The organism is Pseudomonas multiresinivorans (assembly GCF_012971725.1).
GTDB lineage: Bacteria > Pseudomonadota > Gammaproteobacteria > Pseudomonadales > Pseudomonadaceae > Pseudomonas > Pseudomonas multiresinivorans.
On the sequence record NZ_CP048833.1, the window covers coordinates 1,921,165 to 2,035,698 of the forward strand.

Genomic DNA, 114,534 nt, shown 5'->3' on the forward strand with positions numbered 1-114,534 from the left:
CGGTGAGCATCCCGAGGTGAATCGTTGGATCAGAAGAAGAGGAAATCCTATGGCCGAACCGTGCCAGTTGTACCTGAAGGTCTCCATCAGTCGCTCCAGGCTCGAGGAATTCCTCTCCCGGGAAGCAGGCTCCGCGGCCTGCTTCAAGGATCTCGAGCAGTGGCTGGAGGGGAATCGCCAACGGCAAGGCGGCCTCACCTGGAGCGAACTCTGCGAACTGGGGCAGGGCACCACCGCGGCGGCCTGGGTCGCGGGCTGGAGCCAGCACCTGCGCTCGCCGGCCTGGAACCACTACGACGATGCGACCCAGACCTGGAGCCTGGGCGTGCTGGAATTCACCGAAAGCCGGGACTGGATCATCGGCGCGATCAACGTGCTGCGCAGAGTCGCGGAGTACAAGGACCTGCCGGACACGGACTACCTGCTGATCTACGAATACCTGTTCGGCAAGGGCACGGTGGTGGCCGCCGTCGAACTGACACCGGGTCTTTCCCGGATCCTGCCGGGGCCGCCGCCCCTGCGTGTCACGGCTGAAGCCGACCTGATGATGAACAGCCTGTTGCGTGCCATGGATGTGACCGCGACCTATGCCGTTCAGCGAATTTCCGACACAGATGCTCACAAACGGCGCTGCTGAGTTCTTTTAATTGAGAACCAATATCATATAATTCCGCTTTTCAATCGCGCGCCTGGGCAGTGCCCGGGCCGCCTCGCAGGATTCACCTCGATGTGCGTTTCCCCGCGCCCGAACCGTTCGAGCACCCAACCATGAGCGCAACCCAGGCCGGAGCCATCGCTGCCCGCATCCTCAGCGCCGTGGTCGGCGGCTATGCCCTGGCCTACACCGCCACGGCCTTCTTCAGCGTCTACCTGCCGATGTCGCGCTCGGATCGCGTGTCGCTGGCCAGCCTGGCCTGCTTCATCGTCTGGGTCGCGGCGATCCTCTATGCCTTCGGCGCGAAAAGTCCCTGGCGCGCGGTGTGGGCGCCGGTGGCGCTGAGCATCGTGCTGGGCCTGGCCGCCTTCCTGCCTACTGGCTACGGGGTTCGCCCATGAGCCTGCGCCAATCGATGTCCGGCCTGCACACCTGGAGCGGGCTGCTGGTCAGCTGGATTCTCTTCGTCGTGCTTTTCTCCGGCACGGTGGCGGTGTTCGACAAGGAGCTCACCCGCTGGATGACGCCGCAGCTGCACAAGCTGGAAGAGGTGAAAGTCGGTGCCGACCAGGTGCGTGAGCTGATCGCCCTGCGCGCGCCCAAGGCCCACGGCTACTGGATGCACCCGCCCACCGATCGCATGCCGTACTGGACCGCCGGCTGGGAGCCGGCGGACTTCAGCGAGTTCCAGTCCTTCCTGGTGGACGCCCAGAGCGGCGAGGTATTGCCCAGGACCGTCGGCGGCAACTTCTTCCTCGAACTGCACTACGAACTGCACGGCGGGATGATCGGCCTTTACGTGGTCGGGGTGGCCGGTGTGTTCATGCTTGTGGCGCTGGTCAGCGGGGTGATCGTCCACCGGCGCATCTTCAAGGACTTCTTCACCCTTCGCCCGAAGGCGGCGAAGCAGCGCGCCTGGCTGGATGCGCACAACGTGCTCGGCGTGCTTGGCCTGCCGTTCCATCTGTTGATGGCGTACACGGGGCTGGCGATCTTCATCACCTTCTACATGACCGCCGGCATCAAGGTGGCCTACAAGAACGACATGGAGCATTTCTTCCATGACGTGCAGGGCGCCTTCGACCGTGAAGCGCTGGGCAAGCCGGCGAAGGCGACCAAGTCCATCGACAATATGATCCTCAAGACCCGCGAAGCCTGGGGCGACGATAGCCAGGTCGGCTGGATCAACATCGAGAATCCGGGCGATGCGGCGGCGATGGTGCAGATCCGCAAGGCGGTGGACAAGGGCATGGTCAACGACCAGCGCACCGTGTCCTTCGACTCCGGCAGCGGCGCGCTGCTGCATGTGCAGAAGCCCTACAAGCCGGGTTACAAGACCTACGCCTGGTTGACCGGCCTGCACATGGCGCAGTTCGGCAACGACCTGTTGCGGGTGATGTACTTCGTACTCGGCCTGGTGGGCTGCGTGATGGTCTTCGGTGGCCTGCAGGTCTGGGTGAGCAAGCGTGAAACCCGTGGCCACCGGGGCGTGGCGCTGGTGCGGACGCTCAACGGCGCGGTTTGTGGTGGCTTGCCGATTGCCTCGCTCGGCCTACTGGCGGCTTCACGGCTGCTGCCGGCCGATCTGCTGCAACGTACGCGCTGGGAGGCTACCGCCTTCGTGGTGATCTGGCTGCTGGCGCTGCTCCACGCGCTGCTGCGTCGGGGTAGCCGAGCCATGGCTCGTGAGCAGTTCGTCGCCCTGGCGGCGCTGGCGTTGCTGCTGCCGGTGCTGAGCCTGTTCGGCCCCGAGCCGGGACGGGTATCGACGCATGTCGCCAACGGCGACTGGATGATGGTCGGCATCGATCTCGGCCTGCTGCTGATCGGCGGGTTGTGCGCCTTCCTCGGCTGGCGATTGGGCCAGGAGCGCGCCGAGCCCGCCCGTGCACGTCGTGCCCGTAACGAGGAGTTCGCCTGATGCTGCTGGTGTTCGGTCTCAACCTGCTGGCGCTGGCGGCGGCCTGCCTGTCGCTGTCGCGCCATCACCGCGATCTGTTCGGTAATGCGCCCACGGAGTCCCGTGTGCGTCTGTTGCGTATCGTGGCGCTGGTGGATGGCGCGCTGGCGCTGGCTTATGCGATCCACATCATCGGCATGGAACTGGGCATCGTCTATTGGGCGTGCCTGTTGATGATCGCGGGAGCTGCGCTGGTCCTGCTGCTGGCCTGGCGACCGCGCTGGGCGCTACCGACAGCGGCGGCGATGCCGGTGATTGGTGGCGTGCTGGCCGTACTCGGCTGACGCTTCAGGCTCTTGTAGGAGCGAGCTTGCTCGCGAACAGATTTCTTGATTGATCCGGTGGTGCGCGGTTCGCGAGCAAGCTCGCTCCTACAGGTCGGGAGTTTGCGCAGGATCGGCCAGCGGCCTATTCCTCGAACGCCTGCCGATACTCTCCCGGCGTGCCACCCACCACCGACCTGAAGCGGTTGGCGAAATGGCTGGCGCTGGAAAACCCGCAAGCCAGCGCCACTTGGCTCAGCGGCTGGCGCGTATCGCGCAGCAGGCGCTGCGCCAGGGCCACGCGGCGGGCCAGAACATACTGGTGCGGCGGCATGCCGAAGCTCTCGCGGAACATCCGCGCGAAGTGGTATTCCGATAGCGCCGTCTGCATCGCCAGCTCGCCCAGCGACAGTGGCTGGTCCAGGCGCTGCTCGATGTATTCGGCCACGCGTCGGCGCATGGTCGGCGCCAATCCGCCCTTGAGTTTCAACCCTTCCCGCAGGCCAACCTGGTTCAGCAGCAGGTGATCGATCAGGTCATGGGCCAGGGTGCTGGTGCGGATGCGTTCACCCGGTTCGTGCCAGTCCAGCTTCACCAGCTGGCGGAAGCGCGTGGCCTGCTGCGGGTCTTCGAGGAAGGTGCGTTCGTGCAGTTGCAGTTCGCGCGGTTCGCGGTCGAGCAGGCGGATGCAGCCCAGGGCGAACTGCTCCTGGCCGATATAGAGGTGGGCCAGGCGGATGTCGCCGTTGACGATCCACGCCGACTCGGCGCCGGCCGGCATCACGCACAGCTTGTCCGGCGCGCCCTTGCTGCCCGGCGCGCCGCGGCGGAAGGTGCCGGTGCCGTCGTTCAGGTAGCAGGACAGCGTGTGGTGGCTGGGGGCGTGGTAATCGCGGGCGTCGTGGCTATTGCTCCAGATCGCCGCGGACAGCCCGTCGCCCAGCTCCGCGCAACGCTCCAGGCGGGCGTTGGGCGAGGCGTTCATCGACTGGAAGACTTCGAGCTGCGAAATGGCTGACATGGGTGTTCCTCTGCTGCCTTCACTCTACCCGCGCGGGCGCGCCTTGCCAGCCCGGTTGTCGCAATAAGCGCAAGAATCTGCAAGCCGGCGCCGGGGCAGGGCGGGAGACTGTTCCTCCAGTCATCTGGAGATCGCCATGAATCTCTCGCTCTACCTGCTCACGGTGCTCATCTGGGGCACCACCTGGATCGCCATCAAGCTGCAGGTCGGCGCCGTCGCCATTCCGCTGTCCATTGCCTACCGCTTCAGCCTGGCGGCGCTGGTGCTGTTCGTCCTGCTGCTGGTGTCGCGGCGGCTGCAACCGTTGGGCCGGCGCGGGCAGGCGATCTGCTTCGCCCAGGGGTTGTGCCTGTTCTGCGTGAACTTCCTGTGCTTCTACACCGCCAGCCAATGGGTGCCGAGTGGCCTGATAGCCGTGGTGTTCTCCACGGCGACGCTCTGGAATGCGCTGAATGCGCGAATCTTCTTCGGCCAGCGGATCGCGCCCAACGTGCTGGGCGGCGGTGCGTTCGGGCTGGTTGGCCTGGCGCTGTTGTTCTGGCCGGAGTTGTCGGGGCACCAGGCGACGCGGGAGACCTTCTACGGACTGGGATTGGCTTTGCTTGGCACACTGTGTTTCTCGGCGGGCAACCTGTTGTCGAGCCTGCAGCAGAAGGCCGGGCTGCGGCCGCTGTCGACCAATGCCTGGGGCATGCTCTACGGCTCGCTGATCCTGCTGGGCATCTGCCTCGTGCGGGGCGTCCCGCTGACCTTCGACGGCAGCCCGCAGTACGTCTGGTCGCTGCTGTACCTGGCGATTCCCGGCTCGGTGATCGGCTTTACCGCCTACCTGACACTGGTCGGGCGCATGGGCCCGGAGCGTGCGGCCTATTGCACCGTACTGTTCCCGGTGGTGGCGCTGAACGTCTCGGCCTTCGCGGAAGGTTACCAGTGGAGCCTGCCGGCGTTGGCCGGGCTGGGGCTGGTGATGGCCGGCAACGTGCTGGTGTTCCGCAAGCCCAGGCCGGTGTTGCAGCCAGCACGGGCGTGAACCTGTAGGCGCGAGCTTGCTGGAGGGTAAGTGAGGAAATCTACCGTAGGAGCGGACTTCGTCCGCGATGCTTATCAGCGGCCGGGAAACATCGCGGACGGAGTCCGCTCCTACGAAGAGCTGCTCGAAGTCAGTCTTTCCACGCCTGCGGGTTGACCAGATTCTTCGGTCGCTCGCCGCGCAGCGCCGCTTCGAAATTATCCAGCGCGCATTCGGCCATGGCGCGGCGGGTTTCATGGGTCGCCGAGCCGATGTGCGGCAGGGTCACGGCGTTGGGCAGGGTGAACAGCGGCGACTCGGCCAGCGGTTCCTTCTCGTAGACGTCCAGGCCGGCGGCGAGAATGCGCTTCTCCTGCAGCGCTTCCACCAGCGCGGCTTCGTCGATCACCTGGCCACGGGCGATGTTGACCAGGATGCCGGTGGGCTTCATCAGCTCCAGCTCGCGCTTGCCGATCAGCTTGCGGGTCTTGTCTGACAGCGGCACCACTACGCAGACGAAATCCGCCTCGCCCAACAGTTCATCGAAGCCGCAGAAACGCGCGCCCAGTTTCTGCTCCAGCTCCGGCTTGCGGCTGTTGCCGTGGTAGAGGATGTCCATGTTGAAGCCGAAGTGGCCGCGACGGGCGATGGCTGCGCCGATGCGGCCCAGGCCGAGGATGCCGAGCTTCTTGCCGTGCACGTCGACGCCGAAATGCTGGGCGTCCACGGTGCGCTTCCACTGGCCGGCCTTGGTCCATGCATCCAGTTCTGCGGTGCGTCGGGCGGCGGCCATGATCAGCGAGAAGCCCAGGTCGGCGGTGGTTTCGGTGAGCACGTCCGGGGTGTTGGTCAGCGGGATGCCGCGCTGGTTCAGGTAATCCAGGTCGTAGTTGTCATAGCCCACCGAGACGCTGGAGATGACTTCCAGCTGCGTGGCCTGGGCCAGTTGCTTCTCGCCCAGCGGCCGACCGACGCCGATCATGCCGTGGGTTTCCGGCAGGGCCGCGGCAAGCTGCGCGTCGACGTCGCCCTGCTTGGGGTCGAGCACGGTGACGTTGAACTGGCTGCGCAGGCGGTCGAGGTGTTCCGGGGCTAGGCGGCTGAAGACGAAGACGTTCTTTTTCATGGCGGTCGGACGGCTGGGAAGCGGAAAGGGGCTTTACCCTAACACTGGCGGACCAGAGCGGCGCAAGGCTTGCGTGCGTGGTGGGCGGCTATCGAACATGGCTCTTCGTAGGAGCGAGCTTGCTCGCGAACCGCGTAGTGCCGGAGTGACCGGGGAATCTGTTCGCGAGCAAGAACTGGGCGTCCCCCTCGCTCCTACACGAGGATGGGAGCATGGGGAGGGAAAGAAGATGGGTTCGCGGGCAAGCTCACTGAACACCGGGGTAGGGAGTTACACAGTGAGCTTGCCCGCGAAACACGACGAAAAGGGTGGTCAGGGTCCCACATCGGCGAGGCCGGCGCCATCGGCCTGGAGCACGCCGGGGAGGTTCTCGCGCAGGTAGGCTACCCAGGTCTTGATCTTCGCGTCCAGGTACTGCCGCGACGGGTACAGCGCGTAGACGTTGAGGATCTGCAGCTTGTAGTGCGGCAGCACGCGCACCAGCGAGCCGTCGCGCAGGCCGTCGATCGCCGAGTAGACGGGCAGGGCGCTGATGCCCATGCCGGAGCCGATGGCCTCGGTCATGGCGTCGCCGACATTCACCTGGAAGGGCGAGGGGCCGAGGGTGATCATTTCCTGGCCGTTGGGGCCGTCGAACAGCCATTTGTCCAGCGGCAGCACCGGGCTGATCAGGCGCAGGCAGTCGTGCTCCATCAGTTCGGTGGGCGTCTTCGGCGTGCCGCGTCGGGCCAGGTAGTCGGGCGAGGCGCAGAGAATGCTGTAGGTCTCGCCGATGCGCTGGGACACCAGGCCCGAATCAGGCAGTTCCGAGGCGACCACGATGGCCACGTCGAAGCCTTCGTCGAGCAGGTCCGGCACGCGATTGGCCATGGTCAGCTCGAAGGTAACGTCCGGGTGCAGCTGGCGGTAGTTGGCAATGGCGCGGATCACGTAGTGCTGGCCGATGCCGGTCATCGAATGCACGCGCAGGCGCCCGGCGGGGCGGGCGTGGGCGTCACTGGCCTCGGCTTCGGCTTCCTCGACGTAGGCGAGGATCTGCTCGCAGCGCAGCAGGTAGCGCTGGCCGGCCTCGGTCAGGGCGATTCGCCGGGTGGTGCGGTTGAGCAGGCGGGTCCGCAGGTGGGACTCCAGATTGGCGACCGCGCGGGATACGTAGGCGGTGGTGGTGTTCAGCTGCTGAGCGGCGGCGGTGAAACTGCCGGTTTCCGCGACACAGGCGAACGCACGCATGGTCTGCAGTGTGTCCATTGGGGCCTCGTCAGTGGGGCGTCTGTCCCGGATGGCGACGTCGATGAAGCGATACGTCGCCGCCGCCGGCATGTCCTTGATGGGTGGCAATGCGCGGAGCAGAGCGGGGGCGGCCTATTGTCACATGGATGGCGACACACATTGTTTCATTATCGGTAATAAACAATCACAAAACAGCCGGCTTATCCGTTCCCTTTCCCGTCCCTAGAATTCAATCGCCGCAACTGGCTTTGCCGGCTCTCCACGCTTAAAAGCCCCACGCTGAAAAGCTAGACCACTTCCAGGACCTCCACCGTGTCGCGTCACCTCGTGAAAGGACTGACGTTCGTCGGCTCCTTTGTCATTTTTTCAACAATCGCCGGATGTATCAGCACCAACGGCATCGCCCCGCAGGAACAGCGCATGGGCGACACCGAGCTGGCCACCGACGCCGCCATCGCGCACGCCAACCAGGAAGCTGGCTGGCCCGCCGAGCAGTGGTGGCGCGCCTATGGCGATCCGCAGTTGAATAGCTGGGTGCAGACTGCGCTGGACGGCAGCCCGACCCTGGCCCAGGCCGAGGCGCGGGTGCGCATGGCCATGGCCATGGCCGGCGTCGCCGAGTCCGCCGAGTCGCCGCAGATCAGCGGAGATGCTTCGCTGACCCGCCACCGCTGGCCGACCGACTATTTCTACGGCCCGGGTGACCTGGCCGACACCACCACCTGGAACAACAACGCCGCCCTGGGCCTGAGCTATTCGCTGGACCTCTGGGGCCGCGAGCGCAGCAACACCGAGCGCTATGTCGACATCGCCAAGATGACCGCCGCCGAGGCGCGCGTGGCCCAGCTGGAGCTGGAGAGCAACATCGTCCGCGCCTACATCCAGCTGTCGCTGCAATACGCCGAGCTGGACATCGGTAAGGCCATGCTGGCCCAGCAACAGGGCATCCTCGCCCTGGCCCAGCGTCGCCTCGATGGCGGCATCGGCACGCATTTCGAAGTCAGCCAGGCGGAAGTCCCGCTGCCGGAGACCGAACGCAAGATCGAAGCGGTGGACGAGGAAATCCAGCTGACCCGCAACCAGCTCGCCGCGCTGGCCGGCAAAGGCCCCGGCGCCGGCGCCTCGATCCGGCGCCCGAGCCTCAAGCTCGCCGAAGGCCCCGGCCTGCCCAGCAAGCTGCCGATGGAACTGCTCGGCCACCGCCCGGACGTGGTCGCCAGCCGCTGGAAAGTCGCCGCCCAGGCCAAGGGCGTGGACGTCGCCCGTGCCGAGTTCTATCCCAACGTCGACCTGGTCGCGAGCATCGGCTACAGCGCCGTCGGCGGCGGCATGCTGGAATTCCTCAACGCCGAGAAATTCACCTACGGCGTCGGCCCGGCCATCTCCCTGCCGATCTTCGACGGCGGCCGCCGCCGCTCGCAGCTGAGCCAGGAATCGGCGGGCTACGACGCCGCCGTGGCGCAGTACAACCAGACACTGATCAACGCGCTCAAGGGCATCTCCGATCACCTGATCCGCATGCACTCCATGGAGCTGCAGCAAGGGTTCGCCGAGAAGTCCGTGGCGTCGGCCCAGCGCACCTACGACATCGCCACCAAGGCGTACCGTGGCGGCCTGACCGACTACCTCAACGTGCTCAACGCGCAGACCCGCCTGTTCCAGCAGCAGTTGGTGGAACAGCAGGTTCGCGCCGCACGCCTGGCCACCCATGCCGGCCTCGTCGTCGCCCTCGGCGGCGGCCTGATGGACAAGCAGGAAGGCCCGAAAGAGCAGAAGATGGTCCCGGAAACCGTCGACGTCCGCGCGGCTCAGGGAGCCGGGCGCTGATATGGCGGCGAACGACTTCAGCGCCCATCCGACACCGCTCGACGCCCTGCGTCGCGCGCTGCTGGAGTGGGGACGCAGCGACGGCGTCACCTGGGTGTACATCGCCAAGGTGCTGCTCGCCGCGCTGCTGACCCTGTGGCTGGCGATGCGCCTGGAGCTGCCGCAGCCGAGCACGGCGACCATCACCGTGTTCATCGTCATGCAGCCGCAAAGCGGCCAGGTGTTCGCCAAGAGCTTCTACCGGATTCTCGGCAGCGTCGTCGGGCTGACCGTGATGGTCGCGTTGATCGCGATCTTCGCCCAGCAGCGCGAGCTGTTCCTGCTGGTCTCGGCGCTGTGGATCGGCCTGTGCACCGTCGGCGCCGCACGCTACCGCGACTTCCGCTCCTACGCCTGCGTGCTCGCCGGCTACACCGCCACGCTGATCGGCCTGCCCGCCACCCTGCACCCGGAAGCCGCGTTCATGTCGGCCATCTGGCGCGTGCTGGAAATCAGTCTGGGGATTCTCTGCTCCATGGTGGTCAGCGCCACGCTGTTCCCGCAGACCTCCAGCACGGCCATGCGCAGCGCGCTGTACCAGCGTTTCGGCGCCTTCGCCGGCTTCGTACTGGACAACCTTGGCGGCGGTGATCGCAGCAGGTTCGAGGCATCCAACGTCGCCTTCGCTTCCCAGGCCGTGGGCCTGGAGGCGCTGCGCAGCGTCACCCGTTTCGAAGACCCGCACATGCGCCTGCGTTCCGGCCGCCTGTCGCGCCTGAACAACGAGTTCATGGTCCTCACCACCCGCTACCACGCGCTGCACCAGTTGCTGGCGCGGCTGCGGGCACAGCAAGCGGATGCGGTGTTGCGCGCCTTGCAGCCATGCCTGGACGAACTGGCCCAGGTACTCGCCCCGTGGCGCGGCCAGTCGGTCACCGACCGCGATGCCGAGCGACTAGCCGCGCAGCTGGAAAGCCACCGCACGCGGATGATGCAGTGCATCCGTTCCGGCCGTGCGCAACTGCTGGACGAGCAGGATGATCCTGCCGCGCTGCTGGACTACAACACCGCCGGCGAGCTGCTCTACCGCCTGGCCGACGACCTCTACAACTACGCCCTGACCCACGCCTCCCTGGCCGCGCACAAGCACGAGCGGGAGAACTGGAAGCACGGCTTCTCGCCCAAGGCCAACCTGGTCGCCTCGCTGGTTGCGGGCGGCCGTACCGCGCTGATGGTGCTGGTGTTCGGCCTGTTCTGGATCGAGACCGCCTGGCCCAGCGGCAGCACCTTCGTGCTCAATGCCGCCGCCGTCGCCGCGCTGGTCTCGGCCGCGCCGGACCCGGCGAAGATGGCCATGCAGATGGCCGTGGGTACCTTCTTCGCGGCGATCCTCGGCTTCTCGGAAACCTTCTTCGTGTTCCCGCACCTGGACGGCTTCGCCCTGCTGGCCTTCGCGCTGGCGCCGGTGTTTGCGGTGGGCGCGTTCTTCTCGATCAAGCCCAAATACGCCGGCTACGGCCTGGGCCTGCTGGTGTTCTTCAGCTTCGGCGCGATCCCGGCGAACCTCACCGTCTACGATCCGGGCCGCATGCTCAACGAGTACATCGCCCTGGTGCTGTCGCAGAGCCTGGCCGCCGTGGTGGCCGCAGTGATCATGCCGCCCACCAGCGCCTGGCTGTGGCGGCGCCTGGAGAAGGACCTGCGCCTGCGCGTGGTGGAAGCCATCAGCGGCAAGCTCGACGGCCTCGTCTCGTCCTTCGAGAGCGGCACCCGCGACCTGCTCAACCAGGCCTACGGCGTAGCCGCGCGCAGCCCGCAGATGCAGCGCCGTCTGCTGCGCTGGACCTTCGTGGTGCTGGAAATCGGCCATTCGATCATCGAGCTGCGCGTCGAGCAGGAGAACCTGCCGAGTGAGCCCTGCTACGCCGAATCGATGCCCTGGCGGCAGTCGATCCGCGCCATGGGCCGTGCGCTGATCCGCCTGTTCGTCAAACCCTGCGAGGCCAACCGCGAGCGCGCCCTGGCTGCCGTGGAACAGGCCATCGATTGCGTGAAGACCACCGACGAGCCGCGCGCACCAGACTTCGAAAGCTCGCCGCTGCGCCGCGTGCTCAGCTACCTGCACTTCATCCGCAGCAGCCTGCTCGACCCGCAGTCGCCGCTGCGCGATGGCGAAACCTCTTCTGGAAGAACCACCCATGTTGCCTGACCTACCCCGCGAGATCGCGTTCCACGGGGTCTACATGCCGACCCTGACCCTGATGTTCCTCGTTGCCGCAGTGATCTGCTGGGGCATCGACCGCATCCTCGCTTCCGTCGGCCTGTACCGCTACACGTGGCACCCGGCGCTGTTCCGCGTGTGCCTGTTCGCCTGCCTGTTCGGCGGGCTGTCCCTCACTATCTATAAGTAACGAGCGTGCACCCATGACTCTCAAATCCATCATCAGCCTGCTGGCGACCCTGATCATCCTGGCGGTCGCCGCGTTGATCGGCCGCGCCCTCTGGGTGAACTACATGGATACGCCCTGGACCCGCGACGGCCGGGTGCGCGCCGACATCATCAACGTCGCCGCCGACGTTTCCGGCGTGGTGGTCGACGTACCGGTGCGCGACAACCAGCAGGTGAAGAAAGGCGACCTGCTGATGCAGATCGACCCGGACCATTACCAGATCGCCGTGAAGCAGGCCGAAGCCCTGGTCGCCTCACGCAAGGCCACCCTGCAGATGCGCCAGCTCAACGCCAAGCGCCGCCGCGCCATGGACGAGGAAGTGGTTTCCCGCGAGAGCCTGGACGACGCCAGCAACACCGCCGCCGCCTCCGAGGCCGACTACCAGCAGGCGCTGGCCGCGCTGGACGCTGCCAAGCTGAACCTGGAACGCACCCAGGTGCGCGCCTCGGTGGACGGCTACGTGACCAACCTCAACGTGCACCGTGGCGACTACGCCCGCGTCGGCGAGGCGAAGATGGCCGTGGTCGACGAGAACTCCTACTGGATCTACGGCTACTTCGAAGAAACCAAGCTGCCGCACATCCGCGTCGGCGACCCGGCGGAGCTGCAACTGATGAGCGGCGAGCGCCTGAAGGGCCACGTCGAAAGCATCGCCCGCGCCATCTACGACCGCGACAACCCCGAGAGCCGCGAGCTGGTGGCCGACGTCAACCCGACCTTCAACTGGGTGCGCCTGGCCCAGCGCGTGCCGGTGCGCATCCACATCGACGAAGTGCCGGACGGCGTGCTGCTGGCGGCGGGCATCACCGCCACCGTGATCGTCAATCCGCAGAGCCGCAACGCGGAGCATTCCGACGGCGCGGCTGCGGCGGCGCAGTGATCTGATCCAATGAATGACAACGGGAGCTTCGGCTCCCGTTTTCGTTGGCGGCCAGATCGCGGCGCTCATACGGCGGCATGCAAGTCGCGTAGGGCGGAGCGGAGCCCAGGGCTCTTCGTAGGAGCGAGCTTGCTCGCGAACAGCCCAGCTCTGGTGCCATGCGGTTCGCGAGCAAGCTCGCTCCTACGAAAGCGGTTCAGCCCTCGGCCTGCTCGCCCTTGCGGTTCTTGTAGCTGCCACGGATGTTCATGGCCGCCAGGCACAGCTGCAGGAGCACCAGTGCGTACGCATGGGCCGGCAGGCCCCAGGCGATCCATAGCGCGTTGCTGGCGAGGAACACCCAGAAGCCCACCTTGCGCCGCTTGCGGTCGCGGGAGCCGACCAGCCAGGCGGCGAGGACGGTGACCAGCATGGCTGGCCATTGCAGCAGGTCGATCAGTTCGTTCATGGCAGGTCGGATTCAGGCCGGTGTCCTGATGTCAGACCAGCCCCGGCGCGGCAAAGTGCGGACGAATTGGGTAGCCATCGAGCAATGCGTTGGTCTTTTCCGGGTCCAGCGCGCCATTGAACGGCACGCCCAGCGCCTGGCGGTGAATGCCGGTGGCGGCGAGCCAGAGGGTGTCGATACGCGCGGCCAGCGCGCCGGGGACGTCGGTCACCAGGGAGTCGCCGACGAACAGGATGTGCTTCGCGCCGCGCGCCTCCAACTGTCGCTGGGCGATGCGGAAGGCGGAGGGATCGGGCTTGCCGTACCAGTGAACCTTGCCGCCTTCTTCCGCGAAGGCTTCGGCCAGGCGGCCGGCGCCGAACACCGTTTGGCCGCCGGAGACCACCACACGGTCCGGGTTCGCGCACAGGAACGGTTTTTCGGTGGCGCCACGCAGCGGGGCGAAGCGCTCTTCCAGTTCGTCCTGCGGGAAGCTGCCGACGCCGAGGATCATCGACGCTGCGTGGATGTCGTCGCAGAAGCGTTCGCGGATGTCTGCCGGCCAGGTGGTCAGCGCATCGCCCACGCCGACGGTGTAGATGCCGCCGCGCTGGAATTCGCGTTCATGGGTGAAAGCGTCGATGGCCAGTTGGCCGGAGGTGGTGATGCCGGCAAACAGCTCGCGGGAGACGCCCAGCCGCACCAGGGTGTCGGCCATCTCCGGGACGCTGCGCGAGGCGTTGCTGAGGAACCACACCGGCTTGCCTTCGGCGGCGCGGCGGGCGAGCCAGTCGAGGGCGCCGGGGAAGACGTCGACGCCGTCGATCAGTACGCCCCAGAGGTCGAGCAGGAAGCCGTCGTAGTCGGCGCAGAAGGCATCCAGGCCGGCGTGGTCGATATAGCGGGTGTGGGTAACGGCGCTGAAGCGGGAAGCGGTCATGGCGAGCCTGTGAAACGGTAAAGGTGCGGATAAGCTACCGCACTCTCGCCGATTCGGTGTGACAGGCCGCCGATCAGTGCGCCGGGTGCGGCGACCGTTCCTCGCCGAAGGTGTCCGCCAGCCAGCCCTTGAGCTGGCAGCCGGCGAAGGCCGAGGTGCTGCATTCGCCACTTGCCAGGGCCTGCTGCAACTGGCCGATGTCGGCCTTCTGCACATAGGCGATGGCGTCGGTCATGTCGTCCTCGGCACCGAAGCCGCCCTGGGTCATTTCCTTGAGCGCGTCTTCCTTGCTCCAGCCCTGGATCACCGTGCGGTACATGGCGGCGAACAGGCCGGTGCGGTCGCGCCCGTGCTTGCAGTGCATCAGCACCGGGCCGTTCTGTTCAGCGCTTTGCAGGATGCGCAGGACCTTCAGTACATCGGCGTCGTCGACGCGGTCGGCATGGGTCGGGAAGCTCACGGCCTCGATATCGTGCTGGCCGATCCATTCGCGGTCGTCGTCCTTGATGAAGCTCACCACGGTCTTCACCTGCAGACGTTGCAGCTCGGGCAGATCGGCGCTGCCGGGCAGGGCGCTGCGATAGAGGGTCGGCGACATCTGGTAGAGGTTGAACGACTTGTCCACAGGCTTCGCCCAGTCGGCCGGCGTCGTGCCGGCGGCCAGGGCGAGCGGGCTAATGCTCTGCAGGGCAGTGCTCAGCAGGGCGGCGGCGATGGCGCCGCGGAGAATCTGGGGCAGGGACATGGGGACTCCTCCAAGGTCTGCGTCACCTTAGGCGGGGTCGGGTCGTGTTCGGATGAAAAGCTGGTGAAGAAAGCGTGAAGTTCGCTCAGCGACTGTCGCCAGGCAGAAAGCGCGCGAGCACGCCGGGACGGAAGAACCACCAGACGCACAGGGGATAGCACAGGTAGTTCAATGCGTAGATCAGTAGGGCCGCCGGGCTTGGGGTGTTCTTCCACGCCGCCATGCCGACCAGGATGGCGTAGAGGATCGCCAGGCCGCCGCCGTATAGCGCAATCAGCCGCCAGCGTTCGCCGGTCTCGGCCAGCCGCTTGTGCCGGCGGGCGAACCAGAAGGCCATGGCGGCAGCAATCACCGCTGCCACCAGCAACGTCGCCGGCACGCCGCCGACCCGCAGCAGCCCGCGCGCTACCACGTTGAGGAAGAAGGCGGCGAGGATACCGGCGAGGGCGAGGTAGCGAACCTGATAGGCCATCAGAGTTGCCCGTCGAGGCCGAAGCGTTTCTTCAGGACCTTGTCCAGCAGGCCGTTGGGCACCCAGCGCGAGAGCAGCGGCAGGGCCCGGCTGCCGTTGCCGATGCGGACCAGACGCGGACGCGGCGAGCGCTGTGCCGCGGCCAGCAGTTCGCGGGCGAAATCGGCGGCCGGGGTGGGTTTGTCCTGGGACGCGGCGGCGCGCGCCTGGATGAATTGGCGCAGCGGCCACCAGGCGGATTCCTCGCTGACCACCGCGGCCATCTCGCGGCTGGCGTTGGCGCCGAAGTTGGAGGCAATGGCGCCGGGCTGCACTTCCATCACCTCGATGCCGAAGGGGGCAAGCTCCAGGCGCAGTGCATCGTTCAGAGCGTGTACGGCAGCTTTCGATGCGCAGTACGCGCCGGCGAAGGGCGTGACCAGCACGCCGGACACGCTGCCGATGTTCACCACCAGCCCGCGCCGGGCGCGCAGGGCGGGGAACAGTGCGCGGGTGACGCCGACCACGGCGAACACGTTGGTTTCGAACTGTTTGCGGATCGCCTGGCTGCCGCCGTCGAGCAGCGGCCCCATGGCGCCGTAGCCGGCGTTGTTGATCAACACGTCCAGCCCTCCGACCTCACGCAGTATCTGCTCGGCAAGGCGCTCCACAGCGGGTTCGTCGTTGACGTCCAGCAGTACGCCACGAAAGCCCGCCTGGCCGAGGGCGGCGACGTCTTCATCGCGGCGGGCGGTGGCCCAGACCTGGTAGCCGGCGGTCTGGAAGGCATCGGCAAGGGCGCGGCCGATACCGCTGGAGCAACCGGTGATGAGGGCGACGGGCTGGGGCATGGTCTGGCAGTCCTTGGGCTGTGGGCGGGACTACCGTACCGGATTGTGCGGGGCAGGTGAATCAGTTGCCGAAGCGGCCGTTCACCCGTTCGGCGCGGAACTCCAGGGTGCTGGCGCGATAGCCGGGGCGCAGCGGCGGCAGCGGCAGGCAGTCGTTCCAGCTGTCACCGGCGAGCAGCGCGCCGGGGCCGCGGTAGCGCGGGGCCTCGTAGAGGTTTTCGGCAAGGTCGGTGGTGTCGCCGGGACGGTAGGCGGCGACCTTCCAGCGCAGTTCCAGGAGGGGGTGGTTCGAGCCGTTCTTCAGGCTCACGGCCAGGGGGCGGTCGGCAGGGCACTGGTCGGGCTGGTAGGCGATGCGCAGTTCCAGGTGCTGCAGTTGGCGGGCTTCGCTGTTGTCCTGCCAGATGGCGAGGGCGATCACACAGGCCAACCCGACCAGGCCGGCGCCGGAGATCGGCAGGGCGCGGGAAGGGTAGCGGATCAGCAGGATGATCCAGGTGACGATCAGCAGGATGCCGTACAGCATGGAGCGCTCCGTGGGGGATGTGTGGATACCTTAGCAGGAGCATCGTGTTGGCGGGTTGATGCTGCTCCATGATACCGCGCGATGTGGGAGCGAGCTTGCTCGCGAACCGCCCAGCGCCGACGCTGAGCTGTAGGAGCGGACTCCGTCCGCGATCAGGGCTTCGCTTTACGCCAGAGCAACGCAGGATCGCGTGGAGCGCAGCGATACCCATCGATGGCGGTGCACGGGGCAGCATGGGTATTGCTGCGCTCCACCCATCCTACGAAGGCTTTCGTTAGGGGAATGCCGGCATTCGGTTCGCGAGCAAGCTCGCTCCTACGAAAAGCTGGCCCGCGCGCGGGCATAAAAAAGCCCCCGCACCACGAGGTGCGGGGGCGTCGGCGCCGATGGGGGAAGCGCCAGGTCCAGTGACCGTCAGATCAGCGAACCACCGCCTGTACTTCGACGTTCTCGGTGGTACGGCCGTAGACGTCTTCCAGACGCTCGATGTCGTCCTCTCCCAGGTAGCTGCCCGATTGCACTTCAATGATCTCCAGCGGGATCTTGCCGGGGTTGGCGAGGCGGTGGACCGAGGCGATCGGGATATAGGTGGATTGGTTTTCGGTGAGCAGGAAGGTCTTGTCGTCGCAGGTTACCTGGGCGGTGCCGGAAACGACGATCCAGTGCTCGGCTCGGTGGTGGTGCATCTGCAGCGACAGGCGCGCGCCCGGCTTGACCGAGATGTGCTTGACCTGGAAGCGGCCGCCCATGTCCACCGAGTCGTAGGAGCCCCACGGACGGTAGACCTGGCAGTGGTTCTGGGTCTCGCTGCGGCCGGCAGCGTCGAGCTGGTTGACCACCTTCTTGACGTCCTGCACGCGATCCTTGTGGGCGATCATCATGGCGTCCTTGGTCTCGACGACCACGATGTCTTCCAGGCCGATCACCGACACCAGCTTGCCGTTGCCGTGCACCAGGCAGTTGTGGCTGTCGTGGACCATCACGTCGCCCATGGTGACGTTGCCGTCATCGTCCTTGTCATGGACTTCCCAGATCGACGACCAGCTGCCGACGTCGTTCCAGCCGGCGGACAGCGGCACCACGCAGGCGCGGCGGGTCTTTTCCATCACGGCGTAGTCGATGGAGTTGTCCGGGCAGCATTCGAAGGTGGCGGCGTCGATGCTGATCAGGTCGCCGTCGTGCTGGCTGCGCTCCAGGGCCAGCAGGCAGGTGTCGTAGATGTCGGCGTCGTGCTTCTTCAGCTCCTCGAGGAAGCGGCTGGCGCGGAACAGGAACATGCCGCTGTTCCAGAAGTAGCCGCCGTCCTCGACGAACTGCTGGGCGCGGGTTTCGTCGGGCTTCTCGATGAAGCGCTCGACGCGGATCACGCCGTCCGGCAGGCCGCGCTCGTCGCCGGCCTTGATGTAGCCGTAGCCGGTTTCCGGGCGGTTGGCGGGAACGCCGAAGAGCACCATCTCGCCCTTTTCGGCGGCGTTGGTGGCAAGGGCCAGGGCGCGCTGGAAGGCACGCTGGTCTTCGATCACGTGGTCGGCCGGGAGGATCAGCAGCAGTTCGTCGCGGCCCTCGGCCATGAGCTTCATGGCGGCGATGGCGACGGCGGGCGCGGTATTGCGGCCGAAGGGTTCGAGCAGGATGGACTGGGTCTTGAGGTCCAGCGCTTCGAGTTGCTCCTGGACGATGAAGCGGTGCTCCTGGTTGCTGACCACGACCGGCGGCTCCATGCCTTCGAACACCAGGCGCGAGAGGGTCTGCTGGAACAGGGTGTGTTCGCCGGTCAGGGCCAGGAACTGCTTGGGATACTGTTTGCGCGAAAGAGGCCAGAGTCGCGAGCCGCTGCCACCGGAAAGAATTACTGGAATCATCGGGTTTCTCCTTAAGCGTTTGCGTTCTGTCTGCCGGACCACGTCGTGTGGGCCGGCCTGCGGTTTGGGTGACCTCTCCAGTGCTTGCCGTCGCTGCGGCGCACGGGTCTTGCTGCCGGTGTGGGGCCGGTCTTGTTGTTCTGTTTGTAGGTTTGGGAGCGGGGCTTGGCACCCTCTCCCCAGCCCTCTCCCTGAAGGGAGAGGGGGCAATCCGTGCGGATGGCGAGAACTGTGTCAGCCGGCCACTTCTGCGTTTCAGTGAGCGCCATAGGTGCGCTTGACGCCGAACGGTCCCCTCTCCCTTCAGGGAGAGGGTTAGGGAGAGGGGCTTCCCTAGGGCGCGCCATCCGCTTCAAGACCTCAATCCGCCTTCACCGGACGCTTCACCCACACCGGGTTCAGCTTGCTGTCGCCGGTGACGTAGAGGCAGACCACTTCACCGCGCTCGAGGGTGACGGGCTTGAGGTCGCTGACCTTCTTGGCGCCGTCGAACAGGGCGAGGTTGACCTTCACCGGGTTGATCTCGCGGTCGCCGTGGCTTTGCGGGGCGACGTTGCTGACCACTTCGGTCTTGCCATCGGCGGTCTTCAGGGTGAGGGCCTTGCCGCTGAGGTTCTGCACGCGGACCAGGGCCTTCTGCTTGTTCTTGAACGGCGGCTCGGGCACCAGTCGCGGGTGGCCGCCAGGCTGGCTGACGAGGGTGTAGTAGGCGTCCGGATCTAGTTTCACCGGCAGGCTCTGGGAGCCGACCTTGGCGGTGTAGTTGCCGGGCGGGAGGAACTTGAAGTCGCTGGAGCCCAGCGGCGAGATGTCGTTGAGGGTGGCGTTGCCGACGCTGACGGACAGCTCGGAGCTGCCGGCGTTGTAAGCCCGCACGAAGGTGGAGCCCTTGGGTGCCTGCGGGCCGTAGAGCGCGCCTTCACCGCCGGCGAAGGCGCCAAAGGATGCGGCGCCCAGGGCGAGGGCGAGGGCGGACGACTTCAGGGTGCGAATGCTCAGTCGGTTCATGGGGTGTACCTCCGTCTTTCTCTCTTGGGGGGCACAAGAGGTGCCCAGTTCCAGCGCTTGGTGCGCCGTGGGTGTTCGGGTCAGTGAGCGGCCTGGTTGGAAGCCAGGCGTTCGTCGCGGTTACCGTCCGCACGCAGTTGCGCCAGCCAGTCCTGGTTGAACTGGCTGAGGTCGCTGTGCATCGGCAGGTAGCGTTCGGGGAATTCCCAGACCAGCAGCTTGGCCGGGGCTTTCTTGAAGCCTTCGTCCTGCAGCAGTTCGAGCATCGGTTCCAGGGGGCCCTTGCCCTCCTTGGCGTAGTTGATGACGTCCGCCGACAGCGCCTGCTTCAGCGCGCCAGCGAAGTTCCAGCGCGGGTTGGCGCTGTAGCTGGTGCCGACCAGGGCGATCTGCGGCTGGGCGCTGTCGCCGAACAGGTCGCCGCCACCTTCGGATGCCGCCGTGGCGTCGTCGGCCGGATGGGTCTGGCGCTGTTCCAGCTGGTCTTCGGGCGGCAACAGGTCGGTGAACAGCGGGTCCAGCGGCAGGAAGGTGAGCAGGTCGCCCTTGTGCGCGCCGCTCTTGCCGGCCTCGGTGACGAAGGTCTGGGTCGGCAGGTCGGCGCCCTGGCCCTGGCGGATGCTTTCACCCAGGCGCTGGGCCACGGCTTCGGCGCCCAGCGGGGTCCAGTGGGTGTCGGTACGCAGGAACACCTGGCCGTTGTCCTTGGCTTTCTCCAGCGTCCCCAGCAGCTCGGGCGCGGCCATGCCGGCCTGGCGGGCGCGCTGCAGGAAGTCGGTGTAGAGCGAGGCGTGCAGGGCGGCGGGTTGCTCCTTGCCGACGAACTCGGGGTAGAGGCGGGTCTTGGCCGGGATGATTGCCAGCACCAGCTTCACGCCGCGGCGCTCCAGTTCCTGCTGCACACCGCGCACCAGCGCCCAGTTGTCGTCGAGCTGCTGTTGGGTCGGCGCGGGCTTGAACTCTTCATCGGTGAACAGCCAGCCGTCCTTGCCGATCACCACGCCGGGGCGGCCCTCGTCGAAGACGGTGTAGTCCAGCGCGGCCCAGAGGTTGGTGCCCAGGCGCTTGATTGGGAATTCGTCGTCGTAGTGGCCTTCGAAGGCGTGCGCCAGCTTGCCGTTGAGCACCGTGGTGCCTTCGGCGGCGGAGAAGCTGGGGAAGGCCTTCAGCGACCAGCCGGCCAGGCCCAGCAGCATGCCGCCGAAAGCGGCGATGTAGGCGTACTGCAGGGGTTTGCTGATCTTGGGTTGAGTGGTCGATTGCATGATCCGGCCTCGCTCAGAACTGGAAGTAGAGGAACGGCGAGTAGCTCTGCGCCGAAAGCTTGAGCACCGAAGCGGCGAACAGCAGGAGCAGGGCGAGTCGGGTGGCCAGTACCGGCAGCTGGGTCATCCAGTGCGGCTGGTAGACGGCGGCGCCGCTGGGCGAATAGGCGATGGCGGCCGGGTCCTGCCGGGCCATGGCCGGGGTACGCGGCTGGGCGCTGGCCGGGCCGTCGGCGTCGACCTGCTCGGTCTTCGCGGCGGCCTTGGGTGCCTTGTCCTGCATCGGCTGGTTGTAGAACTGGCGGATGCCGAAGAAGGCCAGCACGAGGTAGGCGATCACCAGGGTGCCGACCTGCAGGCCGGTGAGGCTGGCGCGGTTGAGCTCGGAGAGCTTCCAGTCGCCGAAGCTGAACATGGCTTCGTACATGCGCCAGGCCACGTGCAGGTTCTCGGCGCGGAAGATCACCCAGCCGACGATCACCAGCAGGAAGGTGAAGGCCCACTTCAGCGGGTTGAGCACACGCGGCGCGGCGTTCACGCCCAGGGCGCGCTCGACGGCCAGCCACACGCCGTGCCAGGCGCCCCAGATGATGTAGGTGACGTTGGCGCCGTGCCACAGGCCGCCCAGCAGCATGGTGAGGATCAGGTTGCGGTAGGTCTGGAAGGTGGTGCCGCGGTTGCCGCCCAGGCTGATGTACAGGTAGTCGCGCAGCCAGGTGGACAGGCTGATGTGCCAGCGCCGCCAGAACTCGGTGATCGACTGGCTGATGTAGGGCTGGTTGAAGTTCTCCATGAAGCGGAAGCCCATCATCAGGCCCAGGCCGATGGCCATGTCGCTGTAGCCGGAGAAGTCGAAGTACAGCTGCGCGGTGTAGGCCAGCGCGCCGAGCCAGGCGTCGCCCGTGGTGGGGTTCTGTAGCGCGAAGCAGTGGTCGGCCACCGCGGCCAGGGTGTCGGCGATGAACACCTTCTTGACGAAGCCCTGCATGAAGCGGGTGCAGCCTTCGGCGAACTTGTCGACGGTGTGGGTGCGGTGGTTGAACTGGTCGACCAGGTCCTTGAAGCGCAGCACGGGGCCGGCGATCAGGTGCGGGAAGATCGCCACGAAGGCCGCGAAGTCGATCAGGTTGTGCGTGGCCGGGGTGTCGCCGCGGTACACGTCGATGATGTAGCTGATCGATTCGAAGGTGTAGAAGCTGATGCCGATGGGCAGCAGGATGTGGGTCAGCACGAAGGGCTGCATGCCGAACGAGGTGATGATCTCGTTGAGGCTGTCCACGCCGAAGTTGGCGTACTTGAAGTAGCCCAGCACGCAGAGGTCGACCACCACGCCGAGCAGCAGCCAGCGCTGGGCGGCTTTGGTGCGTACGCCGGCGGCCCCGATACGCAGGCCGATCCAGTAGTTGAACACCGTGACGCCAGCGAACAGCAGGAGGAAGTCCACCCGCCACCAGGCGTAGAAGATGTAGCTGGCGACCAGCAGCAGGAGGTTCCGGTAGCGGTTCCCGCTCAGGTAGTACAAGCCGAGGAAGACCGGCAGGAACAGGAACAGGAACACGTTGGAAGAAAAGACCATTCCGCGTCTCTCTCTGGAGCTTCAAATCAAAGGCCGCTCCAGCCCTTCTTCCGGCGTCACTGTGGACGCCCAAGGAAAGGCCGGATCAACCCGCCAATTCCTCCCCTGGTGGTGCTCAATCTGTTGCTCCCGCCCGCGTCTTTGGTTGCGTAGGTCGGGTGGTGTTGCTCGCCGTACTTCGGCGTTGGGGGTTCCCTCTCCCCAGCCCTCTCCCTGAAGGGAGAGGGGGCCGCCCGGAGTTGCCGGTTGGCTCGGTGTTTCGCTTGTTGCCGCTCAGTCCCCTTTCCCTGGGGAGAGGGGGTATCCGTGCTGGCTGCTGTTTTCGTGCATGCCGGCTGACTCAGTGCTTCCCGAGCACTCGGAAAGCTCCCTCTCCCTTCAGGGAGAGGGCGGGGGAGAGGGGCTCTTGCCTTTCGGCCTCAGCTCCCCGCCCCCTGACGGTTGAAAACCTTGGTCACTTCACCCCCCAGGCGGAAGCTGTTGAACGGCTCCATCTTCTTCTTCCAGTCCTGGGTTTTCGGCGCGCAGCTGTAGAGCGCGCAGTAGGGTTCCAGCCAGGCGAACTTGCTGTTCTCCTTCAGGTCGGCCATGTCCTGGTCGTTGCCGGTTTTCTCGTCGAATGCGTCCTGGTCGTCCACGCCTTGCATCACGCGGTTGGCCAGGCGCTGCAGGGCGCCGTTGTTTTCCTGGCGCAGGTCGACGCCGTTCACCTGGGCGAAGGCGGCGATCATGGTCAGCGGCGGCAGCGAGTAGTTGTGGTACGACAGCGCACGCTGGCGGCGCTTGAGTTCGTTGGGCAGGTAGCCGTCGTTGTCCACCTGGTTGGCGGCGACCTTGAATTCCTGCACCGACCAGTCGAACAGGTCGCGGCGGTTGGTCACCACGGCGGTGGACATCACCGACCAGGCGGCCCAGTAGGAGTGGTTGTTGATCTTCTTCAGCGGCAGGTCGCTCCAGTCGCGCACCACCTGGCTGCCCAGGGTGCTGAACCAGTTCTCGATCTCCTTCGATTGCTCGGAGTAGGCCGCCAGCGGGCGGCTGCTGGAGAACTTCAGGCGCATGTAGGACGACGACAGGCTGCCCAGTGCCCATTTGCGCATGGACTTGCCGGTGTGGTTGAAGTCGGTGCTTTCCAGCGCGCCGGCCTTCGCCCAGCTGTCGAGCCAGTTCATCGCGCAGTCCAGGTCGCCCTTGTTGCCGCTGCGCATGTACTGGGTGATGAGCTTGGTGGCGCCGCGCTCCATGTCGGTGATGTCCTTGATCTGGGTGCGGAACTCCTTGTCCGCATCCGCGTTGAAGGTGGCGCGTGCCGAGTCCGAACCCTTGTACTTGCTGGTGAACTGCAGGCTGCCGGTGTAGGGCGTCGGGGCGGTGGGGCAACTGTCCGCGTCCTTCTTGCTGCCCTTGTCGCCGACGGCGGAGAAGTAGCCCGGCGGCGGCATCAGGTCGGCGGCGTAGGTGGTGCTTTCGCCGAACAGCGCGCCGAGCACCGCGATGGTGAGGCCGATGCGGGCGACAACGGGTGTCTTGATCTTGTGGAGGCTGGGCATGGTGCTTGTCCCTCGCTTCAGTTGGCGGCCACGTCGGCCGACTTGGCTTTGGGCGTCTGACAGAGCTTGGCCTCGACTTCCAGGCCCGCCGGCATGTCGTCCGGCGCCTCGATCTCCAGGGAGAGGAACTGCTGGTTCGACCAGTCTTCGTCGTTGCGCAGTTCGAAGACGTAGCGTCCGCCGGTATCCACGGCCTTGGACTGCTCGATCTTCAGCTGCTCGCGACGACCGTTCATGTACCAGATGGTGTTCTTGAGTTCGTGCACACCGGGGTCGGAGTAGGTGACGTCGGCGGTGTAGCTGCCCGAGCGGATCGGCAGGGCGCCGCTGTTGAGTAGCACCTCGTTGCTGCCCGCGTGCAGCTTGACCTTGCGGCTGATGGCCGGCTTGCCGTCGGCGCAGCCGTTGTCCACCAGCGGCATGGCCTGGCGGTAGAAGCTCTTCTGCGCCATGTCGTAGTGGGTGGCGAATTCCCAGATGAGGATCTTCGGCGGCTTGTCGTGGAATTCCTTGCTGGTCATGTAGGCCAGCAGGGAGCTGTCGAAGCCGCCGCCAGACACGGCGTTGTTGAGGATGTCGACCTTGCCGTACTGCTCCAGGAAGCCGGCGAAGTTGTAGGCAGGGCCGCTGTTGGACGTACCCACCAGCGCAACCTGGGCATCGCCGCCTTCACCGAACAGGTCACCGCCGCCCGAATCGCCCACCGGCTCGGTCTCGAAGCGGTCGACGTACTGTGGGGCGTAGCTGCTGCCGCACAGCTGCGCGGCAGCCTTGTGGAAGGTGCCGAGCTTGGACAGCAGGCCCACGCGCTTGCTCTCGAATTCCTTCTTGGGAATGTCGTTGTAGGCGGGGATTTCCTTCAGGGTGTCGGCGACGATCTTCGCGCTGCGCATCGCGCCGTACGGCGTCCAGTGGTGGTCACCCTTGAAGTAGTACGGATGCTCCTGCTTCTCGTCGAACAGCGGCGAGAAGTCCGGGGTGTAGATGCCGGCCTTGCGGAACTGGGCGATGGCCGCCTGGTAGTTCTGCTTGGCCAGGTCGTAGTTGAAGCTGGCCTTCTCCTGCGGGTTGAGCTTCTCGCGGTTCACCAGGCCACGGGTGGGCTGGTAGACCACGACGAGATCGATTCCCTTGCGCTTGAGTTCGTCGCGCAGCTGCTTGAGCTCGCGCCAGCCTTCGGCGCTGGTGCCGAAGTCGGTGCGCAGGTCGTAGGTGGTGCGGAACAGCCAGTCTTCCTGGGCCGGTACCAGGTGGGTGAAGAAGCCCAGGTACTTGGTGTTGTACGCCGCGTCGTTGGATGCGGTGGGGCACAGGCCTGCGGCCGGTTGAGCGGTGTAGCTCGGTGCGTCGGCGGCCAGGGTGTGGTGGGCGAGCAGCAGGCCGGCGGTGAGGCCCGACAGGCGCAGGAAATTGACGGTCATACGTTTCATGGTCGGTCCTCAGTTCTGCAGTTCGGCCTGGCTTTCGACGGGGTCGATCAGCACCGCGCGTTGCTGGCGCACCAGCAGGTCCAGGATCTGGTCCTGCTTCTCGCCGAGCACGCCGTTGAAGCTGATGCCGGAAGATTTGGTCGGGCCGAGCATGGCCACCTTGTAGAGCTCCAGCGACAGCGGCGAATCCACCGACAGCGGGCCCGAGCCATTGCCGGCCAGCTTGCCGCCGACCACGATCAGCGAGACCTTGGTGTCGAAGGGGTCGAGGTCGATGTTGCGGTCGGTGTCGGTCAGGTCCTTGATGTGGCCGTAGACGCCGATGAGCTTGTTGCCGGCCGCGAGGTTTTCGTACAGGCGGATGTTCACGCTGTTGCGGATGCGGATGCCGTGGCGCAGGTTGGCCAGCACCTGGTTGCCGTAGATGAGGTTGTCGCCCGACTCGTAGAGCGTGATGCCGTCGGAGTGGTTGCGGTACACCTCGTTGTAGGCCACCAGGTTGCGCTCGGAATTACGGTCGAGGACGATCCCGGAGAGGTGGTTGTCGTAGGTCTTGTTGTGGATGATCCAGCTGTCGTTGACCTCACGGGAGACGATGATGCCGTGCTTCTTCTTCGTCCCGTAGACGGTGTTCTCGGCGATGACCAGACGGTGCGAGCGGTCATGCGGGTCGATGCCGTAGACGATGTTGTTCTTGTAGGTGTTGCCGCGCACCACCAGATCGTCCGCCTCGTAGCAGTAGAAGCCGTACCAGGCGTCCTCGAAGGTCGAGCCGATCACCCAGCCTTTGGGGCGCGGGCGCTTCATGGTCTTGTCCATGCCCGGGCTGTACTGCGAGATGGAGATGCCGTAGGCCTTGGAGGCGTTGTAACCGAAGCTGGTGAAATGGCTGTTCACCAGGTAGGCCTCGGCGCCGCCCCAGGAGATCAGGAAGGGGCGGAACTCGTTGGGGGTCTTGTACCAGGCCGGCTCTTTCTTCGCTTCGTTCCAGGCAGTGACCTTGGTGTCGCGCACGAACAGCTTGCCGTCGTTGACCAGGAACGCGCCGCGGTCCTGGGACAGGCGCAGTTCCTTGACCTTTCTGTCGATCTCCAGGGTCGAGCCCTGGCTGACGACGATGGGCAGGCGGGCGATGTAGACGCCCGGCTCGACCTGTTCCAGGGCGGTCTTCGGCAGTTTGCCGGCCAGCTCCGCGAGGTTGACGTAGCCACCGTCGATGAAGATCGCCTGGGGCATCTGGCGCTGGCGCTTCACCCACTCGGCGAGACGGTTCTTGCCGCCGGTGAATTCCTTCAGCGGCTGCTGCTGGACCATGCGTTCGATGTGGGCCTGGCCGCGCTTGTTGCGCTCGATCTTCTTCTCCACTGCCTCGGCGGTGTAGCCGGTGAGGTCGGGCAGCTTGGGCGGCTCCAGGTGCAGCGGCTCGCTGGGCGCGGCGGTCACGGTGTAGTTGCCGGACTCCTTCAGCGTCTGGGTCTTGCCGGGCTCGGCGCCAGGATGCTCCTCGGCGGTTTTCTCTTCGCTGCCTTTCGCGGCGGCCTTGGCACTGCTCTCGGCCTTGGCCGCGGGCTGCGCCGCCCAGACCGGTGCGCCGGCGCTGAGCAGGCCGCCGAGCAGCAGCGCGGTCAGCGGCAGGGCGTGTAACGGGTGGCGGTTCATGGCCATGTCTCCTTGCGCGCGGTCATCCGCCAGGTACCCGGCTACGCGCCGGGAACGGCAGAGTGCGAGCGCGGGTAGCTGACGGATGTTCATCGCTACAGTCCTCAGAAGCGCCAGATCACATCGACGAAGGCGTGGTGCATGGTCGAGTCGACGTGGCTGCCGTAAGCGTCGCCGGGCTTGAACACGCCGCCGCGGAAGCGGATCAGCGCCGACGGCTCGTCGATCGCCTGACTCATCGAGGCTGGCAGCAGGCCCTGCTTGAAGTACTTGGTGACGACCAGGTCGACTTCCTGGCCGATGTCCTTGGAGTCATTCACAAGCGGCGCGGTGATGCCGCTGTTGCCGATGTCCGAATCGCTGTCCACGCGGCGGAACTTGTTGTAGATGACGCTGGCGTCATAGTCGTCGCGCAGCTGCCAGGAGCCGAACAGCGTGGCGGCCTCAAGGTTCGACAGCTCACCGCGGAAGGCTTCGCCGAAGCGGTGCGCGCGGGCTCGGGTGCCGGTGAAGTTGGAGCGGTTGCTCTCCAGGCCCGTCTGTTCGAACTGGTCTTCGCCGTTCTTGCCGCCACCGCTGCCACGGGCGTAGGCGCCACCGACGCGCCACTGCTCGTCGATGTTCCAGCGCAGGCCCAGGTCCGCGCCGTAGGCATCCACATCGCCGCTCTGCTTGCCGGCGGCGACACGCTCGCCGTTTACCGGGACGGTGGTCAGGCGGTCGCGGTTACCGGTGAGCCAGGTGGCGCTGGCCCAGTAGTTGATGGGCATCTGCGAGCGCCAGTTGTAGCCGTCGCCGTTGGCCTCGATGCCAACCCAGGTGAGGTCGCCGGTGGAGCGCTTGTCCAGCGAGTCGACGGTTTCACCCGGGTCCGGCAGGCTGCCGCTGTCGTCGGCGTGGTGCACGCGCAGGCCGACCCAGTGCTGGGGCATCCACTGCGTGGAGATGTCTCCGAAGACGTGGGTGCGGTCCTTGTCGTCCGGCGCCAGGTCAGTGATGTCGGTACGGTAGTCGGAGAAGCGCTGGGCGGCGCCAAGGTGGGCGCGCAGCAGGGTAGTATCGAAGGTCCAGTTCAGGGCCTCGATGTTGGTGTCCTGCCACATGCCGCTGTCTTCGCGCAGGCGCTGGCGACCGAAGCGCAGGTGCTCGCCGGGGTACTGAGTGAGGCCGGCATAGTCCACCCAGAATTCGCGCAGGGCGAGGTAGGCGTCGTCGGGCTCGCGCTTGTTGTCGCTGCGACCGCTGCTGTCGTTGTTGACGTCGTCGTTCTGCAGGGTGTCGGTCTGAATGGTGTCGGTGGCGGCAACTGCCTGGCCCATCACATAGGCGCTCCAGTTGCCCCACTGGCCGAAGGCCCAGGGGCGCAGGTCCAGGCCGATGCCGTTGAGGTCGCCGCCGTGGGCGGTGCCCAGGTCGCGATCATCCTCGGATTCGGCGGTGACCTTGATGTCGAGGCCGAAGTTCTTCGGTGGCTCTTCCGCCCCGTGGGCGAGGCTGCCGAACAGGGTGCCGGCCAGGCTCAGGCCGACGCCGAACATGGCAGGGAACAGGCGGGCGCGGCGAACAGCGGTAGCCAGAGCTCGCGGCTTAATCCCTTCGATAAGAGCAAACGGCGGGGTGGTCATCGGGTCGATGCGCTTCATAGGTTTTCTTGTTCCTGGTTGTTCTGCAGAAGGCTGACGGTGGCTTGCCAGTTGGCGCCGCGAGCCTGTTCTTCACGCTTGAGCAGTTGCTGCGCGGCGCTGCGGTCGGCCGGCTGGATCTGCGGTTCGAGCTGCGCCATCAGGTCGCTGGCGGTGGGTACCTGCTGGCGCTGGGCGAGTTCGCCGAAGACGTAGGCGTTGACCAAGTTCGGGCGCACGCCACGGCCCTGCGAATACAGCTGGGCGAGGGCCATGTCGGCGCTGGCCTGGCCGGCGCGGGCGGCGATCAGCAGGTGGTCCACGGCCTTCTGCGGGTAGACCTGGCCGAGGAAGCCGCGGCGGTAGATCTGGCCCAGGTAGTAGTGCGCCTGGGGTTCGCTGGCGGCGGCCTTGAGCAGGTGCTGCTCGGCTTTCTGTGGTTCCTGCGGGGCCCACTTGCCGTCGTAATAGAGGCGCCCGAGCAGCAGCTCGGCGCGGGGTTGGGCGGCGTCCTGGGCTTTCTTCAGGTAGTCGAGCATCTGGTCCAGATCGCCCAGGTCTGGGTTGTCGTACTGCAGCTTGGCCAGGCTGACCCAGGCGGCCGGGTAGGTCGGCGCGATCTCGGTGAGCAGCGCCTGCGCAGCCTGCGGGTCGGCGGTGCCGATGTTCGGATCGGCCAGTACGCCGGCCACCGATTCGACGCGCTCGGACGGCACGCGGCCGGCCTTCCAGCCTGCCTTGAGTGCTTCGATGTGGGCCTTCTGCTTATCCGCGTTGCCCTGCTTCTGGTACACGGTGGCCAGTTCCATCCAGCACACGTCCATGCGGTTCAGCCAGCGCTGGCAGACCTGCTCGACTTCGGTGAGGTGTTGGTCGTAGGTGCCCTGGGTGCGGTACAGGATGATCTGCGCCAGATCGGCCTGCGGCAGTCCCTGGGCGCGCCACTGGTCGATGCGCTGCTGCGGGTTCACGTTCGGCCAGGCCTGCGGGTATTGCAGGTAGAGGACGATCAGCGGCACCAGCGCGCTGTCCTCGCCTTCGTTGAAGGCGCGGCTCAGCAACTGCTCGGCTTCGCGGTGCTCGGCGTCGCTGCCGCCGGGCTTGGCCGCCAGCCATTTGCCCAGGCGGGCGCGGGCGCGCGGCGAGCTCTCGGCGGCTTCGCGGTAGAGCTTCTCGGCGCGGGCCTGCTCGTCGGGGTCGCCGGTGGCGGCCTGCATGTCGGCCAGTCCGACCTGTGCGTCGGCGTAACCCATGGTCGCCAGGGCCTGGAAGTTGGCCTGGGCGGTGGCGATGTCGCCGCGCTCCAGGGCTTCCTGGGCCAGTCGCTGGTCGGGCAGGCCGGCGCAACCGGCGGCTGCGGCGATGGCCAGTGCCAGTGCCAAATGCGGGGCGTGTCGCAAGACAGGTCGATTCATGCGGGCAGTCCTCTTAGCGAGCGGTGGCCAGGGCCATCGCCTTGTTCAGCAGGGTGCGGCCCGGCAGGCCGCCGATGCTGACTTCAGTCGGGCGGCCAGCCATCTGGCTGTCGAGCGGCTGGTCGGGGGTGATCTGCACGCGGATTTCCGAGGACAGGTCACCGTCCACCGGCGCGGTACGCAGGATGCGGCCGCCGCGTACTTCGCTGTCGCCGGCGACCTGGAAGTTCACGTGGGTGCCCGGCGAGAGTTCGGCGGCGTTGCGGTAGGGGAAGCGCGCCTCGACGGTGGCGGTGCTGTCGCGCGGGGTCAGGGTGAAGATCACGTCGCCCTTGTTGGCGAACTGGCCGTTGGCGACGCGCTGCTCGACCACGCGGCAATCGCACGGGCTGGTCAGGGTGCCTTTCATCTGGTGGCCGAAGAGCTTCTCGATGTTGCTCGGGTTGAGCTGTTCTTCGGTCAGGTTGCCCTTGAGCAGGTCCAGCAGGTTGGCGGAGAAGGAGGCGATCGGCGCGCCCTTGGCGACTTCCGCGCCCGGCTCCACCAGGCTTTCCACGGTGCCTTCGCGGGGCATGGTGATCTGCTGGTTGGCCACGCTGACCACGCCCGAATCGGCATGGGTGACGAAGTACAGGTTGTAGATCTGGTTGAGGATCACCGCGAAGGCACCGACGCCGACCACGAAGATCGCGGTGCTCACGGTGACGGCACGGAAGCGCCCGAAGAAGCCCATGCCACCCGAACCTGCGCCGTGCTTGCGGGCCTTGGTGAAGTTCTCGCGCTGCAGGGTGTTGAGCATGTCGCCCACGCTGATCACTTCGCCAGCCAGGTAGGAGGTGATCAGGTAGCGCAGGGCAGCGATCTCGCGCGGCTTCAGGTGCTGGAATTCGCAACCGACGCGGCCACTGTCGCGGTCGTAGGAGCGCACCTGGAATTCCACCTCCAGGGAGAAGCTGATGCTGTCGATCTGGAACAGCAGCTTGCCCTTGTGCAGGTCGCCGACCTGAACCGGGGTGTTGTTCGCCGAGCTGAAGGCGAAACCGCCGGCGGACAGGTCCAGCAGGCGCGCATCGACGCCTTCGCGGTTGCCACCGATGTAGCGGATGCGCGCGGGCAGCTTGACCCGTGCGTGCTGGCGCTGGGCTTCGGATTCATGCACGACATTGACGTTGACGGCGGTATTCATGGGGTCGAGTCCTGTTCGTAGCTAAAAGGGGCGTGGCTAAAGAGAGCCTTCAAACGATGGTCAGCAGTACGGCGACGAAAACGCTGGCCGCGGAAAAAGTCATGGCGCGCGAGGACCAGGTGTTGAACCAGCGCTGGAAGCTGGCCAGGCCGCGGTCGAGCTTGGTGTTCTGGCGGGTCCAGGACTGCTGGTCGAGGCGGAAGAACACGTAGATCTTCACCAGGGCGCCGACGATCTGGTTGTAATAAAGAATCGCCGGGTAGGCCGGCCCGATGTGGTGGCCCGACAGCGACAGCAGCAGGGTCAGCACGAAGCGGGTGATGCCGATCCACAGCAGGTAGATGAGCAGGAAGGCGATGCTGTACTTGATGCTGGCGATGATCGCGGCGACCAGGCCGAGCAGGCAGGTCCACATCGACAGGCGCTGGTCGAACAGCACCACGCTGGTGAACCAGCCCAGGCGCTGCGGGCCCAGGGCCAGGGCGCGGGAGTTCTGCCGCAGGTTGTTGCCGTACCAGCGGAACATCAGCTTGCGGCTGGCCTTGATGAAGCTCTTCTCCGGCGGGTGCTCGACCGTGTTGATCGCCGCGTCCGGCACGTAGAAGGTGTCGTAGCCCAGGCGCATCAGGCTGTACCAGCTGGACTTGTCGTCACCGGTGAGGAACTGGAAACGGCCCAGACGCCAGTGGTCCAGGTGGTCGCTTTCGACGTCGGTGATGAAGTCCGGGTCGGTGACCACGGCGGCGCGGAATACCGACATGCGCCCGGTCATGGTCAGCACGCGCTTGGACAGGGCCATGGAGCACATGTTGATGTGGCGCTGGGCGAAGCGCAGCTTGTGCCACTCGCTCATCACGTAGCTGCCGCGCACTTCGCAGAATTCGTTGGTGGTCAGTCCGCCGACGTTGGGGAAGAGCTTGAACCAGGGCACGGTCTTCTTCACCACGCCGGGTTCGAGCACGGTGTCGCCATCGATCACCGCGACCACCGCGTGTTCATCCGGCAGGTGGCGGGAGATGGCACGGAAGCCATGGGCCAGGCCGTCGCGCTTGCCGGTGCCGGGGATACGCACGAAGTCGAGCTTGACGTGGTCCGGCGGGTTGAGCTTCTGCCACTGCTGCTTGATCAGCACCTCGTCGGACATCTCGACGATGGAGCACACCACGGTGGTGGGGTAGCCGCAGGCAATGGCTTCTTCGATGACCGAGCGATAGACCATGGAGGTGGTCAGCGCGTCGATGCGGAAACTGGTGACCATCAGGTAAACGTGCGACGGGTCGGCTGCGTCGCCGAGCTTGCGGACCTTGCGCCGGTAGTGCGGGTAGACCAGGTAGAGAAACAGCATGCCGCGCAGGAAGTGCAGGCCACCCATGGAATAGCGCCAGATGCCAACCGCGCCGATCAGCAGCAGGAAGTCCTTGGACTCGGCGTCGAATACGGTCGGTGGCACCAGCAGCGCCAGCAGCATCAGCAGGCTGAGAAAGACCAGCCAGCCCGTGGCTTCACCGATCACTCGTTTGTAGGTTTCCATCGTCGAAATCCGTCTGTCGCATTTTGAGGGCAAGGAAGTGGGTTGCGCGCTGGGCGGCCCTCTCCCTAACCCTCTCCCTGAAGGGAGAGGGGACCGTTCGGTGCAGGATGAAACCGTGGTGTCAGCCGGCACGGACAACGCCCTCTCCCTTCAGGGAGAGGGCGGGGGAGAGGGCATGCGCTTGCACCCATCTCCCCCGCGGGTGGAAATGGCGCTTACCAGCAGATGCCTTCGGCGCGCTCGTCGCTGACACTCGGCATGAAGCCGATCAGGTCAACGACCTTCTTGCCCTCGGGCGCCTGCTTGACGACGTCGACGAACAGCTCGTCGCCGTTGCCCAGCACCAGCACGTCGGAGGACTTCACGACCGCGTCCAGGTCCGAGACCAGCAGCGAGGAAACGTGCGGGATCTTCGATTCGATGTACTCCTTGTTCGCGCCATGGACGCGGGCGTACTCGACGTTGCGGTCGAAGATCTGCAGCTCGTAGCCCTTGCCGATGAGCATCTCGGCCAGCTCCACCAGGGGGCTTTCGCGCAGGTCATCGGTGCCGGACTTGAACGACAGACCAAGCAGGCCGACCTTGCGGCTGCCGTGGGCGGCGATAATGTCGAAGGCCTTCTGCACCTGGTGCTGGTTGCTGCGCATGATCGAGCCGAGCATCGGGTGTTCGATGTCCAGCTGGCTGGCGCGGTAGGTGAGGGCGCGTACGTCCTTGGGCAGGCAGGAGCCGCCGAAGGCGAAGCCGGGCTTCATGTAGTAGCGCGAGAGGTTCAGCTTGCGGTCCTGGCAGATCACGTCCATCACCTCGCGGCCGTCGACGCCGACTGCCTTGGCGATGTTGCCGATCTCGTTGGCGAAGGTGACCTTGGCGGCGTGCCAGACGTTGCAGGTGTACTTGATCATCTCCGCGACCTCGATGGTCTTGCGGATGATCGGCGCGTCCAGCTCGCGGTAGATTTCTTCCAGCAGGTCGCCGGTCTGGGCGTCCAGCTCACCGATGACGGTCATGGGCGGGAAGTCGTAGTCCTTGATCGCGGTGGATTCGCGCAGGAACTCCGGGTTGGTGCCCACGCCGAAGTCGGCGCCGGCCTTCTTGCCCGAGCAATCCTCGATGATCGGGATCACCACGTTGTTCACTGTGCCCGGCAGCACGGTGCTGCGTACGACCACGGTGTGGCGCGCTTTCTTCTCGCGGATGGCGTAGCCGATCTCGCGGCACACGGACTCGATGTAGCCCAGGTCCAGGTCGCCGTTCTTCTTGCTCGGGGTGCCGACGCAGATGAACGACACGTCGGTGTCCAGTACGGCCTTCTTGAAGTCGGTGGTGCCCGACAGGCGACCGGTGCGGATGCCTTGCTCCAGCAGAGGCTCCAGGCCCGGTTCGACGATGGGCGACTTCCCGTTGTTGATCAGATCGATCTTGGTGGTGGAGACATCCACCCCAACGACTTCATGGCCTCGTGCGGACAGGCAGCCGGCACATACTGCGCCAACATACCCAAGACCAAAGATGCTGATACGCATCGCATTCACCTCTTCAATGGTCGAACTGTTTAAGTTGCCCCGTGGGCGTTTTTAAAAGGGTGCAAGAACCCTCGGAAGATGCTCTTTCGAGTTCTTCCGTACTTCCTTCCAGGCAGGCATGGGAATCGAGTGCTAAACTTTCGAGCACAGTCTTGGGGCAAGCTTTGAATAGTTGCCCTGTTATGTTTCAGGCGGATGGCAAAGTTGGTGCGTTCTCCGTCCTGGCGTGCTCAAGTCTGGTTAGATGATTGCCTCGTCATCTGAAAAGTTCAGTTTTTTCATTGGGTTAGGTGCTTAGTTCAATCGCTGATTGCCAATCGAAATAACCTTGGAACCTAATCTCCAATTTCTCACCGAGGCACTTTCTGGTCGCCATCGATGGTCGTTGCGCAAATAGGATTTATCTCAAATGCGGTTAGTTCCTTCCGCTCATCCCGCCTCGGAAATGATTTGAAATATCCAATTGATATCACTTGATGCTGGATTAATGGCCATTCGCGACTTGGCCTTTCCAGTGCAAAGTGCATGGTCGGGAAAAGTTCCATTGAATTTTTCGTTAAAAACGACCGTGTATCGTCGGTAAGACATTCGTTCAGCTGCCGTTCAGCTTTCTCTCTTGCAAAGTGCAATCGTGAAATGCATGTCATGGCCAAGGGCTGTTAATGGCCAATGGATTACAAGGGCAGGAGCGAATCGGGACTATTTCCATCCATCCGGTCGGTTCGGATGGCGGAAAAAATTTCTCACGATTAATCCCGAAGCAGACGAACGGTCATTTTGACCATTTTAACCGTGTGGGCATTAGGGGGTGTTTTGAGCAGTAAACGTACAGTTCAGGCACCCGTGACCGTGCAGTTCCATGGTCAATGGCTTACAGGCCACTTGGTATCAGGCAGGTTTTTGCGGGACGTGCGGGCTCAGTAACCGGCGTCACCGCACCATCGAGGCGCCCCACCGAAGCTCGCGCGCCCGACAGGAAGGGGGATCGAAACGAAAACGGGAGCAGCAGGTGGGGCAACTTAGTCGTCGGCGTGGTCGCGCAGGAACACCAGCTGGTCCGCCTTGGAGTGCTCGGCGCTGTAGGCGTAACCCGCGTAGTTGAAGTCCTTCAGGCCTTCGGGGTTGCTCAGGCGCTCCTTGATCACGTAGCGCGCCATCATCCCGCGGGCCTTCTTGGCGTAGAAGCTGATGATCTTGTACTGGCCGTTCTTCAGGTCCTTGAACTCGGTGTCGATCACCCGCGCGTTCAGCGCCTTGCGCTTCACCGCGCCGAAATACTCGTTGGAGGCCAGGTTGAGCAGCACATCGTCGCCCTGCTCGGCCAGGGACTCGTTCAGCCAGCCGCTGATGCGCTCGCCCCAGAAGGCGTAGAGGTCCTTGCCGCGGGCGTTGGCCAGCTTGGTGCCCATCTCCAGGCGGTAGGGCTGCATCAGGTCCAGCGGGCGCAAGACGCCATAGAGGCCGGAGAGCATGCGCAGGTGGCGCTGGGCGAAATCGAAGTCGTCTTCGCTGAAGTCCTCGGCCTGCATGCCGGTGTAGACGTCGCCCTTGAAGGCCAGCAGCGCCTGCTTGGCGTTTTCCTGGGTGAACTCCGGGTGCCAGCTGCCGAAGCGCGCGGCATTCAGGCCGGCCAGCTTGTCCGACAGGTGCATCAGTTCGGCGATCTGCGCCGGGGCAAGTTCGCGCAGGATGCCGATCAGCTCCTGCGCGTCGTCCAGGTGCTCGGGCAGGGTGAAGCGCTGCGTCACCGGTGCGGTGTCGTAGTCCAGGGTCTTGGCGGGGGAAATCACCATCAGCATCGTGCGGTCTCCTACAAGCGAGCGGCGATTGTAAGGAGTCGCGGGCGTTGGCTCCACCTATGGGGACGATTAGCTTCTCTATAGAGGACGGCGCAGGGCGCAGAGGCTGGGCCTGGCGCGGCGCCAGCTGCCGGGGCGCTGGGCTAAGGGACTGATCCGTCGAGGGAAAGACTGGGAAACGCGGGAGGTGGGACCCCTAAAACTAGCGCTGTCCGAGGCCCTCGCCAAGGTATTTCGTCGTACGACGAAAAAAACCTTCTTAGGAAGGAAAAAGACTTTTTATCGTCATGTTTTTTCCTGTATTTGTTGAGACGTAGACCGCCGAACCCTGCAGACAGGTGGCGGCCCCGGCCCGGCCCGTCCTCTTCATGCAGTTCTCTCGATTCCTGCCCTGATCCCAGGCTTCGAGAGCAGGTGGTTCGCAGCACGGCGGAGCGCTGTAGCGGCATTCCGTCGAACGCCCCCACAAGAGGTGACCCGCGTATGGATGACCACGGACGCTCCCGCCCCACCCAGCCCACCCTGTACGTCCTCGACACCAACGTCCTGATCCACGATCCCAACGCCTTGCTGAATTTCCAGGAGCACCACGTCGCCATCCCGATGACGGTGCTGGAGGAACTGGACAAGCTCAAGACCGGCAAACACACCGTGGCCGCGGAATGTCGCCAGGCGATCCGTCTGATCGACTCGGTACTGGGCGAAGCCTCGCCCGAGCAGGTCGAGGATGGCGTGCCCATCCAGCGCGGCAAGAGCGGCCCCTGTGGCAGCCTGTCGATCCTCATGAGCAAGCGCGCCGAGCCGATCACCTGGCTGCCCGAACACCTCAACGACAACAAGATCATCAACCAGCTGGTGGAGCTGAAGAGTCGCCATAGCAGCAAGCGCGTAGTGCTGGTCACCAAGGACATCAACATGCGCCTGAAGGCGCGCGCTTGCGGGGTTTTCGCCGAGGACTACCACACCGACCAACTGGTCGACGACATCAATATGCTGTCACGCGGTTATCACTCGCTGAGCGGATCGTTCTGGGACCGCGTCAGCAAGGTGGAGACCCGCCAGGATCATGGGAGAACCTGGCACCGCGTGCAGCTCACCGACAACCTGCCGGCGGTGCACATCAACGAGTTCATCGTCGATGAGCAGGGGTTCGTCGGCTGGATCAAGGGTATCGACCAGGACGAGCTGACCATCCTCGACCTGCACCAGGAACCGCTGCTGCACCAGGAAGCCTGGGGCCTGCGTCCGCGCGATGTGTACCAGTCGCTGGCGCTGTACGCGCTGCTGGACCCGGACATCCACCTGGTCAACCTGTCCGGCGCCGCCGGCTCGGGCAAGACCATCCTTGCCCTGGCCGCCGCCATCGAACAGACCATGGTCACCAAACGCTACAAGCGCATCATCGCGACGCGCAGCGTGCAGGGCCTGGACGAGGACATCGGCTTCCTGCCCGGCACCGAGGCGGAGAAGATGGAGCCCTGGCTCGGCGCGATCACCGACAACCTCGAAGCCCTGCATTCGGATGATGAGTGCACCCATGGCAGCGTCGACTACATCCTCAGCAAGGTGCCGCTGCAGTTCAAATCGCTGAACTACATCCGCGGCCGCAGTTTCCAGCAGAGCCTGATCCTGATCGACGAGTGCCAGAACCTTACGCCGCACCAGATGAAGACCATCATTACCCGTGCGGGCAATGGTTCGAAGGTGATCTGCCTGGGCAACCTGGCGCAGATCGACACCCCCTACCTGTCGGCCACCAGCTCCGGCCTGACCTACCTGACCGAACGCTTCAAGGACTTCCCCCACGGCGTGCACGTGACCCTGCAAGGGGTGCCGCGCTCGGTGCTGGCGGAGTTCGCCGAAGCGCACATGTAAGCCACTTCCACTCACTCAGCAGGGCCCGCCATTTGGCGGGCCTTTTCTTTGCCTGGTAACTTCCGGCCTAACTGAAAATCCGAATGTGCTCGGATCGCTCCCTCTCCCTTCAGGGAGAGGGCTGGGGAGAGGGGGGGCGGAGTCCAGCAATGCTTCGCTGTTGAAGCTAACTCTTTCCCCCTCCCTAACCCTCCCCCTGAAGGGAGAGGGGACTGTTGGGCAGAACGTGAAAGTGAGCATTTAGCTGGATACGGTAATGAGATGGGGCGGACGGAGAGACTCGAACTCTCACCGCACACATACCTCTTCTTGTATACAATCCTTCCCCCAACGCGCCGCTCGCCGGTCTGCCAGCCCCGCGTGTCGGGGTTAAACTGTTCCCCTGATTCTCCGGAGAGTGCCCACCCGTGCTGACCCATCTCGATTCCCAGGGCCGCGCCAATATGGTCGATGTCACCGAAAAAGCCGTGACGTCCCGTGAAGCCGTGGCCGAAGCCCGGGTGCGCATGCTCCCGGCGACCCTGCAACTGATCCAGGACGGCGGCCACCCCAAGGGCGACGTGTTCGCCGTGGCGCGCATTGCCGGCATCCAGGCAGCCAAGAAGACCCATGAACTGATCCCGCTGTGCCACCCGCTGCTGCTCACCAGCGTCAAGGTCGAGTTGAACGCAGAGGGTGAAGACACCGTGCACATCGTCGCCCGCTGCAAGCTGGCCGGGCAGACCGGCGTGGAGATGGAAGCGCTGACCGCTGCCAGCGTCGCCGCGCTGACCATCTACGACATGTGCAAGGCCGTGGACCGTGGCATGACCATCGAAAGCGTGCGCGTGCTGGAGAAGCTCGGCGGCAAGAGCGGGCATTACGTGGCTACAGAAAACGTAGCGGGAGACACCCCATGATCCGCGTGCAGTACTTCGCCCGCTACCGTGAAGCCCTCGGTCTGGATGGCGAGCAACTGAACTGGAACGCCTCCCTGGCCAACCTCGACGACCTGCGGCGCCTGCTGCTGGAGCGCGGCGGGGCCTGGGACGTGCTTGGCGAACAGAACCTGATGTGCGCGCGCAACCAGGAACTGTGCTCCCTGGATGAGCCCCTCGCCGATGGCGACGAGGTGGCGTTCTTCCCCACCGTTACCGGAGGCTGAGGCCATGGCGATCCGCGTCCAGCCGGCGGCGTTCGATCCGGGCGCCGAACTCAATGCGATGCACGCCGCCAATGTCGGCGTGGGCGCGGTGGTCGGCTTCGTCGGCTACGTGCGCGACTTCAACGAAGGGCGCGAAGTGGGCGGCATGTTCCTCGAGCACTATGCCGGCATGACCGAAAAGGCCCTCGCCAAGATCGAGGTAGAAGCCAACCAGCGCTGGCCGCTGCTGCGCCTGGAAATCCTCCACCGCATCGGCCGCCTGGAACCGGGCGAACCCATCGTCTTCGTCGGCGCCGCCAGTGCCCACCGCCAGGCAGCGTTCGATGCCTGCAACTTCGTCATGGACTACCTCAAGACCCGCGCGCCGTTCTGGAAGAAGGAAGACACCACCGACGGCCCGCGCTGGGTCGAAGGCCGTTGCAGCGATCAGGCTGCTGCCGATCGCTGGAAGAACTGAGTCGGCTGGCTGCGGCTTTCGAAGCTCTGTGGGTCGATCGCGGACGGAGTCCGCTCCTACATCCATGCTCAGCTCCGAAACTCCATCGCAGGAGCGGGCCATTCCCGTGATCGCGCGCATGGCCCGCTGCTACAGATTGACTCCCAGCGTCTCCCTTTGTGTAGGAGCGGACTTTGTCCGCGATGGCTTCCGGCGCGTTACAGGTCAATCGCTGAGGTATCTGCTCCTGCTGCCCCGCACGCGCCGGAGCAGTACCTCCTAGGAGGAATGGGCGGCAGGGGAGAAGGGGCGCAGGCTGGCGCCAGCCCTTTTGCTCCGAATCGGAGAGCCCCTCATGAGCCATCTCAGCACCCCGGAATTCCAGCCGCTGGAGATCGCTGTCCTCACCGTCAGCGATACCCGCAGCCTGCACAACGACACCTCCGGCCAGGCCCTGGTCACCTCCCTGCAGCGCGCCGGCCATGCCCTCGCCGAGCGTCGGCTGGTGATCGACGACATCTACCAGATTCGCGCCGTGGTCTCGGCCTGGATCGCCGATCCCAAGGTCCAGGTCGGCCTGATCACCGGCGGCACCGGCTTCACCCTGCGTGACAACACCCCGCAGGCCGTGGCTCCCCTGCTGGAACGTACCGTGGACGGCTTCGGTGAGCTGTTCCGGCAGATTTCCCGCGAAGAGATCGGTACCTCCACCATCCAGTCCCGCGCCATCGCCGGCATCACCAACGGCACGCTGATCTGCTGCCTGCCCGGTTCCACCGGCGCCTGCCTGACGGCCTGGGAAAAGATCCTCGTCCAGCAGTTGGACAGCCGCACCAAGCCCTGCAATTTCGTTCCCCATCTCAAGCGCCTGCCCGAGCACCCGGTGCTGGCCTGCGGTACCCGCTCGTGAGCGCCTGCGGCTGTTCCGGCGCCGGCCTGCGCCCGGTGGATGAGGCCATCGCCGCGCTGATGGACTTCGTTCCCCAGGCGCCGCCGACCGTGCAGGTCGACCTGGAAAGCGCCCTGGGCCGCGTACTCGCGCAGGACATCCGCTCACCCATCGACCTGCCCCTGTGGGACAACAGCGCGATGGATGGCTACGCCTTGCGCAGCGCTGACACGGGTGAAGCCGGCGCGCGGCTGAAGATCGCCGGCTACATCGCCGCGGGCGATGCCGCCGACGTTGTGCTGCAACCGGGCCAGGCCATGCGCATCTTCACCGGCGCGCCGCTTCCGCCGGGTGCCGACAGCGTGATCGCCCAGGAGGACTGCGAGGTCGATGGAGGCTGGTTGCAGGTACCCGTGGTCGGCCATGGCAGCCATGTGCGTCGCCGTGGCGAAGAGCTCCGTGCAGGCGATGCCTTGCTCAGTGCCGGACAGAAACTGCGCGCCCAGGACATCGGCCTGCTGGCCAGCGTCGGGCTGGACCGCGTCCCGGTTTACCGGCCGTTGCGGGTCTGCCTGCTGAGCAGCGGCGACGAGCTGCGCGAGCCCGGCGAGCCGCTGGCGCCGGGGCAGATCTACAACGCCAACCGCTTCAGCATCGGCGCGCTACTGCGCGGCTGGGGCATCGAAGTGCATGACTACGGCGTGCTCGCCGACACCCTGGCGGCCAGCCGCGATGCGCTGAGCCTCGCCGCGTCCGAATGGGACGTGCTGATCACCAGCGGCGGCGTATCCGTGGGAGACCGCGACTACCTCAAGCAGGCGATCCGCGAACTGGGCGAGCTGCACCTGTGGAAGTTGAAAATGCAGCCGGGCAAGCCACTGGCCTTTGGCAGTGTTTCGGGCAAGCCGTGGATCGGTCTGCCCGGCAACCCGGCCGCTGCGCTGGTCACCGCGCTGGTCGTCGCGCGCCCCTTCCTCTGGCGCGCCCAGGGACGCAGCGATGTGCGGACGCTGCCGGTGACGTTGCCGGCAGGCTTCGACTGGCCCGCCGCCAACTCGCGCCGCCAGTACCTGCGCGCGCGCCTGGAGCTCGATGCCACCGGCGTGGCGCACATCTGCCTGCACCCGCAGCAGGGCTCGGCCATGCTGCGCGCGGCGAGCTGGGCCGATGGCCTGGCGGTGGTGGAGGCCGGGCGCACCCTGCACGCTGGCGAGCCGCTGCCGTTCCTGTCTTTCAGCGAACTCGGCGCCTGACGCCGTTCCCGGCTGCCGGCGGGGGCCGGCGGCCTCCGCACTGCCCGGGGGAAGCATGCAACTGGTCTGTCCGGCGGGGAGTCTGCCCGCCTTGAAATCGGCCCTGCGCGAGGGTGCCGACGCCATCTACGTCGGCTTTCGCGATGACACCAATGCCCGGCACTTTGCCGGCCTCAACCTCGATGACCGCCAACTGCGCCAGGGTGTGGAGCTTATCCACAGCGCCGGCAAGCAGATGTACGTGGCGGTCAACACCTACCCTGGAGCGGCCGGCTGGGCACGCTGGCAACGCGCCGTGGATCACGCCGCCGACCTGGGCGTGGATGCGCTGATCGCCGCCGACTGCGCGGTGCTCGGCTATGCCGCCAGGCGCCATCCGAATCTTGCGCTGCACCTCTCGGTGCAGGGCTCGGCCACCAACGTGGCGGCGCTGGCGTTCTACCACGAGCGCTATGGCATCCGCCGCGCCGTGCTGCCGCGCGTGCTGTCGCTGGCGCAGGTGCGCCAGGTGGCGGCAAACAGCCCAGTGCCCATCGAAGTCTTCGCCTTCGGCAGTCTGTGCATCATGGCCGAGGGGCGATGCCACCTGTCGTCCTATGTCACCGGCGAGTCGCCGAATCTGTGCGGCGTCTGTTCGCCGGCCAAGGCGGTGCGCTGGAGCGAGGAACCCGAAGGACTGACCTCGCGACTCAACGACGTACTGATCGACCGCTACGCGCCGGATGAGCCGGCCGGCTACCCGACCCTGTGCAAGGGCCGCTTCGTGGTCAATGGCGAGCGCTTCCATGCGCTGGAAGAGCCCACCAGCCTGAACACCATCGACCTGATCCCGCAGTTGGCGGAGATCGGCGTGGCGGCGGTGAAGATCGAGGGCCGGCAACGCAGCCCGGCCTATGTCGAGCAGGTCACCCGCGTCTGGCGCCAGGCGCTGGATGCGTGGCAACGCGCACCGGAGAACTACCGCGCGCTGACGCAGTGGCAGGACGCCCTGGACAAGCTTTCCGAAGGCCACCAGACGACCCTGGGCGCCTACCATCGCTCCTGGCAGTGAGGATGTCGTGATGAAACTCAGCCTGGGCCCCGTGCTGTTCTACTGGGACCGCCGGACACTCCTGGATTTTTATGCGCAGATGGTCGAGCAGCCGCTGGACGTCATCACCATCGGCGAAACGGTCTGCTCCAAACGCCGCGCGCTGTCGCTGGACGACTGGCTCGGCCTTGGGCGCGAACTTCAGCAGCAGAGCGGGGCGCAGATTCTCATCGCGGGGCTGGCGCTGATCGAGGCGGCTTCGGAGCTGTCGTCACTGCGCCGGCTGTGCGCCAACGGCGAGCTGCAGGTCGAGGCCAACGACATGGGCGCGGTGCAGATTCTCTCCGGCCTGGGCGTCGACTTCGTTGGCGGGCCGGCGCTGAATGTCTACAACGGCCATACGCTGGCGGAGCTGCGCGCTGCCGGCCTGCGCCGCTGGGTGCCGCCGGTGGAGTGCTCCGGCGAGCAGATTCACGCGGTGATCGAGCAGGCGCGCGAGCTGGGCATCAATGATGTGGAGACCGAGATATTCGCCTACGGTCACCTGCCGCTGGCCTACTCGGCGCGCTGCTTCACCGCGCGGGCGGAGAACCGGCCCAAGGACGACTGCCAGTTCTGCTGCCTGAACTACCCCGAAGGCATGTCGATGCTCAGCCAGGAAGGCACGCCGCTGTTCACCCTCAATGGCATCCAGACGATGTCTGGCGAGTCCAGCAACCTGTTGGCGGACTACGCCTCGCTGCGTGATTGCGGCGCCGATCTGTTGCGCCTGAGCCCCCGAGCCGAGGGCATGGTGGACGTCGTGCAGGCCTTCGACCGTGTGCGCAAGGGTGCCACGCCGCCGCTGGCGGTGGAGGGATGCAACGGATACTGGCATGGCCGACCGGGCATGCTGCGCAGTGATGAGGTGAACCTGTGTTGACTCTGGAAACCGGCGCCTTGCGCGCCGCCGATCGACTCCTGCCGCTGGCCGCGCGCGTCCCGTCGGGATTGCAGCGCGCGGTGCTGCAGCGTGCCGCCAATCGCCTGTTTGCCGAGGCGCTGGCCGACGGTGCCTTCGATATCCTCGACGGCCACTGGCTGCGGCTGGAAGTGAGCGATCTCGGCCTGGCCTGGAGTTTCACCCACGACTGCAAGGGCCTGCGTTTCGCCGATGCCTGCGTGCCCAGCGTGACCATCCGTGGCAGCTGGCGTGACTTCCTGCTGCTGGCGGGCCGCCAGGAGGACCCGGACACGCTGTTCTTCCGTCGCCGCCTGGTGATCGAGGGCGATACCGAGCTGGGGCTGGCGGTGAAGAACCTGATCGACAGCCTCGACCCGGACAGCCTGCCAGCCTGGCTGTGGAGCGCCATGCGCCGCGCCAGCCGGGTGGTGCAGGAAAACGCCTGACCGGCATTTCGTAGGATGGGTGGAGCTTGCGATACCCATGCTGTCCTGGCACGCCAATCGATGGGTATCGCTTCGCTCCACCCATCCTACGTCGGTGTCCGTTCTTTCGCCTTGTGCAGTGGTGGTTCAGGCCGGCGTGCGTACGAGGAACTGCAGTTCCTCGTAGAGCATCTCGAAATCCTGCACCGGCGCGTCCTGGCCGTAGCGTTTCTTCAGGCCATATTCGGTCAGGGTGATCTCGTGCCTGGCCTTCACTCCGTGGCGCGCCAGGCAGTTCTGCACGCAGTGCAGGTGACAGCCGTCCACGGCGATGATCGGTCGGCCGGAGCAGGCTTTCTTCACCAGTGCCGGTACGTCGCCACCCACGCCGGCGATGCAGGACATTTCCGCCAGGCCGTCACGGTCCAGGCGCAGGGCGAGGTCGTTGGCCAATTGTGCAAGATTGGAGCAGCCGGAGCAGGAATATACGAGAGGCAGGTTCGGCGAGGGCGGCATGGGGACCTCCTGGGTGAGTCCCGCAGTGTCCTGCCGCCGTGGGCTGGCGCGACATGATCTGAATCAAGTCGGCGAGCGGACTACTACCAGCGAGGTAGAGGCTTCCTTGTAGGACCGAGGGGGACGCCCAGTCCTTGCTCGCGAACCAGCCCCGCAGCGGAGTCTGTTCGCGAGCAAGCTCGCTCCTACAGGTAAGGTCACGTCCAGTGCGGGGGATCAGACCAGATGGTTCTCCACCGCCCACACCGCCGCTTCCACGCGCGAGCGCATGCCCAGCTTGTGCAGTACTCGCTTCACGTGGACCTTCACCGTGCCTTCGGTGATGTCGAGTTTGCGCGCGATCATCTTGTTGCTGTAGCCGTGGGCGAGCTGGCGCAGGATCTGCCGCTCGCGATCGGTCAGCTCCTCGATGCCCTTGGGCCGGTCATCGCCGCGCAGGGCCTGGGCCAGTACCTGGGTCAACTGCGGGCTGATGGTGAGCTGGCCGGTGGCGGCCTGGCGGATGTGTTCGAGCAGGCGCTCGGGTTCCATGTCCTTGAGCAGGTAGCCGTCGGCGCCGGCGCGCAGCACGTTGATCACGTCGTTGCGGTCATCGGAGACGGTGAACACCACGATGCGCGCGTCCTCGCCGTTCTCGCGCAGGGCGCGCAGGGTGTCCAGGCCGGTCATGCCCTTCATGTTGAGATCGAGCAGGATCATGTCCGGTTCCAGCTCCGCCGCCATGCGCAGCGCTTCCTCGCCGCTGCCGGCTTCGCCCACCACTTCCAGGTCGTCCTCGAATTCCAGCAACTGGACCACGCCCTTGCGCATCATCGGGTGGTCGTCGACGAGCAGGATGCGCGCGCGGTCATCGGTGGGGGTGGCCGTCATGGGTGGGTCTCCGGGTACTGCGACAGGGGTTTGTGGGTGAAACGCACGCTGACGCGGGTGCCCTGCGGCTCGCGCGGGGCGATGCTGAAGCTGGCTTCCAGGGTCTGGCTGCGCTCACGCATGATGCTAAGCCCGTAGTGCCCGTTGCGGCTCTGCGCTGGGTCAAAGCCGACGCCGTCATCATCCACGGTGATGCATACCTGCTCATCCGCATCTTCGCCCAGCGTCACCTTCGCGTGGCTGGCGCCGGCGTGGCGAACCACGTTCGACAGCGCCTCGCGGACGATCTGCAGGATGTGGATTTCCTCGTTGGGGTTGAGCGGGATATGCGCCAGCCGGTTGTCGAGCTCGATGCCCAGGTTGCCGCGCTCGGCGAACTCTTCCACGGTCTTCACCAGCGCTGCTTCCAGGCTCGACTGCTCCAGGCTCAGGCGGAAGGTGGTGAGCAGTTCGCGCAGCTGGCGGTAGGCGCTGTTGAGGCCTTCGCGCAGTTCGTCGAGGGTCTCGTCGATCTTCTCGGCCGGCACATCGCGCTTGAGCAGGGTGGCCAGGCGGCTGACCTGGATCTTCAGGTAGGACAGCGACTGCGCCAGTGAATCGTGCAGCTCGCGGGCGATGGTGCTGCGCTCGGCGAACAGGGCCAGGCGGTTCTCCTGTTCCTGCTGCAGGGACAGCGCGAAGGTGCGCGCGATGTTGTCGCAGAAGCCCTCGATGAATTGCTGCTGCCAGTCTTCCAGGCGGCCGCTGGCGGTCTCGATGAACAGCTCGCCGAAGCGGTGTTCGCCAATGGAAAGGGGCTGCATCAGCAGCGGATTGATGCCCTGGCTTGGCTCGCCGCAATGGTCGGCCTGGGCGCGGCAGTCGCCGCAGTTGCCCTGCAGGCAGAAGCTGCCGGTGATGCCGTCGGTGGTCAGCGAGGAATAGGCGCGCTCGACGCCATCCTTGTTCAGGCACAGGGTGACCTTGCCGGCCTGCAGCACGCGCTCCAGCTGGTTCAGCAGCGGTTGCAGGGAGCGCTCGTCATACGGGTCCTGGCCCAGGCGGCGGGCGCTGTCGTAGAGCAGCTCCAGGCGCTGGTGGCTGTTGGAGAGGGCACGGGTCTTCTCTTCCACCCGTGCTTCGAGCTCGCGGTAGCTGGCCTGGAGTTCCTCGGCCATCTGGTTGAAGCGCTCGCCCAGCTGGCTCAACTCGTCCTCGCCGCTGCTGCTGACCCGTGCATCGAGGTCACCCTCGCCCAGGCGACGCGCTGTCGTGGTGAGTTCGCGCAGCGGGCCGACCATGTGGTAGCTCAGGTCATAGAGGCTGATGAACACCACCAGCAGGCTGAGGAACAGGCACAGCCCCTGCACCGTGCTGAGCATCTGCGAGCGGTATTCGGCATTGCTCTGCAGGGTGCCGACGAAGCCGTCGATGTGGCTGACGAAGGTGTCGAGGGTCGCCAGCGCCGGTGCTTCGGAAAGGTCGAGGTTCTGCAGCTCCTTGCGCAGTTGCGCGTGCTGCTGGCGGATCGGCGCGTCGGCATCCGAGCGGCGCAGCAGGCGGGTGATCTCGTCGTTGTCCAGGCGTGCAGCGAGGGTTGCCTGCAGGGCCTGGCGGTTGATCGGCGAGGGGTCCAGCGCCAGGCGGTAGGTGAGCATGCGCAACGAGCCGGCCTGGTTGATCACCGCCGCATCCTGGTGCGAATAGTCGGCGAACAGCAGTGCGCTGAACATACCGGCCAGGGCCAGGGATACCAGCAGGGTGAGGTAGCAGCCGAAGCGCACGACGATGGATTTGCGCAGGGAAGGGCGCCCGGCGGGGGGACTACCCACAAAGAATCGGTCGCTGGCGGAGGGCTCGGGTTGGGACGCCGTATTCATGTTAAATGCCTTTAAAAACAACGACTTATATATTCGTTTCAGAGATACCCACTAAGGAGTAGCGGCGCGCATCTGCTCACGAATCGCCCTTTCGCTCATTGATGACGATCAAGAGAAGGACGCGAGTCCTTACCTAACGTGCGGGCAAAGGCTGTCAGGAAGTGAGCTTAGCCATGTTGTCCCACCGTCAGAAACAGTACTCCGTGCTCGGTATGAGCACACTGGCGTTCGCCGTGAACTTCGCGGTCTGGACGATGTTTTCGATCATCGGTATCCGCATCAAGGAAGAGCTGGGGTTGTCCGAAGCCCAGTTCGGCCTGATGGTCGCGTTGCCGATCCTTACCGGTTCGCTGGTACGCCTGCCGCTGGGGTTGATCACTGATCGCTTCGGCGGGCGCATCGTGTTCTTCATCCACATGCTGCTGGTGGCCATCCCGATCTACGGGCTGGCCTTCGCCACGCTCTACTGGCACTACCTGGTGCTGGGCCTGTTCGTCGGGCTGGCCGGTGGTTCCTTTGCGGTGGGCATTGCCTACACCTCCTCGTGGTTCGAGAAGGACCGCCAGGGCACCGCCATGGGCATCTTCGGTGCCGGCAACGCCGGTGCGGCGATCACCAACTTGGTGGCACCGACGATCGTGATCGCCTTCGGCTGGCGCATGGTGCCGCAGATCTACTCGGTGGCCATGCTGGTCACCGCGCTGCTGTTCTGGTTCTGCACCTGGACCGACCCTGCCCACACCCGCGGCAGCGAGGCCGACGCCAACCGTGCGCGGCCGACCCTGGCCAAGCAACTGGCGCCGTTGGGCGAACTGCGCGTCTGGCGCTTCGGCCTGTACTACTTCTTCGTCTTCGGCGGCTTCGTCGCCCTGGCCCTGTGGCTGCCCAAGTACTACATCGCCGAGTACGGCCTGGACCTGCGCACCGCCTCCTTCATCACCATGCTGTTCACCCTGCCGTCGGGCCTGATCCGCGCCCTGGGCGGCTGGTTCAGCGACCACTACGGCGCCCGTGCGGTGAACTGGGGCGTGTTCTGGATCTGCCTGGTCTGCCTGTTCTTCCTCTCCTACCCGCCGACCACCATGACCATCCACGGCATCAAGGGTGACGTCAGCCTCGGCATCGGCCTGAACGTCTGGCTGTTCACCTTCCTGGTGTTCGTCGTCGGCATCGCCCAGGGCTTCGGCAAGGCCAGCGTGTACCGGATCATCCACGACTACTACCCGCAGAACATGGGCACTGTCGGCGGCATGGTCGGGGTCATCGGCGGCCTCGGCGGCTTCTGCCTGCCCATCCTGTTCGGCTACGCCGCCGACCACATCGGCGTGCGTTCCTCCTGCTTCATGTTGCTGTTCGGCCTGACCGTGATCTGCATGGTCTGGATGCACTACGCGATCAAGCAGCAACAGCGCCTCGATGGCCAGGCCCGCGCGGCCGACGTCGACGCCTCTCCCATTCCTTCCAGTCACTCCTGAGGTAATGCCGTCATGGGCATGATCGCCAACCCCCAACTCAAAGCCGCCAGAGGCCCGCTGCTGGTCGACTGGCGCCCCGAGGACCCCGAGTTCTGGGCGCAGAGCGGCAAGCGCATCGCCGCGCGCAATCTGTGGATCTCGATTCCCGCACTGCTGCTCGCCTTCGCCGTGTGGATGATCTGGAGCACCGTCACCGTGCGCCTGAACGCCGCCGGCTTCAGCTTCAGCAACGACCAGCTGTTCCTGCTCGCCGCGCTGCCGTCGATCTCCGGCGCCACGCTGCGCATCTTCTACTCCTTCATGGTGCCGATCTTCGGCGGCCGCCGCTGGACCGCGCTGTCCACCGCCTCGCTGCTGATCCCCTGCCTCTGGCTGGGCTTCGCCGTGCAGGACCCGACCACGCCGTACTGGGTGTTCGCGACCATCGCGCTGCTGTGCGGCTTTGGCGGCGGCAACTTCGCCTCCAGCATGTCCAACATCAGCTTCTTCTATCCGAAGAACCAGCAGGGCACCGCCCTGGGCCTGAACGCCGGCCTGGGCAACCTCGGTGTGTCGGTGATGCAGTTCGCCGTGCCGCTGGCCGTGGCCGGCGGGCTGTTCGGCGCCTTCGGTGGCGAACCGGAAACCCTCTCCGATGGCAGCCGCCTGTGGTTGCAGAACGCCGGCTGGATCTGGGTGCCCTTCATCGCCGTGGTGTCCGTCGCCGCGTGGTTCGGCATGAACGACATCGCCGATGCCAAGGCCTCGTTCCGCGATCAGTCGGTGATCTTCAAGCGCAAGCACAACTGGCTGATGTGCTGGCTGTACGTGGCCACCTTCGGCTCGTTCATCGGCTTCTCCGCCGGCTTCGCCATGCTCAGCAAGACCCAGTTCCCGGATATCAACCCGCTGCAGTACGCCTTCCTCGGCCCGCTGGTAGGCGCCCTGAGCCGGCCGCTGGGCGGCTGGCTGGCCGACAAGTTCGGCGGTGCACGCATCACCCTGTGGAACTACGCGGCAATGATCGCCGGTGTGTTCGCGGTGATCAGCTTCCTGCCCGGCGCCAACGGTGCAGGCAGTTTCTTCGGCTTCCTCGGCTCCTTCATCGCGCTGTTCTTCTTCGCCGGCATCGGCAACGGCAGCACCTTTCGCATGATCCCGGTGATCTTCCGCAACGAGTGGGCCGCGCGCCTGAAAAAAGGTGGCTTCACCGAGGCCCAGGCAGCCAAGGGCGCGAGCATGGAATCGGCCGCGGTGATCGGCTTCTCCGCCGCCATCGGCGCCTTCGGCGGCTTCTTCATTCCCAAGGCGTTCGGCACTTCGCTGGCCATGACCGGCAGCGCCGAGGGCGCCCTCTATGTGTTCGTCGCCTACTACCTGACCTGCATCGTCGCCACCTGGTGGTGGTATGCGCGCAAGGGTGCTGAGAGCCCCTGCTGAGTTCCGCGGTGGACAGCGCTGTGCGTTGCCCTCCCTACGTGATTCGCAAGTCCTGATTTGAGATTGAACGCCCGGCGCAGACCGGGTGAGGAGATACAGATGAGTTACCTGCTCGACCGCCTGCAATTCTTCAAGAAGAAGCAGGGTGAATTTGCCGATGGTCACGGCGAAGTCTCCAACGAAAGCCGTGCCTGGGAAAACAGCTACCGGCAGCGCTGGCAGCACGACAAGATCGTTCGCTCTACCCACGGGGTGAACTGCACCGGCTCGTGCTCCTGGAAGATCTACGTGAAGAACGGCCTGATCACCTGGGAAACCCAGCAGACCGACTACCCGCGCACCCGCCCGGACCTGCCCAACCACGAGCCGCGTGGCTGCCCCCGTGGCGCCAGCTACTCCTGGTACATGTACAGCGCCAACCGCCTGAAATACCCCAAGGTGCGCAAGCCGCTGCTCAAGCTCTGGCGTGAAGCCCGCGCCGCCCACAACGACCCGGTGGACGCCTGGGCCAGCATCGTCGAGGACTCCGCCAAGGCCAAGAGCTACAAGAGCGAGCGCGGCCTGGGCGGCTTCATCCGTTCGAGCTGGAGCGAAGTCACCGAGATCATCGCCGCCGCCAACGTCTACACCGCGAAGACCTACGGCCCGGACCGCGTCATCGGCTTCTCGCCGATCCCGGCCATGTCGATGGTCAGCTACGCCGCTGGCGCCCGTTACCTGTCGCTGATCGGCGGCGTGTGCCTGAGCTTCTACGACTGGTACTGCGACCTTCCTCCCGCCTCGCCGCAGATCTGGGGCGAGCAGACCGACGTGCCGGAATCGGCCGACTGGTACAACTCCAGCTACATCATCGCCTGGGGCTCCAACGTCCCGCAGACCCGTACCCCCGACGCACACTTCTTCACCGAAGTCCGCTACAAGGGCACCAAGACCGTGGCCGTCACCCCGGACTACTCCGAAGTGGCCAAGCTCACCGACCTCTGGCTCAACCCCAAGCAGGGCACCGACGCCGCACTGGGCATGGCTTTTGGTCACGTCATCCTCAAGGAATTCCACCTCGAGAAACCCAGCGCCTACTTCGTCGACTACTGCCGTCAGTACACCGACATGCCGATGCTGGTGCTGCTCGAACCGCACACCGAAGGCGTACTCAAGCCGACCCGCTACCTGCGCGCGGCGGACCTCGCCGGCAACCTCGGCCAGGACAACAACCCCGAATGGAAGACCATCGGCCTCGATGAAATCAGCGGCGAACTGGTCTCGCCCACCGGCGCCATTGGCTACCGCTGGGGCGAGTCGGGCAAGTGGAACATCGAGGAGAAAGAGGGCGGCGCGCAACGTGAAACACGCCTGGCGCTGAGCCTGATCGATGGCCCGGAAAACGCCTGCGACGTCGGCTTCCCGTACTTCGCCGGGCAGGAACACCCGCACTTCAAGGGCGTGGACAACGACGAGGTGCTGGTGCGCCGCGTACCGTTCCGCGAGTTCACTGGCGCCGATGGTCAGACCCTGCGCGTCGCCACCGTGTATGACCTGCAGATGGCCAACTACAGCGTCGACCGTGGCCTGGGTGGCCGCAACGTCGCCGCCTCGTACACCGATGCCGATGTGCCCTACACCCCGGCCTGGCAGGCACGCATCACCGGCGTTCCGGCCGCTCGTGCCATCCAGGTGGCCCGCGAGTTCGCCGACAGCGCCGACAAGACCCACGGCAAGGCCATGGTCATCATCGGCGCGGCGATGAACCACTGGTACCACATGGACATGAACTACCGCGCGGTCATCAACATGCTGATGATGTGCGGCTGCATCGGCCAGAGCGGTGGCGGCTGGGCGCACTATGTGGGCCAGGAAAAACTCCGTCCGCAGACTGGCTGGGCACCGCTGGCCTTCGGCACCGACTGGAACCGTCCGCCACGGCAGATGAACGGCACCAGCTTCTTCTACCTGCACAGCTCGCAATGGCGTCACGAGAAGATTTCGATGCATGAAGTCCTCTCGCCGCTGGCCGACACCAAGCAGTTCCCCGAGCACGCGCTGGACTACAACATCCGCGCTGAACGCATGGGCTGGCTGCCATCCGCTCCGCAGCTCAACCGCAACCCGCTGCACATCGCCGCCGATGCCGAGAAGGCCGGTATCCCGGTGCAGGACTACGTGGTGCGCGAACTGAAAGCCGGCAACCTGCGCGTGGCCAGCGAGCAGCCGGACGATCCGCAGAACTTCCCGCGCAACATGTTCATCTGGCGCTCCAACCTGCTCGGCTCCTCGGGCAAGGGCCACGAGTACATGCTCAAGTACCTGCTGGGCGCGAAGAACGGCGTGATGAACGAGGATCTCGGCAAGGAAGGTGGTCCGTGCCCGGGCGAAGTGGACTGGGTCGACCAGGGTGCCGAAGGCAAGCTGGACCTGGTGACTACCCTCGACTTCCGCATGTCCTCCACCTGCATGTACTCGGACATCGTCCTGCCGACCGCGACCTGGTACGAGAAGGACGACCTCAACACCTCCGACATGCACCCCTTCATCCACCCGCTGTCGGCCGCCACCGACCCGGCCTGGGAAGCCAAGAGCGACTGGGAGATCTACAAGGCCATCGCCAAGAAGTTCTCCGAGGTTTCCGTCGGCCACCTGGGCGTGGAGAAGGACCTGGTTACCGTGCCGCTGCTGCACGACACCGCCAACGAACTCGCGCAGCCGTTCGGCGGCAGCGACTGGAAGAAGGGCGAGTGCGAACCGGTTCCCGGCCGCACCATGCCGACCCTGCATGTGGTCGAGCGTGACTACCCCAACACCTACAAGAAGTTCACCTCCCTCGGCCCGCTGCTGGACAAGCTGGGCAACGGCGGCAAGGGCATCGGCTGGAACACCGACAAGGAAATCAAGCTGCTCGGCGAGCTGAACCATCGCGTGACCGAACCCGGTGTCGGCGAAGGTCGTCCGCGCATCGAAAGCGCCATCGACGCCGCCGAGGTGATCCTCGCCCTGGCGCCGGAAACCAACGGCCAGGTGGCGGTCAAGGCGTGGAATGCGCTGTCGAAATTCACCGGTCGCGAACACGCCCACCTGGCACTGCCCAAGGAAGAGGAAAAGATCCGCTTCCGCGATGTCCAGGCACAGCCGCGCAAGATCATCTCCAGCCCCACCTGGTCGGGCCTGGAAGACGAACACGTGAGCTACAACGCCGGCTACACCAACGTCCACGAAATGATCCCGTGGCGCACCCTCACCGGTCGCCAGCAGTTCTACCAGGATCACCCCTGGATGCAGGCCTTCGGCGAGGGCTTCGTCAGCTACCGGCCGCCGGTCAACACCCGCAGCACCGACAAGCTGTTCAACAAGAAGCCCAACGGCCACGCCGAGATCACCCTGAACTGGATCACCCCGCACCAGAAGTGGGGCATCCACTCCACCTACAGCGACAACCTGCTGATGCTCACCCTGTCGCGCGGTGGCCCGATCATCTGGATGAGCGAGAACGATGCCCGGCGCGTCGGCATCGAGGACAACGACTGGGTCGAAGTCTTCAACGCCAACGGCGCCGCGACCTGCCGCGCGGTGGTCAGCCAACGCGTGAAGGACGGCATGGTGATGATGTACCACGCCCAGGAACGCATCGTGAACCTGCCCGGCAGCGAGACCACCAAGACCCGCGGCGGCCACCACAACTCGGTGACCCGTGTGGTGCTCAAGCCCACCCACATGATTGGCGGTTATGCCCAGCAGTCCTGGGGCTTCAACTACTACGGCACCGTCGGCTGCAACCGCGACGAGTTCGTCGTGGTGCGCAAGATGAACAAGGTCGACTGGCTCGACGAGCCGGAGCACGGCGGGCTGGGCGGTGACGCTCTGCCGCAACCGCTGCCCCAGGACATTTGAGGATTACTGCCATGAAAATTCGTTCGCAAGTCGGCATGGTGTTGAACCTCGACAAATGCATCGGTTGCCACACCTGCTCGATCACCTGCAAGAACGTCTGGACCAGCCGCGAAGGTGTCGAGTACGCCTGGTTCAACAACGTCGAAACCAAGCCCGGCATCGGTTACCCGAAAGAGTGGGAGAACCAGGAGAAGTGGAAGGGCGGCTGGAAGCGTAATGCCGACGGCTCCATCGTCCCGCGCATCGGCGGCAAGTTCCGCGTGTTGGCGAACATCTTCGCCAACCCTGACCTGCCGGAAATCGACGACTACTACGAGCCCTTCGACTTCGACTACCAGCACCTGCACACCGCGCCCAAGGCCCAGCACCAGCCGGTGGCCCGCCCGCGTTCGCTGGTCTCCGGCCAGCGCATGGAGAAGATCGAGTGGGGCCCGAACTGGGAGGAAATCCTCGGTACCGAATTCGCCAAGCGTCGCAAGGACAAGAACTTCGACCAGATCCAGGCGGACATCTACGGCGAGTACGAAAACACCTTCATGATGTACCTGCCGCGCCTGTGCGAGCACTGCCTGAACCCGGCGTGCGTGGCCTCGTGCCCGAGCGGCGCGATCTACAAGCGTGAGGAAGACGGCATCGTCCTGATCGACCAGGACAAGTGCCGCGGCTGGCGCATGTGCATCAGCGGCTGCCCGTACAAGAAGATCTACTTCAACTGGAAGAGCGGCAAATCCGAGAAGTGCATCTTCTGCTACCCGCGCATCGAGGCCGGCCAGCCGACCGTCTGCTCGGAAACCTGCGTGGGCCGTATCCGCTACCTCGGCGTGCTGCTGTATGACGCCGACCGCATCCACGAAGTGGCCACCTGCGAGAACGAGCGCGACCTGTACCAGAAGCAGCTGGAAATCTTCCTCGACCCGTTCGACCCGAAAGTGATCGAACAGGCCCGCAAGGACGGCGTACCGGACAGCGTCATCGAGTCCGCGCAGAAGTCGCCGGTGTACAAGCTGGCCATGGACTGGAAACTGGCCCTGCCGCTGCACCCGGAATACCGCACGCTGCCGATGGTGTGGTACGTGCCGCCGCTGTCGCCGATCCAGAACGCCGCTTCCGAAGGTCACATCGGCAGCGACGGGGTGATCCCGGACGTCGAGTCCCTGCGCATCCCCGTGCAGTACCTGGCCAACCTGCTCACCGCCGGCGATACCGCGCCGGTGCTGCTGGCCCTCAAGCGCCTGCTGGCCATGCGCGCCTACAAGCGCGCCGAGCACGTCGAAGGCAAGCAGGACCTGGCGGTACTGGAGAAGGTCGGTCTGTCGGTCAACCAGGTGGAAGAGATGTACCGCTACCTGGCGATCGCCAACTACGAAGACCGCTTCGTCATCCCGACTGCCCACCGCGAAGAGGCCCTGTCGGATGCCTTCGCCGAGCGTTCGGGTTGTGGCTTCAGCTTCGGCAACGGTTGCTCCAGCAATTCTGGCGTCAACCTGTTCGGCGGCAAGGCCGTGGACAAGCGCAACGTCATCCAGACCGTGCAGATACAGGAGTGACGACCATGGCCATCTCAATGGAAAGTCACAGCCAACTGCTCAAGCTCAGCGCCCTGATGCTGGACTACCCGCGCGTTGAACTGCGTGAGGAAAGCCTGGCCCTGCATGCCCTGATCCGCACCTGCAACCTGCCCGAACAGCAGCGCGACGGCCTCGCCGCGCTGCTCAACGAGCTCTGCAAGGGCGACATCCTCGATGTGCAGGCGAGCTACGACGGCCTGTTCGAGCGCGGTCGCTCGGTCTCGCTGCTGCTCTTCGAACACGTCCACGGCGAAAGCCGTGACCGCGGCCAGGCGATGGTCGACCTGATGGACCGCTACACCCAGGCGGGCCTGGCCATCGACGTCAACGAGCTGCCGGACTACCTGCCGCTGTACCTGGAGTTCCTCGCCCTGCAGGACGCCGAGTCGGCGCGGGCCGGCCTCGCCGAAGTCGCGCACATCCTCGCGCTGATCGCCCTGCGCCTGGAAGAGCGCGGCAGTGGCTACGCCGCAATCTTCAACAGCCTGCTGGAACTGTCCGGCGAGCAGCCTGACCTCGGTGCGCTCAAGCGCGACCGCGAGCAGGAAGTGCGCGACGACAGCCTGGAGGCCATCGACAAGGCCTGGGAGGAAACCCCGGTGAGTTTCACCGAGCCCGCCGTCGGTTGCCCGTCCACCAGCGCTCGCCGCGTCTCCACGTCCGCCGAACAACCCATGCAGTGGGTCGCCCAGCCTGTGCCGCAGATGCAGTACCGGGCGGCCAGAAAAGGAGTCTGAACATGTCCCTCGATCTTCTAGCGTTCGGGATCTATCCCTACGTCGCGCTCGCCATCTGCCTGATCGGCAGCTGGGCGCGCTTCGACCTCTCGCAATACACCTGGAAAGCCGGCTCCAGCCAGATGCTGAGCAAGAAGGGCATGCGGGTCTACAGCAACCTGTTCCACGTCGGCGTGCTGTTCATCCTCGCCGGCCACTTCGTCGGCCTGCTGACCCCGCACGCGGTCTACGAACACCTGATCAGCACCGAGCAGAAGCAACTGCTGGCGATGGTCTCCGGCGGCTTCTTCGGCATCCTCTGCTTCATCGGCCTGACCGGCCTGATCCTGCGCCGCCTGACCAATGAGCGCGTGCGCGCCACCGGCAACGCGTCTGACCTGATGATCCTGCTGGTGCTCTACGTCCAGCTGATCCTCGGTCTGTCGACCATCGTCGCCTCCACCCATCACCTGGATGGTTCGGTGATGGTCATGCTCGCCAACTGGGCGCAGTCCATCGTCACCTTCCAGCCCCTGGCCGCCGCCGAAGCCATCGCGCCGGTATCGCTGGTCTACAAGCTGCACGTGACCCTGGGCCTGACCCTGTTCGTGCTGTTCCCCTTCACCCGCCTGGTGCACATCGTCAGCGCCCCGGTGTGGTACTTCGGCCGCCGCTATCAGGTGGTCCGCACCAAGCGTCGCGCCGTGTGATGAAGCGGCGGATAACGCTCGCGCGTTATTCGCCCTACCTGATGCTCTTCCCCCTCTCACTTCAGGGAGAGGGTCGGGGAGAGGGTTACTGGAGGTAATCGAAATGAGTTGCTCCCACTACGAAGCCAAGGTCGAACACGTCGACCTGCCGAAGATCGAAGTCAACGGCGTCGCCATCGCCGAGGACGAACTGGCCCGCGAGCTGCAATACCATCCCGCTTCCAGCCACGCCGAGGCGCTGTACTCCGCCTGCCGTGCGCTGGTGGTGCGCCAACTGCTGGTGCAACGCGCCGCAGAGCTTGGCGTGACGGGGCAGGCCGAAGAAGGCGAGGCCGCCGAAGAGGCGAACATCCGCGCCCTGATCGACCATGAGGTCGGCGTGCCCGAGGCCGACGAAGCCAGCTGCCGGCAATGGTACGAAGCCAACCCGACTCGCCTGACCTCGCCCTGGCGCATGCGTCTGCGCCATGTGCTGCTCGGCTGCGCGCCGGACGATCTGGAAGGCCGCGCCAAGGCCCGCGAACAGGCCGAGGAACTGCTCGCCGAATTGCGCGAGCATCCCGAGCGCTTCGCCGAAAAAGCCATGCGCTTCTCCGACTGCCCGTCGAAAGACGAGGGCGGTGACCTGGGCTGGATCGAACCGGGACAGACCGTCCCCGAGTTCGAGAAACGCCTGCTGCAACAGCAACCCGGCCTTCTCGGCCATCCGCTGGAAAGCCGCTACGGCCTGCACATGGTCGAACTGATCGAGCGTGAAGGCGGCGAGCCGCTGGACTTCGCCGAAGCTCGCCCGCGCATCGCCGGCTACCTGCGTGCCCAGGTGCTGCAACGCGCCGTCAGCCAGTACATCAGTGTGCTGGCCGGTGAGGCGCGGATCGACGGTTTCGTCTTCGACGGTGCGGAGTCGCCGCTGGTGCAGTAGAGCCAGAGCCCCTCTCCCTAACCCTCTCCCTGAAGGGAGAGGGGACCGTCCGGTGCAGGATGAAATATTGGTGTCAGCCGGCACGGACAGCTCCCTCTCCCTTCAGGGAGAGGGCGGGGGAGAGGGATCGCCCAACTCTGATCTGCCATGGAGCAATGTCAGATGTCCGAATGGATCGACGGCCAGGGCCGCAAGATCGACTACCTGCGCCTGTCCGTAACCGACCGCTGCGACTTCCGCTGCGTCTACTGCATGTCCGAGAACATGCGCTTCCTGCCGCGCCAGCAGGTGCTGACCCTGGAAGAGATCGAACGGGTAGCGCGGCTCTTCGTCGAGCGTGGCGTGAAGAAGCTGCGCCTTACCGGCGGCGAGCCGTTGGTGCGCCCCGGCATCGTCCACCTCTGCGAACGCCTTGCGGCGCTGCCCGGCCTGCGAGAGTTGTGCATGACCAGCAATGGCTCGCAGCTCACCCGATTGGCGGGTGATCTCAAGGCGGCCGGTCTTTCCCGCCTCAATATCAGCCTGGATACGCTTGACCCGCAGCGCTTCGCCGCCATCACCCGCACCGGGCGCCTGGAGCAGGTCCTGCGTGGCATCGACGCCGCACAGCAGGCCGGCTTCGAGCACATCAAGCTCAACTGCGTGGTGATGAAAGGCCGCAACGCCGATGAGGTGCCGGCGCTGGTGGACTACGCCATCGCCCACGGGCTGGACATCAGCTTCATCGAGGAAATGCCGCTGGGCCAGGTCGGCCGCGAGCGCGAGGAAAGCTTCTGCTCCAGCGACGAAGTCCGCGCGTTGATCGCCGAGCGCCATGAACTGCTGGACAGCGCCGAACACAGCGGCGGCCCGGCGCGCTACGTGCGCCTGGCCCAGCATCCGGACACGCGCATCGGCTTCATCTCGCCGCATTCGCACAACTTCTGCGCCACCTGCAATCGCCTGCGCCTGACCGCCGAAGGCCGCCTGCTGCTGTGCCTGGGCCACGAACATTCGCTGGACCTGCGCGGCCTGCTGCGGCGCCATCCGCTGCACGATGAGCCCATCATCGAAGCCCTGCGCGGCGCCCTGCAGCGCAAGCCGGCACGCCACGAGTTCAGCGTTGGTGACGTACAGGTACTGCGCTTCATGAACCTCAGCGGCGGCTGAAACAGACCTCCCTTGGCGGGCAGGATGTCCGCCGCGTGCCTTGCGTCCCTGACTACACCCGTAGGGCGAATAACGCGCAGCGTTATCCGCCACTTCGGTGCGTGCACACCGAATCCCTGCGCTCGATGAAACGCCCTGGATGCCTGCTTTTCGTAGGAGCGAGCTTGCTCGCGAACAACCGATGCATGCGGAGCACGGGCGGTTCGCGAGCAAGGACTGGGCGCCCCCTCGCTCCTACACGAACCGCTCCGCTCTCCCTTGGAACCAGGCACAAAAAAGCCCCGGCGACATGAGCGTATCGCGGGGGCTTCGGGCATCTGCCAAAGGTATAACCGTGGAAGCTACGGTAAATCATGCGAAAGAAATGTTTCGAATCCTCCTCGGATCGCTTCGGAACGCTTCCAGACTAAAGCCGAGCTCAGGTCCGCCACATCCCTCCGAAGGAGTAGCGGCCTGGCCGCAAAGGAGAGTGCGCCGCGCTGCCGCAGGAGGCGCCGGCATAAACCGTAGGGCGAATAAAGCGGAACGCTTTATCCGCCGTCCCGGTACCCATGGCCAAGGACGGCGGATAACGCTGGGGGCGTTATGCGCCCTACTGTCGCGACCACGGCAGGGGCGATTGACGTTGTGTACTTTTTAGTCCAGATTGGATTTTAAGTTTACGCGCCAGCGCGCGTGGACGAACGATAACAAGCTGGTCGCCTGGGTCAGGGCAAGGCAATGCCGCTGCGACGTGCCACGTCGCGCCCCTGGACGAATCACAAGATGCCGATACTTCTCTGCCAAGACGCAGCGGCCGGCCGCCCGGCCCTGTCACCGAACATGCCACGGAGTTCATCGATGAATCGCAAAGCCCTGCTGGGCGGCCTGATGCTGGCCGCTTTCGCCACCTTCTCCCACGCCGAAGACAAGCCGCTGCGCATCGGCATCGAGGCGGCGTACCCGCCCTTCGCCTACAAGACCCCGGAAGGCGGCATCGCCGGCTTCGACTACGACATCGGCAACGCGCTGTGCGCAGAGATGAAGCGCAAGTGTCAGTGGGTCGAGCAGGAATACGACGGCCTGATCCCCTCGCTGAAGGTGCGCAAGATCGACGCCGCGCTGTCGTCGATCACCATCACCGAAGAGCGCAAGCACTCGGTGGACTTCACCCACAAGTACTACTTCACCCCGGGCCGCCTGGTGATGAAGGAAGGCTCGCAGCTGGACGAGCAGTTCAGCCAGCTCAAGGGCAAGAACATCGGCGTGCAGCGCGGCTCCACCGCCGACCGCTTCGCCACCGAGGTACTGGGCAAGGCCGGCGCCAACGTGGTGCGCTACACCAGCCAGGACGAGATCTACCTGGACCTGCTGGCGGGTCGCCTGGACGGCACCTTCGCCGACTCCATCCCGCTGGAAATCGGCTTCCTGGAAACCCCGCGCGGCAAGGGCTTTGCCTTCATCGGTCCGGAGTTCAAGGACCCGAAATACTTCGGCGAAGGCGCCGGCATTGCGGTCCGTAAGGGCAACACCGAGCTGGTCGGCCAGCTCAATGCCGCCATCGATGCCCTGCGCGCCAACGGCAAGTACAAGGAAATCGAAGGCAAGTACTTCAAGAGTGATATCTACGGGGACTGATCTTTTCGTCGAGTCCTGGAATAGGCCGCCTTCGGGCGGCCTTTTTCGTTGCGCCGAAATGCTCTTCGTAGGATGGGTGGAGCGAAGCGATACCCATGCTGCCCATGCACTGGGCCCGACGTCCGTGCTGGGCGTAGCTGTGTCCGGTCTGGTAGGGCGGATAACGCCTATGGCGAAATCCGCCAATCTTTCGTGTTTCTGCGCCGCTTCGGTTTGCTCGGATGTATTGGGTTTCGCCCCCTCGGGCGACCTACTTTGGCAAACGACCCAAAGTAGGCAAAGGTCTTGCCCCTCCATCCGGTTTTTCGCTTAGGCGAAAAATGCCCTCGTTGAACCGAAGTTTCAGGGGCACGCCACGACGGGCCATCCCTGGCCCATCGTGGCTCTCGCGACATCCATGTCGCTCAACCCCTGAAACTCCGCTTCAACGAGGCCTCCTGAAAGGGGCGATCGGCGTGCGCGGATATTTCTCTGGAAGACTTTTAAAAGCCAAAGCCAAAGCCAAAGCCAAAGCCAAAGCCAAAGTTGGATTGGAAGCAGGCTCTCGTGGAAGCGGACTCCGTCCGCGATTGATGTCGCGCTATGCCGTGAGGTTCGCGAGCAAGCTCGCTCCTACTAAAAGCGCACGGCGCGTTCCGGCCGCCTGTAGGAGCGAGCTTGCTCGCGAACCGGAGCGAAAAACGCGGGAAGGAGTCGGCTCAAACCTCCTCCTTCAACTCCTTCAGGTGCTTGTAAACCGTTGCCCGGCCCATGTTCAGCACGTTGGCCACATAGTTCGCCGCGCTCTTGCCCTTGAACGCGCCCTCGGCGTGCAGCGCCAGAACCAGCTCGCGCTTGTGGTCGCGGCTGAGGGTGGAGAGGCTCAGCTGACGCTGCCGCAGCCAGCCATGCAGGAAGGTGTTGATGCGCTCCTGCCAGTCGTCGCGGAACAGGGCGTCCGGCTGCGGGATGACCTTGCTGGAGGAGAGGAACAGGTCCAGCGCCGCCTTGGCGGTCTCGAACAGGGTGATGTTGAGGTTGATGCACAGCACCGCCAGCGGCTCGCCCTTGGCGTCGCGCAGCACGGTACTGATGGAGCGGATCTTCTGGCCGTCCCAGTTGAGCTTCTCGTAGGGGCCGATGTTGCGTTCGTCGTGGCCGCCTTCGAGCATGTCTTCCAGGGCCGAGTCGTCACCGACCTCGCGCTTGGAGATGTTGTTCGCCAGGTACGCCACGCGCTGGTCGCGCAGGTCGTGGATGACCACTTCGGCGTGGGGGAAGAACAGCGCGGCAATGGCGTCGGCGATGGCCTTGTAGTTGTCCAGCGGATCAGCGGCGGTCATGGGCAAGGCTCTCGGGGCGATGAAGCGGGCGCTGGCGAGTGTGCCGCAAGCGCCCGCGGGCTGTCACGACTGGTGGCTCACTTGGCCAGCAGGCGCGCCGGGGACAGCATCTCGGCGCTCAGGCCGTGGCGGGTCAGGTGCTCGGGCAGGGCTTCATGGCGGATCAGCGCGGCGCTGGCTTCGCCCATGGCCGCCGAGGTCTGGATGCCATAGCCGCCCTGGCCGGCGACCCAGTACAGGCCGGGCGTCGCCGGGTCGTAGCCGGACACCAGGTCGCCGTCGGCGAAGAACGAGCGCAGGCCGGCCCAGGTGTGGCTCGGTCGGCGGATGCTGAGGGTGGTGTGCTCCTCGATCTGGTAGATGCCCAGGGCGATGTCCAGCTCTTCGGGCTGCACGTCGTGGGGCTCCACCGGGTCGGCGTTGGCCGGCGAGCCGAGCAGCATGCCGGCGTCGGGCTTGAAGTAGAAGGACTCGTCCAGGCTGACCAATACCGGCCAGGCATGACTGTCCACGCCTTCCGGCGGGCTGAACAGGAAGGCGGCGCGGCGCTTGGGTGTCAGGCCCAGCGGCGCGGCACCGGCCAGTTCGGCGATCTTGTCGGACCAGCTACCGGCAGCGTTGACCAGTACGGGAGCGCGGTAGGTTTCCTGCGCGCAGCGTACTTCCCAGGCGCCGTCGATGCGGTTGATTTCCAGGGCTTCGCTGTCCAGTTGCACGCTGCCGCCGTTGCGACGAATGCCGCGCAGGTAGCCTTGCAGCAGGCCATCGGTGTCGATATCGGCGGCGCTGGGGTCGAGCATCGCGCCGTGGACTTTCTCGCGGCGCAGCACCGGGACGATGGCGCAGGCTTCGTCGGCATCCAGCAGGCGCATTTCCGGCACGCTGGCGAGGGCACTCTGGTACTGACGCTGGAGCTCTTCCGCGTTGCCTTCGAAATCCACGGTCATCTCGCCGCGCGGGGTGAGGATCGGGTGCTCGACGAAGCCTTCCGGCGGATTGTCGAAGAAGGCGCGGCTGGCGGCGGTCAGTGCACGTACCTGCGGCGTGCCGTAGGCGACGGTGTAGAGCGCTGCCGAGCGACCAGTGGAGTGGTAGCCGGCGTGGGATTCGCGCTCCAGCACGGCGACCTTGCCTTGGCGGGAGAGGAAGTAGCCGGTGGAGGCGCCGGCAATGCCGCCGCCGATGATGAGGAAGTCGACTTCGATCATGTTCGTCTCCGGCTCAGGCGTTCTTCAGTTGCAGATGGTAGAGCGCATTGGCTAGGGCGACGTCTTCCAGGCCCAGGCCGATGGAGCGGAAGAACGCGTGGCGCTGGTAGTCCGGCTTGGCGGCCTGGGCGCTGACCAGTTCGGGCAGGTCGCCGCGAATATCACCGTCCCAGCCATGCTCGTCACGGGCCAGGCGCATCTCCCCGGCGGCGGCCGGGGTGGTGGCGCGGTAATCGCAGTACACGTCCATCTGTGACAGCGACTGCGGCGGGACTTCGTGGGCGCGGGCGACGTTGGTGCTGATGGAGGTGATCAGCGCGGGTTTGGTGAGGATCGCCGGGTTGAGCACCGGAGTGCCGGAGGAGGTGCACAGCAGCACCACGTCGGCGTCGCCCACGGCGGACTCGACACTGGTGGCCGGTTCGGCGCGGGAATCGATGGCACCGAACTGCGCCAGCACGCCGGCGTTCAGGTTTGGCGAGTAGACGCGGATGCTCTGCCAGTCGCGCAGGCCGGCGACGTAGCGCAGGTGTGCGCGGGCTACCGGGCCGCTGCCGACGATGGCCAGGCGCTTGGCGTCCGGGCGGGCCAGTTCCTGCACCGCCAGGGCGGTGGTGGCGGCGGTACGCGCGGTGGTCAGGCTGCCGGCGTCGCACAGCAGCAGCGGCTGGCCGCTCTCCATGGACATCAGCAGGCTCCACGCGGTGACCAGCGACTTGGGCTGGCGCACGATATACGGCGAGGTCTTCACGCCGTAGACCTTCTGCGAGGCCAGCACGCCCAGGTAGTTGATGAAGTCGCCGCCGCCATTGGGGAATTCCACCAGTTGCTGCGCGGGTTGCACGGCGCTGCCAGCGGCCAGTTCGACGAACATGTCACGCATTGCCTGGAGCACGTCGACCTGTTCCAGCAGGCGTTCGGCGTCAGCCTGGTTGAGGGTGAAAGGCGTGGCGGCGGACATGGCGAGGCTCCAGATATGGATTTATTTTTCCATTCTGGACTCTGCTGTCTTTGTCGGCAAGGGGACGTGGACGGATGGGGCTCTGGTAGGAGCGAGCTTGCTCGCGAACCGCACAACACCGGAACTTCCGGCGGAAAGTGGTTCGCGAGCAAGCTCGCTCCTACAAGGGAAGGCGCTCTGGTTTACAGCTTGAACTGCGCCACCAGCTCTTCCTGGCTGCCTGCCACGCGGCGCAGGTGCTCGCCGCAGTCGCGGGTGTGCGCGGCGGTCTTGCGGTTTTCCACGGTCATGTCGCTCAGGCGGTGCATGTGCTGGTTGACCTCCTGGGTCGTGGCGGCCTGCTGTTCGGCGGCGGCGGCGATCTGGAAGGCCATGGCGTGCACGCCCTGCAGGGACTCGTCCAGCGCGCCGAGGGCCTCGATCACGGCCTGGGTGTCGTGCTCCAGGGTGTGGGCCTGTTCGCTGGCGCCGCTCATGCTCGACTGCGCCTGGATGGAAGAGTCGCCCAGGCTGCCGACAATGGCAACGATCTCGTCGGTGGCGCTGCGGGTACGCTGGGCAAGGCTACGCACTTCGTCGGCGACCACGGCGAAACCGCGGCCCGCCTCGCCGGCGCGGGCGGCTTCGATGGCGGCGTTGAGCGCGAGCAGGTTGGTCTGCTCGGCGATGGAGCGAATCACGTCCAGCACCGAGCCGATCTGCTGGCTCTCGCCGGCCAGGGTCTGCACCACGCCGTCGGCCTGGCGCAGGCCGACGAGCAACTGGTCCTGGCGGCCGATCATGTGCTGCAGGGTGCCCTGCATGGCGACGAAGGCCTGGCGCGCGGCGGCGCTGCCGTCGGCACTGCGGCTGGCGCTGCCGGCGATTTCCTGCACGGTGGCGGCCATCTGGTCGACGGCACTGACCACCATTTCCAGCGCTTCCTGCTGCTGGTCGAGGTGGTTGCTGGTGCGCCCGGCGGCGTCGAGGATGTCGCCGCTGGCATCGCCCACGGCTTCGCTGGCCTGGCGCAGGCGCTCGACCACCTGGCGCCAGGCCGTGGTCATTTCGCGCAGTGCCTGCATCAGGCCACTGCTGGCGCTGGCATCGTCGCTCAGGCGTAACTCGCCGTTGGCCAGTCGCTGGGCCAGCGCGGCCATGTTCGCCGGTTCGCCGCCCAGCGGGCGCATCACACTGCGGCTGACCAGCCAGGTGCCGGCGGCCACGCCGACCAGGGTCAGCAGGCCGAGCACGAGGATCTGCCACATCAGCTTGCGCACCGGGGCGAAGGCCTGGGCCTGGTCCATCTCCGCCACCAGCGCCCAGTGCACCCCGTCGAGGTTCAGCGGGACGAAGGACTTCAGCGCTGGCTCGTTGCTCAGGCCGACCTCGGCGAGCCGCCCCTGTTCGCCGGCCAGGGCTTTGGCGATGGCCTCGCCGGGCAGGCGGGTGGGCGTCTCCTGGTCGCGGCGCACGTGGTGATCGGCGAAGCGCGCGGAGTCCGAGCGCAGGCTGCCGTCGCCGCCCACCAGATAGGTTTCCCCGGCTTCGCCCAGGCCCTGGCGGTTCTGCATCACTTCGTTGATAGCCGCCAGCGGCAGCTCCAGCACCAGCAGCAGTTGCAGCTTGCCGTTGTCCTTGATCGGCGCGGCCAGCCATTGCACCGGCTGCTGATCGTTGGGCGCCTGCTCCAGGTCGCTGATGCTGGCCTTGCCTCTGTCCAGCGCGGTGCGGATGAACTTGCCGAACGGGGTGTCGCGCCATTGCGGATCACCGATGTTCTGCTGGTAGTCGACGCCGCGGCCAAGGCTGAACACCACCTTGCCGTCGCCGGCCACCAGGCGCAGTTCGCGGTAGCCGAAGGTCTTGATGAAGTTCTCGAATACCGGGCGGTCGTAGTTGGCGGTGGTCACCAGGGACTCGCTGTCCAGCCCCGCGTAGTTGCTGCCCAGGTTGGTGGCGAGGCTGCTGAGCTGGTCGTTGCGGGCCTTCCAGGTGTCCATCAGCTGCCGCTGCTTGATGCTGGCGACCGCCTCCAGGGCGTTGAGGCTTTGTTCTTCGAGGGCTCGGCTGGCCTGGAGATAGACCACGATGGCCATCACCAGTACCGGGATCAGGCCGACCGAGAGGAAACTCAGAGCAAGTTTGGCGCGCAAGGGCATGGGAGGATTCCGACGAGTTCTTGGAATTGTTCTCGCGTGCTTTGCAAGAAGCGTGCGAATTTTTTTACGTCTGTAAATAAAACTGAGCAGAAATGGCCGGGGCGGGGCTGATTTCGTGACAGGGATGGCGCGGTGCCATTGTTTGCGGGGAATCCCGCACGGTCGTCCCAGCGGGTCCGGCGGGAAAAACGCGAGGCTCTGGCGCGGGGACCGGCGCTTATTTCCGCGGAGGAGAGGAGCAGGCGTCACCGGACGTAACGCCGGTGGAAACAAAAAAGGCGAAGCCGGGTGGCTTCGCCTTGTTTTGGAGCAGAAAGCTGGTGCAGCGGCGGATCAGTGCTTGCGCGGAACCGGCTTGAGCAGCTCGGTGGGCGGCATCTCGCAGTTGATCTTGCGGCCCAGCAGTTCCTCGATCGGCGGCAGGGCGAAGGCATCGTCCTCGCCGGCGAAGCTGATCGAGGTACCGGTGCTGCCGGCGCGGCCGGTACGGCCGATGCGGTGCACGTAGTCGTCCGGATCTTCGGGGAGGGTGAAGTTGATCACGTGGCTGATGCCGTCGACGTGGATGCCGCGGCCGGCGACGTCGGTGGCGACCAGGACGCGGATCTTGCCTTCGCGGAAGCCTTCCAGAACCTTGATGCGCTTGTGCTGCGGCACGTCGCCGGACATCTGGGCGGCGCTGATGCCGTCCTTGGTCAGGCGTTCCTCGATGCGGCGCACCTCATCCTTGCGGTTGGCGAAGACCATCACGCGGGTCCAGTCGTTCTGCGCGATGAGGTTGTACAGCAGCTTGTACTTGTCGCTACCGGCAACGGCATAGACGTGCTGCTCGACGGTATCGCTGGCGACGTTCTCCGGCTCGATCTCGACGATTGCCGGATCGACGGTCCACTGCTTGGCCAGGTTCATCACGTCGTCGGTGAAGGTGGCGGAGAACAGCAGGGTCTGGCGCTCGCCCTTGTACGGGGTCTGGCGGATGATCTGGCGGACCTGCGGGATGAAGCCCATGTCGAGCATGCGGTCGGCTTCGTCCAGCACCATCACTTCGACCATGTCCAGGTGCACCTCGCCGCGCTGGTTGAAGTCCAGCAGGCGACCGGGGGTGGCGACCAGGATGTCGCAGAAGCGCGATTCCAGGGTCCTGAGCTGCTTGTCGAAGTCCATGCCGCCGACGAAGCTCATCACGTTCAGGCCGGTGTACTTGGCCAGGCCGATGGCATCGTTGGCGATCTGCACCACCAGCTCGCGGGTCGGCGCGATGATCAGCGCACGCGGCTCGCCCATGTAGCGCTCTTTCGGCGGCGGGGTCTGCAGCAGCTGGGTGATGATCGAGATCAGGAACGCCGCGGTCTTGCCGGTGCCGGTCTGGGCGCGACCGATTGCGTCCTGGCCACGCAGGGTGAAGCCCAGCACCTGCGCCTGGATCGGCGTGCAGTAGGGGAAGCCCAGGTCATGGATGGCGTGCATCAGACGCGGGTCGAGGTTGAAGTCGTGGAAACGCGTCTTGCCTTCGGCCGGCTCCACCGCGAAGTCTTCCAGCTTCCAGTTGTCGACCACCGGCGGGCGCGGCTTGCGTTCGCGGCGCGGCTTGTCGGCCCGGGGCTCGCGGGGCTTGTCGGCGCCTTCGGTCTTTGCGGGCTCGGCCTTGGCTGCCTGGTCGCGTTTTTCGCCACGTTCACCTTTGTCGGAACGCTCGGCGCGGGGTTTGTCGCTCTTCGGGCCGCGGGCCGGTTTCTCGGCGGATTCGCCTTCCGGGCGCGGGGTGCGCGGTTTGCGCGGACGTCTTTCACCGCTCTGGGCGGGCTTTTCTGCGGCGGGAGCGGGGGCCGCTGGCGTGGCCACGGGTTGCTCGCCGTCGCCCTTGCTGAAGATTTTCTTGAGTGCTTTAAGCACGGCTGTCTCGTGTTGGTTAAGGAATGAACGGCCGCCAGTGTAATGCAAGATGCCCGCAGGGCGAAGTGCCACGGGCATCCAAGGGCTTGACTTGGCCTACGGAAGGTTCTCCAGCAGCAGCCGGCGCACGTTCCCGCCCATGATCGCGGCGATGTCCTGGTTGCTGAAACCGGCCTTCGCCAGGCCCTGGGTCAGCTGTGCCAGGCCGGTGGTGTCGAAGGGCGCGTTCACCGCACCGTCAAAATCGGAGCCCAGCGCGACGTGCTCGACGCCGACTTTATCGGCGGCGTAGCGCATGGCCTTGACGATGGCGTTCACGGACGTCTCGCAGACCGCGCCGTCCCAGTAGCCGATGCCGATCACCCCGCCGGTGTTGGCGATGCCGCGCAGGTGCGCGTCGGTCAGGTTGCGCGGGCCGGGACAGGTGCCGGCGACACCGGTGTGGGAGACGATCACCGGACGCTTGGCGATGGCCAGCAGGTCGTCGATCAGCGGACGCGAGGCATGGGCCAGGTCGATCAGCATCTTCTTTTCTTCCAGGCGCGGGACGACCTGGCGGCCGAACTCGGTCAGCCCGCCTTTCTTCAGGCCGTGGGCGGAGCCGCCGACCTCGTTATCGAAGAAGTGGGTCAGGCCCATGATGCGGAAACCCGCGTCGTACATGCGGTCGATGTTCTCCAGCTTGCCTTCCAGCGGGTGCAGGCCTTCGGTGGCGAGCACGCCGGCGAGGCGCTTCGGGTCCTTCTGCCAGGCGGCGAGGTAGCGGGTCAGGTCGTCGCGGCTGCGGATCAGGGTGAGCTTGCCCTGGCTGTCGGCGGCGGCCTTGTCGAGGAGTTCGCCCTGATACAGGGCGCGCTCGAGCAGGCTGTTCCAGGTGCGCGCCGGCCAGCGCTGGGCGATGACCAGCGGGGTGATGTTGTCGCTGTCGGCGCTGTTGCTCTCGTAGTTCAGGCCGCGTGGGGTCTTGGTGACGGTGGAGAACACCTGCAGGCCGACATGGCCTTCGAGCAGGCGCGGCACGTCGGTGTGGCCGTGGTCGTGGCGGTCGAGCAGGTTGCGGTCCCAGAGCAGGGCGTCGTCGTGCAGGTCGGCGACGAACAGCGTCTGGTGCAGCGCCTGGGCCTCGGACGAGGCGGGGTAGGGCGGCGGGCTGGCCACGGTGTTCATCTCCCGGTCCATATAGCCCGGCAGGTTGAAGAAGATCCCCAGGCCAACGGCCAGCAGGATGAGCAGGACGATCAGCAGTTTGCGCATGTCAGCTTCCCAGCTTTGTTGTTATTGGTGTTTTCGCTGGGGGAATCTAACAGACGGGCCAGTGCGGTGGGAGATCAGCCGCAGAGGCAGTTGCGGCCTTTCTGCTTGGCCTGGTAGAGGGCACCGTCGGCGCGCAGGATCAGGCTCGGCAGGTTTTCCTGGATGTCCATCTCGGCCAGGCCCAGGGAGACGGTGACGCCGGGCAGTACGCCCACCGGCGAATAGAAGGAGGCGACCTGTTCCAGGCTCTGGCGCAGGCGGTTGCCGATACGCCTGGCTTCGTCGATGGCGATTTCCGGCAGCAGGATGACGAACTCCTCGCCGCCATAGCGGGCCATGCTGTCCTTGGGCCGCAGCTGGCTGCGCAGGGTGTGGGCGACCAGGCAGAGGGCATAGTCGCCGGCCAGGTGGCCGTGCTCGTCGTTGTAGTTCTTGAAGTGGTCGACATCGAGCATGAGCATGCACATGGGCTGTTCGTTGAACGCGCAGCGCGTGCTCTCGCGGTCGTAGATGTGCTCCAGCCAGCGGCGATTGAACAGCCCGGTGAGGGTATCGATATTGGCGTTCTGCTCGGTGTCGAGAATGATCCGGTTGCCCTCGCGGACCCGTTCGCAAAGTACCGAGAGCAGGTTCTGCATCACCTGCGGGGAGTGCTCGAACAGGCCGATCAACGCCTCGCGGTGCAGGCGCAGCACGGTGGTCGGTTCGCTGGCGACGACGTAGGCGGAGGGATGGTCGCTGTCGATGAAGCTGATCTCGCCGGCGCAGTCGCCCGGATGCAGGGTGCTGACCGGCTGGTTGTCGAGCGAACCCAGGTACACCGTCAGGTGCCCGGTGAGGACCATATAAAGGAAGTGGTTGCGGTTGAATGGCGACAGCAGGATTTCCCCACGCTCCAGTTCACAGGCGCGGAAATCCTTGAGCAGCTGCTCCAGATTGGCCGCGGCCACGTTCTGGAACAGGCGCAGGTGCTGGAGTTGGCGAATGTCCTCTTTCCACTGCGCGGCTTTCATGACGCAGCGGAAGTCGGATGACGACTGATGATGTGCACGACTGACTCTCCCTGTAGTCCTCTTCGCACATTGAGCCATCAGTATTAGTCAGATTTGACTACTGGCAATTCGCAGCCAGACCCGGCCGACCGGCGGTCGGCCGGGTGTTTCATCAGCTTTCCAGCCACTCCACGTGCACCGCGTAACCACCCAGTCGCTCGGCCAGTGCGGCGCGCGAGTCTAGGTCGAGGGCGCCGACGAACAAGCGAGCTTTCTGACCCAGGCGGTCATCGGCGACCACCTCGATGCGCGGTGCCGGGGCGAGGTGGCGGGTCTCGTCCTCGAACACGCGACGAATGGCATCCAGGCGCAGGGCGGGCTTGAAGGTCTTGCCGACCGCGGTGACGGGAATGGCGTCCAGCAGCCAGACATCCTTGGGCACCGCTGCACGCTCGGGCACGTGCTGGGCGGCGTGCGCCAGCAGTTCCGCCTCGCTCACCTGCGCGCCGGGCTTGAGCTGGATATACACCACCGGTAGCTCGCCGGCCCTCAGGCACGGTTTGCCGACGGCGGCGGCCATGGCCACGGCGGGATGGCGGTGCAGGGCTTCCTCGATCATCTGCGGGTCGATGTTGTGCCCGCCGCGGATGATCAGGTCCTTGCTGCGCCCGGTGAGCCAGATGTAGCCGTCGGCGTCGATGCGGCCCAGGTCGCCGGTGTTGAACCAGTCGCCGTCGACCCAGATGTCCTTGTTCTTGCTGGCCTGCAGGTAGCCCTTGAAGACGGTCGGCCCACGCAGGCAGATATTGCCGATCTCGTCTACTTCGGCGTCGCGCAGGTAGTGGCCATCGCCGTCGAGGATCACCGACTTCAGTTCGCAGTAGGGCAGGCGCAGGCCGATGGAACCGGGGCGTCGCTCGCCGCCGCGCGGGTTGCAGCTGGTGCCACAGGTGCCTTCGGTCATGCCGTAGCCTTCGATGATCTTCAGGCCCGTCTTCGCCTCGAACTGGCGGATCAGTTCCACCGGCATGGGCGCCGCGCCGCAGAGGGCGAAGCGCAGGCTGGAGAGGTCGCGCCCTTCACTGGGCACTTGCAGCAGGGCCGCATAGATGGTCGGCACGCCGCTGAAGCTGGTGACCTTGTAGCGTTCCACCAGCTTCCAGAAATCCTGGATCAGCGTCGGGTTGCGATAGCCCTGCGGGCCGGCCAGCAGGACATGGCCGCCGCGCATGAAGGGCGCGAGCCCGCTGACCATCACTCCGTTGACGTGGAACAGCGGCAGGCCGCAGAGCAGTACGTCGTGGCCGTCGTAGTCGGAGTTCAGGCCCATGATCTCGGCCATCGCCACTTCGTTGAAATGGCTGTGCGGCGCGAGCTTGGGGGTGCCGGTGGTGCCACCGGTGTGGAAGTAGGAGGCGACCTCGTCGGGGCCGATGACCCGGCCGCTTTCCAGGTGGTCGTCGGGGCACTGGGCGAGCAGCTCGTCGAAGTCCAGCACTCCGTCGGGCAGCGCACCGCGCTGGGCCTTGATCGCCGAGCGCTGCGGCTCCGGCAGCAGGTTGGCGAGGTCGACGGTGACGATGGCGCTGAGTTCGGGCAGGTGGTCGCGCAGCGCTGCCACTTTGTCCCAGAGATCGGTGCCGGGGAAGGGGGCCAGGGTGACCAGTACACGGGAATCGGCGGCACGCACGAGCTCGGCGATGTGCCCCGGATCGAGCAGCGGGTTGATCGCGTTGACGATCCCCGCCGCTTCTCCGCCCCAGATCACGTAATGGGTCTGCGGCAGGTTGGGCAGCAGGAACGACACCGAGGTGCCCGGCCGCACGCCCAGGCGATGGAAGGCGTTGGCCGCCTGGGTGACGCGGGAGAACAGTTCGGCGTAGCTGACCTGGATCGGCTCCTCGGCCGCCGAACCCTGCAGCAGGAAGCTCAGGGCGGTGGACGGGCCGAACTGCTGCGCCGAGCGGCGCAGCAGTTCGTAGGTGTTCGGCGGCAGGTCGCGGTCCTGCAGCGGGACCTGTTCCAGGGCTTGGACGTCACGCAGGCTGCTGATCGGGGCGTTCATGCTTCTTCTTGTTCTCCGCAGGGTCAGGGGATCACAGGCGCTCCCGCAGCCAGGCGCCGATATCGCCGAGTTCCTCGTTGCTCACTTCATGGCTCATCGGGTAGGTGCGCCACTGGGCGGGCACCTCGTTGGCCTGCAGGAAGTCATAAGCGGCGCGGCCCATGGCAGGCAGCACCACGTCATCGAAAGTGCCATGCAGGCAGAGCGCCGACAGTTGTCTTTTTGTAGCCGGCAGGCTTATGCCTTCGCTGAATGTCGGGCCATAGGTGGAGAGCGCCATGACCCCGCCCAGTTCGCCGTCCCAGCGCAGGTAGCCGGTGTGCAGCACCACGGCGCCGCCCTGGGAAAATCCGGCGAGGATGATGCGTTTTGGCGCGATGCCCTGGTCGATCTGCGCCTTGATCAGCGCGATGACGCTGTCGGCCGAGGCCTCCAGCTGCGCTTCGTCGATGGCGCGCGCCGGGGCCATGGCGAGGATGTCGTACCAGCTGGGCGCGGGCATGCCGTTGAACACGGTGACCGGGCGGGTCGGCGCCTGGGGCAGGATGAAGCGCGTCGAGGTGAAGCTGCGCTGCAGCATCTGTGCTACCGGTTCGAAGTCGTAACGGTCGGCGCCCAGGCCGTGCAACCAAATGACGCAGGAGTCGGCGTTTTGGGCGGGTTCGAGGATCAGGGGCTGGGTCATGGAGGCTCCAGGATGGGGCAGGCGCTCTAGGATGGGGCGCTGCGTTCGGAATAGGGTGGAGAGGCGATGCAAGAAGATGTCGCATGGCCATAACTTGTGGGACTTGACTGCGCGAATTCGCAGGAACGTTCCTAGGCTGGTACGCCCCTTGCTATCACTGTTTCCAGGCTGTGCGGCCCCACTTCCGGTAACACTCTACCGACCCCATCCGGAAAGCTGTACCGGAAGTGGCGCCACCAAAGCCTTGGGCTGCTTCAGGGCCCGTCGTGCCGGCTGCGGTCAACAGTCGGTGCGGCGGGCCTTCGCCTTCACGCAATGATCCCTTGATGACCCGTTCCAGCGCGCAAGACCTGCGCGCTCGAAGGTGTGTTCGCGGCTTGCCGAAGGAAATTTCGCAAGCCGTCTAGACTCACCTTCAGGTCTCCATCCCGTTTGTTGTCTTGCTGGTGCCTCACGAGGGTACGGCGGTGGAACCGGGACTCCAAAACACTAAAAAAGCAACGGAGAAGATCGATGAAGATGGTGAAATCCACCCTGGCAGTGCTGACCACCGCCGCCGTGTTCGGCATCAGCGGCCTCGCGCATGCCGGCGCCACCCTGGATGCTGTGAAGAAGAAAGGCTATGTGCAGTGCGGTATCAGTGACGGTCTTCCCGGCTTCTCGTATGCCGACGCCAAGGGCCAGTACAAGGGCATCGACGTGGACGTCTGCCGCGCCGTGGCAGCGGCCGTGTTCGGCGACTCGACCAAGGTCAAGTACAGCCCGCTGACCGCCAAGGAGCGCTTCACCGCGCTGCAGTCCGGCGAGATCGACATCCTCTCGCGCAACACCACCTGGACCAGCTCCCGCGACAGCGCCATGGGCCTGAACTTCGTCGGCGTGACCTACTACGACGGCCAGGGCTTCCTGGTGAACAAGAAGCTCGGCGTCTCCAGCGCCAAGGAGCTCGACGGCGCCACCGTGTGCATCCAGGCCGGTACCACCACCGAGCTCAACCTGTCCGACTACTTCCGCTCCAACAACCTCAAGTACACCCCCATCACCTACGACACCTCCGACGAGAGCGCCAAGTCGCTGGAGTCCGGCCGCTGTGACGTGCTGACCTCCGACCAGTCGCAGCTCTACGCCCAGCGCATCAAGCTGGCGGCGCCGGACGACTACGTGGTGCTGCCCGAAGTGATCTCCAAGGAGCCCCTCGGCCCGGCCGTGCGCCAGGGTGACGAGGAGTGGTTCGACATCGCCCGCTGGACGCTCTTCGCGATGCTCAACGCCGAGGAACTGGGCATCAACTCGAAGAACGTCGAGGAACAGGCCAAGAGCACCAAGAACCCGGACGTCGCGCGTCTGCTCGGCGCCGAGGGTGACTATGGCAAGGACCTCAAGCTGCCCAAGGACTGGGCGGTACAGATCGTCAAGCAAGTGGGTAACTACGGCGAGATCTTCGACCGCAACGTCGGCGACGGCAGCGAGCTGAAGATCAAGCGTGGCCTCAATGCCCTGTGGAACAAGGGTGGTCTGCAGTACTCGCCGCCGGTGCGCTGACCTGACCTGCGCCGGCGCCCGGAGTCTGGGCGCCGGACTGTTTCGAACGACGTGAGCCTTCCGGGCGGTCGCGGGCGTAGCCCTGTGGTCGCCTGGCAGGGTTCGTAAGAGGGCTTACATGCAGAACTCCATCAAGGCCCGGCCTGCGCGCAAGGTGTCGCTCAACGATCCCGTCGTGCGCGGCTGGGTATTCCAGGTCATCGCCGTCATCTTCGTCGTGGCGGTCGGCTGGTTCCTCTTCGACAATACCCAGACCAACCTGGCCCACCGCGGCATCCAGTCCGGTTTCGGTTTCCTCGACCACAGCGCCGGCTTCGGCATCTCCCAGCACCTGATCGATTACAGCGAAAGCGACACCTACGGACGGGTGTTTCTGGTCGGTCTGCTGAACACGCTGCTGGTCACTGTGGTGGGTATCTTCTTCGCCACCATCATCGGCTTCATCCTCGGTGTCGCGCGGCTGTCGCCCAACTGGCTGATCCGCAAGCTGGCGACGCTGTACATCGAGACCTTCCGAAACATCCCGCCGCTGCTGCAGATCTTCTTCTGGTACTTCGCCGTGCTCGGCCCGCTGCCGAACCCGCGGCAGAGCATCAGTTTCGGCGGCCTGTTCTTCGTCAACAATCGCGGCCTGCAGATGCCCGCGCCGGTCGCCGCGGATGGCCTCGGCCCGTTCATCGTCGCGGTGATCCTGGCTCTCGTCGGCTGGGCGGTGATCTGGAGATGGGCCCGGGCTCGTCGCCATGCAACCGGCAAGGCCTTCCCGGTATTCGTCAGCGGTCTGGCGTTGCTTATTCTGTTGCCCGGCGTGGTGGCGCAAGTGGCTGGCGCACCGTTCCATTGGGACGTTCCGGTGCTGCAGGGCTTCAACTTCCGCGGCGGCTGGGTGGTGATTCCGGAGCTGGTATCGATCGTCCTCGCGCTGTCGGTCTACACCGCCGCCTTCATCGGCGAGACGGTGCGCGCCGGCATCCAGGCGGTCAGCCATGGTCAGACCGAGGCGGCCAGCTCCCTGGGGCTGCGGCCGGGGAATATCCTGCGCCTGGTGATCATCCCGCAGGCGCTGCGGGTGATCATCCCGCCGCTGACCAGCCAGTACCTGAACCTGGCGAAGAACTCTTCGCTGGCTGCCGCCATCGGCTATCCGGACATGGTTTCGCTGTTCGCCGGCACGGTGCTCAACCAGACCGGCCAGGCCATCGAGACCATGGCCATCACCATGAGCGTGTACCTGGCCATCAGCATCAGCATTTCGCTGCTGATGAACTGGTACAACAAACGCATCGCGCTGGTCGAGCGATAGGGAGCCGACGATGGCAACACATACTTTCAAGCCCGACCTGCCGCCGCCTGGCCTGAGCATCGGCCCGCTGGCCTGGTTGCGCGCCAACCTGTTCTCCAGCTGGTTCAACACGCTGCTGACATTGGTCGGCATCTACCTGGTCTACCTGATCGTGCCGCCGTTGCTGGAGTGGGCGATCATCAAGGCTGACTGGACCGGCACCACCCGCGCCGACTGCTCCCGCGAGGGCGCCTGCTGGGTGTTCATCGGCTCGCGGTTCGGCCAGTTCATGTACGGCTTCTACCCCGAGGAGCTGCGCTGGCGCGTGGATCTCACCGTGCTGTTCGTGGTCTTCGGCGCGGCGCCGCTGTTCCTCAAGCGCTTCCAGTACAAGGTGAAGTACGGCCTGGGCTTCCTCGTGGCGCTGCCGATCGTGGCCTACTGGCTGCTGCACGGCGGCTTCCTCGGCCTGGAGACCGTGCCCACCAGCGCCTGGGGCGGCCTGATGCTCACGGTGGTGATCGCCGCGGTCGGCATCTGCGGGGCGATGCCGCTGGGCATCCTGCTGGCGCTCGGGCGGCGTTCGAAGATGCCGGCAATCAAGGTCATCTGCGTCACCACCATCGAGTTCTGGCGCGGCGTGCCGTTGATCACCGTGCTGTTCATGTCCTCGGTAATGCTGCCGTTGTTCCTGCCCGAAGGCATGAACCTCGACAAGCTGCTGCGGGCCATGGTGATGGTGGTGCTGTTCGAGGCCGCGTATATCGCCGAGGTCGTTCGCGGTGGCATGCAGGCCATTCCCAAAGGGCAGTACGAAGCCGCGGCCGCGATGGGCCTGGGTTACTGGCGGACCATGGGTCTGGTGATCCTGCCGCAGGCGCTCAAGCTGGTGATTCCCGGCATCGTCAACACCTTCATTGCGCTGTTCAAGGACACCAGCCTGGTGATCATCATCGGCCTGTTCGACTTCCTGAATAGCATCAAGCGCGCGACCTCGGACCCAGCCTGGCTGGGCATGGCCACCGAAGGCTATGTATTCGCCGCGGTCGTCTACTGGATTTTCTGTTTCAGCATGTCCCGCTACTCCATGCACCTGGAGCACAAGCTGGACACCGGCCACAAGCGTTAGGAGTTCATCATGTCTGAAGCCACCAACAAGACCGCACAGCCGGCCGTCGGCGATCACGTGATGATCACCATGAAGGGCGTGAACAAGTGGTACGGCCAGTTCCACGTGCTCAAGGACATCAACCTGGAGGTCAAGCAGGGCGAGCGCATCGTGCTCTGCGGGCCGTCCGGTTCGGGCAAGTCGACCACCATCCGCTGCATCAACCGCCTGGAGGAGCACCAGCAGGGCAGCATCGTGGTCGACGGCACCGAGCTGACCAACGACCTCAAGCAGATCGAGGCGATCCGCAGCGAAGTCGGCATGGTGTTCCAGCACTTCAACCTGTTCCCGCACCTGACAGTGCTGCAGAACTGCACCCTGGCGCCCATGTGGGTGCGCAAGATGCCCAAGCGCCAGGCCGAGGAAGTCGCCATGCATTACCTGGAGCGCGTGCGCATCCCGGAGCAGGCCCACAAGTTCCCCGGCCAGCTTTCCGGCGGCCAGCAGCAGCGTGTGGCGATCGCCCGCGCGCTGTGCATGAAGCCCAAAATCATGCTGTTCGACGAGCCCACCTCGGCACTCGACCCGGAAATGGTCAAGGAAGTGCTCGACACCATGATCGGCCTGGCGCAGAGCGGCATGACCATGCTCTGCGTAACCCACGAGATGGGCTTCGCCCGCACCGTGGCGAACCGGGTGATCTTCATGGACAAGGGCGAGATCGTGGAGCAGGCGCCGCCGGACCAGTTCTTCGACAACCCGCAGTCGGACCGCACAAAGCTGTTCCTCAGCCAGATCCTGCATTGATATAGCTCTTCGTAGGAGCGAGCTTGCTCGCGAACGGGTTTCCGGCAGCGACAGCGTTGGGCGGGTTCGCGAGCAAGCTCGCTCCTACAGGGGGGGTAACGCCATCTTTCACGTGATGGGGCTGACCTCGTCACGCTCGTCTCCCCCGATGGCGAGCCCCCGGCGCAACGGCGTATGCTGCCGATTCCACCGCCACAAGGTGCGCATCGTGAAAAGCCGGCTGAACTCGGCCGTCGGATCGGTGTTCCCATGTGCAGTGGTTTGTCAGGGATGGGCTAACGTTTGAAGTAGCTCGCCTGCATCCGCCGTTAAAGGAAGAGAGCCGACGTGAACCTGATCCTATCGCCAATGAACCTCAGTAAAGCCAAGGCCTGGGGCGCCCACGCGGTGACCTCCAGCGGTGTCATCCTCGCGCTGCTCGCGCTCCTGGCGCTGGTCGACAACAGGCCGCAAGCCTGCCTTCTCTGGCTGGGCGTGGCGCTGCTGGTGGATGGCCTGGACGGCACCCTGGCGCGCAAGTTCGACGTCAAGGCGGTGCTTCCACACTTCGATGGCTCGACCCTGGACCTGGTGATCGACTACCTCACCTACGTCTTCATCCCCGCGATCTTCATCTACCGCTACGTGCCGCTGCCGGTGCACACCGAGCTGCTGGCGGTGGGGGTGATCCTGGTGTCCTCGCTGTTCTGCTTCTGCAACGTCAACATGAAGAGCAAGGACAACTACTTCGTCGGCTTCCCGGCCGCATGGAACGTGGTGGCGGTGTACTTCTTCGTGCTCGACCTGCACCCCTGGGTGAGCTTCGTCACCGTGCTGGTGCTGGCCGCGCTGACCCTGACCCGCATGAAGTTCCTGCACCCCTTCCGCGTGCGCCAGTTCATGCCGCTGAACATCGCCGTGACCTTCGTCTGGATGCTCAGCAGCGCGCTGCTGATCCTCCAGCATCCGGTCGACCAACCCTGGTTGTTGGGCCTGTGGTTCGCGGCTTCGGCCTACTTCGTCGGCGTCTGCGTCTGGCGCACGGCGATGGAGTGGTTCCACTAAAGCTCTTTGATGTAGGAGCGAGCTTGCTCGCGAACGGATTTCGTCGATTGCCATGGCGTCAGGCGGGTTCGCGAGCAAGCTCGCTCCTACAGCTCCTACAGCTCCTACAGCTCCTACAGCTCCTACAGCTCCTACAGCTCCTATAGCTCAGGCAAGTCCTGAGTCTGCCGCCCTATCAGCCTCTGCCGGAAAGCCCCCGGCGTCTCCCCGCACACCTGCTTGAACAGCCGCGCGAAGCTCGCCCGGTCGGCGTAGCCGACATCACTGGCGATGCGCTCCAGCGAGCGCCCCGGATCGCCCAGCGCTTCCTGTGCCGAAGCGATACGCAGGCGCTGCACGTAATCGTTCGGTGACATTCCCACCTGCTCGCGAAAACGCCGCAACAGCGTGCGCGTGGAGCAGTGCACGCGCTGCGCCAGGCTGGAGAGGTCGAAGGGTTGCGCGTAGTTGTCCTCCAGCCAGGCCAACAGAGGCTCCAGCGGCGAACCGGCGGGCAGCGGGTCGGGTAGCAGGGGAGTGAAGCGCCGCTGACGGCCTCGCCCGTGCTCGAACACCAGGGTCGCCGCCGCGCGCCGCGCCAGGGCGGCGCCGGCATGGCGTTCGATCAGGTACAGGCACAGGTCCAGCCCGGCCTGGGCGCCGCCGGAGCAGAGCCGGCCGTTGTCGTCGGTGCACAGGGCGTCGATGTCCAGCCGCACCTGTGGATAACGCTCCCGGAAGGTCGTCTCCAGCGCCCAATGCGTGGTGGCGCGACGACCATCCAGCACGCCGGCTTCGGCCAGCAGGAAAGCGCTGCTGCACAGGCTGCCGAGCTGCACGCTGGCAGGGGCGCGACGCAGCCAGGCAAGCAGTGGCTGATTGGCGGCGAACGTGGCGTCGATATCCGCGCCGGTGGCGGGAACCAGCAGCAGGTCGCAGCCGGCGGCGAGTTCGAGCCCGCCCTCCACCGCCACGCGGCCGAAGGACAGGTCCACCGGCTCACCCTCGGCACTGACCCGCAGCACCTCGAAATGGCGCTCACCGGCCAGGCGGTTGGCAAGGTGGAAGCTGTCCATGGCCAGGCCAAGGCTGGAACACAGGGTTTGCGGGCAGACGAACAGGGCTATCCTGAACATGGCGTCTCACTGTGCTCGTGTAAGAAATTTGGCGCTATTGATCATAATGTTGTCCATAACGCCAATCGTGTCCAGTCGAGACCCTGTGGATACTGCGTCCATTGCCCACCGACACGAGCGCACCATGGCCCATCCCAACGCCCAGCTGATCGAACGTTTCTACCAGGCCTTCCAGCGCCGCGACGGCGAAGCCATGGCCGCCTGCTACAGCGCCGATGTGCAATTCAGCGATCCGGTCTTCACCGACTTGCACGGCGCCGAGGCCGGTGACATGTGGCGCATGCTCACCGCTCGCGCCCAGGACTTCTCGCTGACCTATGAAGGCGTCGAGGCTGATGGGCAGCGGGGTTCGGCTCGCTGGGTGGCGTCCTACACCTTCACCCAGACCGGTCGGAAAGTGACTAATCACATCCGGGCACATTTCCACTTTCGCGACGGATTGATCTGTCAGCACGTGGACAGCTTCGACCTCTGGAAGTGGTCGCGCCAGGCCCTCGGCGCCAAGGGAGCCCTGCTGGGCTGGGCGCCGCCGGTGCAGGCGGCGATCCGCGCGCAGGCCGCTAAAGGCCTCGCGGCATACCGCGCACAACGAGCAGCGAAGGCCGGATAGAGGGCTTTCGGGCTCGCCCGTGGCGGCGGGATAGGCTTAAATGACAGGCGACTGAGAACCGGACGCCGCCATGATCACTCTTTTCCAGTTCCCGCCCGCCTTCAACGTACCCAACGTCAGCCCCTTCTGCCTGAAGCTGGAGACCTTCCTGCGCCTCGCCGGGCTGGAGTACCAGGTCAAACCTGTGATGGACCCGCGCAAGGGGCCCAAGGGCAAGCTGCCGTTCATAACGCTGGACGGCAAGGCCATCGCCGATACGGCGATCATCATGCGTACGCTGCAGCAGTACTACGAATTCGACCTGGACGCGGGGCTCGACGCCCGTGGCCGCGGTTGGGCGGTATCGATCACCCGTCTGTGCGACGAGCACCTGGTGCCGCTGCTGGTGTACTTCCGCTGGCTCGACGAGCAGGGCTTCCGCCAGGTGAAAGACGTGATGTTCCGCGGCATTCCCGCGCCGCTGCGCCCGGCAGTGGGCATGCTGATGCAACGCAAGATCCGCGGCGACCTGAAGGGACGTGGCCTGATGCGCCATAGCCGCGACGAGCTGCTGGGCTTCGCCCGCGACGACCTCGAAGCCCTGGACGGCATGCTCGGCGACCTGCCGTACTTCGGCGGTGCCCAGCCGTGCAGCGCCGACGCCGCCACCTACGGCGTGCTGGCCAACCTGATCCTCAGCACCCTGGAAACGCCGCTCAACGACATGGCGCGCAGCTACGAACGCCTGGTCGGCTACTGCGACCGCATGCAGGCGCGGGTCTGGGCGTCGTGACCGCGGCCGAACCCAAACCCTGGTTCGTCTACCTGGTGCGTGCCGAGAACGGAGCGCTCTACTGCGGCATCAGCGACGACGCCCAACGCCGGTTCGAAACCCATCGCACCGGCAAGGGCGCGCGCTTCTTCCACTCCAGCCCGGCCCAGGCGCTGGTCTACGTCGAGGCCTGCCCCGGCAAGGGCGACGCCCTGCGCCGTGAGCGCGCAATCAAGGCGCTGACCAAGAAAGCCAAGGAACGCCTGGTGCTGGCCAATCCGTTCGTCATCAACGCCGTGGATGTCATCCCATCCGAGGGATGAGGTAGGACTCGCGCGAAGCACGGGTTAAGCTGCCGGACCACTTTGCGGCCGCTGGAGCCCACCATGTCCGAGCTGATCCTGCACCACTACCCGACTTCACCGTTCGCCGAAAAGGCGCGCCTGATGCTGGGCTTCAAGCAGCTGCCCTGGCGCTCGGTGACCATCCCGCCGCTGATGCCCAAGCCGGACCTGATGCCGCTCACCGGCGGCTACCGCAAGACGCCGGTGCTGCAGGTCGGCGCCGATATCTACTGCGACACCGCGCTGATTGCCCGCCGCCTGGACCAGGAAAAGGCCGTGCCCGCCCTGTTCCCAGAAGGTCACGAATTCACCGTTGCGAGCTTCTCGCTGTGGGTCGACTCGGTGGTCTTCCAGCACGCGGTCAGCCTTGTGTTCCAGCCCGAATCCATCGCCATGCGCTTCGGCAAGCTGCCGCCGGAGTTCCTCAAGGCCTTCGTCGCAGACCGCAGCCAGCTGTTCAGCGGCGGCACGGCCAGCAAACTGTCGGCCGAGCAGGCCAAGCACCAGTGGCCGGCTTTCATGGCGCGCGTCGAGGAGCAACTGGCCCGCGAAGAAGGCGATTTCCTGTTCGGCGAACCTTCGGTAGCCGACCTGTCCCTCGCCCACTGCCTGTGGTTCGTCAAGGCCACGCCGGTCACTTCGCCACTGGTGGACGCCTACCCGGCGCTCAGTGCCTGGCTCGGCCGCGTGCTGGGCTTCGGCCATGGCGCACCCAGTGAAATGAGCAGCGAAGAAGCCATCGCCGTGGCGCGCGACAGCCAGCCCGCCGCATTGCCCCAGGAAGACTTCGTCGACCCCAACGGCTTCACACCCGGCCAGCGCGTGGTGATCGCCGCCACCGACTACGGCTGCGATCCGGTGGAAGGCGAGCTGGTGCACGCCGGGCTGGAAAGCCTGATCCTGCGCCGCGAGGACCCGCGCGCCGGCACGGTGCATGTGCACTTCCCTCGCGTCGGCTTCAGCATCCGCCCGGCCTGAGTCCGACCGGGCCAGGGCACTGCCGCGTCACTGGGGTGCGCAGTCGTGGCAGGTTCTCGGCCATTTCGCGGAAGTGCTGCAGGCGCTCGTAGCAGAGCGCCATTTCCCCGCTGTTGCTGTTGTACCAGGCGTCCGGTGCGCCGCAGCTGACCAGTTGGATCGTCAGCGGACGCGGCGGGCGGAACAGCCGGAACACCTCGTCCACCATGCGTTGCAGATGATCACCGTCACGTAGCAGGGCGATCAGCGGCAGCGTGCTATCGCGGTCCACCGCCGGCGTGTCGTAGTTCAGACGCAGCGCGGCGCGGTGCTGGATCGACGGATGCCGCCGCGCGTGGCGAATCCACTCGAATGCCTTGCTGGCCTGCTGGAACTCCTGGTCACAGTACACGGCACGTTCGTAGGGCAGCCCGGTCAACGGCGGCAGCCAGTCCAGGCGCGCCATGTCGCTGCCGTAGAGCAGGCAGGCGATGTTGTAGTAGCGCTGTTCGTCCAGCGGATGACTGTCCCAGGCCAGCACCTGGTCCGGTGGCGGCTTGGGCGTCTGCCATTCCAGGCGCCAGTAGTCGGCGATGTCCAGCAGGCGCGCGTCGACCTCGTCGCGCGGCAGCTTCGCGTAGAGGCGGAACAGCAGGATGAAGCCGAGCTGGTCCGCCGCGTCCTCCTCGCGCCCGAGTACCGGAAGGTCGTACTCGGCGATCAGCATGTGCCCCATCTCGTGCATCACGCTGAATTCGGCGTTGGCCAGCACGAAGCGCGCGACGTTGGGCGTGAGCGACTGCGGCGTCGGGGCAGCGAAAAGTAGGTTGGCGCAGAGCAGCAACAGCAACGCGAGGTACGAGCAGTGCATCCGGGGATGCCCGGAGAGCGGGGACGCTACGACAGTGAAGGCGTGCAAGGCGGGCATGGCGGCCACCGCGAGCGAGAGGCGCCTGATCTGACTCTAGCAGCCGCACCGCGCGGGCTGCGGGGCGTTTTGTCGGAAGTCCGTGCAGCGCTCGTTTGAGTCCTCTGCCCAGCAGGTTCGCGAGCAAGAACTGGGCGTCCCCCTCGCCCCTGCCGTTCGCCGGAATGCCCAGTGGGCTTCTTGTAGGAGCGAGCTTGCTCGCGAACCGCCCAGCGCCCAATCGTCACGCACAAAAAAAGCCCATCGCGAGATGGGCTTTCTTATGGGTGAAAAACCGTCAGTCCTTGCGGCGCTTGAGCTGGTCCTGCAACTGCGTCGGCAGACCGCGGATGATCAGCATGTCGCGCTCCTCGTCGTACTCCACCTTGCTGCCCAGCAGGTGCGCCTCGAAGCTGATCGACAGCCCTTCGGCGCGGCCGGTGAAGCGGCGGAACTGGTTGAGGGTGCGCTTGTCCGCCGGGATTTCCGGCGACAGGCCGTAATCCTTGTTGCGGATGTAGTCGTAGAAGGCGCGCGGTGCCTGGTCGTCCATCAGTTCGGAGAGCGCGTCGAGGGCCATCGGCTCGCCGATCTTCGCCTGGCTGGTGGCGTAGTCCACCAGCACGTCGGTCTTTTCGCGGGCCTGCTCTTCGGGCAGGTCTTCGCTTTCCACGAAGTCGCTGAAGGCCTTGAGCAGGGTGCGGGTCTCGCTCGGCCCGTCGACGCCTTCGGTGCAACCGATGAAGTCGCGGAAGTAGTCCGAGACCTTCTTGCCGCCCTTGCCCTTGATGAACGAGATGTACTGCTTGGACGTCTTGTTGTTGCGCCACTCGGAGATGTTGATCCGCGCGGCCATGTGCAGCTGGCCCAGGTCCAGGTGGCGCGACGGGGTGACTTCCAGCGCCTCGGTGACCGCCACGCCTTCGCTGTGGTGCAGCAGGGCGATGGACAGGTAGTCGGTCATGCCCTGCTGGTAATGGCAGAACAGCACGTGGCCGCCGGTGGAGAGGTTGGACTCTTCCATCAGCGTTTTCAGGTGCTCCACCGCCTGCTTGGAGAAGGCGACGAAGTCCTTGCCGCTGTCCAGGTACTCGCCCAGCCAACCGCTGAACGGGTAGGCGCCCGACTCGCCCTGGAACAGGCCCCAGGCCTTGTTCGGCTTGGCGTTGTAGCTCTCGTTGAGGTCGGCCATCAGGTTCTCGATGGCCTGGGAGTCGCCCAGCTCGGCATCGCGCGCATGCAGCGTCGCGGGGTTGCCGTCGGGCTTCTTGTCGATCAGGTGGACGATGGCGTGGCGAATCGGCATGGCGGACCCGGATGTTCAGTGCCGGCGGCGCCGCGCGCATCGAAGCGGCGGCGGGGCGGGCGGATTGGAAAACGCCAGAGTTTACCCGACAAGGCGCCGGGATGCGCGACGCCGATCAGTCCGCCGCCGGCGCCAGCCCCTCGTCGCGCTCGCGTCGGTTGCGGCGTAGCTGGCGCAGGCGGCGGATCACGTAGTTCAGGTGCAGGTGCAGCTCGTACAGCTCGTTGTAGTAGGACAGCGGCACCTCGACCTTGGCCAGTTCGGCCTCCAGCTGCTCCAGGCGTTCGATCTCGGTGCTCAGCTCGGCGCTACCGGTGCGTTCGTCCAGGCGCCGGTCGATCTCTCGCAGGTAGCGGTACCAGCGGTAGATGCGCGCGCGGATGCGCCAGCGGTACAGCGGGCCGATGGACTTGAGCAGCGGGATGAGGATGGCAATGAAAGGAATCAGCAGGATGATGTAGCGGTCCGCCAGCGAGGCGATGCGGAACGGCAGGAAGCGCTGCAGCAGCGGCGGGCCACTCTTGTAGTAGCGCTCGGCGTCTTCCTGCAGTGCCAGCGTCCGGGGTTCTGCGCTGGGGAAGGCGTCGGCCGGGTCGAGCAGGGTGCCGCTCTTCATCACGGCCCGTGCGGCCTCCAGGATCAGCGGGGTGAGCGCCGGGTGGAAGTCGCCGTTGGCCACCAGGGTCGCCACCGGCGATAGGGTGGCGATGTCCTGATCCGGAATATTCTGCGCCAGGTTCAGCAGGCCTTCGCTGACTTCCACGCGCTTGAGGAAGGGAATCCGTGCCTCATAGGCATGGGCGCGACGAAAGCCGGTGAGCGTGAGATCGGGGCTGGCGGCCAGGCGCTGCACCAGCGGGTTTTCCGCCGGGCCAACGAAGAAGGCCGCATCCAGCTCGCCGGCCAGCAGTTCGTTGGCCACCGCGTTGCCGCCACGTGCCTGCCAGCCGGCGGGCAGAGGATCGGTGGGAATCTCGTTGGCCTTGAGGATCGCCTGGGTCACAGCCTCGGTGCCGCTGCCGGCGCTGCCGATGGCGACGCGCAGTGCGAGCAGGTCGGCGAGGCGGTCGATCTTCGCTTCGCGGCGCTGGAACAGCCACAGCGGCTCCTGGAACATTGCACCGAGAGTCTGCAAGTGCGCGCGCTGCTTGGCTTCGAGCTGCTGCTCCTGGCCGCTCTGCACCAGCGCCAGGTCTACGCCACTCTTGCCATCCAGCAGCTTGTCGAGATTCTCCCGCGAGCCGGCGGTGCGCACCAGCTGCAAGTCGAAGCCCTGCTTGGCCAACTCCTCTTTCAGGCGTTGGCCGAACACCGCATAGCCGCCACCTGGAGCGCCAGTGGCCAGGGTGGCGCTCATCGGCGGTGGCGGAGCGACGAAGTAGAAGACCGCGGCGACCAGTGCGGCCAGCACCGGCACCAGCCAGAGGTTGGCACGGACCAGGATGGCGAGGTCCTTGAGCATATTGAGCAGGCGTTGCATGGCGTTCCCTCGAATTGCCTTTCCAGAAACCTTAGCGGTTCGTAATCGACCGGGAGGTCCTGTCGAGGTTCAGCGAACGTAACTGTCCCGAAACTTCAAATAGCGCGTGTATTAAATGTGAAATTTTCGTTAAATGAGTGCTATCAAAATGATGTCTCTCCTGTGTCGATACCATGCTGTTCAAACCACAACGGAAGCGGTTTCCCCATACCATCAGGAATGGTGAACTGACGCTGCATGCAGGTGATTCAGCCTCTGCCGGCTTGCTGGCCGGAATTGCCGATCTCATTCGCCAGCGTGAGCAAGGGCGTCGCATCGTCGGTTGCGTCCAGGGCAACGGCGCCTTGTCCTTCGTAAAGGTCAGCCGAGTCGATGGGATTCGATCCAAAGTTCGCCTGCTACTGGGCCGCAAGCGTCGGCAGGGTGGCTTTGACTGGACGGTCGCAGAGCTCCTCAACACCACGGAAGCCAGTGCGCGCAATGCGCCGGTCCCGGCCGTGCACGGCTTTGGGTATCGCAAGCGGCGCTATGGACTGATAGATGAGCTGTTCCTGCTCACCGAGTTCCTTGATGGCTACGTCGATGGTGTGCAAGCCCTGGAACAGGAGCACCTGCCCGTTGGGCAGTTGCTGGCACAGGCACTCGACCTCGTAGGGCAACTGCACGCCAGGCAGATTGCCCACCTCGACCTGTGGCTCGGCAACGTCATGGTCCATACCGGCGGCGGGTCGCCCAAGGTGATCGATCTGGAGAACTGCTACATCGGCCCGCTGCCGCATTTTGCTGCGGTGCTCGGTTTCCAGTTCGGCTTCCTTTACTACTACCGGGCGCGGCAATACATCGACGAAGGTCGTTTCGACCAGTTAGTGGAAGTTGCACTCGCGCACTATCCGCAGCTGGACCGTGCGGTATTCGACGCCATCTACCGTCAGGCAAAGCATCAGCACGTCGGCCGCAAGGAGCGTCATAGACTGGTGAGCCACGGTCGTTTCATCGCCGACTGAAAGCGTGGGTGGATGACGCTATCATCCCTGCCTTCGAGCAGCGGTAGCGGACTCCATTTTTCATGCGCATTCTCCATACCTCCGACTGGCACCTGGGCCAGCATTTCATGGGCAAGAGCCGCGAGGCCGAGCACCAGGCGTTCTGCTCCTGGCTGATCGAGCAAGTACGCAAGCAGGCCGTGGATGCGGTGATCATCGCCGGTGACATATTCGATACCGGCGCGCCGCCCAGTTATGCCCGCGAACAGTACAACCGCTTCATCGTCGAGCTGCGGGACACTGGCGCGCGCCTGGTGGTATTGGGTGGAAACCACGACTCGGTGGCGATGCTGGAGGAGTCCCGCGACCTGCTCGCCTGCCTCGATACGCAGGTGATCGCCGCGGTCGGCACCGACCTGGAGCGCCAGTTGCTGGTGCTGCCGCAGCGTGACGGCCAGCCCGGCGCGATTCTCTGCGCGATCCCCTTCATTCGCCCACGCGACGTGCTCACCAGCCAGGCCGGGCAGAGTGCACAGGACAAGCAACTGGCGCTGCAGCAAGCGATCCAGGCGCACTACCGCGAGCTGTTCGAGCGCGCCGAGGCGCAGCGCGAGACCCTCGGCCGGCACCTGCCGATCATCGCCACCGGCCACCTGACCACCGTCGGCGCCAGCGCCAGCGAGTCCGTGCGGGAAATCTACGTCGGCACCCTGGAAGCCTTTCCCACCAGCGCCTTCCCGGCGGCGGACTACATCGCCCTTGGCCACATCCACCGGCCGCAGAAGGTCGGCGGCCTGGAGCACATCCGCTACAGCGGTTCGCCCATTGCGCTGAGCTTCGACGAAGCGAGCCAGGGCAAGGAAGTACTGCTGGTGGACCTGGATGACAGTGGCCTGCGCAGTGTGACCGCGCTGCCGGTGCCGCGCTTCCAGCCGCTGAAATCGGTGTCCGGCAGCCTCGCCGAACTGCCCGCCGAACTGGCCCGCGTTGCCCGCGAAGGGAGTGCGGAGCAACCGGTCTGGCTGGAGGTCATGGTGCACACCGATGACTACCTGACCGATATCCAGCTGCGCGTTGAGAAGCTCTGCGAAGAGCTGCCGGTGATCGTCCTGCGCACCCGCCGCGAGCGCGGCACCGCGCAGGCGGCGCTGTTCAGCGAAGCGAAGGAAACCCTCGACGAGCTCAGCCCCGAGGATGTGTTTCGCCAGCGCCTGGACGCCGAGGAACTGGACGCACCGCTGCGCGAACGGCTGACCGGGCTCTACCGGCAGGTCGTCGCCGACCTGCAGGAGGAGCGCTCGTGAGAATCCTCAGCCTGCGCCTGAAGAACCTCAATTCGCTGAAGGGCGAATGGAAGATAGATTTCACTGCCGAACCTTTCGCCGGCAACGGCCTGTTCGCCATCACCGGGCCGACCGGAGCGGGCAAGACCACCTTGCTCGATGCTATCTGCCTGGCGCTGTACCACCGTACGCCACGCATGAGCGTACTGTCGCAGAGCGGCAACGAGCTGATGACCCGGCATACCGCCGACTGTCTCGCCGAAGTCGAGTTCGAAGTGAAGGGACAGCCCTATCGGGCCTTCTGGAGCCAGCGTCGCGCCCGTGACAAGGCCGAGGGCGCGCTGCAGGCGCCGAAGGTGGAGCTGGTGCGCATCGATCGCGCCACTGGCGAGGGGCAGATCCTCACCGACAAGATCAACGACAAGCTCAAGCAGACCGAGACCCTCACCGGCCTCGACTTCGAACGCTTCACCAAATCCATGCTGCTGGCCCAGGGCGGGTTCGCCGCCTTCCTCGAGGCCAACGCCAACCAGCGCGCGGAGTTGCTGGAGGAACTGACCGGGACGGAAATCTACGGCCTGATTTCCCAGCGCGTCTTCGAGCGCACCCGTGAGGTTCGCGGCGCGCTGGACCAACTGCGCGCCCGCGCCGATGGCTTTGAACTGCTCAGCGCCGAACAGCGCGGCGACCTGGAGCAGCAGGGCCGCGATGCAGCGGTGCAGGAAACGGCTTTGCAGGCACAGCAGTCGGCGCTCCAGGTGCAGCGTCGCTGGCGCGAAGACCTCAGCCGTGCGCAGCAGCAGGTCGAGCAGGCCGGTGCGAAAGAATCCGCTGCCCGCGAGGCACTGGAGCAGGCACGACCAGACCTGCAGCGCCTGGCGGACAGCGAGCCCGCCGCTCGTCTGCAGCCCTTGCACCAGGCCTGGCGCAGCACCCGGGAGAGTGTCGAACAGGGCCGCACGGCGCTGGAGGACAACCTCGCTCAGCAGGCGCTCCGGCGAGAAGAGATCGCCCAGGCGCTGTGGGCGGCGAACCAATACGCTCAGCAGGCGCAGGATGCATGCGAGGGCGAGCGCAAGGCCGTCAGCAAGCAGCGGCAGGAGCTGCAGACGCGCCTGGCGCAGCACCCGCAGCGAGCGAAACTGGGTGAACTGCTCGGCGGCTGGCGGGCACAGTTCGCCCAGCGTTCGCGCCTGGCCCAGGCCATCGCCGATTTGCAGCGGCAGGCGCAGGTGGCCGACCAGGCATTGCAGAGCGCGACGACACAGCGGCAGACCCTGCAAGGCAACGTCGCCTTCATGCAGCAGCAGGTCGAGTCGGCAGGCGCGCAGGAGAGCCAGTATCAGCAGCAGCTCTCGGCGTTGCTGGGTGGAGCTACCGAAGGTGAGCTGCGTGATCGGCTGCAGCAGGGGCAATTGCACAGCCGTGGGCTGGACCGTCTGGAACAACTGGCCCGGGCCCGTGCCGAGGCCGCCGCGCAACTGGCGCGCTGCCAGCCGGAGCTGGAGGCGCTGCACCAGCGCAAGGCCGAGCGCGACAGCGTTATCGTCGCGTTGCGCGAGCGTTATCAGACGACCAAGCAGCAGGTTGCCGACAAGGAAAAGCTCCTGCAGCAGGAACAGCGCATTCACCAACTGGAGCACCTGCGTGCGCAGTTGCAGCCCGGCGAGGCGTGCCCATTGTGCGGCTCACAGGAACACCCGGCGGTGGCGGCCTACCAGGCGCTGGATGTGTCCTCGACACAGGCGGCGCTGGAGCAGGCGCGCCAGCAATTGGCCGAGCTGGAAAGCGAGGGCATTGCCCTGCGTGGCGAGCTGGCCGGGCTGGACGCACAACTGCAGCAGGGACAGCGCCAGCTGGACGACGCGCGAGCCGCGCTAGCACAGCATCAGCAGGCATGGCAGCAGCAGTGCGCGGAGCAAGGAATCGCGCTGGACGATGACCAGCAGTTCCGCGCCGAACGTGAGCGCCACGAGGCCGCGCTGGCGGCATTGCAGCAGCAGCTGAAAACCCTGGAAGAGCACAAGAGCCAACTCCAGCAGGCACAACAGCAACGCCAGCGCGCGGAGCGCGATCACGCCGAGGCCGTGCAGCAACTGGCGCTGTTCGACCAGCAACAGACTCACGAACGGCAGCGCCAGGAAGAGCGCGCGCAGCAGCTCGCGACCCAGCGCGCGGACCTGTTACAGCAGGACCAGGCGCTGGCCGCCGCACTCGGCGAGCTGGGCTACAGCCTGCCGGAAGACGGCGAGCAGTGGCTGACCGAGCGCTCGGCTGAATGGCAGCAATGGCAGCAGGACCAGCAGCGCAGCCAGGAACTGGCAGCGGCTGAGCGTGATGCCGAACAGGCTGCCCGCATGGCGCAACAGCTCGCAGCGCAATGGCAGCAGCGCTGGCAGGCTGCCGGCTTCGATGCGCGCCAGCCGCTGGCGATACAGGCGGCGCCGCAACAGGCACTGGTGCAGGCGGAGGAGCAACTGGCCGCCGCACAGCGCCAGGCCGACGCCTTGCAGGGCCGTGAGCAGTCGCTGAGCGAGCGGCAGGAGCAGGAGCAGGCGCGCCTCGCCGAGCACCTGGCGAGCTGGCAGCAGGCGCTGGCGGCGAGCCCCTTTGCCGACGAGTCGGCCTATCTCGCCGCGCTGCTGGACGATGCCCAGCGCAGCGAACTCAGCCAACTGCGCCAGCGCCTGGAAACGGCAATTACCGAAGCCGTGACCCTGCGTGCCGCTGCTGCGCAGGATTTCGAGCGCTTGCAGGCAGAACCCCACGGCGAACTGCCGCTGGAGGAACTCGACCTGCAATTGCAGGCACTCGCCGCGCAGCTGCGCGAACTGGGTCAGCGCCAGGGCGAAATCCGCGCCCAGTTGCAGGGCGACGACAACCGTCGCGCCAGCCAGCAGAGCCTGTTCGCGGAAATCGCCCGGCAGGAGGAAGAGCACGACCTCTGGCAGCGCCTCAACAGCCTGATCGGAGCCTCCGACGGCGCGCGCTACCGGCGCTTCGCCCAGGGCCTGACCCTCGATCACCTGGTGCACCTCGCCAACCGCCAGCTGCAGCGCCTGCATGGACGCTACCAACTGGCGCGGCGCAGTGATGGCGAGCTGGAGCTGGAGGTAGTGGATACCTGGCAGGGCGACACGGCGCGCGACTGCAAGACGCTCTCCGGGGGTGAGAGCTTCCTGGTCAGCCTCGCGCTGGCGCTGGCGTTGTCCGACCTGGTCAGCCACAAGACCAGCATCGACTCGCTGTTCCTCGACGAAGGCTTCGGCACGCTCGATGGCGAGACCCTGGAGGTCGCGCTGGATGCCCTCGACAGCCTCAACGCCACGGGCAAGACCATTGGCGTGATCAGCCACGTCGAGGCACTGAAGGAACGCATTCCGGTGCAGCTCAAGGTGCACAAGGGGGTTGGCATGGGCTACAGCCAGCTCGACCAGCAGTTCCGATTCGACCCGGAGAAAGCCTGATGGACATGTCGGTGCGCTACTGCGAAGAACGGGATCTGCCTGACTGGATCGAGCTGCGCCTGCAACTCTGGCCGGGCGATCATGCAGAAGCGTTCGTCGCGGAGGCGCGGGACATCCTTGCGCAGCCGCAACGCTACGGCGCCTGGCTGGCCCGCGACGAAAAGGGCAGGGCGCTGGGGCTGGCGGAGGCCTCGGTGCGCAGCGATTACGTGAACGGCACGGAAGGCTCGCCGGTGCTGTTTCTGGAGGGCCTCTACGTCCGTGAAGACGCCCGCCGGCAAGGTGTGGCTCGGGCTCTGGTGGGCGTGGTGCAGGCTTGGGGCGGCACGCTCGGCTGCCTGGATTTTGCTTCCGATGCGGCGCTCGACAATACCGACAGCCATGCCCTTCATCTCGCTCTGGGCTTCGTCGAAACGGAGCGTGTCGTGTACTTCAGAAAGCCGCTGCGGGGTTGATCCACATCAGGCGGAACGCGAGCGCGGCACTGCGGTCAACTTGCAATCGACGTCAGGCGAGATAGGCTCAAGACCGCGTAAGTCAGCCGCTCCCGCCTGGGTCGGCATCCACAGGTATCGTGATCTTTCGTAGAGGTGATTGGTGATGAAGAAATCCGCATCGGCTCCGAAGAAACCCGCAGCGGCCAACCCCGCCGCGAAGCCGGCTGCGAAAGCGGCCAGTAAACCTGCCGCAAAACCCGCTGCTGCCAAACCAGCGGCCAAGCCCGCTGCCAGCAAGCCTGCAGCCGCCAAAACGGCAGCCGCCAAGCCCGCTGCAGCCAAACCTGCCGCTGCCAAGGCCGTTCCGCGCCGTGCGCCCGCGCTGGCCACGCCCTCGGACCTGAGCAAGCTCGCCACCCGCGATCTGTCTGCGGCGCTCAATCGCCTGCTGGCGGATGTCTTCGCGCTCTACCTGAAGACCAAGAACTTCCACTGGCACGTGAGCGGTCCGCACTTCCGCGACTACCACCTGCTGCTGGATGACCACGCCACCGAGATCTTCGCGATGACCGACGCGATTGCCGAGCGCAACCGCAAGATCGGCGGCAACACCATCCGCTCCATCGGCCACATCGCGCGCCTCAAGCGCATCCTCGACAACGATGCCGAGTTCGTGCAACCGCTGGACATGCTGGCCGAGCTGCAGGAGGACAACAAATCGCTGACCTCCTACATGCGCGAGGTCCATGGCCTGTGCGACGAGTACCACGACATCGCCACTGCCAGCCTGATCGAGAACTGGATCGACGAGACCGAGCAGCGCACCTGGTTCCTCTTCGAGACCAGCCGCCGTGGTGATAACACCGGGCATTGATCGGTACGACAAGAAGTACCAAGGCCGCCTTCGGGCGGCCTTGTTCTTTGTAGGAGCGAGCTTGCTCGCGAACCGTGTCACATCGGGCTCACCGGCAGGATTGTTCGCGAGCAAGCTCGCTCCTACAGGTCAGGGCTGGCTCTGCCAGAAGGTCGAGAATTCCTCGAAGGGATAGCGCGTGCCGTCGTAGCTGACGGTCTTTCGCACTGTCTTTGGCGCGCCGACATTGTCGCCTTCCTGTTCGCGCTGCACCTTCGCGCTGACAATCAGGTCGGCGTAGCCGTGGTGGCTTTCATTGCCCATGGCCAGGGTGAGTTGCGAGCGCTCGATCACCGTGCGCCCATCACTGCAAGTCTGGCCTTCCAGCGTCGTCCACTGCCGCAGGTAGGTGCGGAATACTTCCTTGAGCTTGTCGCCCTGCGGCGCGTAGAGGCTGAAGTCGTCGTAGGACCAGGCGTCCGGGCAGCTCGCGCCGCGTGCCACGCTGCCGATGATCAGGCCGAAGCCGCGTACCTCCGGCGCCAGGCGATAGCGGGCGGTGTCGAGCCACAGGCTGGAGCTGTCGATCTCCACCATGGCGTCCTCGCCGATGCTGTCGTCGACGCGCGTCACCAGCTTGCCGCTGGCCGTGTCGAGCTGGCCGACCAGCAGGTTCAGGTTGCGCTCGCCGGGCTCGGTCTTGTCGTTCGCCGCGCTGTAGGCGACGGCGACCACTTCGAGCTTCGGATCGTCCGGCCAGGCCTTGCAGGCAGCTGCGACCACCGGCGTGGCCGCACCGGACTCCGGCGCCTGCCAGCCCTGCTGGCCGAGCAGCCCGGCCAGGGTCTGCAGGGTGGCGTCGTCGCAGGGCTGTGCGGTGCGTTCCGCAGCACCAACGCTACCGGCAAGTACCAGCAGCGCGGCGCAGGTCCATTTCCCTATGGGGTACATCAGTGGCTCCTTGTGCGGGCGGAGGATCAGCGACCTTCGCTGTCCTTCCACTTGTTCATCAGGGTGTTGGAAACCAGACTCTCGTCGAGCAGCTTCTTCGCCGTCTCCACGCCGGCCACCGGCAGGCCGGCAGGGTCGAGCAGGCCGATCTGCACCAGCACGCTGGCCTGGTCCCAGTAGATGTGTTCATGGCACAGCTTGTCACCGCGGAAGCGGATCACGCCGAGCATGGGGATTTCCACGTACTTGCCTGTGGGCGGTACGCCGGGGAGCATCCAGTCGATCTCGGTGGAATGGGTGAAGCACATGACGAATTCGTCCACCACCTGCAGCGCGCCGACGGTGCGGGAGATCGGCACCAGCTTCATGTCCGGTGGATTGCCGTGGACGAAGTGGTTGCGGTAGAAGCGCGCCAGTTCGTCCTGGCCGACGCCGCCGGTCATGGTGGGGATGTGGTTGACGTAGGGTTGGGCCACCATGGTTGCCATGGTGGCGGGCACGTCGCGGGCGGCGAATTCGTGGTGGATGTGGTCTTCCCAGAGTTTCGACAGGTCGAAGTCCGGGCCGATCTCGCGTTTGAGCGCGCCGATGCTGCGCTCGTGGGCCATCAGCGCGGCGGGCTTGTCGAAGTGCATGCCGTTGGGGCGGGCGAAGGCGTGGTCGACGCCGGGGTAGCTGTAGATCTCCGCCTTCGGCAGTTTTCCCAGCACCTCGCCGATGGCCGCGCGGGCGTTGGCGTCGCAGTACACGTCCTGCTCAGCGAAGTGCAACACCAGGCGACCCCGGATGTTCTGCGCTTCATCCAGCATGTGCTCGATGCCCATGCCGTAGTAGCCGACCGAGCAGGCCGCGTCGGTGCGCGCGGCGGTGAGGTAGGCGAGCTTGCCTCCGAGGCAGAAGCCGACGTAGCCGATGCCGCGATCTTCTACTTCCGGGAGAGCGCGTAGGGTGTCCATGGCGGCGGCGATGTCGTCCACGCCCTTGTCCACGTCGAAGAGCTGGAACAGGCCGATGGCCTGGCCGAACTCGGCCTCGCTGTATCCCAGTTCGAGGTTGGGCTGCAGGCGCCAGAACAGGTCGGGCACCAGTGCGACGTAGCCTTCCTCGGCGTAGCTGTCGGCGATGCTGCGCATGTTGGCGTTGACGCCGAAGATCTCCTGGCCGATCACCACGCCGGGGCCACGCCCGCTGGCCGGTACCGCGAGATAACCGCTGAAGCTGCCACTGCCGTCACGCGCGGCGATGCTGATGTTCCTGCCCATGTTCCTTGTCTCCCAGGCTCGTTGTTGTGTTGTTCTGGCGCGGCATAGGGTGCGTGCTGGCGCGCCTTCTGCCAAGTGGCCGATGGTGCGATGGCGGTTGACAGCCCGCCGCTGCGGGACCACAACTCGGGTTCGAATCTCGCGTTTAAACGCCAGGAGGACCCCCACGATGCTGCTGCGCGCCCAGGCTTCGACCCTGCTGATCATCGATATCCAGGAACGCCTGTTCCCGGCCATTCACGAGGCCGAATCGGTGCTGGAACACAGCGCCTGGTTGCTGGCCATTGCGCGGCGGCTGGGCGTGCCGGTGCTGGCCACCGAGCAGTATCCGAAAGGGCTCGGGCCGACGCTGCCGGCGCTGCGCGACGAGCTGAGCGAGGGCGAAGTGCTGGAGAAGATCGCCTTCTCCGCCGTCACTGATCCCGGCCTGTTGCAGATGCCCGGCGGCGATCGCCGGCAGTTCGTGGTATGCGGCACCGAGGCGCATGTCTGTGTGCTGCAGACGGTGCTCGGCCTGTTGGCCGAAGATCGCGAAGTGTTCGTGGTGGAGGAGGCGGTCGGCTCGCGTCGTCCGCAGGACAAGGCGCTGGCACTGGAGCGCATGCGTCAGGCCGGCGCGGTGGTCGTCTCGCGGGAGATGGTCGCCTTCGAGTGGCTGGAGCGTGCCGGGACGGAAGTCTTCCGCGAGATCAGCAGGCAGTTCATCCGCTGAGCTGCCCTAACGAGTGACGAACAGCCGGTCACCGAGGAAGTCGAGGAACACTCGAAGCTTCAGCGGCATGCGTCGCCCGGCTGGCCACAGCGCGTGGAAGCTGCCCTGGTGCGCGGTGTGCTCGGCGAGCACCTGCATCAGCCTGCCGTCGTTCAGCGCACCGCGCACGGCGAAGTCGGGCAGGCAGGCGATGCCCATGCCCTGACTGGCGACGTTGATCAGCATGTCGGCGGTATTGCAGATCAGGCCGCCCTCCAGGCGCGGCTCCGACTCACCCGGCGCAAGGTTCAGTGGCCAGCGTTGCACCAGCCCGCTGCTGGGGTAGCGGTAGTGCAGGCACAGGTGCTGGTTCAGGTCGGCCGGCCGGCGAGGCGTACCGTATTGACGCAGGTAGGCCGGCGCGGCTACCAGCAGCAGGCTGAAATCGCCCAGCTTGCGCGCCTTGAGCCGCGAGTCGCGCAGTTCGCCGCCGCGTACTACCAGGTCGAAACCTTCCTCGATGACGTCCACCAGTCGGTCGGTGAAGTCGATATCCAGCTGGATGCGCGGATAGCAGCGGAGGAATTCCGGCAGCACCTGCGGCAGCAGGCCGGCCACCAGCGGCATGCTTATCTTCAGTCGGCCGCGAGCCTGCTGGGTGGACAGCGCCAGTTCCTGCTCCGCCGCTTCGAGTTCGTCGAGGATGCGCCGGCAACGTTCGAGGAACAGCTGGCCTTCGTTGGAGAGGCTCAAGCTGCGGGTGCTGCGATGGAACAGGCGCACGCCCAGGCGTTCCTCCAGGCGCGCAATGCTCTTGCCCACTGCCGAGGCGGAGAGGCCGAGCAGTCGCGCGGCCTGGGCGAAGCTCAGGGTGTCGGCGACCTGGAGGAAGACCCGGAGCCCGTTGAGGCTGTCCATGTGAATGTATCCGTGTGGGCGGGCGGCCATTGTGCCGCTCGGCGGGGTATGAATTGCGGACAGTAGTGTCCGTTATGTTCGGAATCCTAGCCTGTTTTTCCGCAATGCCGGGTTGCTTAGGGTGCAGCGGGTCTTCTTCGGATCATCACGGACCCACCATGAATCCCTCCCACGACACACGACAAGACGGCAATGACGTTTCGCGCTGGCTGCTGTTGCTCGCCGCCAGCCTGACGGCGGTGCTGATTCCCCTGTGCTTCACCGGCCCGGCCGTGGTGTTGCCGGCCATTGCCCATGAACTGGGCGGCTCGGCGGTGGCGCTTAACTGGATCGTCAACGGCTACGTGCTCGCCTACGGTGCGGCGATGATGGCGGCCGGAAGCCTGGCAGACGTCTATGGGCGCAAGCGCATCTGGGTGGTTGGCCTGGCGCTGTTCTGCGCGACCACCCTGGCAATTCCCCTCGCGGGCTCGGTGGCTGCTATCGACGCGCTCCGTGTGTTGCAGGGCGCCGGCGGTTCTGCGGCCTTTGCCGCTGCGATGGCGGCGCTGGCGCAGGAGTTCGATGGGCCTATTCGCACTCGGGTATTCAGCCTGCTGGGAACGACCTTCGGTGTCGGCCTGGCGTTTGGCCCGCTGCTCGCCGGCTGGCTGACCGACGGGCCGGGCTGGCGCTGGGTATTCCTGGTGCCGGCAGTCTGTGCGCTGGCCTCTGTCCCGATGGTCATGCGCTATTGCCGGGAGAGTCGTGACCCGCAGGCGCGCGGCCTCGACTGGCCCGGCGCGCTGAGCTTCACCGCAGCGCTCAGCCTGTTCACCTACGGTCTGCTGCTGGCGCCGGAACAGGGCTGGAGCAGCGTTGCAGTCATCGTCACGCTGGCCGCGAGTGTCGTGCTCCTGGCGACGTTCATCGTCATCGAGCGTCGCGTCCAGCGGCCGCTGCTGGACCTCTCGCTGTTCAGCCAATGGCGATTTGTGGGCGTGCAGTTGCTGGGTGCTTCGCCAGCGTTCGCCTATGTGGTGTTGATCGTACTGCTTCCGGGACGGTTCATCGGTATCGAGGGGCAGGGGGCGCTGCAGGCTGGATGGACCATGCTGGCGCTGTCGTCACCGCTGCTGGTAGTGCCCTTCTTCGCCGCGCTGCTGGCGAGGCATGTCAGCGCGGGCAGTCTGTCGGCGCTTGGCTTGTTGATCGTGTCGGGCGGGCTGATGTGGCTGGCGCGCAACCTGGCGGGAGGCGTCGCGCCGGATGCGCCGCTGCTGGTGATCGGCATCGGTATCGGCCTGCCCTGGGGGCTGATGGATGGGTTGGCAGTGAGTGTCGTGGAGCGCGAGCGTGCGGGCATGGCGACCGGCATCTTCAATACGGTGCGGGTGTCGGCCGATGCCGTGGCTATCGCGGTGGTCGGTGCGCTGCTGGCGACGCTGATTGCCGCGCAACTGGAGCCACTGGGTTTGGCGACGGCGGATCGGCTGATGAGCGCCAACCAGTTGGCCATCGGCAACCTCGCGGCGGTGGTCGAGGAACTTCCGCAGCTGGCGCCTGCTGAGCTACGCAGTCAGTACATCGAGGTGTTCAGTCGCGTGCTGGAGCTGCTCGCCGGTGTGACCTGCGTCGTCGCCGGGCTGGTGTTGCTGCTGCTGGGCCGGGAACGCGCGCCGGTACTCGCCGCCGAGACGTAGGGCGAATAACCGCTTGCGGTTATCCGCCGTGCTCTCGGTGACGGCGGATAACGCGTACCGCGTTATGCGCCCTACCGTTGGGTTCGACGCTGTTCCGGTTCGAGGAAGGTCCAGGCGACGAAGCGACTCTGCTTCTGGCCCTGGGCCATGTCCACAGTGCGAATCGTGATGGCCCCGGCCTTTTTCAGGGCGCGGCGGAAGTCGTCGAGGTTGCCGGCCTTGGACACCAGGGAGCTGAACCAATGCACCTGCTGGCCGACTTCCGCGCTTTCTGCCGCCAGCTTGCGCAGGAAGGCGATCTCGCCGCCTTCGCACCACAGCTCGTTGCTCTGCCCGCCGAAGTTCAGCTTTGGCAGTTGGCGCGATGGGTCGAGCTTGCCGAGGTTCTTCCATTTGCGCCGGCTGCCGCTGCTGGCCTCCTCCGGCGAGGAGTGGAAGGGTGGGTTGCAGAGGGTCGCGGCAAAGCGCTCATCGGCGGCCAGCAGACCCTGGAAGATGCGCTTCGGATCGTGCTGCTGGCGCAGTTCGATGGCCTCGCCCAGGCCAGGATTGCCGTTGACGATGGCGCGGGCCGAGGCCAGGGCGGCCGGCTCGATGTCCGAGCCGAGGAAGCTCCAGCCGTAGTCGCGGTGGCCGATCAGCGGGTAGATGCAGTTGGCGCCGACACCGATGTCCAGCACGCGCACGTCAGGCCCGCGCGGCACACTGCCGCCGTTTTCCTCGGCAAGCAGGTCGGCGAGGTAGTGCACGTAGTCCGCCCGGCCGGGAATCGGTGGGCAGAGGAAGCCGGCGGGAATGTCCCACTGGCCGATGCCGTATTGCGCCTTGAGCAGCGCGCGGTTGAACACGCGCACGGCCTCCGGGCTGGCGAAGTCGATGCTCGGCTTGCCATAGGGGTTGGTGATGACGAAGCGGCCCAGCTCCGGGCAACCCTCGATCAGCGCCGGGAAGTCGTAGTGGCCCTGGTGGCGGTTGCGCGGGTGCAGCAGGTTCGGCCGCTTCGCGGCAGGGTCGCGCAGGGGCTCGGATTTGGCGGCGAGGCGTTTTGGAGGTTTCGGCATGTCGGGCGCGGGCTGGGAAGCGGAGGGCGATTTTCCCACAGATGCGCTTGCCGCGCCTCAGCCGATCAGCAGGCTGCGCAGGCGGTCGAACAGCAGGCAGCACAGCAGCAGGGGAATCGGCAGGCCGAGTACAGTACCGAGCATGTAGGGCACGAAGCCGATGCCGGAGAGGGCCAGGCTGTAGTTCAGCGTCGGCGAGGTGATGAAGGCGTGGCGCAGGAGGAACACGCTGGTCGCTGGGCGCTGGTCGAGGTGGCTGAAGATGGCGCGGGTCATCTTGTTGTTCAGCAGCCGCAAGCCATTGCCACCCACGGCGCGCACGATGAGGAAGGTGAATCCGCAGGAAAACAGGGCGGCGGCGTAGGTAATCAGCCCGCCCCAGAGCTTGCCCATGGCCAGCACGGCGGCGGCGAGGAACAGCAGGCCGGGGATGTGCAACAGGTTGCCCAGGGCGAACAGGCCGACGAACAGCAACAGGCCGCGCAGGCGGTTGTCGGCCAGTTCGTCGCGCAGGTAATCGAGGCTGAATTCCTCGTGCAGGCCGCTGGCGCGGTAGAGCAGGACCAGCACCACGGCGAAGGCCAGCAGCAGGATCAATCGGCGAAAGCGCCAGAGGGTAGGCGGGACGGCAAGCATGATGGCGGCTCAGGGGTACTGCAGGATGTCCTTGATCTTCGGCAGGTGCGCGACAATCCAGCGCGGATCGATGGCGCCCCAGTCGCGGATGCGGTAGTGGCCGGCGTTGTTGCGCTCGCCGTCGTGCTGCTCGAAGGCGCAGTCGATGTCCAGGTCGGCCAGCGCTGCCAGGGTGTCCTGGGCGGTTCGCCGGGGCATGCCGGTGGCTTCCATCAGCGCCGGGACGCTGGTGGCGGTGCCGCTGTCGATCAGCCAGGCGACGTACAGGCGGCGGTAGAAACTGCTCTTGGTCTTGCTCACTTCCATCGTGACGTTTCCTTGGTGATCTTGTAGTTGGCGGCTACAGCGGCAGCAGCCAGGGTACCAGCACAACGCTGACGATCATCACCAGAATGGTGAAGGGTACGCCAACCTTGACGAAATCTCCGAAGCGATAGCGGCCGGGGCCGAGCACCAGAGTATTGACCGGCGAAGAGATCGGCGTCATGAAGGCGGCCGACGCGGCCAGCGCGACGATCATCGCGAAGGCTTCGGGGGAGGCGCCCAGCGCCTTGGCCGTGGCGATGGCGACCGGCGCCATGAGCACGGCGGTGGCGGTGTTGGAGATGAACAGGCCGATCACCGCAGTGAGCGCGAACAGGCTGGCGAGGATGGCATAGGTGCCGGCGCCGCCGAGTGCGCCGACCAGACCGTTGACTGCCAGGGTGATGCCGCCGGTCTTCTGCAGCGCCAGGGCAAAGGGCAGCATGCCGACGATCAGCAGCAGGCTCTGCCAGTGAATGGCGCGGTAGGCGCTGTCCATGTCGATGCAGCGAAACGCACCCATCAGCAGGCAGGCGATCAGCGCGGCCATGACGTTGGGCACCAGGCCGCTGACCATCAGGATCACCATCACCGCCAGGCTGAACAGTGCGTGGGGCGCCTGGCTGGCGGCGGGCGCCGCTTCGTCGACTTCGGCGGGCAGGCTGAGCACCAGGAAGTCGCGGCTGCGCGCCTGCAGCTGGCGGATTTCCTTCCAGTCGCCGATCACCAGCAGGGTGTCGCCGACCTTCAGCTTGGCCTCCAGCAGCCCCTCCACCAGTGCTTCACGGTTACGCCGCAGGCCCACTACGTTGAGGCCGTACTGGCTGCGGAACTCCAGGTCGCGCACGCTCCTGCCCAGCAACCCGGACTCCGGCGGCAGTGTGACCTCGGCCATGCCCACTTCGTGGGCGCGCTCGGTGAAATAGTCGCCCTGCAGGCTCAGCGGTTCCAGGCCGAACTCGTGGTACATGCCCAGCAGGTCGTTGCGTTCGCCGGAGATATCCACCAGCAGCACGTCACCGGCGTGCAGCACGATGTTGGCGCTGGGCGTCAGGATCTTCAGGCGGAAGTGCACCATGCGCTCGATGGCTACCACGTTGGTCCCGGCGCGGGCGCGCAGCTCCACGTCGGCCAGGCTCATGCCCACCAGCTGCGAGTCGGCGCGAATGCGCAGGCGGCGTTCGCGGCCGGCCAGCTGGTAGTCGCGGATCAGGTCGCTGAGGGTGCGGCGCTTGACGCTCTGCTTGTCGTCGCCGGCGTCATCGCCGAGCCAGCGCCGCGCCACCAGCATGTAGCCGACGCCGAGCACCAGCACGACCAGGCCGAACGGGGTAAAGCTGAAGAAGCTGAAACCTTTCGAGCCCTCACGCACCAGCTCGCTGTGCACCACCACGTTGGGCGCAGTGGCGACCAGCGTGAGCATGCCGCTGATCAGCCCGGCGAAGCTCAGCGGCATCATCAGCCGGCGCGGCGACACGTGCAGGCGCGCGGCGATGCTCAGCACCACGGGAATGAAGATGGCGACCACGCCGGTCGAACTCATCACCGAACCGAGGCCGGCAACGGCCAGCATCAGCAGTACCAGCAGGCGCGTCTCGCTGGAGCCGGCGCGGCGTGTCAGCCATTCGCCGATGCGGTAGGCCACGCCGGTGCGCACCAGGCCTTCGCCGATGACGAACAGCGCGGCGATCAGGATGACGTTGGGGTCGGCGAAGCCGGCCAGCGACTCCTGCACGCTTAGCACGCCGGACAACGGCAGGGCGACCATGACCAGCAGTGCGACCACGTCCATCCGCGGGCGGTTGGCGACGAACAGCCCGACCGCGGTGGCGAGGAGGGCGAGGACCCAGATCAGTGGCAGACTCATGCGCTTCCCTAGCTTTATTTCGGCGCGCCATTGTGCCCGTTGTGGCAGGCACGTTGCGTTGATCCGATGCAGCTTAGCGAAGCGTGACGCCCCGCGCGCGGGGCGTTCGCCGGGTCATGGCAGCCGCGAAACCGGGGTGATCTGCTGCGGATCGGTGCGCAACTCGATCAGCGCCGGCTTGCCGCTGGCCTGGGCACGCTCGAAGGCGGCGGCGAAGTCCTCGGTACGTTCGACCAACTCGCCGTGGGCGCCGAAGGCGCGGGCGAGGGCGACGAAGTCCGGGTTGCGCAGTTGCGTGGCACTGATGCGGCCGGGGTATTCGCGTTCCTGGTGCATGCGGATGGTGCCGAGCATGCCGTTGTTGACCACGATGACGGTCAGCGCCGCGCCGTACTGCACGGCGGTGGCCAGCTCCTGCGGGTACATCATGAAGCAGCCGTCGCCGGCGAAGCACACCACGCTGCGCTGCGGGTCGCGCAGCTTGGCGGCGATGGCAGCGGGGAAGCCGTAGCCCATGGCGCCGTTGGTGGGGGCGAGCTGGCTGCGCGGCGTGCGATAGCGGTAGAAACGGTGCACCCAGACGGCGTAATTGCCGGCGCCGTTGCTGATCACCGCATCGTCCGGGAGCGTTTCGTTGAGGTAGTGGACGACTTGCGTGAGGTCTACGCCTTGCGGTGGTTCGGCTTGCTTGGGTGGGGTGACGTAGCTCAGATAGTCGGCGCGGGCCGCAGCGGTCCACTCCGCCCAGGGCGTTTCGGTCAGGGGAGCGAGGCCGGCCAGGGCAGCGGCGATCTCCGGCATGCCGGCCTCGATCATCTGGTCGGCCTGGTAGACACGGCCCAGCTCGCTGGCATCGGCGTACACGTGGATCATGCTCTGCAGCGGGCGGGGACTCTGGATCAGGGTGTAGCCGGCGCTGGGCGTTTCGCTCAGGCGCGAGCCGAGTACCAGCAGCAGGTCAGCATCCTGCACCCGTGCGGTGAGCCTGGGCGAGGCGCCGAAGCCGAGCTGGCCGGCGTACTGCTCGTCGCGGTTGTCGATCAGGTCCTGGCGGCGGAACGAGGCCACCAGCGGCAGGCGGTTGGCGCGGGCGAAGGCGCGTACCTGCTCGCAGGCCTCGGAGGTCCAGCCGGTGCCGCCGACGATCAGCAGAGGGCGCCGGGCCTGGCTCAGCCGTTCACGCAGCTCGGCCAGCGCGCTGGACGTTGGCGCGGCGTGGGTGATGGGCGACGGTGCCACATCGGCGACCTGTGCCGAACCGAACAGCACCTCCTCCGGCAGCCCGATCACCACCGGACCGGGCCGCCCTGACTGGGCAACGCGGAAGGCGCGGGCGACGATCTCGGGAATGCGGCGGATGTCGTCGATCTCCGTGGCCCACTTGGCCAGGCCGCCGAACATCTGCCGGTAGTCCACTTCCTGGAAGGCCTCGCGGCCCTTGAACGCGCTTTCCACCTGGCCGATGAACAGGATCATCGGCGTCGAGTCCTGCATCGCCGTGTGCACGCCGTTGGCCGCATGGGTCGCGCCCGGCCCGCGGGTGACGAAGCAGATACCGGGGCGGCCGGTGAGCTTGCCGTAGGCATCGGCCATGTTCGAGGCGGCGCCCTCATGGCGGGTGACGATGGTCTGGATGCCGCTGGCATCGTGCAGGGCATCGAGCACCGGCAGGTAGCTTTCGCCGGGGATGCAGTAGACGGTATCCACCGCGTGGCGCAGCAGGGCTTCGACGAGGACCTGGCCGCCGTTGCGGGCCGGAAGATCGGACATGGGCATCGGGTTCCTGGAAGGGGCAGGGTGCGCTGATCTTCGGGCAACTGCCTCGGCGATCCAAGCGAGCATTCTTCGCAAGGTCATTCCTTCGAGGAATGCATGGGCCGTCGTAGAGCGGGCGCGACGACGAACCGCGCTGGCATTTCCCCAGGGTTGACTATGGTTGATGCACGGACGCACCTGCGTCCGCAGGACGTTTTGCTGCAGAAGGAGAGCCTCCCATGTACCACCTCTCGTCCCGAGCGCTGCTCGCCGGCCTGTTCGCGACCTCCAGCCTGCCCCTGTACGCCGCCCTGCCTTCGGCACCGGGGTATATCGATGACAGCGGCTACAGTGCCGTGGCCAAGACCCGCATCCTCCCCGCGATGTTCGAGCAGAAGCTCGCCAGCACGAAGTACATCGCCAAGGCCGACAATCCGCTGATCACCCTGGCCGAATCCAGCGGCTTCAAGGAAACCTCCGACTACCACCAGACCCGCGCCTGGCTGCAGAAGCTGGCGGATGCTTCCGGTGGCGTCATCACCCTGAGCGACCTGCCGGAGAACAGCGCCACCGGCGAGCCGATGCTGCTGGTGACCGCCAGCCGCGAGGCGGACAAATCGGCGGCGGGGCTGAACAAGTCCGGCAGGCCGACCATCTTCGTCGAGGCGGAAATCCACCCCGGTGAGGCCAACGGCAAGGACGCGATGTTCATGCTGCTGCGCGACATGACCACCGGCGACAAGCCACTGGCGGGGCTGCTGGACAAGGTCAACATCCTCTTCATCCCCACCGTGAACATCGACGGCGACCTGCGCCGCAGCCCCTACGGGCGGATCAACCAGAACGGCCCGGAAGTCACCGGCTGGCGGGTCAACGGCCTGAACTACAACCTCAACCGCGACTTCACCAAACTCGACAGCGCAGAAATCCGCAACGTCGCCTCGGTGTTCAACCAGTACGACCTGAGCTTCTTTGCCGACACCCACTCCACCGACGGCGCCATGTACCCCTACGACAGCTCCTATTGCCACAACGGCAACGGCTGGTCGCCGGCTTCCAGCGAATGGATGGACAAGGTCATGCGCCCGCCGGTCTACAAGGAGCTGGAAGGCGACGGCCACGTGGTCCACGAGTGCATCAGCTTCAACGACAACCAGGACCCGACCAAGGGCTATTACCCCTATCGCACCGACCTCGCGCGGTTCTCCAACCAGTACGGCGACATCCGCAACGTGCCGTCGATCCTCATCGAGCAGCACGCGCTGCATCCGTATGAAACACAGGTGCTGGGCAACTACGTGATGCTCAAGGCGATGTTCCAGGTGATCGGTGACAACGCCGAGTCGCTCAAGCAGGCGATTGCCAAGGACCGCGGGCGCCTGGCCGCGCAGAAGGACGTGATCCTCACCTGGAAGCCCGGCAAGGAGCAGCACACGCCGTTCACCGTGGGCGACTACCGCTATGAGGAATCACCGATCACCGGCAAGAAGACCATCGTCTGGAGCAACAAGCCCAAGCAACTCAATGTGCCGATCAGCGATAACTCGGTGCCGGACCTGGTGGTGAAGCGGCCGAAGCAGTTCGTGGTGCCGGTGCAGTGGAGCGAGGTGATTGCACGACTGAAGTCCCACGGCATCCAGATGAAGACCCTGGACAAGGCCACGCCCATCGAGGTGACCCTGAACCGCATGGACGACATCAAGCTGGCCGGTGGCTTCGAGCCGGATCGTGCAGCGGCCAACGAGATTCCCGGTTATGAAGGGCATCTGTTGGTGAGTGGCACCGGCAAGCCGTTCCAGCGCCTGCAGACCTACCCGGCGGGCTCCGTGGTGATCGACACCGACCAGCCGCTGGGCGTGCTGGCGATCAACCTGCTGACCGCGGAGAGCCCGGACTCGTTCTGGTCCTGGGGCTTCTTCAACTCGACCCTGGTGGTCGCCGAGGAGCCGGAGGAATACGTGATGGAACCGATGGCGCGCAAGATGCTCGCCGAGGACCCGAAGCTGAAAGCCGAGTTCGAGAAGAAGCTCAAGGATGACAAGGCCTTCGCCAAGGACGCCCAGGCGCGCCTGCAGTGGTTTTACCAGCGCACGCCGTTCTATGACGTGAATGCCTACGTGTACCCAGTGGGAACGGTTTACTGACGATACCTGTAGGAGCGAGCTTGCTCGCGAACGGATTCCGCTGCGGGTTCGTTCGCGAGCAAGCTCGCTCCTACGAAGAGCCGGCCATAGGGCGGAACTTCGGAGTGCGGATAACGCCTAAGCGTGATGCGCCCTACGTAGGACCGCCTCAAAAGCACGAGGCCCGCTTTCGCGAGCCTCGTGGATAGAGCCTGACGCCTTACAGGCTGGCGATCTTCTCGCGCTGCTGGATCAGGTTGGTCACGGCCTGCTCGGCTTCAGCCAGCTTGGCGCGTTCCTTCTCGATCACGTCGGCCGGGGCCTTGGCGACGAAGCCTTCGTTGGCGAGCTTGCCGCCCACGCGTTTGACTTCGCCTTCCAGGCGCTGGATTTCCTTGTCCAGGCGGGCCATTTCGGCGGCCTTGTCGATCAGGCCGGCCATCGGCACCAGCACCTGCAGGTCGCCGACCAGCGCGGTGGCGGACATCGGCGGTTCTTCGCCTTCGTCCAGCACGCGGATGGTCTCGAGCTTGGCCAGCTTCATCAGCAGCGGCTCGTTGTCGGCCAGGCGACGGTGGTCTTCGGGCGATGCGTTGTTCAGCACCAGGTCGATGCGCTTGGCCATGGAGATGTTCATCTCGCCACGGATCTGGCGGATGCCCAGCATCAGCGCCTTGACCCACTCGATGTCGCCTTCGGCGGCGGCGTCGATCTTCGCCTCGTCGGCGATCGGCCAGGGTTGCAGCATCAGGGTATCGCCGGACTTCGCAGCCGCGCCCTTGATGCGCTGCCAGATTTCCTCGGTGATGAACGGCATGAACGGGTGCGCCAGGCGCAGTGCGGTTTCCAGCACGCGCGCCAGGGTGCGACGGGTGCCGCGCTGGCGCTCGATCGGCGCGTTCTCGTCCCACAGCACCGGCTTGACCAGTTCCAGGTACCAGGCGCAGTACTCGTCCCAGATGAACTCGTAGAGGGCCTGGGTGGCCAGGTCGAAGCGGAAGGCGTCGAGCTGACGGGCGACTTCGATCTCGGTGCGCTGCAGGGCGGAGATGATCCAGCGGTCCACCGAGGACAGCTCGACCGGCTCGCCATTCACGCCGGTGTCCTTGCCATCGGTGTTCTCGATGACGAAGTTGGCAGCGTTCCACAGCTTGTTGCAGAAGTTGCGGTAGCCCTCGACGCGGCCCATGTCGAACTTGATGTCGCGACCGGTGGACGCCAGCGAGCAGAAGGTGAAGCGCAGGGCGTCGGTGCCGTAGCTGGCGATACCTTCGGGGAACTCGGCCTTGGTCTGCTTGGCGATCTTCTCGGCAAGCTTGGGCTGCATCATGCCGCTGGTGCGTTTCTCCAGCAGCTCGTCCAAGGTAATGCCATCGACTATGTCCAGCGGGTCGAGCACGTTGCCCTTGGACTTGGACATCTTCTGGCCCTGGCCATCGCGCACCAGACCGTGGACGTAGACGGTCTTGAACGGGATCTGCGCGGTGCCATCACCATTCTTGATGAGGTGCATGGTCAGCATGATCATGCGCGCAACCCAGAAGAAGATGATGTCGAAGCCGGTCACCAGCACATCGGTGGGGTGGAAGGTCTTCAGGTATTCGGTCTGTTCCGGCCAGCCGAGGGTGGAGAAGGTCCACAGGCCCGAGCTGAACCAGGTGTCCAGCACGTCTTCGTCCTGGCGCAGGTTGGCGTCGCCCAGGTTGTGCTTGGCGCGAACCTCTGCCTCGTTGCGGCCGACGTAGACGTTGCCGGCGTCGTCGTACCAGGCCGGGATGCGGTGGCCCCACCACAGCTGACGGCTGATGCACCAGTCCTGGATGTCGCGCATCCAGCTGAAGTACATGTTTTCGTACTGCTTGGGCACGAACTGGATGCGGCCGTCTTCCACGGCGGCGATGGCGGGTTCGGCCAGCGGCTTGGTGGAGACGTACCACTGGTCGGTCAGCCACGGTTCGATGACGGTGCCGGAGCGGTCGCCCTTGGGCACTTTCAGTGCGTGGTCGTCGATCTTCTCGAGCAGGCCGGCGGCTTCGAAGTCGGCGACGATCTGCTTGCGTGCGACGAAGCGGTCGAGGCCGGCATAGGCGGCGGGCAGGCTGGCGTCGAACTCGGCGTTGACGCTGCCGTCGAGCTGGAACACCTGGGCAGTGCCGAGCACGGCGGCGTTCTTGTCGAAGATGTTGATCAGCGGCAAGTTGTGGCGCTTGCCGACTTCATAGTCGTTGAAGTCGTGGGCCGGGGTGATCTTCACGCAGCCGGTGCCGAACTCGCGGTCGACGTAGTCGTCGGCGATGATCGGGATGCGGCGGCCCACCAGTGGCAGGTCGATGAAAGTGCCGATCAGGGCGGCGTAGCGCTCGTCTTCCGGGTGCACGGCGACCGCGCCGTCACCCAGCATGGTTTCCGGACGGGTGGTGGCGACGATCAGGTGGTCCTTGCCGTCGGCGGTCTTGTTGCCGTCGGCCAGCGGGTAGCGCAGGTGCCAGAGGTGGCCCTTCTCGTCGTGGTTCTCCACTTCCAGGTCGGAAATGGCGGTGTGGAACTTGGTGTCCCAGTTGACCAGACGCTTGCCGCGGTAGATCAGGCCGTCGTCGTGCAGGCGCACGAAGGCTTCCTTGACTGCTTCGGAGAGGCCGTCGTCCATGGTGAAGCGCTCGCGCGACCAGTCCACGGAAGAGCCCAGGCGACGAATCTGGCGGGTGATGGTGCCGCCGGACTGGTCCTTCCATTCCCAGACCTTCTCCAGGAACTTCTCGCGGCCCAGGTCATGACGGGCGATGCCCTGCGCGGCCAGCTGGCGCTCCACCACCATCTGGGTGGCGATGCCGGCGTGGTCGGTACCCGGCTGCCACAGGGTGTTGCGGCCCTGCATGCGGCGGTAGCGGATCAGAGCATCCATGATTGCGTTGTTGAAGCCGTGACCCATGTGCAGGCTGCCGGTGACGTTCGGCGGCGGGATCATGATGGTGTACGGCTCGCCGGAACCTTGCGGGGCGAAGTAGTTCTCTTTCTCCCACAGGGGATACCAGTGGGATTCGATGGCGTGGGGCTGGTAGGTCTTGTCCATGAGCGCGGCGGGACCCTGATAAGGCTAGACGGAAAACCGCTGAGTATAACGGGAGGCGGGGCGCTCAGGCCACCGGCGCGGATGGATGCCTGCCCGGCTTGGGCACAGGCTCCATCGCTTCCGTTTGCGTGGGAGCGGACTCCGTCCGCGATTGGCGCCCGTCTGCTCGCAGGGTGGGGCGTTCTGCGGGAGCGCGATCAGGGCTTGCGCTGTGCCAGCAGGCGTTGCATCCGCGCTTCCAGGCGGCGCTGCAGTTCGGCTTCGATCTGCGGGGCGAAGTCGTCGATGACATCCTGCAGGATCAGTTGAGCGGCGGCGCGCAGCTCCAGGTCCAGGCGATTCAGCTCGCTGGCCTGGGGCACGGCGTTCGGCTCGACCGGTTGGATGGCTGGCGGCGCCGGGGCCTGGGGCGCGGGCGTGACGACGTCGGAGAGCAACGGGATGTTGTCCGGCTCGAAGGATTCGGTGAGCAGGGGCGGCTCGGCGCCCGACTCGTCCAGCAGGTCCTGGATCTTCTTCAGGTCTTCCAGCAGGTGGTCGGGGTCGTGCGGGGGCTTGCGGTTGTCCATGGTCTTGGCGGTGACGCTCTCAAGGGCGCGGCAGGCGATGGTCCTGCAAAGGATAGCCCTGCTCGCGGTAGCGACGGAAATTCTCCCGCGCGGCCTGACGAATCGCCGGCTCCTCGATCACCAGTTCGGCGACCCGGTTGAAGCGGTCGACGAACGCGGGAATGGCCAGGGTCAGGTTGATCAGCAGGTCCCGGTGGCTCTCCGGCGGCTCGCCCAGGGCCAGCACGATGGGCGAGTCGGCGTCTTCTTCCACCGCGTTGTGTGGGATGAAGGTTTCCCCACGGAAGTTCCACAGCCGGGCATCCAGCGCGTCGCGCTGGGCCTCGTCGCTGCACAGCACGAAGATGCGCATGCCCTGCCGCCAGGCCTTTTCGGCCAGGCGGCAGGCGATGGTCAGGCGTGCGTCGGGATCGGCGCTGGGAATGACGTAGAAATCCACACGTGTCATGCGCTCGATCCCATCGGCAGATTGCACTGTGCCATTACTTGGCGCGGTCCAGCAGGTACTGGGTCAGCAGCGGAACCGGGCGGCCCGTGGCGCCCTTGTCCTTGCCGCCGCTGATCCAGGCGGTGCCGGCGATGTCCAGGTGCGCCCAGTGGAACTTCTTGGCGAAGCGCGACAGGAAGCAGCCGGCGGTGATGGTGCCGGCCTTCGGCCCGCCGATGTTGGCGATGTCGGCGAAGGGGCTGTCCAGCTGCTCCTGGTACTCGTCGAACAGCGGCAGTTGCCAGGCGCGGTCGTCGGCGACTTCACCGGCCTTGAGCAGTTGCTTGATCAGCGCGTCGTTGTTGCCCATCAGGCCCGAGGTGTTGGAGCCCAGGGCGACGATGCAGGCGCCGGTCAGGGTGGCGATGTCCACCACCGATTGCGGCTTGAAGCGCTCGACGTAGGTCAGCGCGTCGCACAGCACCAGGCGGCCTTCGGCGTCGGTGTTGAGGATCTCGACGGTCTGGCCGCTCATGGTGGTGACGATGTCGCCCGGACGGGTGGCGCCGCCGCTGGGCATGTTCTCGGCGCAGGCCATCACGCCGACCAGGTTGATCGGCAGCTGCAGCTCCAGCACGGCGCGGAAGGTACCGAACACGGAGGCGGCGCCGCACATGTCGAACTTCATCTCGTCCATGCCCAGGCCGGGCTTCAAGCTGATGCCGCCGGTGTCGAAGGTGATGCCCTTGCCGACCAGGACGTGCGGGGCTTCGTCCTTCTTCTTCGCGCCGTTGTATTGCAGCACGATCAGGCGCGGCGGCTGGTCGCTGCCCTGGGCGACGGCGAGGAACGAGCCCATGCCCAGTTCGCGGAGTTTCTTCTCGTCGAGGACCTCGACTTTGAGACCCTTGTATTCCTTGCCCAGCGCCTTGGCCTGCTCGCCGAGGAAGGTCGGGTGGCAGAGGTTCGGCGGCAGGTTGCCCAGGTCGCGGGTCAGGGCCATGCCGTTGGCGATGGCCTGGGCTTCCTTGGCGCCTTGTTCGACGGCAGCGGCATCGGCCTTGTCGGCGAGCAGGGTGATCTTCTTCAGCTTCGGCGCTTCGGCCTTCTGGCTCTTGAAGCGGTCGAAGACGTAGGTGCCATCGGCCAGGGTTTCCACCTGCAGGCGGGCTTTGCCGTGGGCATTGCGGCCTTTTACGGCCAGGTCGCCCAGGGCCAGGACGGCGTCGGCGCCGCCCAGGTTCTTCAGATTGTTCAGGACGGCGGAAACCAGTTTGCGGTAGGCGCGGTCGGAGAGTTCGCGCTCCTTGCCGGCGCCGACCAGCAGCACGCGCTCGGCCTTAAGGTTGGGTAAATCTTGCAACAGTAGAGTCTGGCCCACCTTGCCTGCCAGATCGCCGCGCTTGAGCAGGTTGGCGATGGCACCGCCGGTGGCTTCGTCAACGGCCTTGGCGCTGGCGCCGAGCTTGCGGCCTTCGCCCACGGCGATGACCAGGGTAGCGGTCTTCAGGGTTTCCGGACGTACGCTTTTTACAAGGAATTCCATGGCTGAGTGTCCCCGGGACAAAGAGCAGAAGGGTCTGCGAATGAAGATGGACTGCGCAGTGACAGGCCTGGCGAATCGCAGGATAATGCCGGCTATTTGCGCTGGGTCGCGTCCGCGCGCACCCGGCAATGCTTCACGGCGGCTAGTTTGAGCGTAGCCGCCTGAGCGTGACAACCCTGGAGTGTCCGGTTTGATTGTCTTCCGTTACCTGTCCCGTGAAGTGCTGATCACCATGAGCGCGGTGAGCGCCGTGCTGCTGGTCATCATCATGAGCGGCCGTTTCATCAAGTACCTGGCGCAGGCGGCCCAAGGCCTGCTCGATCCGGGTTCGCTGTTCATGATCATGGGCGTGCGCCTGCCGGGCTTCCTGCAACTGATCCTGCCGCTGGGCCTGTTCCTCGGCATCCTGCTGGCCTATGGCCGCCTGTACCTGGACAGCGAGATGACCGTGCTCACCGCCACCGGCATGAGCCAGCAGCGCCTGCTGGCCATCACCCTGGCGCCGGCGCTGTTCATCGCCCTGCTGGTGGCCTGGCTGAGCCTGTGGCTGGCGCCCCAGGGCATCACCCAGATGCAACTGTTGCTGAACAAGCAGGACGCGATGACCGAATTCGACACCCTGGCGCCGGGGCGCTTCCAGTCGATGCGCGACGGCACGCGGGTGACCTACACCGAGACTCTGGCCAATGAGCGCACCGAGCTGGGCGGGGTGTTCATCTCGGACAAGAACCGCCCGCGCAACGGCAAGGACGGCGGCACTTCGGTGCTGGTCGGCGCCACTGGCGTGCAGGAAATCCATGCCGACGGCAGCCGCTACCTGATCCTCAAGGACGGCTACCGCTACGACGGTACACCTGGCCAGGCCGATTACCGCGAGATCAAGTACGACACCTACGCCGCCTTGCTGCCCAAGCCGGAAGTGAGCAGCGAGATCGACGACCGCGATGCCATTCCCACCTCCGACCTGCTGGGCAGCGACGACCCGCGCATGAAGTCCGAGCTGCAGTGGCGCCTGTCCATCCCGCTGCTGGTGTTCGTGGTGACCGTACTGGCGGTGCCGCTGTCGCGCGTGAACCCGCGCCAGGGGCGCTTCCTCAAGCTGCTGCCGGCGGTGCTGCTGTACATGGCCTACCTGGCCCTGCTGATCGCCGGGCGCGGCATGCTCGACAAGGGCAAGATCCCCATGGCCCTCGGCCTGTGGTGGATCCACGGGATATTCCTGGCCATCGGCCTGCTGTTGTTGTACTGGGAGCCGCTGCGTCTGAAGCTGGCCGCCAAGCGAGCGAAGTCGGGCGGGGAGCTGAAGCATGCGTAAGCTGGATCGTTACATCGGCACGACCGTCTTCGTTTCCATTCTCGCGGTACTCGGGGTGATCCTCGGCCTGGCCGAGCTGTTCGCCTTCGTTGACCAGCTGGGGCAGATCAGCGACACCTACACCCTCGGCGAGGCGCTCAAGTTCGTCCTGCTGACCGCGCCGAGCCGTGGCTACGACATGCTGCCCATGGCGGCGCTGATCGGCTGCCTGGTCGGCCTGGGTACCCTGGCCAGCAACAGCGAGCTGACCATCATGCGCGCCGCGGGCGTGTCACTACAGCGCATCGTCTGGGCGGTGATGAAGCCGATGCTGGTGCTGATGTTCGCCGGCATCCTGGTGGGCGAGTACGTGATTCCCTACACCGAAACCGCTGCCCAGAGCGGTCGCGCCCTGGCCCAGAGCGGCAACGGCTCGCAAAGCTCGAAGTCTGGCCTGTGGCACCGCCAGGGGCATGAGTTCATCCACATCAACGTGGTGCGCCCGGACGGCGTGCTGCTGGGGGTGACGCGTTACGACTTCGACGAGAACCGTCGCCTGCAGACCGCGAGTTTCGCCCGCCAGGCGGTCTTCGAGAACAACCAGTGGCAGCTGCAGGATGTGTCCACCACGGTGCTGCATGCTGCGGAAAAACGCAGTGAGGTCGTGAGCAAGCCCAGCGAGGCCTGGAATATCCAGCTCAGCCCGCAACTGCTCAATACGGTGGTGATGGAGCCGGAGGCGCTGTCGATCACCGGTCTGTGGGACTACATCCATTACCTGCAGGACCAGGGTCTGAGCTCCAACCGCTACTGGCTGGCGTTCTGGACCAAGATCCTGCAGCCGCTGGTGACGGCAGCCCTGGTGCTGATGGCGATCTCGTTCATCTTTGGCCCGCTGCGTAGCGTGACCCTCGGCCAGCGGGTGTTCACCGGCGTGCTGGTGGGCTTCACCTTCCGTATTGCCCAGGACCTGCTCGGTCCGTCCAGTCAGGTCTTCAACTTCCCGCCGCTGCTGGCGGTGCTGGTGCCTGCGGCGATCTGCGCCTTCCTCGGCACCTTGCTGTTGAAGCGGGCCGGATAAGCCTTGTAGGAGCGAGCTTGCTCGCGAACCTCTCGGC

Annotated in this window: 96 protein-coding genes; 46 read left to right on the plus strand and 50 right to left on the minus strand. The window is 65.6% G+C overall.

Annotation, left to right across the window (positions count from 1 at the left end; genetic code table 11):
* Positions 1-49 precede the first annotated feature (49 nt).
* From G4G71_RS08830 to G4G71_RS08845, 4 genes are all read left to right on the plus strand, one after another.
* Entirely contained in the window at positions 50-637 is a 588-nt protein-coding gene (locus G4G71_RS08830; RefSeq protein WP_169936881.1) for a hypothetical protein, read from the plus strand.
* Positions 638-768: 131 nt separating this feature from the next.
* On the plus strand, positions 769-1,056 hold the full coding sequence (locus G4G71_RS08835) for a DUF3649 domain-containing protein (protein ID WP_169936883.1): 288 nt from the start codon (positions 769-771) through the stop codon (positions 1,054-1,056).
* A complete protein-coding gene (locus G4G71_RS08840) occupies positions 1,053-2,576 on the plus strand; it encodes a PepSY-associated TM helix domain-containing protein (RefSeq protein WP_169936884.1) in 1,524 nt (507 codons plus the stop codon). Before G4G71_RS08835 ends, G4G71_RS08840 begins: the two co-directional genes overlap by 4 nt.
* Positions 2,576-2,899: a DUF3325 domain-containing protein gene (locus G4G71_RS08845; RefSeq protein WP_169936886.1), complete on the plus strand. Its 324-nt coding sequence runs from the start codon at positions 2,576-2,578 to the stop codon at positions 2,897-2,899. Before G4G71_RS08840 ends, G4G71_RS08845 begins: the two co-directional genes overlap by 1 nt.
* Before the next feature lie 124 nt (positions 2,900-3,023).
* Here G4G71_RS08845 and G4G71_RS08850 read toward each other — a convergent pair whose 3' ends face one another.
* The gene (locus G4G71_RS08850) at positions 3,024-3,899 is read right to left on the minus strand and encodes a helix-turn-helix domain-containing protein (RefSeq protein ID WP_169936888.1); all 876 of its coding nucleotides are present in this window, start codon (positions 3,897-3,899) and stop codon (positions 3,024-3,026) included.
* 136 nt (positions 3,900-4,035) lie between these two features.
* Between G4G71_RS08850 and G4G71_RS08855 the strand changes: the two genes are divergently transcribed.
* Positions 4,036-4,929, plus strand: a complete 894-nt coding sequence (locus G4G71_RS08855; RefSeq protein WP_169936890.1) for a DMT family transporter — start codon at positions 4,036-4,038, stop codon at positions 4,927-4,929.
* Positions 4,930-5,059: 130 nt separating this feature from the next.
* Here the strand turns inward: G4G71_RS08855 and G4G71_RS08860 are convergent, their stop codons facing one another.
* Positions 5,060-6,034, minus strand: coding sequence for a 2-hydroxyacid dehydrogenase (locus G4G71_RS08860; RefSeq protein WP_169936892.1), 975 nt, complete (start codon positions 6,032-6,034; stop codon positions 5,060-5,062).
* Positions 6,035-6,346: 312 nt separating this feature from the next.
* On the minus strand, positions 6,347-7,282 hold the full coding sequence (locus tag G4G71_RS08865) for a LysR family transcriptional regulator (RefSeq protein WP_017519048.1): 936 nt from the start codon (positions 7,280-7,282) through the stop codon (positions 6,347-6,349).
* A 294-nt stretch (positions 7,283-7,576) separates the two neighbouring features.
* On the opposite strand from G4G71_RS08865, the gene G4G71_RS08870 reads away from it, so the two are divergent.
* The 4 genes from G4G71_RS08870 to G4G71_RS08885 are packed head-to-tail and all read left to right on the plus strand — an operon-like array spanning position 7,577 to position 12,400.
* Positions 7,577-9,091, plus strand: a complete 1,515-nt coding sequence (locus tag G4G71_RS08870) for an efflux transporter outer membrane subunit (protein ID WP_169936894.1) — start codon at positions 7,577-7,579, stop codon at positions 9,089-9,091.
* A 1-nt stretch (position 9,092) separates the two neighbouring features.
* Positions 9,093-11,279, plus strand: a complete 2,187-nt coding sequence (locus tag G4G71_RS08875) for an FUSC family protein (protein WP_169936896.1) — start codon at positions 9,093-9,095, stop codon at positions 11,277-11,279.
* A complete protein-coding gene (locus G4G71_RS08880; protein ID WP_169936898.1) occupies positions 11,269-11,481 on the plus strand; it encodes a DUF1656 domain-containing protein in 213 nt (70 codons plus the stop codon). Before G4G71_RS08875 ends, G4G71_RS08880 begins: the two co-directional genes overlap by 11 nt.
* A 13-nt stretch (positions 11,482-11,494) precedes the next feature.
* A complete protein-coding gene (locus G4G71_RS08885; RefSeq protein WP_169936900.1) occupies positions 11,495-12,400 on the plus strand; it encodes an efflux RND transporter periplasmic adaptor subunit in 906 nt (301 codons plus the stop codon).
* Positions 12,401-12,596: 196 nt separating this feature from the next.
* On the opposite strand, the gene G4G71_RS08890 is transcribed toward G4G71_RS08885, so the two are convergent.
* The 19 genes from G4G71_RS08890 to yaaA form a co-directional block, all read right to left on the minus strand.
* Positions 12,597-12,848 carry a hypothetical protein gene (locus G4G71_RS08890; protein ID WP_169936902.1) on the minus strand — a complete coding sequence of 84 codons (252 nt, stop codon included), beginning with the start codon at positions 12,846-12,848 and terminating at the stop codon, positions 12,597-12,599.
* A gap of 31 nt (positions 12,849-12,879) precedes the next feature.
* The gene (locus G4G71_RS08895) at positions 12,880-13,767 is read right to left on the minus strand and encodes a TIGR01459 family HAD-type hydrolase (RefSeq protein WP_169936904.1); all 888 of its coding nucleotides are present in this window, start codon (positions 13,765-13,767) and stop codon (positions 12,880-12,882) included.
* 73 nt (positions 13,768-13,840) lie between these two features.
* Complete coding sequence (locus G4G71_RS08900; RefSeq protein ID WP_169936906.1) at positions 13,841-14,512, minus strand: dual specificity protein phosphatase family protein; 672 nt, start codon at positions 14,510-14,512, stop codon at positions 13,841-13,843.
* Positions 14,513-14,597: 85 nt separating this feature from the next.
* The gene (locus G4G71_RS08905; RefSeq protein WP_169936908.1) at positions 14,598-14,984 is read right to left on the minus strand and encodes a hypothetical protein; all 387 of its coding nucleotides are present in this window, start codon (positions 14,982-14,984) and stop codon (positions 14,598-14,600) included.
* The gene (locus G4G71_RS08910) at positions 14,984-15,814 is read right to left on the minus strand and encodes an SDR family oxidoreductase (RefSeq protein WP_169936910.1); all 831 of its coding nucleotides are present in this window, start codon (positions 15,812-15,814) and stop codon (positions 14,984-14,986) included. Before G4G71_RS08910 ends, G4G71_RS08905 begins: the two co-directional genes overlap by 1 nt.
* Positions 15,815-15,875: 61 nt before the next feature.
* The gene (locus G4G71_RS08915; protein WP_169936912.1) at positions 15,876-16,340 is read right to left on the minus strand and encodes a multidrug transporter; all 465 of its coding nucleotides are present in this window, start codon (positions 16,338-16,340) and stop codon (positions 15,876-15,878) included.
* A gap of 419 nt (positions 16,341-16,759) precedes the next feature.
* Entirely contained in the window at positions 16,760-18,202 is a 1,443-nt protein-coding gene (locus G4G71_RS08920; protein WP_054910089.1) for a mannose-1-phosphate guanylyltransferase/mannose-6-phosphate isomerase, read from the minus strand.
* Between the two features lie 360 nt (positions 18,203-18,562).
* Positions 18,563-19,210, minus strand: coding sequence for an alginate O-acetyltransferase AlgF (locus G4G71_RS08925; RefSeq protein ID WP_169936914.1), 648 nt, complete (start codon positions 19,208-19,210; stop codon positions 18,563-18,565).
* Between the two features lie 80 nt (positions 19,211-19,290).
* Complete coding sequence (locus tag G4G71_RS08930) at positions 19,291-20,475, minus strand: alginate O-acetyltransferase (RefSeq protein WP_169936916.1); 1,185 nt, start codon at positions 20,473-20,475, stop codon at positions 19,291-19,293.
* A gap of 13 nt (positions 20,476-20,488) precedes the next feature.
* Entirely contained in the window at positions 20,489-22,051 is a 1,563-nt protein-coding gene (locus G4G71_RS08935; protein WP_169936918.1) for an MBOAT family O-acyltransferase, read from the minus strand.
* A gap of 419 nt (positions 22,052-22,470) precedes the next feature.
* Complete coding sequence (locus G4G71_RS08940; RefSeq protein WP_169942567.1) at positions 22,471-23,583, minus strand: mannuronate-specific alginate lyase; 1,113 nt, start codon at positions 23,581-23,583, stop codon at positions 22,471-22,473.
* A gap of 35 nt (positions 23,584-23,618) precedes the next feature.
* The gene (locus G4G71_RS08945) at positions 23,619-25,031 is read right to left on the minus strand and encodes an alginate O-acetyltransferase (protein WP_169936920.1); all 1,413 of its coding nucleotides are present in this window, start codon (positions 25,029-25,031) and stop codon (positions 23,619-23,621) included.
* Positions 25,032-25,040: 9 nt separating this feature from the next.
* On the minus strand, positions 25,041-26,690 hold the full coding sequence (algG, locus tag G4G71_RS08950) for a mannuronan 5-epimerase AlgG (RefSeq protein ID WP_420825991.1): 1,650 nt from the start codon (positions 26,688-26,690) through the stop codon (positions 25,041-25,043).
* Positions 26,691-26,794: 104 nt separating this feature from the next.
* The gene (locus tag G4G71_RS08955) at positions 26,795-28,228 is read right to left on the minus strand and encodes an alginate export family protein (protein ID WP_169942573.1); all 1,434 of its coding nucleotides are present in this window, start codon (positions 28,226-28,228) and stop codon (positions 26,795-26,797) included.
* 101 nt (positions 28,229-28,329) lie between these two features.
* A complete protein-coding gene (gene algK, locus G4G71_RS08960; protein WP_169936922.1) occupies positions 28,330-29,727 on the minus strand; it encodes an alginate biosynthesis TPR repeat lipoprotein AlgK in 1,398 nt (465 codons plus the stop codon).
* A 13-nt stretch (positions 29,728-29,740) separates the two neighbouring features.
* Positions 29,741-30,913 carry an alginate biosynthesis protein Alg44 gene (locus G4G71_RS08965; protein ID WP_054910083.1) on the minus strand — a complete coding sequence of 391 codons (1,173 nt, stop codon included), beginning with the start codon at positions 30,911-30,913 and terminating at the stop codon, positions 29,741-29,743.
* A 49-nt stretch (positions 30,914-30,962) separates the two neighbouring features.
* A complete protein-coding gene (gene alg8, locus G4G71_RS08970) occupies positions 30,963-32,444 on the minus strand; it encodes a mannuronan synthase (RefSeq protein ID WP_037015978.1) in 1,482 nt (493 codons plus the stop codon).
* A gap of 215 nt (positions 32,445-32,659) precedes the next feature.
* Positions 32,660-33,970, minus strand: a complete 1,311-nt coding sequence (algD, locus tag G4G71_RS08975; protein ID WP_169936924.1) for a GDP-mannose 6-dehydrogenase — start codon at positions 33,968-33,970, stop codon at positions 32,660-32,662.
* A gap of 1,019 nt (positions 33,971-34,989) precedes the next feature.
* The gene (yaaA, locus tag G4G71_RS08980) at positions 34,990-35,769 is read right to left on the minus strand and encodes a peroxide stress protein YaaA (protein WP_169936926.1); all 780 of its coding nucleotides are present in this window, start codon (positions 35,767-35,769) and stop codon (positions 34,990-34,992) included.
* 483 nt (positions 35,770-36,252) lie between these two features.
* Between yaaA and G4G71_RS08985 the strand changes: the two genes are divergently transcribed.
* The 9 genes from G4G71_RS08985 (at position 36,253) to ubiT (ending at position 43,785) form a co-directional block, all read left to right on the plus strand.
* Positions 36,253-37,644, plus strand: coding sequence for a PhoH family protein (locus G4G71_RS08985; protein WP_169936928.1), 1,392 nt, complete (start codon positions 36,253-36,255; stop codon positions 37,642-37,644).
* A 407-nt stretch (positions 37,645-38,051) separates the two neighbouring features.
* Positions 38,052-38,543 (plus strand): cyclic pyranopterin monophosphate synthase MoaC, encoded by a 492-nt coding sequence (gene moaC / locus G4G71_RS08990; RefSeq protein WP_169936930.1) that lies wholly within the window; start codon positions 38,052-38,054, stop codon positions 38,541-38,543.
* Positions 38,540-38,788: a MoaD/ThiS family protein gene (locus G4G71_RS08995; protein WP_169936932.1), complete on the plus strand. Its 249-nt coding sequence runs from the start codon at positions 38,540-38,542 to the stop codon at positions 38,786-38,788. The genes moaC and G4G71_RS08995 overlap by 4 nt, the downstream gene beginning before the upstream one ends.
* 4 nt (positions 38,789-38,792) lie before the next feature.
* Positions 38,793-39,245: a molybdopterin synthase catalytic subunit MoaE gene (gene moaE / locus G4G71_RS09000; protein ID WP_169936934.1), complete on the plus strand. Its 453-nt coding sequence runs from the start codon at positions 38,793-38,795 to the stop codon at positions 39,243-39,245.
* 334 nt (positions 39,246-39,579) lie between these two features.
* Positions 39,580-40,134, plus strand: a complete 555-nt coding sequence (gene moaB / locus G4G71_RS09005; protein ID WP_169936936.1) for a molybdenum cofactor biosynthesis protein B — start codon at positions 39,580-39,582, stop codon at positions 40,132-40,134.
* Positions 40,131-41,366 carry a molybdopterin molybdotransferase MoeA gene (locus G4G71_RS09010; protein ID WP_169936938.1) on the plus strand — a complete coding sequence of 412 codons (1,236 nt, stop codon included), beginning with the start codon at positions 40,131-40,133 and terminating at the stop codon, positions 41,364-41,366. Before moaB ends, G4G71_RS09010 begins: the two co-directional genes overlap by 4 nt.
* 55 nt (positions 41,367-41,421) lie before the next feature.
* Positions 41,422-42,417 (plus strand): ubiquinone anaerobic biosynthesis protein UbiU, encoded by a 996-nt coding sequence (gene ubiU / locus G4G71_RS09015; RefSeq protein ID WP_138216134.1) that lies wholly within the window; start codon positions 41,422-41,424, stop codon positions 42,415-42,417.
* 10 nt (positions 42,418-42,427) lie between these two features.
* Entirely contained in the window at positions 42,428-43,318 is an 891-nt protein-coding gene (locus tag G4G71_RS09020; protein ID WP_169936940.1) for a U32 family peptidase, read from the plus strand.
* Complete coding sequence (ubiT, locus tag G4G71_RS09025) at positions 43,312-43,785, plus strand: ubiquinone anaerobic biosynthesis accessory factor UbiT (RefSeq protein ID WP_169936942.1); 474 nt, start codon at positions 43,312-43,314, stop codon at positions 43,783-43,785. Before G4G71_RS09020 ends, ubiT begins: the two co-directional genes overlap by 7 nt.
* A 126-nt stretch (positions 43,786-43,911) precedes the next feature.
* Here the strand turns inward: ubiT and G4G71_RS09030 are convergent, their stop codons facing one another.
* The 3 genes from G4G71_RS09030 to G4G71_RS09040 all read right to left on the minus strand — a co-directional run bounded on the left by G4G71_RS09030 (position 43,912) and on the right by G4G71_RS09040 (position 47,009).
* Positions 43,912-44,280: a putative zinc-binding protein gene (locus G4G71_RS09030; protein ID WP_169936944.1), complete on the minus strand. Its 369-nt coding sequence runs from the start codon at positions 44,278-44,280 to the stop codon at positions 43,912-43,914.
* Between the two features lie 216 nt (positions 44,281-44,496).
* Entirely contained in the window at positions 44,497-45,150 is a 654-nt protein-coding gene (gene narL / locus G4G71_RS09035) for a two-component system response regulator NarL (RefSeq protein WP_169936946.1), read from the minus strand.
* Complete coding sequence (locus G4G71_RS09040) at positions 45,147-47,009, minus strand: histidine kinase (protein ID WP_169936948.1); 1,863 nt, start codon at positions 47,007-47,009, stop codon at positions 45,147-45,149. Before G4G71_RS09040 ends, narL begins: the two co-directional genes overlap by 4 nt.
* Before the next feature lie 173 nt (positions 47,010-47,182).
* On the opposite strand from G4G71_RS09040, the gene G4G71_RS09045 reads away from it, so the two are divergent.
* From G4G71_RS09045 to G4G71_RS09085, 9 genes are all read left to right on the plus strand, one after another.
* Complete coding sequence (locus G4G71_RS09045) at positions 47,183-48,484, plus strand: nitrate/nitrite transporter (RefSeq protein ID WP_169936950.1); 1,302 nt, start codon at positions 47,183-47,185, stop codon at positions 48,482-48,484.
* Positions 48,485-48,496: 12 nt separating this feature from the next.
* Positions 48,497-49,903 (plus strand): NarK family nitrate/nitrite MFS transporter, encoded by a 1,407-nt coding sequence (locus G4G71_RS09050; RefSeq protein WP_169936952.1) that lies wholly within the window; start codon positions 48,497-48,499, stop codon positions 49,901-49,903.
* Between the two features lie 99 nt (positions 49,904-50,002).
* Entirely contained in the window at positions 50,003-53,782 is a 3,780-nt protein-coding gene (locus G4G71_RS09055; RefSeq protein ID WP_169936954.1) for a nitrate reductase subunit alpha, read from the plus strand.
* An 11-nt stretch (positions 53,783-53,793) separates the two neighbouring features.
* On the plus strand, positions 53,794-55,329 hold the full coding sequence (narH, locus tag G4G71_RS09060; protein ID WP_169936956.1) for a nitrate reductase subunit beta: 1,536 nt from the start codon (positions 53,794-53,796) through the stop codon (positions 55,327-55,329).
* Between the two features lie 17 nt (positions 55,330-55,346).
* Entirely contained in the window at positions 55,347-56,087 is a 741-nt protein-coding gene (gene narJ, locus G4G71_RS09065; protein ID WP_169942575.1) for a nitrate reductase molybdenum cofactor assembly chaperone, read from the plus strand.
* Between the two features lie 2 nt (positions 56,088-56,089).
* Positions 56,090-56,776, plus strand: coding sequence for a respiratory nitrate reductase subunit gamma (narI, locus tag G4G71_RS09070; RefSeq protein WP_037010005.1), 687 nt, complete (start codon positions 56,090-56,092; stop codon positions 56,774-56,776).
* 103 nt (positions 56,777-56,879) lie between these two features.
* Positions 56,880-57,698: a peptidylprolyl isomerase gene (locus tag G4G71_RS09075; RefSeq protein WP_169936958.1), complete on the plus strand. Its 819-nt coding sequence runs from the start codon at positions 56,880-56,882 to the stop codon at positions 57,696-57,698.
* A 162-nt stretch (positions 57,699-57,860) separates the two neighbouring features.
* On the plus strand, positions 57,861-58,847 hold the full coding sequence (gene moaA / locus G4G71_RS09080; RefSeq protein WP_169936960.1) for a GTP 3',8-cyclase MoaA: 987 nt from the start codon (positions 57,861-57,863) through the stop codon (positions 58,845-58,847).
* A gap of 822 nt (positions 58,848-59,669) precedes the next feature.
* Positions 59,670-60,464 (plus strand): ABC transporter substrate-binding protein, encoded by a 795-nt coding sequence (locus G4G71_RS09085; RefSeq protein WP_169942577.1) that lies wholly within the window; start codon positions 59,670-59,672, stop codon positions 60,462-60,464.
* 698 nt (positions 60,465-61,162) lie between these two features.
* Here the strand turns inward: G4G71_RS09085 and G4G71_RS09090 are convergent.
* From G4G71_RS09090 to G4G71_RS09130, 9 genes are all read right to left on the minus strand, one after another.
* Positions 61,163-61,786, minus strand: a complete 624-nt coding sequence (locus G4G71_RS09090; protein ID WP_169936962.1) for a helix-turn-helix transcriptional regulator — start codon at positions 61,784-61,786, stop codon at positions 61,163-61,165.
* A gap of 77 nt (positions 61,787-61,863) precedes the next feature.
* Entirely contained in the window at positions 61,864-62,994 is a 1,131-nt protein-coding gene (locus tag G4G71_RS09095) for an NAD(P)/FAD-dependent oxidoreductase (RefSeq protein WP_169936964.1), read from the minus strand.
* 13 nt (positions 62,995-63,007) lie between these two features.
* Positions 63,008-63,955 carry an ornithine cyclodeaminase family protein gene (locus tag G4G71_RS09100; protein WP_169936966.1) on the minus strand — a complete coding sequence of 316 codons (948 nt, stop codon included), beginning with the start codon at positions 63,953-63,955 and terminating at the stop codon, positions 63,008-63,010.
* Positions 63,956-64,137: 182 nt separating this feature from the next.
* Complete coding sequence (locus G4G71_RS09105) at positions 64,138-66,096, minus strand: methyl-accepting chemotaxis protein (protein ID WP_169936967.1); 1,959 nt, start codon at positions 66,094-66,096, stop codon at positions 64,138-64,140.
* Positions 66,097-66,429: 333 nt separating this feature from the next.
* The gene (gene rhlB, locus G4G71_RS09110) at positions 66,430-67,989 is read right to left on the minus strand and encodes an ATP-dependent RNA helicase RhlB (RefSeq protein ID WP_169936969.1); all 1,560 of its coding nucleotides are present in this window, start codon (positions 67,987-67,989) and stop codon (positions 66,430-66,432) included.
* A 96-nt stretch (positions 67,990-68,085) separates the two neighbouring features.
* Complete coding sequence (locus G4G71_RS09115; protein WP_169936971.1) at positions 68,086-69,243, minus strand: dipeptidase; 1,158 nt, start codon at positions 69,241-69,243, stop codon at positions 68,086-68,088.
* A 74-nt stretch (positions 69,244-69,317) separates the two neighbouring features.
* Complete coding sequence (locus G4G71_RS09120) at positions 69,318-70,256, minus strand: GGDEF domain-containing protein (RefSeq protein ID WP_054909125.1); 939 nt, start codon at positions 70,254-70,256, stop codon at positions 69,318-69,320.
* A 151-nt stretch (positions 70,257-70,407) separates the two neighbouring features.
* Positions 70,408-72,300, minus strand: coding sequence for an acyl-CoA synthetase (locus tag G4G71_RS09125; RefSeq protein ID WP_169936973.1), 1,893 nt, complete (start codon positions 72,298-72,300; stop codon positions 70,408-70,410).
* 31 nt (positions 72,301-72,331) lie between these two features.
* A complete protein-coding gene (locus tag G4G71_RS09130; protein WP_169936975.1) occupies positions 72,332-72,985 on the minus strand; it encodes an alpha/beta hydrolase in 654 nt (217 codons plus the stop codon).
* A gap of 513 nt (positions 72,986-73,498) precedes the next feature.
* Between G4G71_RS09130 and G4G71_RS09135 the strand changes: the two genes are divergently transcribed.
* The 5 genes from G4G71_RS09135 (at position 73,499) to pcsA (ending at position 78,768) form a co-directional block, all read left to right on the plus strand.
* A complete protein-coding gene (locus tag G4G71_RS09135; protein WP_169936977.1) occupies positions 73,499-74,527 on the plus strand; it encodes an amino acid ABC transporter substrate-binding protein in 1,029 nt (342 codons plus the stop codon).
* A gap of 118 nt (positions 74,528-74,645) precedes the next feature.
* Positions 74,646-75,830, plus strand: coding sequence for an amino acid ABC transporter permease (locus G4G71_RS09140; RefSeq protein ID WP_169936979.1), 1,185 nt, complete (start codon positions 74,646-74,648; stop codon positions 75,828-75,830).
* A 10-nt stretch (positions 75,831-75,840) separates the two neighbouring features.
* Complete coding sequence (locus tag G4G71_RS09145) at positions 75,841-76,938, plus strand: amino acid ABC transporter permease (protein ID WP_169936980.1); 1,098 nt, start codon at positions 75,841-75,843, stop codon at positions 76,936-76,938.
* Positions 76,939-76,947: 9 nt separating this feature from the next.
* Positions 76,948-77,724 carry an amino acid ABC transporter ATP-binding protein gene (locus tag G4G71_RS09150; RefSeq protein ID WP_169936982.1) on the plus strand — a complete coding sequence of 259 codons (777 nt, stop codon included), beginning with the start codon at positions 76,948-76,950 and terminating at the stop codon, positions 77,722-77,724.
* Between the two features lie 348 nt (positions 77,725-78,072).
* Positions 78,073-78,768, plus strand: a complete 696-nt coding sequence (gene pcsA, locus G4G71_RS09155) for a phosphatidylcholine synthase (RefSeq protein ID WP_169942579.1) — start codon at positions 78,073-78,075, stop codon at positions 78,766-78,768.
* 140 nt (positions 78,769-78,908) lie between these two features.
* Here pcsA and G4G71_RS09160 read toward each other — a convergent pair whose 3' ends face one another.
* Complete coding sequence (locus G4G71_RS09160) at positions 78,909-79,883, minus strand: GlxA family transcriptional regulator (RefSeq protein WP_169936984.1); 975 nt, start codon at positions 79,881-79,883, stop codon at positions 78,909-78,911.
* A gap of 124 nt (positions 79,884-80,007) precedes the next feature.
* On the opposite strand from G4G71_RS09160, the gene G4G71_RS09165 reads away from it, so the two are divergent.
* From G4G71_RS09165 to G4G71_RS09180, 4 genes are all read left to right on the plus strand, one after another.
* On the plus strand, positions 80,008-80,493 hold the full coding sequence (locus tag G4G71_RS09165) for a nuclear transport factor 2 family protein (RefSeq protein ID WP_169936987.1): 486 nt from the start codon (positions 80,008-80,010) through the stop codon (positions 80,491-80,493).
* Positions 80,494-80,563: 70 nt separating this feature from the next.
* Positions 80,564-81,265, plus strand: coding sequence for a glutathione S-transferase C-terminal domain-containing protein (locus G4G71_RS09170; protein WP_054909117.1), 702 nt, complete (start codon positions 80,564-80,566; stop codon positions 81,263-81,265).
* On the plus strand, positions 81,262-81,567 hold the full coding sequence (locus tag G4G71_RS09175; protein WP_169936989.1) for a GIY-YIG nuclease family protein: 306 nt from the start codon (positions 81,262-81,264) through the stop codon (positions 81,565-81,567). Before G4G71_RS09170 ends, G4G71_RS09175 begins: the two co-directional genes overlap by 4 nt.
* A gap of 63 nt (positions 81,568-81,630) precedes the next feature.
* The gene (locus G4G71_RS09180) at positions 81,631-82,566 is read left to right on the plus strand and encodes a glutathione S-transferase family protein (protein WP_169936991.1); all 936 of its coding nucleotides are present in this window, start codon (positions 81,631-81,633) and stop codon (positions 82,564-82,566) included.
* On the opposite strand, the gene G4G71_RS09185 is transcribed toward G4G71_RS09180, so the two are convergent.
* From G4G71_RS09185 to G4G71_RS09195, 3 genes are all read right to left on the minus strand, one after another.
* Positions 82,547-83,473: a DUF4344 domain-containing metallopeptidase gene (locus G4G71_RS09185; protein WP_240964890.1), complete on the minus strand. Its 927-nt coding sequence runs from the start codon at positions 83,471-83,473 to the stop codon at positions 82,547-82,549. The two genes, G4G71_RS09180 and G4G71_RS09185, sit on opposite strands and share 20 nt — an antisense overlap.
* Positions 83,474-83,750: 277 nt before the next feature.
* On the minus strand, positions 83,751-84,758 hold the full coding sequence (gene yejK / locus G4G71_RS09190; protein WP_169936993.1) for a nucleoid-associated protein YejK: 1,008 nt from the start codon (positions 84,756-84,758) through the stop codon (positions 83,751-83,753).
* Positions 84,759-84,873: 115 nt separating this feature from the next.
* On the minus strand, positions 84,874-86,238 hold the full coding sequence (locus tag G4G71_RS09195) for a TAXI family TRAP transporter solute-binding subunit (RefSeq protein WP_169936995.1): 1,365 nt from the start codon (positions 86,236-86,238) through the stop codon (positions 84,874-84,876).
* 173 nt (positions 86,239-86,411) lie between these two features.
* Here G4G71_RS09195 and G4G71_RS09200 point away from each other — a divergent pair, with 173 nt between their 5' ends.
* The 5 genes from G4G71_RS09200 to G4G71_RS09220 all read left to right on the plus strand — a co-directional run bounded on the left by G4G71_RS09200 (position 86,412) and on the right by G4G71_RS09220 (position 93,282).
* Positions 86,412-87,242, plus strand: coding sequence for a lipopolysaccharide kinase InaA family protein (locus G4G71_RS09200; protein ID WP_169936997.1), 831 nt, complete (start codon positions 86,412-86,414; stop codon positions 87,240-87,242).
* Between the two features lie 62 nt (positions 87,243-87,304).
* Complete coding sequence (sbcD, locus tag G4G71_RS09205; RefSeq protein WP_169936999.1) at positions 87,305-88,525, plus strand: exonuclease subunit SbcD; 1,221 nt, start codon at positions 87,305-87,307, stop codon at positions 88,523-88,525.
* Complete coding sequence (locus G4G71_RS09210) at positions 88,522-91,971, plus strand: AAA family ATPase (protein ID WP_169937001.1); 3,450 nt, start codon at positions 88,522-88,524, stop codon at positions 91,969-91,971. Before sbcD ends, G4G71_RS09210 begins: the two co-directional genes overlap by 4 nt.
* 5 nt (positions 91,972-91,976) lie before the next feature.
* The gene (gene aac(6') / locus G4G71_RS09215) at positions 91,977-92,426 is read left to right on the plus strand and encodes an aminoglycoside 6'-N-acetyltransferase (protein ID WP_205896268.1); all 450 of its coding nucleotides are present in this window, start codon (positions 91,977-91,979) and stop codon (positions 92,424-92,426) included.
* A 145-nt stretch (positions 92,427-92,571) separates the two neighbouring features.
* Complete coding sequence (locus G4G71_RS09220) at positions 92,572-93,282, plus strand: Dps family protein (protein ID WP_169937005.1); 711 nt, start codon at positions 92,572-92,574, stop codon at positions 93,280-93,282.
* A 129-nt stretch (positions 93,283-93,411) separates the two neighbouring features.
* Here the strand turns inward: G4G71_RS09220 and G4G71_RS09225 are convergent, their stop codons facing one another.
* Positions 93,412-94,212, minus strand: coding sequence for a PA3715 family protein (locus tag G4G71_RS09225; protein WP_169937007.1), 801 nt, complete (start codon positions 94,210-94,212; stop codon positions 93,412-93,414).
* A gap of 26 nt (positions 94,213-94,238) precedes the next feature.
* Positions 94,239-95,474: a dienelactone hydrolase family protein gene (locus G4G71_RS09230; RefSeq protein ID WP_169937009.1), complete on the minus strand. Its 1,236-nt coding sequence runs from the start codon at positions 95,472-95,474 to the stop codon at positions 94,239-94,241.
* A gap of 169 nt (positions 95,475-95,643) precedes the next feature.
* Between G4G71_RS09230 and G4G71_RS09235 the strand changes: the two genes are divergently transcribed.
* Positions 95,644-96,186, plus strand: a complete 543-nt coding sequence (locus tag G4G71_RS09235) for a hydrolase (protein ID WP_169937011.1) — start codon at positions 95,644-95,646, stop codon at positions 96,184-96,186.
* A 6-nt stretch (positions 96,187-96,192) separates the two neighbouring features.
* Here the strand turns inward: G4G71_RS09235 and G4G71_RS09240 are convergent, their stop codons facing one another.
* Positions 96,193-97,083, minus strand: a complete 891-nt coding sequence (locus G4G71_RS09240; RefSeq protein ID WP_169937013.1) for a LysR family transcriptional regulator — start codon at positions 97,081-97,083, stop codon at positions 96,193-96,195.
* Between the two features lie 158 nt (positions 97,084-97,241).
* Between G4G71_RS09240 and G4G71_RS09245 the strand changes: the two genes are divergently transcribed.
* Complete coding sequence (locus G4G71_RS09245) at positions 97,242-98,765, plus strand: MFS transporter (RefSeq protein WP_169937015.1); 1,524 nt, start codon at positions 97,242-97,244, stop codon at positions 98,763-98,765.
* 71 nt (positions 98,766-98,836) lie between these two features.
* On the opposite strand, the gene rlmF is transcribed toward G4G71_RS09245, so the two are convergent.
* The 5 genes from rlmF to G4G71_RS09270 all read right to left on the minus strand — a co-directional run bounded on the left by rlmF (position 98,837) and on the right by G4G71_RS09270 (position 104,402).
* Positions 98,837-99,826, minus strand: a complete 990-nt coding sequence (gene rlmF, locus G4G71_RS09250) for a 23S rRNA (adenine(1618)-N(6))-methyltransferase RlmF (RefSeq protein WP_240964892.1) — start codon at positions 99,824-99,826, stop codon at positions 98,837-98,839.
* Positions 99,827-99,883: 57 nt separating this feature from the next.
* Positions 99,884-100,462, minus strand: a complete 579-nt coding sequence (locus G4G71_RS09255; protein ID WP_169937017.1) for a VTT domain-containing protein — start codon at positions 100,460-100,462, stop codon at positions 99,884-99,886.
* A gap of 9 nt (positions 100,463-100,471) precedes the next feature.
* Entirely contained in the window at positions 100,472-100,768 is a 297-nt protein-coding gene (locus G4G71_RS09260) for a winged helix-turn-helix domain-containing protein (protein ID WP_169937019.1), read from the minus strand.
* Between the two features lie 34 nt (positions 100,769-100,802).
* The gene (locus tag G4G71_RS09265) at positions 100,803-102,632 is read right to left on the minus strand and encodes an SLC13 family permease (RefSeq protein ID WP_169937021.1); all 1,830 of its coding nucleotides are present in this window, start codon (positions 102,630-102,632) and stop codon (positions 100,803-100,805) included.
* Between the two features lie 114 nt (positions 102,633-102,746).
* Positions 102,747-104,402, minus strand: a complete 1,656-nt coding sequence (locus G4G71_RS09270; protein ID WP_169937023.1) for a thiamine pyrophosphate-binding protein — start codon at positions 104,400-104,402, stop codon at positions 102,747-102,749.
* Positions 104,403-104,626: 224 nt separating this feature from the next.
* On the opposite strand from G4G71_RS09270, the gene G4G71_RS09275 reads away from it, so the two are divergent.
* Positions 104,627-106,531, plus strand: a complete 1,905-nt coding sequence (locus G4G71_RS09275) for a M14 family metallopeptidase (RefSeq protein WP_169937025.1) — start codon at positions 104,627-104,629, stop codon at positions 106,529-106,531.
* A 199-nt stretch (positions 106,532-106,730) separates the two neighbouring features.
* On the opposite strand, the gene G4G71_RS09280 is transcribed toward G4G71_RS09275, so the two are convergent.
* The 4 genes from G4G71_RS09280 to G4G71_RS09295 form a co-directional block, all read right to left on the minus strand.
* Positions 106,731-109,580, minus strand: coding sequence for a valine--tRNA ligase (locus tag G4G71_RS09280; protein WP_169937027.1), 2,850 nt, complete (start codon positions 109,578-109,580; stop codon positions 106,731-106,733).
* A 197-nt stretch (positions 109,581-109,777) separates the two neighbouring features.
* A complete protein-coding gene (locus G4G71_RS09285) occupies positions 109,778-110,149 on the minus strand; it encodes a DNA polymerase III subunit chi (protein WP_169937029.1) in 372 nt (123 codons plus the stop codon).
* 19 nt (positions 110,150-110,168) lie between these two features.
* Positions 110,169-110,597 (minus strand): DNA polymerase III subunit chi, encoded by a 429-nt coding sequence (locus tag G4G71_RS09290; protein WP_024762886.1) that lies wholly within the window; start codon positions 110,595-110,597, stop codon positions 110,169-110,171.
* Positions 110,598-110,631: 34 nt separating this feature from the next.
* Entirely contained in the window at positions 110,632-112,122 is a 1,491-nt protein-coding gene (locus G4G71_RS09295) for a leucyl aminopeptidase (protein WP_169937032.1), read from the minus strand.
* Positions 112,123-112,312: 190 nt separating this feature from the next.
* Between G4G71_RS09295 and lptF the strand changes: the two genes are divergently transcribed.
* Positions 112,313-113,437, plus strand: a complete 1,125-nt coding sequence (lptF, locus tag G4G71_RS09300) for an LPS export ABC transporter permease LptF (RefSeq protein ID WP_024762888.1) — start codon at positions 112,313-112,315, stop codon at positions 113,435-113,437.
* A complete protein-coding gene (gene lptG / locus G4G71_RS09305; RefSeq protein ID WP_169937034.1) occupies positions 113,430-114,497 on the plus strand; it encodes an LPS export ABC transporter permease LptG in 1,068 nt (355 codons plus the stop codon). Before lptF ends, lptG begins: the two co-directional genes overlap by 8 nt.
* Positions 114,498-114,534 lie beyond the last annotated feature (37 nt).

Excerpts from the sequence above, each read along its gene's own strand:
- G4G71_RS08830 (WP_169936881.1), top strand. The coding sequence starts at position 50 with ATGGCCGAACCGTGCCAGTTGTACCTGAAGGTCTCCATCAGTCGCTCC.
- G4G71_RS08835 (WP_169936883.1), top strand. The coding sequence starts at position 769 with ATGAGCGCAACCCAGGCCGGAGCCATCGCTGCCCGCATCCTCAGCGCC.
- G4G71_RS08840 (WP_169936884.1), top strand. The coding sequence starts at position 1,053 with ATGAGCCTGCGCCAATCGATGTCCGGCCTGCACACCTGGAGCGGGCTG.
- G4G71_RS08845 (WP_169936886.1), top strand. The coding sequence starts at position 2,576 with ATGCTGCTGGTGTTCGGTCTCAACCTGCTGGCGCTGGCGGCGGCCTGC.
- G4G71_RS08850 (WP_169936888.1), bottom strand. The coding sequence starts at position 3,899 with ATGTCAGCCATTTCGCAGCTCGAAGTCTTCCAGTCGATGAACGCCTCG.
- G4G71_RS08855 (WP_169936890.1), top strand. The coding sequence starts at position 4,036 with ATGAATCTCTCGCTCTACCTGCTCACGGTGCTCATCTGGGGCACCACC.
- G4G71_RS08860 (WP_169936892.1), bottom strand. The coding sequence starts at position 6,034 with ATGAAAAAGAACGTCTTCGTCTTCAGCCGCCTAGCCCCGGAACACCTC.
- G4G71_RS08865 (WP_017519048.1), bottom strand. The coding sequence starts at position 7,282 with ATGGACACACTGCAGACCATGCGTGCGTTCGCCTGTGTCGCGGAAACC.
- G4G71_RS08875 (WP_169936896.1), top strand. The coding sequence starts at position 9,093 with ATGGCGGCGAACGACTTCAGCGCCCATCCGACACCGCTCGACGCCCTG.
- G4G71_RS08880 (WP_169936898.1), top strand. The coding sequence starts at position 11,269 with ATGTTGCCTGACCTACCCCGCGAGATCGCGTTCCACGGGGTCTACATG.
- G4G71_RS08885 (WP_169936900.1), top strand. The coding sequence starts at position 11,495 with ATGACTCTCAAATCCATCATCAGCCTGCTGGCGACCCTGATCATCCTG.
- G4G71_RS08890 (WP_169936902.1), bottom strand. The coding sequence starts at position 12,848 with ATGAACGAACTGATCGACCTGCTGCAATGGCCAGCCATGCTGGTCACC.
- G4G71_RS08895 (WP_169936904.1), bottom strand. The coding sequence starts at position 13,767 with ATGACCGCTTCCCGCTTCAGCGCCGTTACCCACACCCGCTATATCGAC.
- G4G71_RS08900 (WP_169936906.1), bottom strand. The coding sequence starts at position 14,512 with ATGTCCCTGCCCCAGATTCTCCGCGGCGCCATCGCCGCCGCCCTGCTG.
- G4G71_RS08905 (WP_169936908.1), bottom strand. The coding sequence starts at position 14,984 with ATGGCCTATCAGGTTCGCTACCTCGCCCTCGCCGGTATCCTCGCCGCC.
- G4G71_RS08910 (WP_169936910.1), bottom strand. The coding sequence starts at position 15,814 with ATGCCCCAGCCCGTCGCCCTCATCACCGGTTGCTCCAGCGGTATCGGC.
- G4G71_RS08915 (WP_169936912.1), bottom strand. The coding sequence starts at position 16,340 with ATGCTGTACGGCATCCTGCTGATCGTCACCTGGATCATCCTGCTGATC.
- G4G71_RS08920 (WP_054910089.1), bottom strand. The coding sequence starts at position 18,202 with ATGATTCCAGTAATTCTTTCCGGTGGCAGCGGCTCGCGACTCTGGCCT.
- G4G71_RS08925 (WP_169936914.1), bottom strand. The coding sequence starts at position 19,210 with ATGAACCGACTGAGCATTCGCACCCTGAAGTCGTCCGCCCTCGCCCTC.
- G4G71_RS08930 (WP_169936916.1), bottom strand. The coding sequence starts at position 20,475 with ATGCAATCGACCACTCAACCCAAGATCAGCAAACCCCTGCAGTACGCC.
- G4G71_RS08935 (WP_169936918.1), bottom strand. The coding sequence starts at position 22,051 with ATGGTCTTTTCTTCCAACGTGTTCCTGTTCCTGTTCCTGCCGGTCTTC.
- G4G71_RS08945 (WP_169936920.1), bottom strand. The coding sequence starts at position 25,031 with ATGAAACGTATGACCGTCAATTTCCTGCGCCTGTCGGGCCTCACCGCC.
- algG (WP_420825991.1), bottom strand. The coding sequence starts at position 26,690 with ATGAACCGCCACCCGTTACACGCCCTGCCGCTGACCGCGCTGCTGCTC.
- G4G71_RS08955 (WP_169942573.1), bottom strand. The coding sequence starts at position 28,228 with ATGTTCGGCGTCGGCCTGAGCCTGGCCGGCACCCTGTTCGGCAGCCTC.
- algK (WP_169936922.1), bottom strand. The coding sequence starts at position 29,727 with ATGAATCGACCTGTCTTGCGACACGCCCCGCATTTGGCACTGGCACTG.
- G4G71_RS08965 (WP_054910083.1), bottom strand. The coding sequence starts at position 30,913 with ATGAATACCGCCGTCAACGTCAATGTCGTGCATGAATCCGAAGCCCAG.
- alg8 (WP_037015978.1), bottom strand. The coding sequence starts at position 32,444 with ATGGAAACCTACAAACGAGTGATCGGTGAAGCCACGGGCTGGCTGGTC.
- algD (WP_169936924.1), bottom strand. The coding sequence starts at position 33,970 with ATGCGTATCAGCATCTTTGGTCTTGGGTATGTTGGCGCAGTATGTGCC.
- yaaA (WP_169936926.1), bottom strand. The coding sequence starts at position 35,769 with ATGCTGATGGTGATTTCCCCCGCCAAGACCCTGGACTACGACACCGCA.
- G4G71_RS08985 (WP_169936928.1), top strand. The coding sequence starts at position 36,253 with ATGGATGACCACGGACGCTCCCGCCCCACCCAGCCCACCCTGTACGTC.
- G4G71_RS08995 (WP_169936932.1), top strand. The coding sequence starts at position 38,540 with ATGATCCGCGTGCAGTACTTCGCCCGCTACCGTGAAGCCCTCGGTCTG.
- moaE (WP_169936934.1), top strand. The coding sequence starts at position 38,793 with ATGGCGATCCGCGTCCAGCCGGCGGCGTTCGATCCGGGCGCCGAACTC.
- moaB (WP_169936936.1), top strand. The coding sequence starts at position 39,580 with ATGAGCCATCTCAGCACCCCGGAATTCCAGCCGCTGGAGATCGCTGTC.
- ubiU (WP_138216134.1), top strand. The coding sequence starts at position 41,422 with ATGCAACTGGTCTGTCCGGCGGGGAGTCTGCCCGCCTTGAAATCGGCC.
- G4G71_RS09020 (WP_169936940.1), top strand. The coding sequence starts at position 42,428 with ATGAAACTCAGCCTGGGCCCCGTGCTGTTCTACTGGGACCGCCGGACA.
- G4G71_RS09030 (WP_169936944.1), bottom strand. The coding sequence starts at position 44,280 with ATGCCGCCCTCGCCGAACCTGCCTCTCGTATATTCCTGCTCCGGCTGC.
- narL (WP_169936946.1), bottom strand. The coding sequence starts at position 45,150 with ATGACGGCCACCCCCACCGATGACCGCGCGCGCATCCTGCTCGTCGAC.
- G4G71_RS09040 (WP_169936948.1), bottom strand. The coding sequence starts at position 47,009 with ATGAATACGGCGTCCCAACCCGAGCCCTCCGCCAGCGACCGATTCTTT.
- G4G71_RS09045 (WP_169936950.1), top strand. The coding sequence starts at position 47,183 with ATGTTGTCCCACCGTCAGAAACAGTACTCCGTGCTCGGTATGAGCACA.
- G4G71_RS09050 (WP_169936952.1), top strand. The coding sequence starts at position 48,497 with ATGGGCATGATCGCCAACCCCCAACTCAAAGCCGCCAGAGGCCCGCTG.
- G4G71_RS09055 (WP_169936954.1), top strand. The coding sequence starts at position 50,003 with ATGAGTTACCTGCTCGACCGCCTGCAATTCTTCAAGAAGAAGCAGGGT.
- narH (WP_169936956.1), top strand. The coding sequence starts at position 53,794 with ATGAAAATTCGTTCGCAAGTCGGCATGGTGTTGAACCTCGACAAATGC.
- narJ (WP_169942575.1), top strand. The coding sequence starts at position 55,347 with ATGGAAAGTCACAGCCAACTGCTCAAGCTCAGCGCCCTGATGCTGGAC.
- narI (WP_037010005.1), top strand. The coding sequence starts at position 56,090 with ATGTCCCTCGATCTTCTAGCGTTCGGGATCTATCCCTACGTCGCGCTC.
- G4G71_RS09075 (WP_169936958.1), top strand. The coding sequence starts at position 56,880 with ATGAGTTGCTCCCACTACGAAGCCAAGGTCGAACACGTCGACCTGCCG.
- moaA (WP_169936960.1), top strand. The coding sequence starts at position 57,861 with ATGTCCGAATGGATCGACGGCCAGGGCCGCAAGATCGACTACCTGCGC.
- G4G71_RS09085 (WP_169942577.1), top strand. The coding sequence starts at position 59,670 with ATGCCACGGAGTTCATCGATGAATCGCAAAGCCCTGCTGGGCGGCCTG.
- G4G71_RS09090 (WP_169936962.1), bottom strand. The coding sequence starts at position 61,786 with ATGACCGCCGCTGATCCGCTGGACAACTACAAGGCCATCGCCGACGCC.
- G4G71_RS09095 (WP_169936964.1), bottom strand. The coding sequence starts at position 62,994 with ATGATCGAAGTCGACTTCCTCATCATCGGCGGCGGCATTGCCGGCGCC.
- G4G71_RS09100 (WP_169936966.1), bottom strand. The coding sequence starts at position 63,955 with ATGTCCGCCGCCACGCCTTTCACCCTCAACCAGGCTGACGCCGAACGC.
- G4G71_RS09105 (WP_169936967.1), bottom strand. The coding sequence starts at position 66,096 with ATGCCCTTGCGCGCCAAACTTGCTCTGAGTTTCCTCTCGGTCGGCCTG.
- G4G71_RS09115 (WP_169936971.1), bottom strand. The coding sequence starts at position 69,243 with ATGCGCAAACTGCTGATCGTCCTGCTCATCCTGCTGGCCGTTGGCCTG.
- G4G71_RS09120 (WP_054909125.1), bottom strand. The coding sequence starts at position 70,256 with ATGAAAGCCGCGCAGTGGAAAGAGGACATTCGCCAACTCCAGCACCTG.
- G4G71_RS09125 (WP_169936973.1), bottom strand. The coding sequence starts at position 72,300 with ATGAACGCCCCGATCAGCAGCCTGCGTGACGTCCAAGCCCTGGAACAG.
- G4G71_RS09130 (WP_169936975.1), bottom strand. The coding sequence starts at position 72,985 with ATGACCCAGCCCCTGATCCTCGAACCCGCCCAAAACGCCGACTCCTGC.
- G4G71_RS09135 (WP_169936977.1), top strand. The coding sequence starts at position 73,499 with ATGAAGATGGTGAAATCCACCCTGGCAGTGCTGACCACCGCCGCCGTG.
- G4G71_RS09140 (WP_169936979.1), top strand. The coding sequence starts at position 74,646 with ATGCAGAACTCCATCAAGGCCCGGCCTGCGCGCAAGGTGTCGCTCAAC.
- G4G71_RS09145 (WP_169936980.1), top strand. The coding sequence starts at position 75,841 with ATGGCAACACATACTTTCAAGCCCGACCTGCCGCCGCCTGGCCTGAGC.
- G4G71_RS09150 (WP_169936982.1), top strand. The coding sequence starts at position 76,948 with ATGTCTGAAGCCACCAACAAGACCGCACAGCCGGCCGTCGGCGATCAC.
- pcsA (WP_169942579.1), top strand. The coding sequence starts at position 78,073 with ATGAACCTCAGTAAAGCCAAGGCCTGGGGCGCCCACGCGGTGACCTCC.
- G4G71_RS09160 (WP_169936984.1), bottom strand. The coding sequence starts at position 79,883 with ATGTTCAGGATAGCCCTGTTCGTCTGCCCGCAAACCCTGTGTTCCAGC.
- G4G71_RS09165 (WP_169936987.1), top strand. The coding sequence starts at position 80,008 with ATGGCCCATCCCAACGCCCAGCTGATCGAACGTTTCTACCAGGCCTTC.
- G4G71_RS09170 (WP_054909117.1), top strand. The coding sequence starts at position 80,564 with ATGATCACTCTTTTCCAGTTCCCGCCCGCCTTCAACGTACCCAACGTC.
- G4G71_RS09180 (WP_169936991.1), top strand. The coding sequence starts at position 81,631 with ATGTCCGAGCTGATCCTGCACCACTACCCGACTTCACCGTTCGCCGAA.
- G4G71_RS09185 (WP_240964890.1), bottom strand. The coding sequence starts at position 83,473 with ATGCCCGCCTTGCACGCCTTCACTGTCGTAGCGTCCCCGCTCTCCGGG.
- yejK (WP_169936993.1), bottom strand. The coding sequence starts at position 84,758 with ATGCCGATTCGCCACGCCATCGTCCACCTGATCGACAAGAAGCCCGAC.
- G4G71_RS09195 (WP_169936995.1), bottom strand. The coding sequence starts at position 86,238 with ATGCAACGCCTGCTCAATATGCTCAAGGACCTCGCCATCCTGGTCCGT.
- G4G71_RS09200 (WP_169936997.1), top strand. The coding sequence starts at position 86,412 with ATGCTGTTCAAACCACAACGGAAGCGGTTTCCCCATACCATCAGGAAT.
- sbcD (WP_169936999.1), top strand. The coding sequence starts at position 87,305 with ATGCGCATTCTCCATACCTCCGACTGGCACCTGGGCCAGCATTTCATG.
- G4G71_RS09220 (WP_169937005.1), top strand. The coding sequence starts at position 92,572 with ATGAAGAAATCCGCATCGGCTCCGAAGAAACCCGCAGCGGCCAACCCC.
- G4G71_RS09225 (WP_169937007.1), bottom strand. The coding sequence starts at position 94,212 with ATGTACCCCATAGGGAAATGGACCTGCGCCGCGCTGCTGGTACTTGCC.
- G4G71_RS09230 (WP_169937009.1), bottom strand. The coding sequence starts at position 95,474 with ATGGGCAGGAACATCAGCATCGCCGCGCGTGACGGCAGTGGCAGCTTC.
- G4G71_RS09235 (WP_169937011.1), top strand. The coding sequence starts at position 95,644 with ATGCTGCTGCGCGCCCAGGCTTCGACCCTGCTGATCATCGATATCCAG.
- G4G71_RS09240 (WP_169937013.1), bottom strand. The coding sequence starts at position 97,083 with ATGGACAGCCTCAACGGGCTCCGGGTCTTCCTCCAGGTCGCCGACACC.
- G4G71_RS09245 (WP_169937015.1), top strand. The coding sequence starts at position 97,242 with ATGAATCCCTCCCACGACACACGACAAGACGGCAATGACGTTTCGCGC.
- rlmF (WP_240964892.1), bottom strand. The coding sequence starts at position 99,826 with ATGCCGAAACCTCCAAAACGCCTCGCCGCCAAATCCGAGCCCCTGCGC.
- G4G71_RS09255 (WP_169937017.1), bottom strand. The coding sequence starts at position 100,462 with ATGCTTGCCGTCCCGCCTACCCTCTGGCGCTTTCGCCGATTGATCCTG.
- G4G71_RS09260 (WP_169937019.1), bottom strand. The coding sequence starts at position 100,768 with ATGGAAGTGAGCAAGACCAAGAGCAGTTTCTACCGCCGCCTGTACGTC.
- G4G71_RS09265 (WP_169937021.1), bottom strand. The coding sequence starts at position 102,632 with ATGAGTCTGCCACTGATCTGGGTCCTCGCCCTCCTCGCCACCGCGGTC.
- G4G71_RS09270 (WP_169937023.1), bottom strand. The coding sequence starts at position 104,402 with ATGTCCGATCTTCCGGCCCGCAACGGCGGCCAGGTCCTCGTCGAAGCC.
- G4G71_RS09275 (WP_169937025.1), top strand. The coding sequence starts at position 104,627 with ATGTACCACCTCTCGTCCCGAGCGCTGCTCGCCGGCCTGTTCGCGACC.
- G4G71_RS09280 (WP_169937027.1), bottom strand. The coding sequence starts at position 109,580 with ATGGACAAGACCTACCAGCCCCACGCCATCGAATCCCACTGGTATCCC.
- G4G71_RS09285 (WP_169937029.1), bottom strand. The coding sequence starts at position 110,149 with ATGGACAACCGCAAGCCCCCGCACGACCCCGACCACCTGCTGGAAGAC.
- G4G71_RS09290 (WP_024762886.1), bottom strand. The coding sequence starts at position 110,597 with ATGACACGTGTGGATTTCTACGTCATTCCCAGCGCCGATCCCGACGCA.
- G4G71_RS09295 (WP_169937032.1), bottom strand. The coding sequence starts at position 112,122 with ATGGAATTCCTTGTAAAAAGCGTACGTCCGGAAACCCTGAAGACCGCT.
- lptG (WP_169937034.1), top strand. The coding sequence starts at position 113,430 with ATGCGTAAGCTGGATCGTTACATCGGCACGACCGTCTTCGTTTCCATT.